The sequence below is a fragment of the Pseudomonas sp. CFBP 13719 genome (assembly GCF_014842095.1).
Classification (GTDB): Bacteria; Pseudomonadota; Gammaproteobacteria; order Pseudomonadales; family Pseudomonadaceae; genus Aquipseudomonas.
In genome coordinates, this window is record NZ_JACYVB010000002.1 from 222238 (window position 1) to 336052 (window position 113815).

The following is a 113815-nucleotide window of genomic DNA, read 5'->3' on the forward strand; positions in this document are numbered from 1 at the left end:
AATGTAATCATCGATAGCCTTCAAAGCCGGGAAGGCTTTTAGGGCATGGTGTTGTTTGAGGATATCGTTGCCAGGCGCTGGGCCTGTGAGAATCTCAAATTCAGCCTGGGGCTTCCCGGTCTCGTCAACCTTGAAAATCTCAGCCATCAGGGCTTTGGCGCTATCACTTACGGCAACTTTCATGGGGAATCCTTGTTTTTTCGTGCCCAGCCCTATGGCTCAAGCAAGGGTGTCTGGAATCTTTTTGCGAGCTTGAAGCAAGCTTTGCAGCGGACTTTTGGAGCGTATGATCCACAATGGCCATCGGCTAAAGCGCTGACAATTACGCCAGACCATTGGTTACCATTATTGCCTGAGGCGCAGGTGCAAAGAAAGTCTCCCCTGGCCCGATTGAGCTTGTAAGCAACTAGATCCTGATCCAACTGCACATGCCGCACGGTAGCGTGGTTGTGCCCGTGTGCCAGGAGGGACTGACTGGCCTTTTTCCTGAAACGTTAGTATCTCAGCCTTGAGCTCGATCTTGCCGGTCTCATCGACCACAGCCGCAAGCGTCTTCCCGAGAATGCCTCTCATCCAGAAAGGGTTAATGAAACTCGATAGTGCTTGGAACTTTCTGATCGTCGAAATAGCACCTCGAAAACCCTGAAATAGGGTATTTACAGGCTACCTAGGGATTTTCCATATCGACTATTAATGAGATAATTGATCCAGAACAAATACAACCGTGAGCATACCTGATGAGAACCCTAATTCAAGTGATTGTTGCCTCGTTCATGCTGGTCAGCGTCTGCGCGCATGCAGATCAAGAAGCCGCACTCATTGAGCTTGCCCCTATTCTCATTACAGCGCCTGAGCTGACTGCAGATGAGATCCAGGCTGCCACAAAGGAGGAAGAGGCGGAAGAAGCCCAGCTCAACCTCGTTGAAGCCCAGGTAGGAGTTGATCCCACCCATGAGTGAGTTGGACGATAGCCAGCGACAACCCCATGAGCCGAGCTATTTTGGGGTCACCCGCGAGAATGTGCATGCTATTCGTGCATTTAGCGGAGAAGGCATTATGTCGATCAAAAAAAAGCTGGAGGCTGCCAATGGCGATCCGCTGCTGGCCATCGGTCTGTTGAAGTACGAGGGGTGCCTGGTTAACTTCAAAACCGGGGATGGTTCGGCAAGATTTGCTGGCATGGCCAAGTTTTGGGCAGCTCGATTGCAAATGGTTGACGGGGTAATCAGCTACAAGCAGGAGCTTGAGATCTCAAGTCCATCACTTTGAACCTATCAGGCTTGGGTGGCGAGCATGGTACCGCTTGCCTGAATGATGATCTTCCTAGCCTGAGTGACTGGCTGCAGGTGATTATCGACGAAGGTAGCCCACTTGTAGGGGTTGTAGCGCACAGTTCGGCTAAGTCCGTCCATATCTGAATCTGGCGCTGTCAGCATCTCGGGCACGGCTCTGCCTTTGTAGGCAATGAGGCCCTCTACCCTTTCAAGCCAGCCTTCTACATGGGCGTGCACCGCTTTTCTGCGGCTTTGAACCACCCGCAGCCTCCCCTGCTCATTGACCTTGAACACCGCGTCCTGCAGTTGCAGCGCTTGGCAATGCGCAAGGATGAGTCCGCTGTCGATCGCCTGGATCGAGAGCAACCCATTATTGATATTTCGGTATACTCGTACTCGGTTCGGCATGACGGGCCTCAGTAAATGCAATATAATGCTAAACCGAATTCCTTCTATTGTCGACTGACGGAGACAATCAAAATGGCCAAATGGATCTTCACCCAAACCCCACGAAAAGCATTTCACCCCGATAGGCTTGTGCTCATCGATAAAATGCTTCGTGTGCTGGGTGAGGCTTCCTTTGGCAGAACGAATAACCTGGACGCCGATGATTTGGCTCATTGCATCTACGAGCTGGGGCTGGATGCGCCCGACATCATGGGTAACGACCTGAACAGGGCCCTCTTTGGCGAGAAGGCTCTGGATTTCGTCACCGCATGCCTTCTGGAAGCGCCCATGCTGCTTCGCAGACTTGTTGATGCTCCTGATGAGCCAGGGAGTGCTACTGGCTTTGGCAGGGTCAGTCCCAAGATGGATAACCATATCGTCATGAAAGGCGCTTTGGCTAAAGATGCCGAGGATCTGGGGCTTGCAAGCCTCGCGGTTCGGCTGCATTTCAATGCTGGCGTTGACATCTACCCCTACATGATGGCCCTGCTCGAATTTATCCATCCTGAGGTCAGCGCAATCCCCCGCGAGCAGGCGCCCATCCAATTTCAGTACCACCCCCTGAGACGTTCAACCGCCAAGCCCATCAATCTTGCGCTGTTGAGTGATTTTGCGGATTGGTCACTCGAAAAGCCGGCAGATCCAACCTCAGCAAGAGTCAATTTTGCATCCCAAGAGCAATGGGAATCGGCCTACCGTGAAGCGTTGAGCAATCTTGTGCAAATGCTTGAATACGACGAGGATCATGATCGCCCTCGCCTTATGATCGACAAACTACTGATCCGCTTGGTCTACGACAACGTAATGACCTGGATTTTCCATGGCGTTGCAGTTGAAGAACTCTGGAAAAAGTATCAGCCCATCATCGATCTGATTCTGGAGCAACAAGGTTACGAGGCAGTGGATCGGCCAGTTCTTGCAAGACACATTTGGATTAACGCGCTTTCCGTTAGCCCTGATGCCCTGAAAGCCGCAGACTGCACCCTGGATGACCTCCTTCCGCCCGTAGACGCTTTGCGAGGCATGTTTAGGAACAAGCCCTTGCCTGCTTTCATACAAGGCCCTGTAGGCGCTCACTGGAGCTATGAAAGCAGCTATGCCACTGAGCATTGGAAGGGTCTTGAGCGAATTGTGGGCGAGATTCCATTGGCATCTGCAATGAGCAGCCATCTCATGGGGGGCGAAGCGGTCACCCTGTTGCTCGATGAAGATGACTTTGGGGAGGTCATCACCGACATCAGCCAGGCGCACGAAGTTAACATTGCCTTGCAGTCCCCGCTGATGGATGATCTGGTGCTCAATCCCTATCAGTCCCCCGACGCAATCAACAGGATTGTGTTCTATGCCTCGATCTTGCCTAGCCCCTATAGCGAGAAGGCAATCGAAAAGATGTTCTCGACCCGCCTGGATACTGTTGTCAGCGAGCAACGAGCAGTGCCAACGCCAAGGCTTTACGGCGATCTTGCGCTATTCGTGCGATCGTTCGAGGGCAAAGCAGATCTTCTGCGGGTAGCAATGGCTTCGGATGCCCTGCAAGGCCCCTATGCCAAAGCGACAGCGGCGATGCTGGTGGATATCTTCAGGATCGATGGGCAGATGCTTCGAAAGTTTGGCATCCCCTGCCCCGGCGTTGTAAGGGACAGTTTGTTTTCAGCTGACCTGGGGCTCTAGAAGGCTTGCTGTCAGCACATTACGTGCATGCCATCCTGGTGGCAGGGGCAGCTGCATTTTTGTAGCCGCAGGGCACTTTCGGGAGCCCAGCCCTGCGATTCTTTCTTCGCAGCAATTTCGTTAAGACGCTCCTGGTCGATGTTGCCATCTTTGTCTTTGAACTTGGAGGATTCTGCGCCGCAGCAACCAATCATGATGTTTTCCTTAGGTGCGGCTGAATCAGCCAGCAATTCGAAATGAGTGAGTCTTGATCAGGCTGCCTTGCGCATCTTGTCTTTGGCAAGGTTCTCGACCTGGCGCGCCCGCTCGGTAGAGAAGCCAAGCTGCTCACCGACCAGCCTGAGCTGAACGGGTTCTTCTTGCAGACAGCGAAGGCGAATGACCTCTGATTCCTTGGGGTTGAGCACAGACATCAGCCTGCCGACGACTTTGGTGACATGAATCGCCTCATCCTCGACGATGATGGCATCCTCAAGGGTTTCCCCCGTGGTGATCTCATGACCCTGCCAGGGCTCGTCAGATGAGGAAACCATCGGCTCAAAGGAGCTGGAGTAAAGATCACGAGCGATCTTGAAATCTTCCAGGGAGACGCCCAGTTCCTTTGCAAGGGCAAGGCTGCGCGTTTCTGTAATAGGCCCTTCCTTGAGGTACAGGCCCATGCGTCGGTAGCACAAGCGGATGGTCTTGGTCTCAGGGACTCGGATGAGTTTGGTACCAAAGACGCAGTGGCTGTTGATGGCTCTTGAAACGTAAAGCTTTGTCCAAGAGAGAATGTTCAGTCCGTCTTTGAAATCGAACATGCGCAACGCATCCATGACCGCCAGGGCGCCCTGCTGGAACATGTCATCCACTTCAGCAATGCCCCGACGTCCGACCGCAAGGTTGTAGACCATAGGGAGCATTGCCGTTACACAGGCATCGTGCGCCTTGCGGCATCCGGTCGTCTTGAAGATCCGGACGTTCTCGTTCATCTCGTTGATCGCTGGAATCTGAATCTTGTTCAGAGCAGCGAAGAAGCTGGCAGGGGTGAATGACTGGATCATGGCTGTAAATCCTTGTTTTTCAATGAATCGAATATACCTACAATTGACAGACAGTCAAGACAGTTCACACAAAAGTAAACTCAGTGTACAATCGGCTCCTGACGAACGCCTCTTCCCGTGTTTATTGGTTATTGGCACAATGGGATGAGGATTTATTCTAGCTATTTTGCTAACCACGGCGCTCGGAGCCTACATGTCTACAGACCAAAAGAAAGCGGCGCTGGCCACAGCGCTGAGCCAGATCGAAAAGCAGTTTGGTAAAGGCGCCGTGATGCGCATGGGCGACCACGAACGCCAGGCAATTCCCGCAATCTCCACCGGCTCTCTGAACCTGGATATTGCCCTGGGCATCGGCGGTCTTCCCAAAGGCCGGATCGTTGAGATCTATGGCCCTGAATCATCGGGCAAGACCACGTTGACGCTCTCCGTCATCGCCCAAGCTCAAAAGGCCGGTGCCACGTGCGCTTTCATCGACGCAGAGCATGCCCTGGATCCAGAATACGCCGGCAAGCTTGGCGTGAATGTTGATGATCTTCTGGTCGCTCAACCCGATACGGGCGAGCAAGCTCTGGAGATCACCGACATGCTGGTGCGGTCGAACTCGATCGATGTTCTGGTAATCGACTCGGTGGCAGCTCTGGTGCCCAAGGCCGAGATCGAGGGTGAGATGGGCGATATGCACGTAGGTCTGCAGGCCCGCCTGATGTCCCAGGCTTTGCGCAAAATCACCGGTAACATCAAGAACGCAAACTGCCTGGTGATCTTCATCAACCAGATCCGGATGAAGATCGGCGTAATGTTCGGCAGCCCTGAAACCACCACAGGTGGCAATGCGCTGAAGTTCTACGCATCGGTTCGCCTGGATATCCGTCGTACGGGTGCGGTCAAAGACGGCGACAACATCATTGGCAGCGAGACCCGTGTCAAAGTTGTCAAAAACAAGGTAGCCCCTCCTTTCCGCCAAGCGGAATTCCAGATCCTGTATGGCAACGGAATTGGTAAGCACGGCGAGTTGGTTGACCTGGGCGTTGCTGACAACCTGATCGAGAAAAGCGGTGCCTGGTATTCCTATAATGGCGCGAAGATCGGTCAGGGTAAAGCCAACACCGCCAAGTACCTCTTGGATAACCCATCGGTTGCCGACGAAATCGAAACCAAGATCCGCAACAAGCATCTGCCAAATCGCATTGTTGAAGCCCCCAAGGTCGCCGATATCGCGGCAGTGCCCAAAAAGCCTGTTCCCACAGCTCCTGCACTCAAGCCTGCGGCCCAGACGCCTGCGCCAAAGCCTGTAGCCAAGCCCGCTGAGAAAGCTGAAGCTGTTGAAGCAACGCAGACCAAAGCGACGGTACAGAAATCGGCCATCATCGTAACGCCTCCAGTGCAAGCCGAAGCACGGGTAGTTTCAAGCTCAGGTGAGCCAGAAGACACCAACCCTGAAGGAAGCCTTGTGGGCCTGGCAGTCGATCTGGGTGTCATCGAAGTCGACAACGGCTTTTTCCGCTACGGCACTATCCTTCTGGGTCAAACGCTGGCCGAGGCAGAAGCAAAGATCGAGGCAGATGCCAACCTTCGCGCACTCCTTCGCCAAGACCTGGAGTAACAAGCTGTCCTCATAAAAAAGGCGCCCTAGAGGTGCCTTTTCTTTTCTCACAAATATTTTTCAATCAGTTATATCGATATTGACGTATTCGCTAATATTGGTATTATTGGTTCTCAGCCAATCATGGCTGTTTTTCTATTTTAGGAGCATTGGCTCATGGCCAAGGAAAAATTCGAACGTAATAAGCCTCATGTCAACGTCGGCACCATCGGTCACGTTGACCATGGCAAAACCACACTGACAGCAGCACTCACTCGCGTGTGCTCTGAGGTGTTCGGATCAGCCAAGGTCGACTTCGACAAGATCGATTCTTCGCCTGAAGAAAAGCAGCGTGGCATCACCATCAACGCCGCCCACGTCGAGTACGATTCGGCCATTCGCCACTATGCTCACGTTGACTGCCCAGGTCATGCTGACTTCATCAAGAACATGATCACTGGTGCCGCTCAGATGGATGGCGCCATCCTGGTCTGCTCTGCTGCCGACGGCCCGATGCCTCAAACCCGCGAGCACATTCTGCTGTCGCGCCAGGTCGGCGTGCCACAGATTGTTGTGTTCCTGAACAAGGCCGACATCGTCGACGACGCTGAGCTTCTGGAGCTGGTCGAAATGGAAGTGCGTGATCTGCTGAGCGCATACGACTTCCCTGGCGAAGATACGCCAATCATCATCGGTTCTGCGCTGATGGCGCTGGAAGGTCGTGATGAAGGTGGCATGGGCACCTCGGCTGTACGCAAGCTCGTGGAGACCCTGGATACCTACATCCATGACCCCGTGCGCGAAATCGACAAACCGTTCCTGATGCCGATCGAAGGCGTCTACACCATTTCCGGTCGTGGCACCGTAGTCACTGGTCGAATCGAGCGCGGCATCGTCAAGGTCGGCGAAGAAATCGAGATCATCGGCCTGCGCCCGACCACCAAGACTACCTGTACCGGCGTCGAAATGTTCCGCAAGTTGCTCGACGAAGGTCGTGCCGGCGAGAACGTGGGTGCGCTGCTGCGTGGCACCAAGCGTGATGATGTCGAGCGTGGTCAGGTGCTGGCCAAGCCGGGCAGCATCAAGCCACACACCCAGTTCGAAGCTGAAGTGTACGTGCTGTCCAAAGAAGAAGGTGGTCGTCATACCCCGTTCTTCAAGGGCTACCGTCCACAGTTCTTCTTCCGCACCACCGACGTAACGGGTAACTGCGAAATGCCTGAAGGCGTTGAGATGGTGATGCCTGGCGACAACGTCAAAATGAGCATCAGCCTGATCGCTCCGGTCGCTATGGAAGAAGGCCTGCGCTTCGCCATCCGTGAAGGTGGTCGCACCGTTGGTGCCGGCGTCGTGGCCAAGATCCTCACCTGATCAACCCAGCGCAATTAAGAAAGCCGGCATCGCCGGCTTTTTTTCATTCTGATTTCCAGCTCAAACGAAGAAGGTGGATGTATGCAAATTGCACTGATGCTTGGCGGTATCAAGCGTCATGAAGTCGATCGTGGCCAGATTCTCTCACAGCCAGGCGCGATAACAGCACACACAAGATTTGAGGCTCAGTTCTATCTGGTTTCTCACGCTGAAGGCGGTCGATTGTCTCCCGTGTTCAATGGATGGAAGGCCCAGGTTTATTTCCGCTCTGCTGACGTAAGCGGCGTTTTCGAATTGGAGCCAGGTGTCGACATGCTCTTGCCTGGCGATCACGCTACCATGATCATCACCCTCGTCGCCCCAATTGCTATGGAGCCTGGGCTTCGATTTGCTGTTCGGGAGGGTGGCCGCACGGTAGGATTTGGGGCTGTTGCGAAGATCCAGGCGTAAACGCACCGTGTTTTGCGGGCCACTCTCCTTGAGGCAAAGGGTGGCTTGAAGCGCCGAGATTGACACGTTAGCGCTGGATTAAGGTGCTTGCTTTCAATTAATGGCAAAGGCGTGTTTAAATTGCACCATATCGCTGAAATTCTTTGACTTGGAATGTTGGCACTTCGAATAATGTAGTTGAGCCAACAGGTATTTCTCATGACACTCCAATTTTACACGAACGCTTCAGATAGCTACGCGTTGGCCCTTGGTCTGAACGATCAGAACGTGCCGGTGTGCCTGGTGCTGAGCGTAGACTCTGTCTCCGTCGGTGGCGAATCCATTATCACCTCTGAGCACTATGTGCTTGAGGGCGATGACCTTCATATTAGCGGGCCTGACGGTGTCGTCGTTCTAAAGGAAATTGAGCAGGCTTGCCTTGACGCTGTCGGCGCCAAGCTGCCTCTGGTCGTGATTGACCCCAAAAACCAACGCGAGGTTATGGTCGTACACTTTGAAGACCCAGCCTCCCACAAAGGGCGGGAGCCACTTCAATGAGTGAAATCAAAAAACCCTGGATGTCCAAGCTGCTCCAGGGTCTGGGTGTACGGGAAGCTGCAGTGCCTACCAGGGGCCCAATTGGCAAAGCCTGCGGGGTTGCGCTTGCTGCCGCCCTTACAGTCGCCATGGGAGGCGTTAGCTTAGAGGCTCATGCTGGCGAGCGCATCAAAAAGGAAACAGCTAATGAAGCAGCTTCCACCACCGCCTACAGTGTCGTGGGCATAGAGGATGGTGACAGCAAACTGATGCGTACTGGCAAGGTTGCCGCCACGCTGGGTCAAATCGCACTATCCCCGCAGGCAAGCGTGATCAGTCTGGTAGGTCAGGCTGCAGTCGGCTCCGCTGCCGGCGCAGGCTCAAAATCTTCCTCACAAGGTAAGCATGCAGCCGAGATTGTAGGCACTGTAGTCGGCGTTGCGGTGGCGGCGCCTGTGTTTGGCGTATTGATGGTCGGTAATCAGGCGCGTAACACCTACATTTTTATCCAGGAAGAGCAGGAAAAAAACGTCAAGCTCAAAATGGAAGAAGTGGGTGACCGCATGGCCATGGTCAAGGAGGACTTCACGCAGCAGATGCGCCTTGAAGATCGTGCTGCCCGTCAGAACTGGCCTGAAGATCGTAAGGCTTACGACCAGAAAACCATGTATCAGGCAGCTGTGAAGGCTGAAATGACCAATGGTGATCTGACGCTGGATGAGCAGATTCGCTTTGACCTCGAAGCCAAGATCGCTAAAGAAGGTGGCGCAACAGAGCCTTGGTTTACCCAGTTCTCCGCCGAAAAGGAGCAGATTGCTCAAACCCGCGACGCTCAAACCAAGCAGATGCTTGCTGATGCCGACAGCCTTTCCGGTGACAAGGATTTCGAATCGGTAACCAGCAAATTTCAGCTTTCAGCTGCGCAAGGTGGTAGCGCCCTACCCTCCAGCAACAAGAATTTTGCCACGTTCTCCCAAGATGCCTCCAAGAAGAATGACAAGCAGTCTTCTGAGCTCTCGCGCTAAAGAATTCCTGGCGATTTTTCGCCAGGTATGAATACAAGTAAAATGCCGAAAAAATTAAACTACAAAAGCACTTAAGTGCTTGCCATTATGAGTAAATGCCTACAGATTTTTGTCCCATCCTCGAATCATGTCATGAAGAAATTTGCTTGTTGCATCCAAGGCTGGAGCCATTTTTTTGTAAAGGAGATCACGATTGGCTTGTTCAATTTTGACAAGATTTATTAACGACTTTTCAGCATGATCATTTTTATTAAAGGAAACAACGTGCTCAATAACTTGCTTATCCGAATCAAAGCTTTTTGTAGCGCCTCCAGCAATATTAGCTAGAGGAACATATATCCTATACCCAAAGTTATTGTTTTCATAATCACTAGTGTTGATTTGTACAAGAAGAAAAGGATATGAGAAAAGTCTGCAAGAAATGTCTTTATGGTGTAATTTTGACAGGGCGAGCAAAGGGTAAAATTTGGAATTCATACTATAATTTGTGTTTTTGTAAAAGGTAACTATCTCACCAGCGTAGAGCCCGAAATGCTTAAATTTCTCTAACTGACTGTAAATATCGAGAGAATCATCCTTAAAAGCTACCATGTATTCGGAAAAGCAAGTATTGGATTCGTAACTTTTAAGTCTCGAAGAATATGTTATTGAGGCAATCTTCCTTCCAAAACCATAAACCTCACCCACTTCAATCAAAGGCTTTATTTTGAATGAAAGATGAAACTTTGGCTTCTTTCTTCTCACAATAAAGTCGCCAATTGTGCCGCCGTAGAGCAGCGCATCAATTAAGTCAATTACGTAATAAATACGTGTCTTTTTAATGGCAGACTCGTGAGTAAAGCTTGAGTCCTGATCCTTTTCAGACAGAAAGATTCCGTAAATATTCTCTGGGTGAATCGAAGGGAATTTAAATTGATCAAGGTGAGCGAACTTGTTTTTTATTTCGTGTAAATAAGACAAAATCCATGTTTCATCCCCCCTTAAAAATTGGGCTTTGATGCAACAATGCACATAACTACATGGATTGCTTCCGTGAAACAACCTATGGATCTTCTTTTGGAGGCTGTAAGCGTAGGGCTGCCATCAATGTCAAGGCCTTCTACCATTTCAATGATGTCAGATTCTGATATTGACAAATCTGCACCCCCTAGAGATTTGAATTTCATCCTTAATCCCCCTATGGTCTGTTTAAAGTTATTTGCTAAAGCATAAGCTTTCAGATTATTACCTTAATCTTTATCGATTATGGTCTTTTTTTTATCGTTTTTCAAGAGCCACAGTGGTGATGCACAATTTATTATCCAAGCCTAGCATTATTTCATGATGATTTTATTTGCGCAGAAAGCTTGCCGCCGCCCCCATAAGGTTTATAAAAACTATCCTCCAGCCAATGCGTTCGAGTCAGTTTGGTATTTTAAGGCTTGCGTTTTGACAAGCCGACGCCTAGATTCTTGACAAAGTTTATGGCATTGCTTGACTTCAAATCATCAATTTCTTAAAGATGGAAGACACATTTCTGAAGCTGATTATTTTGCTGTGCTGGATGATTGATGGCGCGCCTGCTTTCCGAAGAAAGTATTCAAGTAGCGTTTGATCGCAGGCTCGGAAACTTCAATCCCTTGAGTCATCCAGGCGTCCAACCGAAAAGGTAGGTCTGCATCACTACAGTCTGGGTGTAAAGCCCTGACATAGGCGCGGCCAAGCTCTGTGATAGAAACCACTCCCTTTTCAGATTCGCTTAGAAGCCCGATAGTCACCAGATCCTGAAGAATACTCTGGCGCGAGGCCGCAGAGCCCATCCCGTAAAGATGCCCCATTTTGCCTTTAGCGTATTTCCCGGTACCGGCCCAGTCCTTTCCCATTTTATCATGCAGCTTCCACACCGGCATTGGTGGGCTCTTGTCTAGCCAGATCAATGCCTGAAGTGCATATTTGCTGACAAACACAGGCTCTTGAGTGACCGCTAGCTTGCGATACAGGTTACCCAGGATGGCCAGGCTGTTAACAGCATAGCTGTACTCGAATAGCCGCTTGGCTTTTCCGGCGCTTAGCAAACCCCGGTAGCTCTCATGATCGGTGGTGATCATTGACCGAAAGGCGCGATTGATACTTTGAGGATCAAGGCCACCCTTAAGCGCTAGGACGGGGTAGCTGGGGGCTCTTTCACCGCCCAGGGTTTGCTCAATGAAAAGGTCAAAACCCCACATCCCGGTGTGATCCCAATCACAGGCGCAGATAACCTCGTCAGCTTCGAGCATGACCTCTCTTGCGCCATCAAGATCAATGGTAGTGATGCGCACGCAGAGCCCCTTATCAAGTCTCGACAGGCGCCGGGCGAGGGTTCCCCATGGCTGATCACGTTTGTAGACCGGATGGCCAAAGAAAGGGTATTCGCTAAGCGAAAGGCCCTTGGGAAACCTGAAGTTGTTCAACCAAAAGGGTTGCGCCTCGATAAAGTAAATCTCTTCATCGGGGTAGACGTCTCCAACCACTCTGGCAAGCATATCGTTGACAGATGGTTTTTCAGTGATGATAACGCGCATGATCCATTCTCCGCAGAGTGGTGAGTGTTGGTGCATGGCTTAGCCATGGACTGGTAGTTACTGATGTATTGATTATTCCTGTGCGGCTTTGGCCAGGCCAAGAATCCCTTCAATGCCCTGACCCTTGTTGAGCACCAGGTCGCGGCGGATGCGCCGGCACAGAAAGACGACCTCGTTCATATTCTTGAGGGCTATTTTTGCGATCCGATCGGCAAGACCTGAAATGTCGGATCCTGGAGTTCTCACAGGATCGAGCTCCTTGCGAGCCAAGCGTTCAATCAGCGCCTCACCTGGTGCATTGATGGCCAACGCAAAGTCGAACCGGCGCATGACCGCTTTGTCGATCAGCGTTTCACTGTTGGTGGCTGCAACAAACACACAATGGGGCGGCAGCTTGTCCAGGGACAGCAGAAGCTGATTGGTAACCCTGCGCATTTCGGTGACATCCCCGGTTGCAGATCGGTCAATTGCAACACAGTCAAACTCGTCCAGAAAAAGCAGGCAGGGCGCTGAAGCAGCGTACTGCATCAAAGTGTCGATGTTGCGCCCAGTCATACCAAGATGACTGTCGACCAGTCCACTGTACTTGGCCTTCACAAACGGGATGTTCAGGGACGACGCCAGGGCTTCTGCGAGCATGGTTTTGCCATTGCCGGGTGCGCCATGCAAGAGCACCTTGTGCCGAGGGTAGAGATCGAACTCCGCCAGCTCGTCATGCCTGTCGTGCTCCTCGATGATCGCTTTGACATCAGCCAACAAGGCATCTTCAAGCACAACATCATCAAGTGTCAGCATTGGCGTGCAGAGCTCAACGAGGTTCTTGGGTAGCGTTTTCAGCTCAGTCGGCGTCATCACGTATCGAAGTTCTTTTTCGATCCGCTTGTGAATGGCAGGGTAGGCAAGCTCGGTCTTGCTGGACAGTTCGGTCAGCACCTCGCGCAATTGATCCTTGTCACTCCAGCGCATCCGCTCAATGAGCTTGGGCAGCAGACTGATGATGCTGGTGTCGCTGGCTTTGCGCTGCTTTTTCACATCAGGTAACGCAGGTGAGTCTGACATAGGGCCTCCTGGAGATCGGGTCAATATACGTCAAAACCGTCAGCCCGTAAACTGCTCCAGCTAGATCAGCCGTGGCATGGCAGATTCACCCACCAAGATGAGCAACGCCAGTGGGCTAATCGGTTTTGAGGGACTGTGAATCTCAAATACCTATTTTCAACTTGGATTTAGCGCGTGACCTCAGCCTCATCACAAGAAGCTCGGTTCGTAGCTTTTTATTGGCTTCTATGAATGCCAAGGCTTCCTGGCTGTAATCTTTTACGCGGGCACTGAGTATTGTGTATCTCTCATCCTCGCCGGTCAGCTTCAACAGTATCTTTGAATCAACCATGCCAATCAGTACGGATTTCAATATGCTGCGGATAACCTTAGTTTCCAAGTGCACATCGTCCAGTGATAGGGGCTTGGGAGAAAGCTGAAACACCCCAAGAATTATTTTGGGCGAAATTGTTTTGTTGCCGGAAGTTGGCCAACTTCTATTTAAAAATTGTTCGGCCTTAAGGTCGTGACGTGGTGGCTCCGTGTCAGTGGCGAGGAAATGACCAGGTCTGTTGGCCACCCTTGCTATTCGCTTGGCCTTCAAAAGCTCCTTGATTGCTGTGCTCACCATGGTTCTGCGAGAGACCTTTCCTGCGGCCATGATGTCATCTATCGTCAAAGAGGTACCTGCCACTTGCAGCAACCCAAGCACAATTTCCGGATCCACCCTGCCCCTTTCAATAAAGTTTTCAGGGGCAAGAAACACCTCCGCTTTCAAGGTGAAGTTTATTGAGTCAGGTTTCAAATAATAAAATTCGGGTGGCTCTGAATATGTTGTGGCAATAGCCCCCTTGCGCAAAAGATCATTGATTATGGTGGTTAGTTGCGGCCTGCTAATGCAGTTTGTTTTTTGCATAAGAAGTTTGTAGCCAATAGGCTTGTTGGACATTTGAATGATGCCCAGCACCGTCTCAGGATCTAGATCTGTCCATTTCCTGTTTGCCATGGCGCCAGCTTCCAATTTTTAGTTGCGCAATGATGACTAAATGTATTGTTTTTATCAACTTTTTTTGCTGGGCTGGGTGTCAACCATCCAAGGAGGCTCCTGACGCACCCCCTACGCCTCTTTTTGGCGCGCAATTGAGCGGTGGTTATGCAATATATTGACACAACTCGACTTTGTGATAAATTGGGGCGATCTTGCTATCTGGAGCATCTTCAGTGAAATGGTTCTATCGCCTCGGGATTGGCTTTTATCAAAAAATCATCTCCCCTCGTAAGGGTTACCGCTGCGCCCATTCTTTGGAGCATGGCGGGCCGGGCTGCTCCGGCGCTGTACTCCAGATCCTTGAGGAGCACGGCTTGATGCGCGGCTACAACCTGATCTCCCAGCGCTTTGCCGACTGCTCAGATTCCGCAGAGCAACGTCGCAAGCGTGAAGAGAAACGCCGCAAAAAGGAGAAATGTTGCGGTGGGAGTCGCGATGATGGCAAGTGCATGCCTGATGGGTGGGCTTTGCTTGAATGTGGAGATTGCATCCCACGGATGCCAAAAATGCCGCACGGTGACTGCGTACCCGATTGCAGCCCAAGTTGTGATCTTGGCTGTGATGGGGGTCTTCGTTATTTGTTCAAAGCTCGTCGCTGACGGGCTTCTTAGGGTTGAAAATGCCAGAATTGCCAGAAGTACAGTGTGTCATCAATACTCTTCAGCGCTTGGTAGGCAAGGTGTTCTCATCAGGCGCGATTCTGAATGAGCGCTTGCGAGAACCCGTCCAGCCAGACCTGATTCAGAATTTGGAAGGTCAGGCCATTGTGTCGATAAGGCGCATGGGGAAATACATCCTGATCGAGCTTGATCATGGTCACTTGGTTTGTCATCTCGGCATGACTGGCAAGCTGGTCATCAATGCCGTCGAAGCAAAGCATGATCGCATTCGGTTTGTTTTCAACGACGGCACCTCGCTGGTGTACAACGACGTTCGCAAATTTGGATTCGTCATTTTCGAGCGCAGCCTGGCCACCAACAAGTACCTTCGGCACCTTGGTACCGAACCGCTTGGGGACGCTTTCACCGTTGAAGGTCTTTTGGCCATGACATCGTCTAACAAGACCCCAATTAAGGTGTTCTTGCTTGATCAGCGCAAGATCGCCGGACTGGGCAACATCTACGTGAATGAGGTGCTTTACGAGTGTGGAATCAGCCCTCTCTTGTTGTCCAGGGATCTGACGAAAGCTCAGGCAAACCTGCTGGTGCCGGCTATCAAAGCCATGCTGCTGCGCTCGATTGATCTGGGCGGATCTTCGATCTCGGATTACCGAGATGCCGATGACAAGAAAGGCAGCTTCCAGGACAGCTTCAGGGTGTATGGTCGGGATTTTGATCATCTGGGCAATGCGGTGATACGAGCGACTCAGGGTGGGCGAAGCACCTTCTACGTAGAGGCGCTTCAGGGCCTTCCTGGGGCCTAAAGCCCCAGATCGCTACCCAGCGCCTTGTCACGAGCATGCGCACTCTTGAGCTTGCTCACCAGGGCGTTCTCGCCCCGGATGCTGTAAAGCTTGAGGAGTTGCTTGTCATCAAGCTTGAGCTCTAGAGCCTCACGGGGCTCCAGAGATTTCAGCCATTGTGTGGCGAAAACCAACCCAGGGTCTTTTGCACCCCCGAAACCATCAGAGTTTACGAGCCATTCGATCATGTGGTGAGCAACATAATCCCGATTTTCTGGGTGCCGCTCTGCGCAATCCTGAGCCTCGCTTGGGCTTTTGTTTGTGTACAAAGACCAGATTGTTTCGATGGGGTCGATGTCATGTTTGGTCAAGAAGCTCCTGAATTGGCCAAATACTTCGAGAATTTCAGGTTTCGTCAGGTAGCCTATGGCTTTTTCCTGCTCCTCGTATACTTCCCCGTGTACGCCATCAAGCAGGTGGCAAAGGTCTCGCTCAAAGTACCTTGCCAAGTACGCTGGATTGAGCTCCAGCCGCTCAATCTCTGCCGCAAATTCAGCAGGCGCTGGCGGCTTCGCCCCAAGCATGCGCTTGAGCATTGATCCCAGCATTTCTCTACTTTCTTCATTACCGCTCACCTGACCACTGAAGGCAAGGCGCCGCAACCCCAGATGTGCTGGGCGCTCCGGAGAGTATGGGAAATCGAGAATATTTCGGCGCAAGCTATTGATCGAAATCGTACGCTGGATTGACATGTGCTCATTGTCATAAAGACGCAGCATTTCCTTGAGCAATGGCACTCTTTGCTCGATCGTTTCCAGCTTGAGATTTGAGCCAGTTGGTAAGCTGCCAATGAGCATTACTCCCAGTGAGGCTTGGAAGTCCTGATCCATCGGAATGTCTGGATAGACGTTTACAGCGCTTGTCAGCTTCGCCTTGTTTACGGCATAGATCAGGTCTGGGAACTGGGTGGCTACATCGGCAACCGAACGAAAGTACTCGATGGCTTCCTCTTGGTCTCGGATGGCATGCCGAGTGAGCATATAAGCGGCGCAATCAAGGATGTCTGTGCGTTTCAAGCCCTCTTCAGACGCGGCATTCAGTACATTCAGGAGGCCTTGTGACTGCACTTCCTGGTAGATCTCGGCCAGGGCTGCTCTTGCGGCGGCAGTAAGATTGATAGAGGTGCTGGCCTGCTTTACATTTTGAATCTGGTCAATCCAATTGCTGCTCATGTTCACACTCTGCCCTTTTCTTCCCATCATACGGGGTGCGGGAGGCAGGGTTGTAGTCCCTTGGAGGCATGGACTTGCGAACGACCGTTTCAGCTTTGTAGGGAATGACGAAAGCCTCAACCTTTCGACCCTTCAGGGCGCCCCGGTAGGCGGAGGTCGGAAGCATCATGGCCATCATCATAGCCAGGTCGGGGTCTTCTTTCCTGACCTGGTTAAGCTTCTTCACCGCAGGGTTGACCATTTTGCGCAAGCCCGTATCACCTTCCTGGGTTTGAGTCAGTGCGGCCTGCCTGACGGAACGGGAGCCCAAGCCCAACACCTGACAAGGCCCTGTCACGGTTGCGGTGAGTTCGTCGTCATCGAGCACACCTGTGCTAGCCCCACACCGGCAGGTGCGGGACATTTCGTTGATGATTTTGAGGACATCCTGGCAGTCCAGGCAATACAGCAATTTCATCGTCGACCTCAGGCACGGGTGCCCAGAAGCTGCTCTCTGGCTTCTTGGGTCAAAGCACGTTGCTCACTGATCATGGGGCGAACCGAGCTGCGCTGCGCCGCTACCACCTTCTCTTTGGCAGATTCCAGTTTCATGCCCCGCGCCATGTGCTCCTGGATGATTGGCCCTGGAGCGACCTCATAGATCCTGCGCATCGCATTGCAGAAGTAATCACGCTGGGCGTAGTTGTCTGGGCGCTTGGTTGTGCCATCCGGGTTGAGGATCAGCCGCCCGTAGTTGTCCGCTTCGCAAGCCATGGCAATGTCTTCCAAAAAGAACTCGTCATGGCGCAAGGCCCGAGCAGCATCCAGACGCTCGTAAATGCGTACAAGCCCCGGCCCTTTGGCCGAAAAGATGGCGTGGACGTTCTGATGGACGAGAGCCACCCGGTATGCAAAGTCCCTCAGATAGCTGGGCATCTTCAAGCGCAAAGCAAGGCTGTCCAGCAAAGGTTCAAATTGCGCCGGATCTTCATGGCCGGGATGTTTACCCAGCACATTGCCCATCTCATCCCATAAGTGCTTGGGATCTGTGCGCGACTTCCCAAGGTCATGCAGCAATGCCGCCATGCGCACGCGCAGTTTGCGGGAGTCGTCCAGTTTCGCGCTGTTAAGCGCGGCTTCTTCAAAAACCATGAAGGTATGCACGAAGGCATCGCCCTCGCTGTGGTAGTCGGCGCGCTGGGGAATGCCACGCAGCGCCGTCAGCTCTGGAAAGACCCGCTCCAAGGCACCACAGGCATCCAGCACCTCAAAAAACACCCAGGGCTTGTCAGTCAGAAGGGCTTTCTCGGTCTCCTTCCACAGCCGCTCTGAAGGCAAAGTCTCAAGCATGTCGTCGAGCACCATGGCCCGCATCAAGGCCAAAGTCTCTGGCGCAACCTTGAAGCCTAACCGGGCGGCAAACCTCGCTACGCGCAAGATCCTCAGGGGGTCTTCAGCGAAGTGTGGGGATACGTGCCTCAGGGTCTGAGATTCGAGATCGTCAGCACCACCATAAGGATCTATCAATACGCCATCGGTTGTCTCGGCCATGGCATTAATGGTGCAATCACGACGGAAGAGATCCTCTTCCAGGGTAACGCCTTCCCAGGAGCATTCAAATTCAGAATGGCCCTTGCCGGTGCTTTTCTCCGAGCGAGCCAGGGCGTATTCCTCACCCGTAACAGGATGAAGAAACACAGGGAAATGGTTGCCCACCAGCGTGTAGCCACGACTGCGCATGGAATCCGGACTTTCATTGATAACCACATAATCCTGATCGGATGGATCAAGACCAAGCAGCTTGTCGCGGACATAGCCGCCAACCAAATAGCATCTCATTGTGTGCACCTCTCTTTGTCCCAGCATACCTCAAACGGGCCATTCCGTCCTCAAAAAAACATCGATATAAAGACTGGAAACCAGCAATAATGGTACAAACCGACGCAGGAAATTAATCCATGCACGCAACGCTTACTGAATCACTCTCCAGCGGGGACTTTGAGGATCTGTTCACGTTCCTAATGAAGCACCGGGGCCCACTGACAGAGCCCTTTGCGCCCGAGCAAATTGCATTATTATCTGGAATGGGCAATCTGGAGGACATCTTTGAGGTGCAAACCCCTCTGGCCTTGAAGCGCAGTGCGTCCGATGATTTTTCTGAGATTGAAAAGGGGCAGCTTTCTGCCATTCTGCTGTATCGACTGGAGCAGGATGAAGATGCGCTGAACTGGTGCCTTCATGGGGTGTTGTGTGAAATGCATGTGGCAGGAAATGATGCCTACCTGTTCGACCTTATACGAGAATTGTCGGTCGCTGAAAAACTGTCTTTCTGTGCAGCACAGGCAAGCTTCTGGGGCTGTGATGATATCAAGCGGTTTCACATGCCAGTTCTCAATAACGCCTTAACCTCGATTAGGGAGCTCTGCAAGGGTTATAGCGAAATTGAGTGGCTCCCTACCAACGAAAATCTTTTGCAAACCCCCGCTGACAACACAATTGCCTCTACAGGCAAAATGGGCGTCAGTGCTGTGCAACTAGAAGCCAGCCCCCTCAACACCCTCCCCCGCACGGTGCTCGCCCACCTCTCATGCCATCTTGACCCTGATGATCGCGCACACCATGCCCAGGCCATGAAGAACTTGCCTATTGCGTCGACGCTTTGGATCAAGACAGTCTGGGCAATGGGTCGCGGCGTGCAGGATCAGATTGAGAAGATGCAATCAGATGACGCTGAGTTTGATTTGGACGGGTTGGCCAGGGAGGCATCTGCAGGCGTTGCCGATTGGCGTGCGCTCGCTGACCACTCCTGGAACACCTTCTACCCCAGCACCTGGATAGATCAGGAAGACGTCAGGGTAAGCGCAAACCTTCTTGAGCTGGCAGCCCATGTTGATCCCGAAGTGTTCGATGAAATCAGATCTGCCGTGGCCATGGTTTATCACGTTTCAGATATAGATCGAGGGTATGCGTCAGGCTTTCCAGAAAGCGACAAGATCGTGAAAAGGATACAGGACTGCCCTGTCGAGGGTGTCGGCAAGATGATGTTCATGAGTGATGAGATCGATCCCCTTGAACTGATCGACAAGCACCTCGATGCCCATAAAGACTTGATTGCCTCATCCCTGATCAGCAGATCCTTTTCGCCTTGCTACTCACCCCCAATAGCCGGCATCGACCTTCTGGCCATCATCAATCATACCGATCCCGACAAGCAGACAGGCCTTTATTGCCATGCAATTGTCAGCATTCAGCTTCTGACCCTAAAATTTCTCCGGGACAACGAGCCTGAGCAAGATGTACTCAAGGTCATGGGCATGGTGAGAACTCTCTTGTGCGCCGCTCACGACACCATCGATGATCCCTGGCCTTCGGCGGCTTCCCTAGAGGACGCATACAGACGCATGCCAGATCATCTGCAGGGCCCTGAAGCACGTTTATCCCTAGGGCTTTCACTGACACGCGAACAATTACAGGCTGCTGGCCACACGCTTCGCGCCAGCTCCTTCAACATCGATCTGGGCCTCTAGGAGCTACCATTGAACATCCCTTTTCACCACTTGACCCCTGCTCACTCTGATAGCCAATGGATCGATTGCATCCAAGACCTTTCGCAGCCAGTCATCCGCCCCTTTTCCCTGTCTGACCTCACTCGTTTTCAGGGTGTCGGCAAATCCAATGAGGGTATGGATGAGCCCTTCATGTATCACTTTCGAAGGGTGCTCAAGAATCATGACGTCAGCGACACCTGGCAAGAGAACAAGTCCATCCTATTGGCCATGTTGGCTCGAATTCGCCATGACCGGGACGCAGCAAGCTGGGTTTTTTTAAACTCGCTGCACCAACATCGCATTGCCGGCAACGACAGGAATGCTTGGAGACTCGCCGAAGGCCTTGAAACCCTGGAGATGTTCGCGATCATTGCCAACTCCTATCAAGACCTGGGTGATCCTGGAATTAAAGAAGTGTCAGACGCTCATATTCGCTCAGCGCTGCTCAAGGTGTGCGAGCTTTGCAGGGCGCCAGTAATGAAAAGCTTTGATCTTTTGCCTACAAACAAATCGCTTTTCGGCGAGAGCCATGTTTGCCAATCCAGAGGGGTGCCTGGCGAATCGAGCTACCTGGTCGACGCTGTCCCGGCAGCTTCATATGCCAAAGCAATTGCAGCATCTTTGGGGGCTCAAGACCTTGAGGGTTCAATTATCGATGACCTGGTCGTTGCCACTCATGGCCTTCCCCTTTCGAGCATGCAATGGGAGTCGGTGCTTAAAAGCCTGGTTGATACCTCTGATGGTGAGAAAGGGGATTTCCAGGATCGGTTGGATCGGCACGCGCCTCTGATCACCTGGGAAGAGATGACGCAACACAAGTGGAATAAATACAGCCCAATCAGTAGTGATGACCTGGACTACGTCTATGACCTTGAGACAATAACGCTGCCCGATGTCATGAAGGTTGGCGAGGATGTGAGAGATGACCTCATGCGCTTGGCTTCCATGCAATACGGCAAACTTGCAATCAGCAGGTTCAACGCTGAGCGGGTGATGCAGTTGCACATGGACTGCAAAGGATTCTTCGAGAAATTGCCTGCACACGACTCCCCGCTGCTGGGCCTGGACATGTTCCATGGCGGAAAGGATCCACACGCAGTAATTGATCGCTGGACTGATGAAAATGCCGACATGATTGCCGGGACATTGCTCAGCCGATATTCAGGTTTCGAGAAACACATTCCAATTGGGCCGAACAGGCTCCTTGGGGTCATCATGCTTCACTCGCCAGTCGAAAACCCTGAGCATTGGTATCTCTATTCTGTCATCAAGATGAGCTTGATTGCCCTTTCGCGTGCTGAAGAATTTGGGATTTCTCTGGAGGGCCTTTCACTTCAGACCCTTAGGGTAAAGGGGGATCTGGGAAACTATGCAGTGGACTACACGCCTCCCGTCCTCGATGAGAGATCTGTGCGCCAGCTGTATCGATTGATGCCAGCAAACCTTAAGGGAGTATCAGCCAAGCTTTTCTTAGGCATGAGGATCAGTCGCCAGGAATTGCTGCAAACCAGTCCGGTGCTACGCGACAAGGCCTTCGGTGCCGACATGGGACTTTGAGCTACGCTAGCGGGTAGAAAGAGCTGGGCGCTTGGCGGTGTTGCTTGCCAGGCGTAAATCAAGAGAAGCCACGCTATCGCGTAGAACTGAGTGGCGAAACAACTAGAAATTTGGCAGGCCTCTTGACCGCCTTAAGCCACGCTACCGCGTAGAAGTGGGATTGCTCGAATCTGGTACCGCGTGGAACCAGAGGGCGCCGTTAAGCCACGCTAACGCGTAGAAATGGGCCAAGGGCCCCCTATGGGTAGGATTTCAGTACAAGAAACTGTGAAGGTAGCGGCTTTCATATAAATTGACGTTTTGGCAATCTATCGCTTGACATGGTTGGTGTACTGGGTATACTGGTCGTAACGGTCAAACAAGGTTTTCGCCATGAAACTTTCAAAATTACTGATGACGATAGCCCTCTCGACCTTTTCGATATGGGCCTCTGCGGAAAACATCTACCGCGAGGGCACAAAAGGGTATGAGCTGGCCACCTATGCAAAGACGGTGTTGCCGGCTTCTGTCACTCCCTACTTCATCATGGCGAAGGACAAGTCCTTTTTCTACGAGCAGATCGATCAATCCAAGCGCACCGACGTGTTGTCAGGTGAAAGCCAGAGCGCCTTGCAGGCTGCCAATGTGAACGTGAACAGCCGGGCTGTGGCATTCGCCAAGTATGAGCTATCCTTGCCAGAGGGCGCGGCTCGAAATGTTTGCAAGGTGGTCTTTGTTGATCCGAAACGCGCCACTATAGGCGCAACGCTGATGCACGAGTTGATGCATTGCCGAATAGGCTCTGCTGAGCTTGAAAATGGCTATCGTCAACAGCTAAACAAGGTGGTCAACCTGGACAAATCCATAACGCCTGGCGCATCGATAGCCATGTTTGAAGAAATTCTGGCACGTGCAATGTCCCTCAGCTACATAGTGAACTATGGGATAAAAGAAGACGGTGATTTCTTTCAGCGCCGTGTGGATCTGCCCTACCCAAGCAACCCTGGCCCCAACGTTATGCCAAGGGTTTTGCACCTTTGCTTGGATAAGGGAGCATGCTCCGTAGAAGCTGGATCGTTGGCTGAGTATTTGCTCAGCGACGAGGAGTTCAAAAACCTGTTGGTCAAGGATTTTAGAGCAAACGACGAATTCAACAAGAAGGCTGGGTTTGGCCACCCCTGAATGGATAAAAGCATGAGGCAGAGAAACAAAAAAGGCATGAGAAATCATGCCTTTTTCTTTGCCTGCTGAATTACATGCCCAGCGTAGAATCGCTGCCAACATCACGAGAAGAAACGCGCTTCACTGCTTCACCGAAGGAAACAGCACCGTCTTTAGGGCTAACTCCCAGAAGGTCTCCGAGTTTTGCCCGGTCACTTTTGAAATCCGTTGCTGCAGGCGCAGCATTCAGATCTGGCGGAGTAACTTGGCTCACTGAGGTTTCAATTGGGAAGCCAGCCTTGGTGCCAATCATGTCACCCATGGCCTTGAGATGATCGTTTTCGACTACTGCATCGACCTTCGCAGTGAAAAGCGCAGGATCAACCCGCAAATCGGCACCTGCCATGATCTTGTCAGGATTTGCCCCAATGAGGTCTTTGTTTGCCTCATAAAGTTTTTGGGTCGCTTCGTGGATCTGGTGGTTGGTGGGCTCGATGCCGTTGGCTTCGAATGCTTCCTTCGAGATTTTCCACAGAGAGTCCCCTTTGTGGATTTCGTAATTAGTAGCAACTGGGCCAGCAACTGAATGACTCAAATCACTTGCAGTAGGAGCCGCACCACCCAATGGGACGGACGCAGTTACATCAGCATCGGTAAGCAGATCTTTGGATGCGATGCCAGCATCCACTGATGGATCTACATGCGCCGCATCAGTACCAGCTACGAGATTTCCTGCTCCGTGGAAGCCGTCTGCGACGAATTGGCGAGTGCTGTCGACTGCATGGCCTGCGGCCTCTGCGGCGCCGCCCAGAGCAACTGTCGCTGACTCATAGCCGGATTTTGCCACGTCGGCAATGAAGGAAGGCGCCTGTGTCACCGCATCGATGGTGCCAGAGGCAGCGTCGACGAGGAGATCGTTGGCTCCACGTGCAACGTCCAGGCCCGTATCTGCAATCTGCTGCAGGGTGGCAACCGGATCCTGGTAAGCATCGATGGCGGTGTTCGCCACAAAGGTTCCGGCATCGCTGACTGCGTCAACAGTGTGGTCTACAGCGGTGCTGGCCAGATCCTTGGCGGCATGGAAACCTTCGGTCGCCAGGTCTGCGCCAGATTGAGCCAGGTCTGCACCTTTGCTCCAGCTGGTGGATGCGAGCTCAACGAGCTTGTCGTGGTTGAGGTTACCCACCATGATCGCGCCCAGGGCAATACCTGCCAGGGCCAGGCTTGGTTTGCCATAGCGCTGGAATGTAGGAGAAGCCATCACGCTCTTGGCGTTGTCCTTGAAGTCACGGAAGTGACCTGCAATGGTGCCGGTCGGAACGCCAGTGCGCTGCAGGAAGTTGGTGACCCGCTGCTGCATCTTGCCGGCAAAATTCTGAACCGATTCGTTTTCGATCAAGCGCGAGGCCAGTGCTGCGCCGCCTTTGATGGCCAGGCGAGTCACGATGCCACCGGTTGCCAGTGAAATACCCCAGCTTGCAGCGCTCAATGCCGCCTTGCCCTTGTCGGAACCCAGGGCGTCGAAGAGCATGTCTTTGCCGGCCTTCAAACGCTCAAGGAGGGGGAAGTTTTTAGAGCCTTCGTCAGGGAATTTTTCTTCGAACAGGGAAACCGTGTTGAAGTGCTGAATAACTTCTTCAGGCAGCGAATCGATCTCGTCCTGCGTGTAGCCAGCGTGCGGCAGAGAAGACTTGATGCTCGCTTCAGCAATTTCTTTGTAAATGTGTTCCCAGATCTCGGCGTAGGCAGCCTTCGACTCCACGATCGCCTCTTGGCTGAACGCAGTGTTGAGCATGTGATACGGGTTTGCACCTACCTTGGATTTGTCCAGGCGGCTTTTGAGCCCATGGAGCAGAGGATCCAGCTCGTTTTGGGCTTCGACTTCCTTGAGCACCATCAGCGCAACAAGGTAATCGGTGGAAGCCTGCAGGGAAGGCTCAGCCACTTTGGTTTCCAGGTTTTCCATTTGAATCACCAGTTTCATTGTAGTTATGATTATAGGCTATCACCGTCAATATATGCTTAACAAGCGATTATGACGTCGCCACGGAACAACTTGGATGCCTCAGCAGGCTTGTTTTTTCAGGTGGATGATCTGCGGTGAAATTTTTCTGGAAAAACGCCACGTGACGATGGGTATGCCAGCACATCGCTGGTCACAACACCTGCTGGATCAGCCGTCCAACCCAAGATCCATTTCAAGCTTCAAAGCCCCAGATCCGCCCCAATATAGGCGTCCCGAGCGACACTTGAAAGGCGCTCCAGATAGCTACGGTCTTTGGTCGCCATATAGGCCGAACGTATCTGTGCATCGGAAGTGGCAAGCCTCTTGACCAGATCACTGGGGGCTAACGACAACAAATGCAGCGCGATGGAGCGCCCGGTATCGCCCATGTCATAGAAATGCTCTGAGACGTTGAGTAAATCAAGCACCATCGTTTCTTCAAGATTCACCTGATCGGCCAGGTGCATGATTTCCCCAGTTCTTAGACGCCTGCAGTATTTGAAATGCACATCAGTCAGGGTCAAGCCAGCTTTTATAAGGTCTTGGATGAGCACTGTTGCCAGGGTATTTCGATGTGGATTGCCATTAGATAAAACGTACAGATCCTGGACGGCACGCCCTATGGTTTCAGGCTCCTGGGTCAGGTAGTTGTAGTACCTGGGCAGGTGACGCAGATGATGGTCTGTCGAATCGAATTTCAGTGTTTCAATGTCGAATTGGCCTTGCATGAAAGCAGAGGCCTTGGCGAATTCAGGATGAGTCTTACTCAGAAAATAGTCACTGTCCAGGGGGCTGCGGACAGAGTTGAATTGGCTATTTACCCGCTTTTCCACCTCCAGCATCGAGAGCCCATTGGGGGCATCAACCCACGACCTGACATTGGCCAGAGGGTCGTATTTCACTTTGGCAAGGGCAAGAGATAGATCCTTCACAAATCCCGTTGGAGTGAATTGGGCATATTTTTTCACCATATTGGCGTCATCAAAAAGCACGGCAAGGTTTATGAGAATTCCATCTCGAATAACCCCATAAGCCTCCTCCAAGACTGCCCACTGCTCTACGGAGCTTTGTTTGAAAACCAGGTAGGGATTGACCGGATGTGCTTCGACAAGGCGCCGAGTTGTCTTCTGGGCGCTTTTGAAGCACCCCTCTCCGCAGGAGTCGCAGACAGCCTTTGCGTATGCCAGGATATCGGCCATGTCTTCACAGGGGGCGCTGATGGCATAGGCTGCATTGAGTGCAACAATGGGCCAGGCTTCGTGTCTTTCCAGAGCCTGGGAATTGATGGTCGCGGCAACAAAAAGAGGGGTTTCTCCGGCCAGCAGATACTGCCTAAATGCTTGCTGACACTGGGCTTGAAGCTCACCATTCATCAGTCCAGGAATGTCCTCATAGGGCAATGCCCCTTCGGAGGTGTACCGATAGCTGACGGCCTGGGTAGTAAATTTGATGAGTTCAGATTCTGGCATGGGAAAACCTTGAGGTGTAATTCGCCGATGATCATGTCCAGATATGTCGCAGACGTTTGAATGGGCATCGGATGATATTTTATTTTAGACTGACCTCCCCCAATCCAACAACGACAATCGAACTGATCCGGCACTCAGCAGATAGATTGATACCGGCGTCGAGCTCGCCATACAATGGATCAATACTTTCTCATTGACCACCCCTCAAGACGAGGCTGGCGGCAAAGGATCACGCTATGTTCAAGGCTTTTCAACAATCGATCGTGGTCGATTCTGCCGGCAAGCTGGCCCCTATTCAAAACTCGCCAAGAAAACCTTTCAGCGACTTCCTCATCGCCAGGGTAAAGGGCGATGAGATCTTGGAGTACACGGGGTCTTCCAGCAACCCGGTTGAATTCGAAGCAAAGGGCGAAAAACTCGACGCAGGCACTCAGTCCTCGCTGAAAAGTAGACGCCTCCCACCCGAGGTGTTTTGGTCTCGATATCCGCTTGATGAGGTTACCCAAGGTGTTAATGATTCACTGCTTGGGCATTATCCTGGCTCCACAGCAGCAATGAATGGCTTGGGTGCCATGGCGATCCTCATTCGCCGCGAGAAAGGCTTGCTGGAGTTGGCGAGCATGGAAAAGCCTGCTGACATTTTCGCCCAGATAGCCAAAGCGGTCGAGTACGACCCAAGCCTGGTCGATATTACGGTCGCTCAAGCACCCCAGATCGCTCGCCTGCTGTACCGAAGCAACCTCGTCAATGGCTTGAACGAGCAGCTTCCGGAAGTCGATTATCCTGTGCATCGGGAGCCTTTTCGCAGTATTTATCTTGAAGGTTACAAGCGCTATCTTGAAAACGACGCAAAGAACAGCGTGGGCATGCAGTGGCTTGCCCAAGTTGGCACAAAGACTGAGCATTCGCAAAAACTTACCCTGATGTTCGAAGACTTCTATCGCTCTGAGGCAGGTAGGCAATGCGAGGTATATTCGATCCAGTTGGACTACCTGCGCATGCTGACAAACCAAGGCATATTCCTTCACGCTTCTGATCAATACGCACCAAGAGCCCTTGAAAACGAAAAAACAGCAGCCCTGTACATTCAAGCGGGTTATGACTGGCGGCTGTCCCCTGCCCTTACCAGCTATAGAGAGGCTGGCCCTTACGAGAGAGCCTCTCAATGGGTTCAAGACATGATCCGAATTTTCAAAGGGGAGGACTCAAATTCTACGGAGTTTTGGGGTCTTGCTGGCGCTGATCAGTGTGCTCATGGCCGCGACATCCTGAAAGCCATCAAGGCAACAGATCCGAAGGGATTCGCCAAGATTAGAGAGCGCCTTCCCCAATGGGCCACGCTGGGATGCCTCGCATTGGGCGTTCTGACGATTCAGGAAGTTGAGAATGTTCCCTCTGCGGGGAGGGATAATGCGATGGCCCAGGATCTGGGACTTTAAGCCCCAGTCCTTCGTGCCGCTTAGTGAGTCAGCGGTTTGGCAGCCGGGACTTCACCTGGTTTGCCATCGGCTCCAGGCTTGCCATGAGGGTGCTCAGCCTTGAACTTCGCGAAGAGATCCTTTGCCTTGGCCTGTTGCTCTGGCGACAGGGTATCCAGGAAATCCTTGAAGTGCTTGTCGTGGCTGGCTTTGAGCTCAGCAGCCATCGCGTCCTGCTCAGGCTTAGGAAGCTTTTTTAGGTAGCTTCCAACGATGGCGCGCTGTTCGGAGACGTCTTCACGCATGCTGTGACGCAGTGCTTTTGACTGATCCTTGTCCAGGTTCAGCTTTTCTTCCAGGCCACCGCGAGGCTTGCCTGGCTGGCCACGATCCCCATGTGGACGGTCACCGCGATCACCATGTGGCTTTGCGCCTTCAGGGTGCTCCCCTGGTTTGAAGTCATGCTGGTCTGCACCAGGCGTTGCTGGAGGTGGAGTAAGGTCAGCAGCGAATGAGCTTCCTGACACAGCCAGTCCCAAGGCCAGAGCGATAAGGGACGATTTCAAGTGCAGCTTCATGTGTTGCTCCTTTCTTGTTGTTTTAAGACATCATATTGATGAGAAAAGCCCTTGTCAGTCAATTTATGGTAAAAGTCATGTAAGCTTTTGGACGCAAAAAAGGCGCTGTCCGAAGAAAGCGCCTTGGTTTTGAATCAGCCAATTTTTGAATGACTGGCCCGAAGGTCTCGTTCTATACCTTCCACCTCAGCAATGGTGGTTGGAATCTTCTCGCGGATGATCTCGATGAGTGTATACAACTGCCTGGTTCTTTCGCGGATCAGATCATTCAGAAGATGAGATTCTTCTGCAGCGAAACTGTCCTGAGCTGCATCGAGCTCCAGGGTGGAAAAGTTGATGATGGAATCCCGCAGAATGTCCATAACATCGACCAGCGTCTGGGTTGCCACAAGGGTTTGCCCCGGCTGGATCTGCCCAAGAAGCACAGAAAGCTCCGGGCTTTGGGATAGTTTGACGTGCCCCTGCAGCTTCTCGATAGCCTTCTCGGCCCTGGCGTTTAGGCTTTCCGTGCGAGAGGGGTTGTGCCGCATTTCCATGATCAATGTCTGCCCAGGTAGTATTCCGCGATTATCGAGTTCACTTGACATTTTGTCAATATGATTTGTATCACGTCTTTGAACCTCGATTTGCACGCTTGAAGTCCTCAAGTATTCTTGAAGCAATAGAGGCCCAGTGATTATCCCAGAACTCAAATTCGTTCATTGAGGGGCGAAAGGTGCAGGCATTGTCTTCAAGATCCAAAAGTTCACTCGCTGCCAGGTAATCGTGCAACCGCTCTGGATCGGCACTTTCACGCAAATCGCTGACGACTTCCATGATCTCCATCAATCTTTCGGCAGATATCGGAGCTGCCCTCCCCATATTGATGGTGTTGCTCAAAACAGTGACAAAATAATGGCTGACGTCGAGCTCTGGCGGATAGCAGGTGCTTTGAGCTTTCTGACACAGATCAGCAGCCTTGATGCGCTTGACTGCTTGAAGCTCGGATGGCTTAAAGCCTGGCAAACTCAAACTACGAACTCCCTCCGAGCCTTGAATGCATACTCGCAGGGTTTGTCCACAGTAGCTGGCAAGCACAAACCACTCCAGTATCTTGCCGGCCCGCCTCATTGAATAGATGAAGCTGGTTGACCATGTGCGCTGGATCCGGCTGACTGAAAAATTCACGTGGAGCTCCGGAACTGGTTTCATTTTCTGATTGGCTGAACGACAATATACTACATAATCGAGTGGAGTAAACCATGTCCTTCAAAGTCGACGGCTACATCCCGGAATGGCTGCTATACCTGGATTCAGGTGATGCAGGGCTGCTTGAGCGCAGTGAGCTTGAACTCAGAATTGACGACAGCGTGACGGGCAGTGGCTTCATCCAGTTTGCAGAGGCTATCAGCTTGCTGGTCAATGTGATTTCGATGCCTTTGCTATGCGAGCGCCTGGCTTGTTTTCTTAGGGCTAGAGCAGGCCAGATGATCCTGTCTTTCATCCGAGGTGAACCCAGCTATTTTCGGGCCCCAGATGCTAATACAGCAGGCCTGCTTATCAGCCACAGCGATAACACGATCCTTGCCTGGACGATGGTGCTCCACGTGCAATCCGAGAATGCTTACGGGGCCATATCGACTTTCCGGCCTTTGCATCGACTGGCGCATGCGCTGACATTGGACTATCTCAATCAGAGCCCTGTGCACCTCAAAAGGAAAAAGATCTTCAGAGACCTGGGGGATGAGGCGCTGAGTCAGGACTCTTTCTACCGACAGGTGGCTGGCTCTGTCCATGACTGCGTCACGACGAAAGACGGCCCATTTCACGATGCGGTCATCAGTAGTCAGATGGGTTTTGCAGGCCTGATCGAGGCAGGGATCAACCTTAGCAAGTATTTCGAGAAAATCTCTCCCTGCATCACGACGAGTCGATTCAAGAAGCCGGCTCATCTGAAGCGCTCACTGCAGATCTATGCGGAACTGATGGTTAATCGCTCGGATATGTCGCCCTGGAAGCATTTCATCAAGCTACTTGAGCGATGTGACTACCCCAACACGCCACAGGTCGAAATGGCGCTCAAAGATTTCTTTGTCAGAAGCTTCGAGGCTCAGAATCAGTCATTTCAAACATGGGCTACCACTTTGACCGCCTTTGTCGGAAAGCCTCAGGTCATCGAGGCTCTTTTTCACAGGCCTCTATTTCTCAGTCGCCTCCAGGGGCTAGATCCATCAGTCATGATCAGCCTTTTTCACGGATCCAGGATGAAAAACCAGATGCTCCAACGTTATCCTGAACACATTGATGCCTCTTTTTCGCGAGATTTAGGCTTGTGACTTCTACTTTCCAATATGCAATTCAATGCGACAGACTCCAGCAACGCACCGCTGATGGCCCTCAGATTTGGGCCACACTGATGCACAATGCTCAGCGGGTGCCCCTTGAAGAGTTCGAAGATGCCTGTGATTTGTCAGGATTACTCGAAGAAGGCGAATCCCTGGATGACTTTACCTGCTCTGACCCTGGTACTGGCGCTTATCGGGTTGAGGTGGGCTCGGAATGCGCCTACTTCATTCAGACATCCGGGTTCGAGTTTTTCTTCACTCCCGACGGGGTAGTCCCCTCTTTCATCGAGCAATACCCGCCAGACTGGGACGAATACAGATCTTCGGCGCTGGCGCGGCTGCTCTTGCCTGCCAACCATCCGCTCCTACAGGGCAGTTGGGGTCTTGAGGGCGATGAGGGCCTGAATGATGAGGGCCTGCAGGTCATTCGAAGCGAAAGCGGGAGTGTACGTTACCAAATCCACCAGGGCGATCGCGCTGTCGCCGGCATCCGCGTGGACGCTGATGAAGTCTCCGAGATGTACACGTGCAGAGACAAGCGTCGAGAAGGTCTTGCCACTACCCTGATGGATGCAGTGCGACGCCTTCATGGCCCACTTCCGTTTTCATCTCTAAGTGATGAGGGCAAGGCATTTAAAGCGGGTTACCACCGTGCAAAACGCCTTCGCCAAGAGGTCGACACTGACTTCGATATGTGACCTATGCAATCGGCTTTTTTGTGTTAAATTGATAGCACAAAAAATAAAAACAAGATGGTAGTCACATGCCACATAAATTTGAGCTCGACGCCCAATTCTCGGCGTCGAAGATCAAGCATTTGCTTGATTCAGTTACCCCTTCCCGTGTGTCTGATCCTGAGTTTCTCGCAACGATCGAGCATCAGATCGAGGGTTATTTTGGCAAGCCGGGTTTCAACAGAGCCCTCATGAATGGTGACCCGTCTGTTTGGCTGTCGGCAGCATCAATCAAAAAAGGGCATGTTCTTATTTTCCACTGCTTCTGCTCATGGGGTATGCCACTTGAGCGAGTGGTCACCAAGCTGATGACACTGCGCCCGCCCATGGTTGTGCCCATGACTTGGAGTAAGCACTACATCGATCTCTTTTCAGACATCTGCGCCTATTCATGGAAACCGGCGCCGCTGGCTGCACAGCTGATGAGCCTGGATCATAAAGACAAGATCCCGGCTGTAAGCCTCAAGATTTTGCTGCGCTCAGCGTTCAGGAAAAAGCAGCTCGACGACATCCTTCTGGCAATGAGAGTGCACATGCCAGAGATGAATACCAGGGTGGAACAAGCTCTAGGCTGGTTGCTTGAAGACATGGCGGCTCAGAATACCCGCCTCAACAAGCTGGCCATCGAGCTGTTCACGCCTCATATTTACCAGGCGTCATTTCTCCAGGCCCAAGGTAATCCAGAGTTACGCCAGGTGCTTTGGGGTACGCCCTTGACCTATGACTCACGCATTGCACTGGGTCAGATGCCGGTCGCATGGGCTGCCTGCCCTTTGGCTGAAACTCTTGGCTGGCTTGAGCTTCACGATGTTTACAACACTTTGATTGGCCTTAGCTTGAAACTGGGGCATTCGGCATTGACCGCTCGATTGGCTGAGCACAGTGATATCAATGCCTTGATCAGAGCTGCCCTGATCCAAGAACGTGTGTCAGCAACAAACGCAATGGAACATCTCTCGACCGATACCGTCCAGATACTGGTTCAACTCAACTATCTGCAACCCGTACTGGAAACCCAGAAGTGGCGCCATTTGCCGGCCCTTCCGATGGAAAATACGAGCGAACTCAATATAGGGACAAATGTCGATTCCGTGGTATGATCAAGCCTATTTCTAAGCGGAGCAAGACCAGTGAGCTGGATTGAGCAATCAAGAGAAGAGCGTGCCATCGACGTCAAGCGGGTGTTCAACCGAATACTGAGCGAAAGTCCCGATCGAATATGGCTTTCAAAGGTTCAGGAAGGCCCCCAAACGCAGTTCGTCCATCTGCAATTGCCGGTCACCAATGAAGATGTGCTCTATGACTTCCATGTCATGACAGCACAACTCAAGGCTTCACAGATGGCAGCCTATGAGCTGGGTCAGCAGCCTGGTCAGCGGTTGGCAATCATCCCCGCCCTGCTCGACCGGTTGGGCATGGTGCCTGAAGAGAGCTTCGAGATTCGCAACGATCACGATACCGGTATTCGAGTGGACGTGATCTTGGACGTGGACGGCCTCACCCATGAAGTGATCGAAGGGATGCTTCTTACCTTCATTCACAATGAATACGTGCCGCCGCGTCTTCGCCCCATCAACCCTGTCACCCTGGTCAATCGCATGCTCTCAGTGCGAGACGAGGGTTTGGCACATAATTTCCCACTGTTCTGACGAGGTTTGAAATGTCTGGCCCTGTGCAACTCAATCTGATTCTGGCCTGCGGGCTACACGGCCAAATCGGCCATAACGGGGCCATGCCATGGAAAATCCCGGAGGAAACCAAGTTCTTCAAGGACACGACGACCGGGCGCCCCGTTATTATGGGACGCACTACGTTCGAGTCCCTCGGAAAGCCGCTGCCCAATCGGCGCAACATCATCGTTTCCTCCAAGCTCAAGTACATCCCAGGCGCTGAGTGTGTCGCCACGCTGCAAGAGGCTCTGGCCAAGGTTGATGGCGTTTCCGAAGCTTTCGTTATCGGTGGTGTTCGACTGTGGACGGAAGCTCTCCCTCTGGCTGACCTCGCCTTGATCTCGCAGGTTGAGTTCGATGAAGTCGTCGACACTAATTTGCCCGAAAGCTTTTTCATCGATCTGCGTGCGACTTATTACATGGCTGCGATGAACCAGAGGGAGAAGTACAGCGTCACCTACTGGAAACGCATAGGATCACCGCTCTACACTGATGATGAACTGGTGTAATGCTGTCATTCGGCTCATTGAGTGAGCCGATTAGTCCTTTTATTCGGCTCATTCAGGTTCAGCAGGAGATGTAGGTGAGCAATGCATTCGTAGAGACCGTCCTTGAGCACATCCTGGCTGAAAAGCCGGGCGAGGACGGCATTCGCAAAGTCACCTCATCCTCCTACGCTCAAGTCAAAGGCAAATCGGTCTTCATGCATGGCGCCGATGACCTATGCGCCCTGATCAGCGACACAAGGATTCCCTGGTTTGAAGTCAAGGTTTCAGACGATCGATTTGATTCGAGCACCCGCTCACTGCTGAGCGCAGCCCTGGAAAACTGGGAATTCAAAAGCCACCTGGATTTTGATGAGACTGTTCTTCATGCCCTGACGCAGCGATTCTCCGCAAAAGAGGTCTGCGAGCAGCTGGCCAGGTCAAGAGCATTGCCGATCAGCCCAGAATTCATTGGGGGAAGTCTTGATCAGCGGCACATTCTACTGGAGCGCCTGGGCTTGATTGTTGCCTCATCGCCTGAGATGACCGATGCCTGGGTAGACCTGCTGTTTCTTGAGCACAAATACCGCGACAAGATGTTTTCCAAGAGCCTGCTGGATACATTCGAATGCCTTGAGGGTGGGACTGATCTGTATGAGTGTCTTGACCCCAACCTGAAGAATCGCGATCGCCCTTCACTGCTGACCTTGAGCATCACGCTGATCATGGCCGCAGCGTTTGACCCAAAGAGGGTCAAGGCCTCAATGGAGCGCTACACCCGCTCCAGCCTCTACCAAATCACACGGTCGGAGTTGGTAGGTTATGTGAGCGATCACTTCAGTCCTGTGCGCAAAGCCTTTGCTCACGCCATGTACGTGGTGGGGAATTACGCCAATGAGGGTTTTGTTCAGCTGCATGTCACCCGAGAACCCATTCGTGCCCGAGACGAATTGGTAGTGCCGGCGCTGATCAGTGTTATGGCCAGCAGCGAAAAGCCGGCCTTCTCTTTGAGGTCGATGGTGGGTGCACCAAACGCGCTGAACAAAAATATCCTCAAGAGCTTCATCGCGCACTATCTGTTTCGATGGCGCTCAGATTTTGCTGACAAAGTCATGGAGCATCCAGGCAACGTCGTGCTCAAACGAGCGCTCAAGAATGAAGCATGCATAGAGCACATGTTCTCGCAAAGCACCTTCTCCAAAGCGTTCAGTGAAGAACAGCGCCTGGGGCAGGTCGAATTGTTCAAGCGCTTACCCTCCGATGTTCAGCAGCTGATTGTCGATCGTTTATGGCGAGATTTACCCTCTATGCTAAAAGGCCGCAGAGGTGATGGCCTGAAAGGAATGGTCGCCTTCATCATTGAAGTGCCTGGTCAAGCCGATGTCATGCGTACATTCATCCAGCCCAAGCTCAAGAAGCTTGTCGCTCGGATTGGTGGCAACGAGTCCGGTCACTACGATTTGGCGGCAGCAATACGGCATTTGGTTGAAGCGGATGTGCTGGATATCAAAGATATTGCAAAATCGATCTCGGACATGGCTCAACTTGAGACAGCGGTTAGTCGTCTTAAGATTCCACGCGAATCCCTGAGCCCACACATTACCAGCAGGTTGGCTGAGCAAATGATAGGTGTTGATCTGGGGCTATGACTTTGCGCTGGATCTCTGTGCATAATGTTCCAATAACTATAAAAACAGGTGCTTGGCCATGCTGGTGGTATTTCAGGAAAGCAGCAAAGACAGCCTGGCTCAAGGGCTGGGTATCGTCACGTGGTACAACGAATTTCGCAACGAGGACTACGGCTACTGCGTGGCCAGGGAAAAAGCGCAGGAAGTGCTGAAGTGCCGAGAGCATGGCATACCCTATGTGGTAATCAATAAGGATGTGTTGGGTGACAACCGCGTCATCGACACCAATTGTGACCTTAAAAGATTACCTGCAGACACCACCCTTGTGCTTCGTTGCCAACCTGACGCCAGGCTTCCCTCATCTATCGCCAGCTTTCCCAAGTGGCTGACCCCTGATGAGATGAAAGCCGTAAATCACTGGCCATCGAACGTGGCTCAAGCTGATCATTTCTTCAAACGCCATGTGATGACGATCGATCGAGACCTGCTTGCCCAGCTGCTTCAAGCACAGGCGTTGTCACTTCCACTGTTTTTCAAGACCGTTGAAAAGACTGACTTTCATCAGGTCATCTACAGCCATGATGAGCTCAACAAGAGCCTTATGACGGTTTCACAGGCTCGCCAACTGGTACCGCACAAGGGTGCGGAGCTTGAGGGTCTGTTTGCTGACACCGCCGTCCTGGTTCTCAAGAAGCCGGACTGGTTTTGCGAATATCGCGATCAGATGATTGCGGGACGTGTTTCTCTGGATACCCTGGAGGAAGGGCTGATCATCTCTGATCCGATGGAGATTCTGAGGGAGGAAAGCCACAAGGGAGAGTATCGAGCCTATTTCATCAACGGACAGATGAGCTCGATTTCTGCCTACCTGGACTACGATCACTGCGAGGTACCTGGCTCAATCCGTGATTTCGCCGAAGCGTTTGGGGTAGCCAACGCTCAGATGGCCAAGGGGTTTGTTGCAGATTTCTGCATGACGCCCAAAGGCCCCGCGCTCGTTGAGATGAATGATTTCTGCTACTCCGGCAGATACATTGATAATGACCCAGGCTTACTGTTCACTGACCTGAAGCGTCATTTTGGCGACCCCTCCTTTGATCTGATCGAGCCTTATGTAAAGGTTCCCAGCCGGCAAGAGACCGAACATCCCGATCCTGACCGTATTGCGGTCGATTTCGGTAAGCCGACCGAACTCGTATTTGGCAGCGACGACACACTCACCCTCAAGGCCTCAGACAAGTCCTCCTTGGTTCTGGAGCGTTTCATGCGTGCCCAGGCCAACAAGCACGACGCTACGGTAGACCTTGACCTGCAAACAGCAAACGGACTGGATTGATCGGACTGCCCATCATGCCTCTAGAATTGAACCCCCAGATAACCAAGATCCTTGTCCAGACAACCCCCAAAATGGAGGAAATGATTAATCGCTTTGAGCGAAAACTCTTTTCATCAAAAGGCGCATCACGACGAGAATTGACTGCAATCGTCAAGGAGGGGGTCGATTACTGCATGGATCACTTCAAGTCCGGTGTCGGAATCGACAACCAGGCTGATCTGGCGCAATGGGCAACGACCTGGAACGAATGCTCTGTGATGCTGGGCAATTACATGTGCTCATCCCCTACGCTACTGATTGAGTCTGGCCTTATAAAAGACTGCATGACGATGACCCGAGGGCGCGATTACCTATTTGAGCCTGCCCTGTCGTATATCGACAACCGCAATTTCAAGACACTGGGCAAGCTGCTCGATTCCGGTTACGAGCCAATGGTCGATCACCACAGGCTGGGTTTGCTTTGCTCGACGAAAGATGTCGCCAAATGCCCACGCGAAATCTTCGAGCCATTCCTGATGGCAGGCCTTAAGCGTATTGCAATGGATGAAAACAAATCCTATGCCGGCGACCAGGTCTCGGCACTGGCGGGACGCTATCTGGGGTGTGCTCAGACATCCTCTGACAACCTGGCAGCCTTCAAGGCGCGGATCTGGCCTGAAATAATGAAGGCCCTTCCTGGTTTGGTTGAGGAGCAGTGGCCTGAGGTGGTTCAGCGCTCCATTGCCGCCTACCCTTCGCCCAAGTGCTTGAGCATTGCCAGACTCATCATGGATCACTGTCAGCAGGAGCCACAGCTGCTGGGCGAGTTGATTAATGAGCAAGGGCGCTTCAGCCATTTTGGGCCCACCTATAACCCGTTTGAACCAGGTGATTTGAAATATTCGAATCTGTCGCCCAAATTCTTCAACCATGAGTCTTACTTCAACTCGATCCTTCAGGGCTCAATCCCAGCCGAGGTGTTGTATGGCACTTTCCCCGCCGTGATCAAATCAAAGTTCGATTACTCGGCGTTGAGAGGCTATGGTGCGCTCTATGAAATGGCCGAACAGCCTATGCTGGATATCCTAGCCAAGAAGCATTCCCTGACCCTCGATGCGGCCCTGATCATCAAGCTGACTCCTGTGGCTGAGATCATGGACGTTTTCTCGGGCCCAGGTGGCAAGGTTGAGCAGTTCCTGTTTCAGGAGTGCTGGAAAAACCTGGCTACCGCTTGCAGCTTGCCGGCGACTGACATGCAGGAAGTGGCCTGTTTCATCGCGCCACTGCCCGTGATTGACATCCTCAAGTACCGCAAGCTGTTCGTCGACATTGCCAGCCGCAATGATCTGTCGGATCGTCATATCGAAAACCTGGACACAGCCCTTCTGACCGAATTTACCGAAATGGCGAAGGCGAAAGAGTACCTTGAGGCACTCGACTTGAGCAGCGTCTCAAAGATGCGCACCTATTGCGCGATTGCTGCTGAAAACACAAATCTCGGGGTTCCTAATGCAGATAGGTTTGCAACGCGGATCAGCTGGAAGAACCAAGCGATGCGTGACACTGTATTTGGTGGTGATTTGGGCTTGTAATGGGTTGGTGCCTTGGACAGTGCACCTAAGAGTTCTGGGGCACTACAAGCAGGTGACAAGGCATGCGCGCAACCGTCAGAATAAATAAAAAAGGTGCCCATGATGAGTGACAAAAAAATACAGCTGAGTGAATCTGCTCATGCTTGGTTCAAGACCATCTCTGAAGCTCGTGAAGATTTTCCCCTGAGCTTTGATGACATCAAGAAAGCGACCGAGGTAGAAATTGCCAGCTGGCATCACCCCTTGGTTGCGATCAGTCATGCGCTGCTCGATCACTTCAAAATCGTAGATGATCCCTTCATGCTCAGTAGCTTCAACGAAGAAGGCAAGCCTGAAGAAACGGGCTGTCATTGTTTCTACGCGACCGTGTCATACAACGACCTGGGCATCTTCGTGTATGACAATTGGGGTGAGGGCAACATGTGCGCCGAAACCATGGAAAACCTGCGAGCCGTTCTTCCCTACCCCGAATGGCTGACGCCTCATATGCCCAACCTTCGTGCAATCGTGAAGGAGCGGCTTGATGCCAAGATGCCAATGACCGAATACCCAGAGCCTCGCATCGGGTACCAATGGGACGCTGTGCCTGAGCCAGTGGTCAAGCCCTTGGTGGAGCGTGTAGAAAGGGAAGTCGACACCTCCCCTTCGATTTGAGAATCTCAGGCTATGGCGGCGCGTGCGGCGTCCTGGATGGCTTTTGATTCTGCGGTGGCCAGCTTATCGGCCCAATCGTTGTACTTGTCGTTGGAGTGACCCTTCACCCACTTCCAGACGACCATGCGATTGAGGCACAAAGCGTCAAGCTGCTTCCATAGATCAATATTCTTCACCGGGCCACCATCAGCCTTGCGCCAGTTTTTGGCTTTCCAAACCTTGATGTGCTCCTCGATACCCAGCTTCAAGTACTCGGAGTCAGTGACGATTACCGTAGGCCTCTCCGGAGAGATGCTGACCAGCGCTGAAATAGCCGCCATCATCTCCATACGATTGTTAGTAGTGCCGCTGGCACCACCCGACAGCTCGTACTCAGATCCCTGATCAATGATAACGACGCCCCACCCACCTGATTTGGTCTTTAGGCAAGATCCGTCAGTGTAGGCCACCACTGCAGGCCCTGAGGCCGCAATCTTGCTTTGATCTTGGGCAAGATCCAAAAAGGCTTGAGCGACGTCACCACCCACCGGCTCCGAAGCTGCAGGCGCCTTTTCCTTTTGGCCCAGATAAGGCTTGCACCCCAGATTGGCCAAGGCATCAGCCCGCTCGTTCAGAGGATCGCCATTGTGCCCTCGAACCCAGACAAATCTAACGTCATGTCGATTTAGCTGTTCGTCTATGCGCTGCCACAAGTCCACGTTCTTGACGGGCTTCTTTTCCTTGGTTCTCCAGCCATTTTTCTTCCAGCCATGCATCCACTTGCTGGAGCCATCGATCAGGTACTGGGAGTCGGTGTAGAGTTTGACCGAGCAGGGGCGCTTCAAAGCCTCCAATGCCTCGATCGCCGCCAGCAATTCCATCTGGTTGTTGGTGGTTTCAAGCGTGCCACCGTAAAGCTCTCGCTCCTTGCCTGCTGCCAACAAGATAACGCCCCAGCCGCCAGGGCCGGGATTGCCCTTGCAGGCGCCGTCTGTATAGATCGTGACTTCGTTGGACATGACGCTTTCCCTAAAATATATGCGAGGGATCTTGCCACAAAGACAATATATGTGCAAACCGATTAGGTTCGGCAGCACTTTGACACAGATGCGAAATGGACTTGACCCAGGATCCCCCTCATAATCGAATATGAGAGATATTGATAAACAAAGGAGACCGATCATGTCCCGTGTAGAAGACCAAGGCCTTTTACGACCCGCAGCTGATGTCACCAGCCGTGTGCTGCGACAAACCTATCAGTTACTGGCTGCCACATTGGCTGTCAGTGGCATCACTGCTTTCGTCAGCCAAAGCATGGGGCTTGCCCACCCCGGCCTGCTTTTGACCCTGGTGGGTTTCTACGGGATCCTTTTCATGATCCACAAGAAGCAGAACAGCGGCTCGGCCATTGCCTGGACATTTGGCCTGGCAGCCTTCATGGGTTACACCCTTGGCCCACTGCTCAACAAATACCTTTCTCTGCCAAATGGGGGCACAATCATAGGCAATGCCTTCATGTTGACGGCCTTTACGTTTGCCGGCCTTTCCGCCTACGTGCTGAGAAGCCAGCGTGACATGAAATTTCTTGAAGGCTTTCTGGTGGCAGGGTTTTTCGTGCTGGTGGGTTCGGTGGTGTTGAGCCTATTCGTTGACATCCCTGGGCTGACGATGGCGATCTCGGCAGGCTTCGTGCTGTTCTCTTGCGCAGCGATCCTTTACGAGACCAGCGAGATCATCAAGGGCGGGCAAACAAACTACGTGTTAGCCACGGTCAGCTTGTTCATCTCGATCTACAACCTGTTTGTCAGCTTGCTTAGCCTGATGGGCCTGGCCTCCAAAGACTGATCAGCATCGATCGCCAAAGGGCCAGCCTAGTGCTGGCTTTTCTGTTTTTGACCGTGGGAGAATGGGGCAAGGAGATTTTGTATGAACTTGCTGATAACACCACGCACTGACCTGCCCCAATCCGTAATTGATCGCCTCACGCTGATCAAGACCGTCTTTATGGAGCTTCACCCTGAAATGGTCGAGGCTTCTTTGACGACCATGCTCAATCGTGCACTTGAGCCCAAGTTTCGAGGCACCTCTTCACGTGAACTGGCACACGAGATGTTTCATGGCCTACCGGTCGTCAAGGAGCAGCACAAGGCGACTTCATTCACCCCATCTGCGAACAAACTGACCCGAGCGCACCAGGCCAAGCCTGACGTTGCTCATGAGGCAGTGATGTCTCTTTGTGTCGCTGCTCTTTTGGAGGATGGCCTCCACCCTTTGGCCACGCTTTCAGGCTTTCATCTAAATAGCGCACAGGCTGATGAACTGAGAAATTACGATGAAGATCGGATACGTGATTTCGACCTGCTCGACTGGGGGGTTGATTTCGAAGCAACCTCGCCCCTGCTCCAACCCGCGATTGTCATCCTCGACTCGGCAGAACACAGTGTACTCTTCGATCAGAAGAGCATAGCCGAGCATCACCGCCGCTTCGCGCCGCTGCTGTCGAACAAGCGCGACCCTCTCCATGCCTGCTGGGAGATGACGTTTGCTCCAAAGGTAGACAAACTTGAGCGCAATGGCTCTAAGGTCACTCGCCTGACGAAGGCGATGGGCGCCATTACCGAGACTTACCCAGAGCTTGCCAGCGACAGGGTCAAGAACTCTGACTGGGCCCACATTGCCAGGCACCTATGGGCGGTTGCAGGCTACGTGGCAGAACTTGGCCAGATCCACAATCTCGGATTATTTCTGGACGAAACACTCAAGCATCCCGCACAGATAGAGGCCAGCACTATTATGTTTCTGGCCCGGAACGAAAAGCATCCACTCAAGGAGCTCATGATTGAACGCTATGCTCAGCATGCCCTGAGCCTAGGCAAAGTTCACGAGAATCAGAATCTACTCTTGGCTGCAGCTCACTGCCCAGATTTGGGCAAGCGAGTGGGCATTGGCTATGAGGAAATTATTCACCAAGCCTTCAGTAAGCACATTGCCAGTCTGGATCTTGAAACCCTGGATTACGCCCTGGCGCCAGTCTGCAAGGCTTGGGGTCGAGCCTTACCTTCACAAGATGTGCGCTTGATCGGAACGAAGATCTGTCGGCATGCGCAATGGCGTGAGGCGGTGAAGGAACGACTGCCGGCCACTATCGAGCAGTATCATCAGCAGTTTGAAACGTTCCCAGAGGCGCTCAGAGAAGGTCAGATCTGCCACACCTCTATCCCGGATCACCTCGTAAGGCCCTTTGCTCACCAGCAAATGCAGCGTGTTATCTCCAATGAAACCGCACAATATCTGATTTCGCTTAAGCTCCAAGGCAAGATTGATGCGCGATTCATTATCGAAGGGCTGACAACGAGGGGCCGTTTCAAAAACAACTCTCGCCTGGCCAAAGCCTATCACCAGGGTGTGGTGACGCTACAGGAGATATCAACAATCCATCCCAGCGGCCTGGACAGAGTCCTGCAGGCCGACCTGGGCATGTGATCAGCGTACAAGGACGTTGGCGGGAGTCAGCGTCTTGGACGAGCGGCTGGCGGGCTTGACCATATCAAGGCCCTGCTGAGTAATCTGGATTTCAGAGCCTTCACGCAGGACGAAGCCGTGATCCAGGAGACGCTGGATGTCATTACCCAGCATTGCCTCAGCCAGATTTCCGCCCGAGCGCTTAAGCTGGGCTAAAAGATAACGCTCCGGCATGGTCAGCTGATTAACCGTAAGCCCAGGCGCCTGCTCCGCAGCTTTCGGTGCGTTGATTTTGAGCTCGTTCAGACGAGCATTGACGCCGTGCTTGTGCATGATGTCCAGGTGGTGTTGCAGCTCCGGATTGGCCAGCAAAAGCTCGGCATTTTCTTCAGCCACGTCCTTAAGCATGGCGATGATCATGCTCATGGATTCGTTAAATTTGGTGGTCATATTGCCTCTCCTCTGATGAATCAATTGTACCATAAGGCGACTATATATAGAGGGTTTTTTGAAGGTTGTGCTGCTTGCAAGCAAGATCAATATACGATTAAATACATCAATGTCCCCTATCCTCTATCCAGGAGTCTACGTCATGCGCCGCCAATCAGAACCTCTTGATCATCAGCAGCCCGTCAAACAAGAAAAACCCATTGAGCAGCCTGTTGGTCTGGGCAGCAGTCGCTTTCGAAATCCGGACTTTGCAGATCAGCGCGAAGATTATCCCGACGATGATCGTTGATCGATCAAGTCCAGAATAGCCGGCCCAGTGCCGGCTTTTTTGTGCCCAAAACCTCCCTCTGGACTCCTCAGACAGTGGAGCTGATACACTGTTTGTATACAGGAGAATTCCCCAATGCCCATCACCCCAGACCTCTTCAAACAATACGTTAACCGTGAGCAATTCGACCTGGCCAGGTCAAGCCTTGATCAAATGCGCGAGGATGGACATTCATTCTTAGGGTTTTCTTCGACCAACACCATGATTCCTCTGATCAAGCTTGCATTGAACAGCAAAAATCTCACGATCCCTCCCCCCATGCTGAGCCATTGTTTCATGGCGCCGGGGTTCAACCAGCTGAAAACTTGCCTGTCGCTGGAAAGCAGGAAGTACCTTGAAGGTCGCGAGGTCGATCAGGAACTGATAGATCATGTTTGTGCCGTATGCTTGGACATCATCAAGGCGGCTTCAGAGGGGGCCCCTGAAAGCCTTAAAAACCAGACACTGACCGCTCATGTCGAAAAACTGCTGTTGCACGCCAATTTTCCAAGAGCCGTAGGCATGAAAGGGGAAGCGTTCAAGCCCTATCGAGATCTCTATTTTGGTGCTGATCTGGGACTGTAACGCTTGGCAAAGCAGCTCGATTTAGGTATAAATTGGGCTGCACTTCTCCCTTTTGCTATCCGTTAAGGAATACCATGATCAATCAGCTTGAAAAGCCGATTGGAATCGCACTGATTGTCGGTGTACTGCTGGCCGCGCTTTACGTGCTTTCCCCGTTCGCAATCACCCTGGCCTGGGGCGCGCTCATTGCGTTTGCCACCTGGCCCGCTGTCAAATGGCTTGAGCGTTTGACTGGGCGGCTTTGGATTGCAGCCTCCGTAATCTCACTGCTGCTGATTACAATCGTAGTCGGCCCTCTAGTGGCCCTAACGCTCAGCTTTGCCGGGGATGCCACAGTCTTTACTCACTGGGTGATGGAATTGGCTAAGTCTACCTTGCCCGACTCACCGGGCTGGGTGGCCAAACTCCCCTGGGTTGGGGGCTATGTCGATCAGCAGTGGGCTGTATGGCACGCCAAAGGCCCTACCTGGTTCATGGACGTCAAACCCTACCTGACCAAGATCCTGACAGTGATCGTGGGCAAGAGCGGGGTTCTAGGCTCTGTGCTTGCACAAATTGGGCTCTCGATCCTATTTGCTTTCTGGTTCCACCTGGAAGGTGAGAAAATCACCACGCTGGCTCATAAGGCGCTCAATGCACTCATCGGTCAGGCGTCTTCGCGTTACTGGGAAATTGCTCGCAACACCATCAGTGGTGTGATCAACGGGGTTATCGGTACCGCTCTGGCTCAGGCTGTTTTAGCCCTGATCGGCTTCTGGATTGCCGGCGTACCTGGCGCCCTCTTGCTAGGCGTAGGCACTTTCTTTCTGAGCCTAATCCCCATGGGGCCACCCATCCTTTGGTTGCCAGCTGCTGGATGGCTTTTTTACCAAGGTGAGGTTGGCTATGCGATTTTCCTGGCGATCTGGGGGATCTTCATCGTCAGTGGCGTGGACAATATCCTAAAGCCTATCCTCATCAGCCGAGGCGGCGTATTGCCGTTGCCCATCGTGTTGATCGGCGTATTTGGCGGCGTGCTGTCGTTCGGTTTTCTAGGATTATTTCTGGGGCCCGTATTTCTGGCATTGTCGTTCACTTTGGTGCGCGAATGGTTGAATCAGAGAGCTGCCACCTCTTCTACCCCGGCGCCGTGAGACCATGAATCAGGCCAAGTCCAAATCACAGGGTGTAACAGCCTACGAGCTCAAGCTTGGCCAGCTTTCACTAGACTTGTCCGGAGTTCGTGCTCAGCTTGAACATGAGCTCCTGGGCTTGCTATCCCCTGCCGACCTGGTCTCCCTATGGAAGCTACGCACAGTTCTTGAACAGGCAGCAGGTCTTATCGAGCGCAGCCTGGCCGAGGGTTTCACTCAAGTGGGTGAAGACATGCTCGACCTGGTTGTCCAAGTGGAACGCATTGTGGTGCATGCACAAGAGCAAGTAGATCGACTGCGTACTTGACCTACCGCCCAGGACAGACATTAGTCACAACCTGATGTATGCGCATACCAAAAAATCCGTATGCGCTTCCTTGAAAGTAAGGTATGCAGAATGAGATCCCTTTTGCATACGTAGCAGTATAAGCACTGTATACAGAGAGCATTCCCTTACGTATGCACCTAAAGAAAAGGTATGTAGCCATTAGGAGTGGTGGGGTGTATGGGATGTACTTTAAGCTGCCTTTTTACAGGGCAGCTTCGGACAATATCTCAAACCAGCAAGAGGCCTTTACCTGGCTTGCTCTCGTTGATGGCAGTCTGCAGGTCGGCCCAGCTTGCATCGACCCGCACGATGGACAAGGCACCTTCGCCTGGCCAGCGGTGACCCCGGCCCCGATAAGCGCCCGTATCTAAATTCACAATGTTTCCGAGCCGCTGAACCTTGCGCACGACGTTGTGGCCTACAAACACGCGCTCGACACCACCAACAGGTGTCGCATCCTGGCTGTTATGACGATCACGTGAACTGAAGAGTTTTTTCCGCAGTGGATCATCGAGATCCATAGACAGGATTCCTGGCAGATCTTGCCAGTTGTAGCCTACAGGCACATCCGCATGAATCAGCCCCACGTTGCCTATCGAGGTTTCGATCTCCATGGCTTCTGGGAGGTTTTGAAGACGAGCAATGAACTCACGGCGGAAAAACTTGGACGTCTTTTCCCACCATTCAAATCCGGATTTTTCGAACGCGTAGCACTTTCTCAGTACGTCTTCGCTCGGCTCTCCATCTTTGTAGAGTTTCTTGATGAAGATCTCATGGTTTCCAGGACAAACGTTGAAGTAAGGTAACCCCAGCCAGTCCAGAACCCACTCATTTTCAGCACCGCGATCAACCAGGTCACCTGGGGTAAATAGGCGGTCGCAATCTGGATTGAAACCGATCTTTTCCAGCCTTTTAGCCAGGTGCTTATAGCAGCCGTGAATATCTCCCAGTGCATAGTCAACACCCCTGGTGTTTCTTGCAAAGGTCTTGATTCTGGGGCCGGCACCTGTAGCTGTGGTCATGGGTCTACTCTCGATCAGTTGGGTTTCAAAATGACGACTCCCCGCCTCGGCGGTATCGTGAATGGGCCCGGATAATCAATCCGGGGCTCAATTTCCAGCAAATTGCTTAGTACATCCGCTGCTTTAAGCCGAGCCCATGACGCCAGCAAAATTAACCGGCTTCACTTGATTATGCTCGTAAATTGTCGGCTTGGGGCCAGCTGGACGAGAAATCTTTTTTGGCAATTGGGTCTCTGGGTCGATCACGGGCATGATCATCCCTGTGTTGACGTAACGCTTGGTTACGCTCACCTTGTTTGGATCGCTGCCCATCAGAGCTGCATGGATGTCCAGCAACTCACGAATGGTGAATTCAGTTGGCAAGAACTGAAGTGGAATCGACGAATAGCCGCACCTGATGACCAGACGTTGAAAAGCCAGGCGCACGATTTCCACATGGTCGAATGCCAAGGGATGATTGCCCTCGATCACATCGTTTACATCCACGAATTTCAGGTGATCGCTGGCCTTCTTGGCATTGGGATTGGACGCGTCAAGGATGCCCAGATAAATGATTGAAACGGCCCAGCCACGGCTGTCGCGGGTCGCGTCGCCGATTGAATCGACCTTCTCAAAGTAAGGCGCGGTGAAGCCCACCTTTGCTTTGAGGATGCGATCGCGTGCTGCGGCAAGGTTTGCATCTTCATTTGTGTGAACAAAGCCACCAGGCAGCGCCCAGACACCCTCGAACGGTTGCTTGTCACGCTTTTCCAGGAGCACGCACAGAGACTCGCCGTTCCAGTGAAAGATGACGGTATCAATGGTCAGGATTGGATTATGCAACATAGCGGGGCTCCCACGGATTGTGGCTTTTAAGTAAATTCTGAACGTTCGGAGTAAGCATGCTTGGCGGAACATATCCCAAGGCTAATTCCTTGCGGATACCGGTGCTGCGCACTTGCTTTCGCTCCTGTGTTACGAAGATTTGGCAGCGGTTGTGTATCTGCTCGATGTGGCTGAATCGGCTCCAGGCCTGCATGTTGTCAGGGCCAATGGCCAGAAGGTACTGATGTTCCGGAAACGCGTTGCACAAGTGCTCCACCACTTCGTAACTGTAAACAGGACGATCACTGCCTGTCAGCTGAGCAATCTCGTGCTCTACCGCCATCATCTCGACCGGATACGGTAGATCTTTGGCAAAGGCTTCGACCCATTCGCACCGCAGGCCGTAGTCCGTCATGTTTTTGCTGAACGCGTGCTTGTAGGAGGGAATCAGCCACACTGCATCAACGTAGGCTGACAACTGCTCGATGCAGTCAGCATGGCCCAACGATGGCGGATTGAAAGCAGATCCAAACAAGGCGATTTTCATGGCCGACCCCTAATAAGTACACTCTGTAAACTATTGTCATCCAGGTGGCATTTCTTGTCAATCTTTGTCCACAAAAAAGCCCGTCTTGCGACAGGCCTTTTTGAAAGCAGCCCCTGCGGGAAGAGCGACTCTTTTCTAGCGAACACGCTTCAGGAAGGTTTCCGAGATTTTTTGACCCTGGGCGTTGAGGTTGCTGCGCAATAGGCGACCGTCCTTAGCCACGGAGAAGGTAGTGACTGCGCCGGCACAAGTTTGCTGCCCGGCGCTGGCCTGCTCCTCAAAGGCTACAGAGGCGCGAAGGAAGTTTCGATAGAACAGACGGCTCTGACAGCCCGTGGCGTACTTGACCGAGCTGACCTGCCCGTTGCTGATCGAGACCTGGGCAGTGGTGCTTTGGCCGTTGGCCAGCGTTACCGGGCCGCTCCAGGTGCCGATCAGCGCCTGGCTCATGTTCACTTTGAAAGCGGTAGTGCCGGAACGGCGCATGGTACCTTCGGCGGTCATCTTGCCGTCAATGGTGTAGTAAGCGTACGAAAGGCTATTGATGTCTTGTTGGGTCAGGCGCACATAGTGGTTGGCAAAGCACGCCTTGCCAGTACGACCCTGCTCCAGCAGCAGCACGCCGCCATTGGGCTCGGTACGCTGGTACTTGAGCATGGATTGGCAATCACGCGAGTAGTAGGTGGCCACACTCAGCTCTTTCTTGCGCAGATCCATTGCGAACGTCCAACCAGTGGTCTCCCCGGTCGGGGTAGCCGCACCGACCCAAGCGTCGATCATCTGATCCGGAATGCCGTCATAAGCATATTGGCCCGCATCAGTCTGTGGAGGAGTGCCAGCACAGCCTGCCAGAAGCGCAATGGCGGAGGCAGCAGCCAGGATCTTGAGCATTTTCATCGCGGTACTTCCTGTGATGGTTAGGTATAGGGTTAGTATACTGGGTATACGTTGGATGTCAATGGCCCGTATATTGAGATTACGTCAATTTAGCTCCTTTTGCATGAAAGGCACCTTCTTGGGTATGCTGACTATCAGACTGGAGAAATACATGACTGCCAACAGCTACCCTCATTTCAGTACCACCGACCTGGTCAGCCTACTCGGGACGCGCAAGACGCCTCTTACCGAAGATACGGCTCTTTTGGTGCTGGATTGGCTTGAAGAGGGAAAAAGTGAACTTGCGATCACCGTCGAACTGCGTCAAGCGTATCCAGAGCTCTACCAGGTGCATACAGCAGGCATGATGGGAAATCCTTCAAATCATCTGACAAGCAAGATACAGGCGTGCACCGCCCTACTCCTGGGTACCTGCCATCATGAGCGTGTAATGGCAGTCGCAATCAAGGGTGAGGTCAGGATTGACCTGTTCGCGCTGGCCAACAAACAAGACTATGGCCAAAGCCTGGTGCGCAAGTGTGATGGGCAGCTCTATGCTAACTCGGAACTAAAGCGCCTGCTGCGCGAGCGCCTGTCGATCGATGCCCTCCTCTTGTCGGTGGCCAAGCACAACGATCTAGAGGCTTACCGGCAGCTCATCAAAATTAAGCCGGTTTCTGAGCGCGCCTGCATACAAAGCATCATGCAGTTCGCCCGCAATCACCGAGTTTCCGTCCCCAACAGCTTTCTTTCTTCTATCGGTGGGGCCAACAAGCCGATTGATGCATCCGCCGTCGACGTGAACGACTATGTGGGAGCCTTCAAAGGATCTGGCCCCGAAAGCCTGGCCAGCATGTTGGCAGATTACTACCAGCCAGCGCTGACACCTCTTGTGGGTCACGAGCTTTTTCACGCACTTTTTATCAAGAACAGCTACTGGGACAGCCCGGAGAACCGGGAGTATGTGGGTGCGCTAATGCGCGACGGTGCCGACTGGTACATTGGCCTGCAGCAAAGCCAGGTGGGGAGCCATGTCTACCTGGGGCTTCTAACAAGAACCAAGGATCCAGTGGCAGAGCTGGAAGCTTTGGTTAAGCATGGGCTGCGCACATCAAACCAGGCCTTGGTCGGGGAGATCCTCAAACACGTTCCTCTGAAGGTCATCATGGCCTACGCCGACACTGAGCCAAAGGCCAACCAGGTCTACCGTATCGTTCGCCTTGAATGCATCAAGGACAGGGTGAGCAAAAAGCTCCACGAGAAGAACTTCGGTGCCGATCTCGGGCTTTAAGGTTTGCCAGGCGCTTGGTGTGGAGACCGCTTGCCCCGAAGAGGCTGAGCCCAACTTTGTGATCGGCCTTTTCTGGCATCATTTAAGCCCTGAAGGTATTCATCGTAGCCAGGGGCCTTTTCCAGGTATCGCTTGTCAAAATCACGGATGTAACGCTCATAGTCCGTAGACGGCCATAGCGTAAACGTCGAAAAGCCTTCGCCAATGGAGGATAGACCCTCCCCTAGCATTCTCCATATTGATTTTGGCTTACGCTTCACCTGCAATCCCCTTGAGCAAAACCTTCATCTCTTCAGAAGGTTGTCCATGCGCCGGCACCCGGTAAGGAGTATTCTCCCAACGAACAGTCCCACCCAGCTTGGTTTCAAGCTCCTGCAACACATTGAGATGGTGACGTACCGCCTCATCAATTGTCGCGTGTCGCCGGAAATCTGGGAATTCACATCTCGCATCACCCACCAGTCCTGGAGTGAGATCAGCATCAATTTTGGTTTCAAAGCATGCGCCAGCCACAGGTTGACCGAGCACCTTGGAATGCCTCTCGTCGAAAGGGCTGACATGGCATGGTAGAAGCACCGTGCTGATGCTGTAGGCACCAACCCTGGATTGGGCTAACTGAAAGTCTTTGCTCTGAGCAAACTCGATGGATTCAGCCATGTTGCTGGCCCAGCAAGGCACGCCGTCTCTCAGGACTACCGAGTCCGGGACAGGAGGAAGACTTTGCAGATCCATGATCGATTCCGTTTTGAATTGCTGACAATAGCAGTATGCCGGGATGCATTGATGGCGTCCGCTTATTTTGTAAACGGGCGCCAATTCTGCTAGTGGCGAAGACGCATGACTTGGCCTGTCAAATGCTCAAGACCCAAAGACTTCAGGCGATTACTCATTTCCACCTCAAACTGACGCTCAACACGCTGGATTTCTTTACGACTTTCCTGACCTGTCATGGCGTCAATCTCGGCACGGGCGTCGATGAACCGTGATCTGGCCTCCTGCATAACCTCGATAATGGCTTCCCTTTCTGCCTTCTTCGATACGCCAGCCTCAAGGAGGGTCTTGAAGCGCTGCAAGCACTCAGAAAGTGGTTCGCAGATACGAGTGAGCTCAGCCTTGTAGTCGCGCTCTTTTGCCTGTGTGGAGTACAGGACAGGAGGGCGATCAGGGTAGCTTTCGACCATTTGCTGAACCCGGCATGGTACGGGCTGATTATTGGTACGAAGAAGCGTGAAAAATTGCTCGTTGCTCAGTGAGCAGGTGTACATCTCGTTTCCTGTGAACAGATGAGGCTCCCGAACATCACGCACGTTCACCTCGGCGAAACTGAAGCGCATGTCCAGGTAATAGCCAAATAGAGAGGCGCTGCCCACCAGGTCATTGCGGCTCCCTGAAGGCTTGGATACTGCAACCGAGCCATAGCTGCTGTGCACAAGGCCAAAGCCCTGATCATCGAAACGAGCTTCAGTGACCCCGCGCTTTGCGTCTTGGGGTGCCCAGTTGCACAGGTAATGATTGACTTCGGCATTTACGAAAGCCTTGCTATCCATTTTGCCGAGCGATCCATGCTTGGAGCCTGTGTACAGGTTGTCGTTGAATTTACGCGTACCGGCGAAGCTATGGGCCTTGCAGAACTCATCGTGCTGCTGTTGTGCCAGAGGCTTGAGGAAGTTGATTTCTTCTTCGGTGAGACCCAGTTGATAAACCGAGGCGATGTTTACGTAGCGCATTATTGGATCTCCTTTTTCTGAGAGAGGCGAATCGCAGCCTCGATCTCAAGTTGGGCGCTCATGCGCACGTTGTCGCTGTACTCACCCAGGCAATTCAAAGAGAACGCCGGATTGTTTGCCATGCCGATCGGAAGGTTCGTTGCTTCACGAATGAGGTCTTCGGTGGTCTTCTTGCTGAGCTTGCCACCCTTGGCAAGTTCGGTGTCGACGTCGGTCAAAAACTCTTCAAAGCGAGCAGCCGTTGTTTCAAGGGTATTGTCCAGATGCTCCCGCATCTTTGCAGCGGTGTTGGTCATGGTGTCGAGCACGTATGGCTCGATCACGTAGCCCTTTGCTGAATGGATGGTAATCGGGTTGCTGCCGCCCCCGATGTCGGTGACCATGCCAGAGAGGGCTGTTTCGGAAAGTCTGAACGTTGCCAGGGTTTCATAAGGCTCGTAGGTGAGCACACCGTCCGGAGAGATCACAGCGTCAGCCAATGAGATCTCTACATTGAAGGTGCTCAATGCTTTGACAGCAGAGCCAAACAGCTGCTGTGGCTCCATTTCCAGTTTCTGATTAAACGTAACGGTGCCAATCGAGGGATGTCGCACTCGCACGGTTCCATCCGCCAGAGTCGTTTCACTCACACGAGAGGCAAGATCAGCCTCCATCGCCTCGATCTTGCTCAGAATGCTGGCACGAATGCGCTCATCGCCGCCTTGGCTATTAAGGGCAAGCTGACGCAGGTGATCCAAGGCATGCACCTTGTCGTTATGGTAGAACAGATTTTCTGGGCGGATATAGGACATGAGCACTTCTCCATATAGTTCACTCAGTATACTTAATGCCAAGCAAAGGTCAAGCAGACACGATAGTGAAAAATATTTGATTTCCTTCAAAAAAGCTGTTGACAGTCAGCTAAGGCACCCATAAGATGAAATTACTTCACCGAGGAACATCAAATGAACACGCTCAGTCTATCCAGCTCCATGCCGACACCATCACTGATGGCAAGCTAACGCGTGTTCGTTTCTCGGACGCGCAGTCCGGGACTAGCAATCCAGAAAACCCGGACTTTTGAGCCGGGTTTTTTTATGCCTCAAGATTTTTGAATCACCTGGATAGTTGCCGGAATGGTCAACGGGCCTGCTTGGAAAGCAGGAGTTGCGCAAGCGACATGTGGGTTCGAGCCCCATGCTATCCGCCAGTTTCGGGCTTTTGCCCATCGCTCTTTAAAAATGTGGAAGCAAGAAGTTTTATTTGGTGAAGTGGCTGAGTTGGCTTAAGGCGCGGCCCTGCTAAGGTCGAGTGTTTTAAAAGGCACCAAGGGTTCGAATCCCTTCTTCACCGCCAATTTGCAGGCAAATTCCACTGTTGCAGGTGGTGTCTCTTCGCGTGACCGGGCTTCCGGTCGTGGTGCCCTCTTGGGTACCAACATGAGAGATATTCATGTTGGGTTGTGGGCCAGCATGGGAGTACAGGGCTCAAGGTTTGCCGCCCCACCCGCAATATCAAGCAATTTACGGTGATATTGTGACCTTTTAGACGCCCAGGTAAGCCTGGTAGTCATGCCGATGTAGCTCAACTGGCAGAGCAGCGCTTTCGTAAAGCGAAGGTTGCAGGTTCAATTCCTGTCCTCGGCACCACATTTCACAAGACCAGTTGCAAGGGCTCTTGGTTTAAAAAAGTTTACGGAGTATAGCGCAGCTAGGTTAGCGCGTCCGGCTGGGGGCCGGAAGGTCGCAGGTTCGAATCCTGCTACTCCGACCAAACAACATGCGCCGATGGTGGAATTGGTAGACACGCTGGCTTCAGGTGCCAGTGCCTCCGGGCGTGAGAGTTCGAGTCTCTCTCGGCGCACCATTTACCGTCTTCAAGGGTTTGAAGACAAAGGAAAAATACCCTTGACGAACGAACGGTTTAGCAATATATTGAAGTTACTGGAGGTGTGCCGGAGTGGCCTAACGGGCCGGTCTTGAAAACCGATGGTGAGGGAAACCTTGCCCAAGAGTTCGAATCTCTTCGCCTCCGCCATTATCACTTAATTATCAGTGGCTTAAGAGATTTTTCTGATAATTTAGATAGATACGGAAAATTGCCAGAGCCTGGCTAAATGGGCCCGCCTCGAAAGCGGTGCGACCTAACGGTCACGAAGGTTCGAATCCTTCATTTTCCGCCATGTGTTAAGTTGTGATCAGCGAAATCAGCTGATAATTGTTAAGCCGCTATAGCTCAGCTGGTAGAGCAATCGCCTTGTAAGCGATGGGCCACAGGTTCAAGCCCTGTTGGCGGCACCATAGTCTAGTCATAACTTCGGTTATGGCCTGGCAGAGGGTTGTAAGTACCCTCCCTCAAAGTTGCTCTCTGGTGTTCCCAGGGGGATAGGCGACAGTAGCACCTCACGCTATTTATCGTGACGCTTTTTGATCTCGTGAAGGGACTCTGGATTGGCACTAGCCGGTCGGTGGAGAGGCTACAGCCTCATTGAAGCTTTAGGGTCGGGCGGTTTGGCACCGTAACGTCATTACACCCTGCGAGGGCTGCCGGCCTCGGACAGGGTAGACTTTTAACAAGCCGGTTGACTGAGGTTGAATAGTAGCCTACTGGCCTTCGGGCTGGGCAGCATAGGAAGCACAAGATTGCAGGCGGTGTACTCGCGGCCAATTGCAGTTTGAAGGTTTTCTTGCTGTTTCTTCGGGGTGTAGCGCAGTTGGTAGCGCGCCTGCTTTGGGAGCAGGATGTCAGGAGTTCGAGTCCCCTCACCCCGACCACATTTTGTGATGATGCGTTACACGAGCGCATTGTTATGCTAGTTTGACATGCGATTTTGTCATTGAAGAGTCATCATGTCAGACACAGAGCTGGATTTTGAAAGGGTTATGGCCCGATTTGGTAATCTCATCGACGCTGTGAGTGATCGCGAGATCCTCAGCGCTCTCGATCTGAGGCAATCGGCCTACTCTCAGCGAAAAAGTAGAAATGCGATACCCTTTGAGGCGCTTATCCTGGCGTGTCAAAAGCGAGGGATCAGGCTTGATGACGTTTTTGGCTCAAATGAGCTAGCTAATGATTACGTGCTTGATGGTGATCAGGATCCATCACGGTCTCCTATAGAGCATCAATTACTTTGTGGAATGCTTCTTGATTGCTCCGATACAGACCTGAACAAGGTTGGAATGCGGATTCAGCGCATTGCAGGGGCTCTCAAAAGTGGTGTGTTGAGCAAACAAAGAATCCTTGACGCTGTTGCTCTCTCCTTGGCGTTTGAAAAGAGTTGATTGAGCACAAAAGACATAACAAACAATGGATTAGGCTATTTACTTAACCCTGATTATTGAGTAGTATTTGATTAAGCGCTCGTGGCGGAATTGGTAGACGCGCATCGTTGAGGTCGATGTGTCCACGTGACGTGCGAGTTCGAGTCTCGCCGAGCGCACCACCTTGGGGTTACAAGCCCTGCTCCTTCATAGGGGCTAAATTTTGCGGCAATAGCTCAGTTGGTAGAGCGCCATCCTTCCAAGTTGGAGGTCGCGGGTTCGAGACCCGCTTGCCGCTCCATGCTCTAGGTTAAGCTGTTCTTTGAAGTAGGCTTTGCCTGTAATGATCCGCATCTCTTATTGTTCTCCATTGGGTGACTGTCGGATCAACATAGCATTTACGATTAGCTGTTCTTGCATGTTTATCAAGGAGAAAATAGCTCGACAACGGCTTTTCTGGGACTTTAGCTCATGGTTGGTTAGAGCGGCGGGCTCATAACCTGTTCAGGCGCCTGGTTCGACCCCAGGAAGTCCCACCATTTTTTTATGCGGGTTCGGCGGTTTGGTGATGCCACAGGGTTCATTCCCTGTTTAGCTGGGTTCTTAATCCTCAGACCGCATCCAGTAAAAAGACTCTATAGTTCAACGGGATAGAACGGTTTCCTCCTAAGAATCAAATGATGGTTCGAGTCCATCTAGGGTCACCAACTTCAATTGCATCTCGGTTTTTTAGCGAAGTAGCTCAGTCGGTCAGAGCGCGGCACTCATAACGCCGAGGTCAAGGGTTCGATCCCCTTTTTCGCTACCATTTCCCCCTTGCTTCCACTCCTGCCATCCGGGCTATCAATATATTGATAAGTCGCATATCGCATGCGACAATCACATATTGTTCTGAACCATAGACCCGGAGCCTCCAGATGTCCAATACCCCGCTCGATCCCGACCTGATGGCAATTTCCCTTCCAGATTTCACGCCTGACCCCAACTACCGAGAGCGCGCCTTTGATGATGCCAAGGCCAGCAAGAATGCTTTCGCTTCCTGGTTCCATGCGGTCGAGAAATCGGGTGTCAACTACCCTGTCACGCTGAGTCTTCCCCTCTCGATCAACCTACAGGCCTCCCTGATGGGCGAGCCAATCGATGAAGATCCCAACCCTGAAGTAGATGCCCTGGTTGCCGCCATTCAAAAATTTGGTGAAGAACAGGGATTTCCGCTTTTCATCAAGACAAGCTTCACCTCAAATAAGCACTACTGGTCAGAGACTTGCCGCTTGGCATCGGCAGATCGCGAAACTGTGATGCAGCAGATCTACAACCTGCACGAGTACCAGGCAATGTGCTCGCCTTACATGTTTACCCCTGAGCTCATTGTCCGCAAAATGATTGATGTGGAGCCTGTATTCGAGGCGTTCATGGGCATGCCGGTCACGGAAGAGTTCAGGCTGTTTGTCCGTGATGGCAAACTTGAGGCTTACCAGCCTTATTGGCCTGTGGCAGCGATCAAAAATCCTTCGGTTGAAGACTGGGAAGCGCGCCTGGCAACGATCAAGACCCCAAAGAAAGAAGACCTCCAGTACATGACCAGATACGCTGAGAACATCAGCAAATCCCTGGGCGGCTACTGGAGCGTGGATTTCCTGCGTGGGAAAGATGGCAAACTCTGGCTGATCGACATGGCTGAAGGTGATCGCAGTTACGTTAACACTGTCGACCTGGTCAAGATTGAGCCTGAGACCAGTCCAGAACCTTGATGTTTTGCAAGCAAAAACGAAGCAGCTGCTCCGGGGTGCCCGGAGCTAAGGGCGACCTCCCCTAAAGTCCCAGATCGCCGCCTATGAGGTTGTCCATCTCATGGGCAGGCAAGCGCTCCAGTAGGCGTGGAAAGCGCGGCAGGGGCTCCAGGAAGGCCTTCCTGTACTCAGCCTGACCCAGAACTTCAAACACAGCGTCTATTTCCTGTGCATTTTTTTCCTGGCGGCAATAGCTACCCAAGTTGTAGGCCAGGGTGGTGGTCGCCTTTCTGGCCTTTTCCCACACCTTGCTCTGGTCAGTTCCGAGTGTCGATAACTGCTCCCTGCCCTGCTCCACAGAATCCAGGAACATTGATACTACTGTTGGGCCCAGTTTCAGCTCATTGACTACTTCAGGATCGAGCTTGGCAAGGCACCAAAACATCTCGCTGCCTTTTGCTGCAGACAATTCCACAAGCTCCCGCCAGGACTGTGGATCAGTAAAGATGACAGACGCTCGCAGAAAGCGGGCATCGGCCATCGATTCACTAAATTTCTTCATGCCGGCAATCCAAGTGGGATTGAGCGCCAACACCGCCCAAAGAAAGGGGGATCCATGAATGTTCTTGATCTCATCATTGGGCTGGCTCAGGTAATCTGGCAACCAAGCCCTGATTCTCTCGATCTCTCCTAATTCATGAGCCTGCCTTGCTCTATCCAGAAGCATTGATCCAAGCCTTGACGCATCCGCCAAGGGAGATTTGATGAAACTTGAAAGCGCCTGGTCGTAGACACTGCTCTGCTCACCCACATCATAGAGATCAGTGGCCATTTCAATGATCTTGTCCGGATGGGTGTCTTCCTTGGTCAAGAAAGCTGATTGAAGCGCCATCTGCAAACTGACCACAAGATCCTGCTGAGGTTGGCCAGGTGTTGGTTTTTGCGCCTGCATCAGCTCTTTGGCCAAAGCCCGATGGCCGTTTAGCCATAAAACCTCGGCAATGGAGTGTTTGTTCCGAGCAGAGGTGGCCAAAGAACCATCTTTGGACTGAACGATGTCCATCAACACCTGTTTGAATTCAGGCTGATTGAAAAGAGCCAGGTCATCAGCGTTCAGCGTTGACAGGGCATGGAAGGCGTTCAAGGTGCCGGCTGACATCAATCTTGCCATGGTACCTGCATAGGCCTTGGGATTTCGCTCTCTGGCCAGCGCCATCAGCCTTGACTGATCTTCCTGCGGAAAACCCATGAAAACCGAAAAGCCATTCGGGGAGCTCACGATGGAGGGATGGTATCCCAGCACCTTGGCAGCTCCATAGGGATGCTCCATGCTCGCAGTGGGTGCCCAAAACATGTCCAGCCCCGTTTTGGCGAACTCAATCAGGTCAGTGCGAGAATTGGCCAATTCGAAATAGGCTTTGGCAATGGATTTTATTGAACCGATCTTGGCGGGCGAGGTGTCCAGGACAAGAAGCACATCAACCGACTGGATCTCGTTCAGCGGGTTTGGGCCCAGCGTTGCCTCGATTCTGTCTCTCAGCAGCTGCTTAAAGGATTCGAATAATGTGGACACCGGGTTGCTCTCCTATGTATTGATGTATTTTACCCTGAGAGCAGCGCGTGCCAACAAGGTCAGCAGGCTAAAAGGACAATGGATTGTGCCTCTTCATGAGGAATAACCCGGACTTCTCTGCCGTTAGGCTTTCGGGTCTCAACCTCGGGTGTTGTTGATGTGATGAGAATTGTAGGGATGTCCCTAATGATGGCCTCATGCAGAGCCTGATGCATCACGCAGAGGCTCCGCTTGATCTGCCCATGATCATGGGCCTTCTCATGCATCACCATGAGGTTGGCTGACAACGAGAGGGCTTCTGGCGAGACCAGTAAAACCTCTCCAGCATTCGTTTCCACAGGAATCTTCGATCGGGTGTCCGCACACACCAAGGCAACGGCGCCATTTGCATATCGGCGGTACTCCCATTTGCCCTCGGGCAGTCGCTGAGATGAATGTACTTGGCTGCTGAAAATGATGTCCTGCTGGATGGCCTCTCCATCTTCCCCGAAAAGCTCATTGAAGGGTTTGTCGCGATTTTCAATTATTGCGTAAGCGGTCACAAATACGCTCCAAGCTTTAGTCGTTCTCCGCAATTATGACGTAAATAAGATATGCGCGAAACTATGGCCAATTGACGCCACTGCGATCAATTGCTTAGGACAGGGCTTCTTCATCAAGAATTTTTTGATAGGACTGCGAGAACTCAAAGCCGGCACACACCAGGCGATCCTTCACCAGCTCTTCACTCAGGTCAAAGGCAAACGTGTTCTCCATCACCTCGTCCATGACCAGGTCTGAAGGCCAGAATGCACCGATGAAGTGAGTCATGCCGCCATCGTACTCGGGTTGGGCCTTGATACTCATTTCAACCACAGTGCCCTCTTCGTCCATTCCTCGAAGAAACGCAAATTCGATTTCTGACGCTTCAGTGGGTTGCTTTGCCATAGTCGTGAATACTCGAAACCTTGGTGGTTGTGACCCTTGAAGTGGTCAAAGGCTCTGTTGAAAAAGGGCTGCAGACCGGCAGCTACCTGAGGCTCCGCCACACATCTCTGTGCGCAGGCTGCACAGTCTTTTTAGAAAAGCTCCAGAAGATCAATTTCAGACTGATCGAAGAACCCAGGCGCCATGTCCAGGAGATCACCATCGTTACCCACTGAAATCTCCCTGCTGAGCCCAGCATAGTGATAAACGAAGGTGAAATTCTTTGGGTCGAGACTTCCATTGCGAATGGCAAGGCGTGCGCCATTGAAAACGTCATTGGAATTGCTGAAGACGCTGATTGCTTCATTCCCTGTTGGGGCTTGAAGGGCTTTGCCAATGGCTGACATCTCGGCACCCGTAAGCGTCAGATGGCCCAGAATCTCAGCACCCTCAGGTGCCCCGGCGTGATCCCCACAATGAAAATAGAGCTTGCCCATGGCACGTATCCTGTCCAAACCATCAAAGGGGGCCAGTATCACCTGGCCCTGTTTTTAAATCACTGACTATCGCCAGCAATCAGTTTCAGTGTTTCCTGAATAGCCCTGTTATCCAAAGGCTTGTCCCAGCGATGCTGTGGGTTCAGCGCCAGCCCATCTTCCACGATCTGAGTCAGGTCGAGCCCTTCGATCGAGCCCTGCAGCTTTTGCATGGCTGCATTGACCAGGTCGTTGATGCCTGCCTCCTTCAGGATTTTTGCAGTCAAAGCCTGACGGATCGCTTCCTCGCTCTGATGATTAAAGGTTTGGCGAATTACCCGTTCATCTGGCACCAGCTTGCGCTGCAACCCTTCAAATTTGCTATCCAGCCACGAAATGAACTGGGGAGAGGTCATCGCGTTCAATTCTACCCGCTTTGTTTGAAGCCAATCAGCCCAGTAGCCATCATCTTTCGCAGCGACATAATCGGCGACGGGAAGAAGGCGCTTTCCTGCTGTGTCTTCTCGGTGAGTTTCCACCTGAAGGCCCATTTCAACAGCTTCCCATGGCTCGATGCCCAAATTCACGATGTGTACTCGCCGACCCTTCCGGGCCTTGGTTTCTTCGATCAATGACTGGTGAATAAGGCCACCGGCATTGTCACCATCGTGAAGGCTGTAAAAATAGATCGGTTCATCGGAATCGCCGAGTAAATCCAGAACGTCTCGGGCTGCTCTGGATGCGAACCCCTTACTGGAAACAAGTGCGCAATCATTGCGCTCAGGCCAACCAGATTCGCGTAAAATGCTAAAAAGACCTTCTTTTTCGCAAAAAAGCACTGAATTAATTGTATATTGAGGTCTTTTATAGCGCTCAACGTTCAATGTGCCGAGGGGGATCTCCTCTCCGGTATGTGGGTGGTAGATAGTGCCTCTACTGTCGCGATAAATTCCTGGCAGGTCGGCACCACGCTCCCCCTCGATGGCGGTGATTACACTTGAGAAATAGTTGTAATCCGGCTCCTTGCCAAGTGTTTCAAGCATGCTAGGACGTACTGCGTAAAAGAGCTGACGCAGTGAATAACGATAGGTGCCATTGCCGCTCGCTTTTTCGATGGCGTCTTCAAGGTAGTGCTCGATGACAGCCCTCTGGGAAGCCTTGCTTTCGTCCTTGGGTGCCAGCGCACGCCCTCGACTGCATGCCTTCTTGATCGCCTTGGACAAGGGATCATGGAATCGCAAAAGGTCGGGATCCTTTCCGTCGGATTTTATCGGGCAATATGGAACGCAAACGTTGATGATCAGCTCGACTTTCTTTTTACCAACATCAAAGAGATTGCGCAAGCCCGACCCGATAATGCCAAGCTCGTGCGCCTTCTGGCGCATCAAGCGCATTTCCCCAGTGATGATTGTCCGGTTGACCATCATAATGATGGAATCTTCCTCAAGCTCATCGCTGCATTTTGCATAAACATCAATGCTGTAGGGCACTTCGCCTGACAAGCCTCGACCTGTAACTTCAACAGTACCCGTGACGTTGCAGTAGCCGTAGTTTGGAAACACGTCGCCAATCTTACCCAGCGTCGTTGGCTTTGGCGCCGGGGCGAAATCACGAAGGGTCTTGAGCAAGCTGCGAGCCTCGGGGCGACTGATCGCTCCTGGCATAAGATCAGCGATTTCCTTGGCCTCTTTGGGCGACACCTTGTGAAAACATTTGAGCAAATCTTCCAGCGGTACACGGCTGCTGAATATCAGCTCAAAGAAGGCGTCTTCGTCATACCACCAAGGCGAGGTTTTGCCACCGTACGAAGTACCAAGGTCGGCGATCGAAATCGCGAACTCGCTCCAGCTCAGCATGTTTTTCTGCTTGGCAAGTGCCGGCCCGAATTGCACGGTAATCCGAGTCCCAATATTGACATCAGAGTCTGTTGTCTCGACCAGGGTTTCCCCGGTGTCCTGAGGATACAGATCAAAGCGTTTTCCGCAGGTTTCGACTGTCATGGATCCTTCGGAGGCCAAAACAGTGCCCACAACGACACGCAAACCATTGCCTAATGCGCCACGTGCCGGTAATCGGATCAATTTTGAGGAAAGAAGTGGGCGTTTGATAGAGAACAGCTTGGCGATTACCTCAGGGTCTGGCGAGATGCCTGCTCCCAGATCCTGCACGATGAATCCACTGGGGATTTCGGTCAGATCAACAGCGGCAGACTGGCCTTTTTTTGCTGAATCGAGGCTGTTGTCGACCAGCTCTTTCGCGGCCAAAATGGCCAATTTGTGCTGTGGAACACCCGCTTTCTGAGTGAGCGTACTCAGGTTGCGAAACAGCATCCAGTCTTCGCGCTCAAACATGACCAAACCCCAGAACCAATAAAAGATATACCGAGTATACTTATTCTATTATGGCCGTCAACAATTAAAGGCCTAAATCGACTCCAAGCAGTGCAGTTGCCTGGCGATCGTTCCCAATCCTGGCCATGATCTTTCTCAAGGTGTTCTGCAGAGCGTAGGAATCATGCTTTTCAGATGGTAGCCTGCGTTCCATGGCTTCGGCCTTCTTGCGAAGACCCTGCGCCGTGCTGAAATTGTCCCACCTGCTTTCTTCAGAGGCCTCGGCGTAGAGGTCTTTGATCCTTGCCTTGACCTCTTCAACCTCATTCCTGGCGTAAGGGAAACTCCACAGAGCATCGTAGTGATTCGCTGTCGATTCAGTAGACAACTTGGGAGCATCTGGTTCTTTGAGTTTGGCGCTCAGCAGGGTTGTTCCGTCTTGCCCGCAGATCTTCAGGACTCTATAGTCGGCAGACTCGCGCTCAACGAACCCATCCCTATCGAGCCTATAGGTCAGGGGGATCTGGTCGACAATTTTGGCAGCTACCTCAATGGCGCCCTCCAAGGTCGCAGCGCACCCTACCTGGACATGCTCAAGGCACACTCGGCTCGAACGGTCTTCCTCGTCGTAATCATTAAAGGCTTTGACCAGGTAGACCTTGTGCGCGTTGACAACTCGATCCACACGCTTCCACTTGGTGTCTTCAATCTGCACAAATTGCTGACCTAGAATATCCCTACTTCCTGGAATATCCTCAACCTTTTCAGGCTCAGCCCACAAATAGGCTGATGTGTCGAAAAGCGAGTTCATGTCGACTCCATAGTACTCGTCGAACAACATGGCCAGGTCATTACGATCGCTGGCGCCCAAGCTCTCGTAGAGGCTCTGCAGCGTGTTCCAGTCTACCGCCTTTGGAATGGCCGAAAATGCGATAGTGAGCATCATGGTGAGCTCTACAGGACGCCCAGCAATATTCCATGGATCTTCATCTTCATGATCGACCTGAAGGGGCATGTGATGCACCTTCTGCAATTCTTTGAGCTTTGCCCAGGTGTGGATAGGCTGGTCGTTAATGGACAGCGACAGCATGGGGAGTACACGATTAAGCACCGTGGGGCCAATGCGCTCGATCAGTGGATCAAGCCGTGTGCGGTGTTCGGGCTTGTTTTTTGAAAGCTCATCCCAAAGATCCATGCTGGTTTTTGCAGTCAAAAACGAGTTGATCAGGGGGTAGCGGTAGGGGCTGATCTTTTGCATGCTGAATCAATTCTTGGAGTATTTGTACTTCCACAATATCAGCGCCCTGGTCGGCAGGGCAAATGGCAGGGATAGATCGTTCTTGTGTTCCCAGGCTATATTGAGTCAAAGGAGAACTCATGAAAGACCTACAGCGCTTGCGACCCCTTGCCGGGCTCTTCACCTACAAGCTACCCTCTGATGCAGAATTCAAGAACCTGTCTCAGCAGGGTTTGTCGAACCACAAGCTCGTCCACTTCGACGGCGAGCCGATCACTGACTTCCCATTGTGGCCACAGATGCCTGAGGATCAGCGTACGCTGCTTCGAGAGGCGTTACGCGAGATGTCCTTCAACAAGGCACGCTTGATCAGCCGAACCCTGGCCAGCGTCATGATCGCCCTCGACCCCCTGGCTACATTGGATAAAGCCATAGCCGAAGGGTTCTGGATCGCAGGACAAGGCGGCAGCAAGGTAACTCCCACGTTCAGTGACTACCTCTCACTGGCTCAGGAATATGCGTGCTACGTAGGCCCTAAGAATGTTCTGGAGTTCGCAGCCATCTACGACACCCTACCCTTCAAACTTTCGGTTGTACTCCAAAACTCAAAAGGTGATTTTGTCGCCAAGTATCTAAAATCAACGCTGTCTAGCACCAGCGCTCCTTTGCGGCTGCGGATTAGCTCGGGTAAGGAGCGCGAAGACGTTTACCGAGCGATCGAGAGCATGAAGGGTACCGAAGCCATGATATCGAGAATTCATGCTTGCGACGCCCTGGATCCCCTGCAGTCAAAAAATGATGGCTGGTTCTTCGATCCACACCAGTGCCCCGACCTTACCGAGCTCAGCGAAGACTGCCCACATAGCGAAGACTTCAACTGGCGCTCAAGACTCAATCTCTGCCTGGTTGATCAGGATGAGCAGGCCGAATACCTCCTCAAAACAATGGCGTTGTTGCCGGGCATCAAGAACGGCAGGGCTTTGCTGCAAGTCGCGCTGGGGCAGGAGCCAGGGGCCTTTGCGGCGGCTTTACCGACCCTGAGTCACGATCAAGGCACAACCCTTCTGGAGTTCATCCCCAGCAGCATGCTGGGCCGATTGCCGGCGTCGGTAAGGGATCACAAGTTTGGCAGTGACCTGGGCCTTTAGCACGAAACATCAATAGCTTGCCAACCCGGATGCTCATTCTTATCCTTGATTAAAATAACAAAAAGGGTGAGTAACGTGATTGGTGCAATTATCGGGGATATCGTAGGTTCTTATCACGAATTTCGTGAAGAGAAAGACTTTGAGGGGCCTCTGTTCAGGCCCGAGAGCACGATTACTGACGACTCGATCCTCTCAATCGCCACTGCGGAAGCCATTCTCCGCACTCAACATTATTCTGACCTTTACCAGCGGTACTGCCGCGCCTACCCGACATATGGGTACGGCCCAAGTTTTATGGACTGGGCGCACGTTCACAACAACTACATCACGCCCAATTACAGCTGGGGAAACGGCTCTGCCATGCGCGTGGCGGCAATAGGATGGGCCTTCGACACACCTCAGCGCGTGATGTTGGAAGCTCAACAATCTGCATGCATCACTCACGCACATCCGAGCGGCATTTCCGGGGCGCAAGCAACTGCACTTGCAATCTACATGGCGCGCACTGGTGTTCCAAAAGAAGAAATCTACGCAACCATCCTGGAGTGGTTTGAGTACGAGGAACATACGGATCTGAAAACCCTGCACGAGGAGTACACCTTCGATGTGTCTTGTCAGGGTACTCTCCCCGTGGCTCTGGCCTGCGTGATGCAGGCCGATAGCTTCGAGCAGGTTATGCGAAATGGTTTATACGTGGGGGGCGATACAGACACCCTGCTGGCGATCGCCGGATCGATCGCTGAACCACTTTACGGCATACCAAAATCAATGCGCGACGAGGCTGTCAATATGCTCAATAAGCACAGCCCAGCTCTGTTGGGCATGCTGTGCGAATTTGAACGCAAATACGGCGCCGGCAAAACGCTCGCGGAACCAAGATCGCTTGGCGGTATTTTCAAAGGCTTGCTGCGTCGCCGCTAGCTCAGGATGTGGGGCGCATGTTAGCCTGAGTGAAAGCATTCGAGGATCTTTCACCCATGGGTAACATGGTGGCTTTCAGCATCAGTCATGATCGAGTCGGCTCAATGGGTGGTCTTGATTTCGAGACTATCGGCAGGCTTCATAATGACAACGACAGGGATCTTCGGGTCTCAGAGCATTCCGATCTCTTGCTCCCTGAACTTTGCACTGTTTCTGATGTGCCGGGCATCCTGTCCAGTTATTACCACCATGCTGATGGAGGCGCCGACCTGCTTTTCACAAACCAGTGGATGGCAAGGCTTCCCTACCGCCTCAATCTGCCGTCGGCGATGGAAGCAGAAGAAAAATCGCGCCGCGAGAGCAACCAGGATCTTTATGCCCCGCATGATTCGAAAACGATCGTCAAAGCCCTACGCGGCTGGGTGAAGAACGCGCCCAGAAAGCATCCTGTGCATTTGCAGAAAGCTGCCTCACCCAGCCCGGTGGCCAATTCTTGTCAGTCAAGCTATTCGGTGTTTGGTTACCTGACCGACTACTTCCAGGATATTTCCAAGGACAGCTCGGTTGTGCCGGCGATTCTAGACATCTGCCTGACCGGTCGGGTGAACTCGCGTCTGTTTGATCGCTACTCAAGGATCGTGTATTTGGGTACCTTTTCCGCAAATACCACCTGCCTACTCACCATGCGGCGGAACTCGTTTAACACCTTCGCTTTACCCTTCAGGGATCTGAGCATTCCAGCAGACGAGCAGGCAAAGATGGCAGAAGACCTTGCAGGCCATCGGTACAACCATGGCGACACCGCCATCGAGCTCGCCAGCATGAATGCCATCGCGCAAAGTCTTGGCTATGTAGTTGGTCGCGGCCTTACGCCTGAAAGGAGTCCGGAATGGGCGCTCAAGTAGTTTTCGCCGTAAACCATGCGTTGATCGACAAGCTGGACGATAGCTGTCTCGATTGGCTTGGCCTCCAGGCCAGTGTCCACTGTGACAGCCCAAGAACATGGATCGCCAGCGATTGGGACGAACATGATCGATCCATGCGTGCCAGGTCGATATCCACTTGCAGGCCTATCCTGTCTTTTAGCTACTCAGATTATCAAGCGACGAGCACCTTGCTAATCGCTCACGACATGATTTTGCCCATGTACGGGCTTCAAGATCTCGACTTCAAGGGCAGTTCGGAGTTTTCTGACCTGGCCAAGCAGATCAGCAAGAAGGCTCGTTATTCTCAGCACCCTTTCCATGATCGAGCTTGCAGGCATGCCTTCATCAAGCGGCCATCGGCTCCCATCGAGCCGGGGAATGGCAACATCACCCTATTCATCTACGAAACCGACAGCTGGAGTTGGAATAATCGCCAAGAGTCACGCGACAAGCTAGCTCAGATAGCCCAGTATTGCTCCACGGGGCATAATCACGAGGCTTTCCCCTATGATGCTCAGACCGGGGAGTTCTTCAACAGCTTCCGCCCCTTGTGCACCCTTGGCCCAGAGCAGCGGGCAATCGTGCGGTTACGCAATGCTCAGCCAACAGTGCTGATCCTGCCGCAGCGCCCGATGGTGTTTCCAGAGCTCACCAGAGACGTAGGCTGCAGTGACCTTGGCGTAATCAAGGTACTGATGGCCTCACAAGGCTTGGACTACGAGCGCCGACCTGTACAAAAGTCCAACGATTTCGGACTCTAGGGACGGGCCCAGCAGTTAGTTTACAAAGTATTCTATTTACTGCTTGACTGGTTAGTACACTAGGTATACCTTTGTACTCATAACAGGAGAGCAGCCATGAATAACAAACAGCCCATCACAGCCACCTTCGACGTCGACGCGCAGAAATCATTTACTCCTTTGATGCCTGATGAGCTGCCAGTGCCTGGGGGCGATCAGATCGTAGATGCACTCAACGCCATGGCGCTGCTGGGTTCTGTTCGCATCGGCTCCAAAGATGCTCATGCCGCAAATGCGCCTTGGATCACCACCGACCCTTCCCTGGTGGCAACGCCTACAGGCGTGGTTGAGGCCCCTCTCTTCTGGCCAGCTCACTGCGTCGTTGGCACGAAGGGTTTCGAGCTGCTGGACGGATTGCCAGCGCCAGAATCCTACAGCTACTTCGTGTGGAAGGGCATTGAAAACAATCTCCACCCCTTCGGCGCATGCTGGCACGATGTCAGCGAGACTCGCACCACGGGTGTGATCGAATTTCTTCGCTCCAAAGGCATTGCACGCGTGATCGTCGGCGGTCTTGCCTATGACTACTGCGTCAAGAACACCGCCCTGCAACTGGCGAAAGCCGGCTTCGAGGTCATCATCCCGCTTGAGGCTGTGCGCGCTATTTCCCAGGCCACATCTGATCAGGCATCCCAGGAACTGAAAGCGGCTGGTGTGATTCTCGTCAACACCGTTGCCGATATTTAAGGAGAACACCATGGAAAGCGTATACGCCAAAACACCCGAAAACTTCGGGGAACACAAAATCATTCGGTCGGCCCTTGATGACGACGCGTACAAACTGCACATGGGTCAGGCCATGTATCACTCTGGCGCCGGCAATGCCGATGCCGAGTTCAAATTCATCAACCGCACCAATGAAGACCTGACGCCCTATCTGCGCGAAATCCAGGATGAAATCGATCGCCTGGGTGATATCAGCTACAGCCAGGACAGCCTGCGCCACCTGAGCAAGGTGCCCTTCCTGAAGTCTTCCTACATCAACCACCTGGAAAACTTCCGCCTCAAGCCGCGCATGGTCAAGGTGGGCGTTGTCGACGGCAAGTTGGAAATCCGGGCCCGTGGGCCTTGGATGGAAATTTCGCCTTTCGAGATTCGCATCCTCTCGATCGTCAGCGAGATCCGTAACCGCCATGTGTACCCTGATCTTTCGATCGAGCAAGTCAACGAAAGCTTGATCCGCAAATTCGAATGGCTGAAGGCCAATGCCAGTGTCGAAGAGCTGGCCGAGTTCAAAGTTGCCGAGTTTGGCACGCGCCGCCGTATTTCTTTCGATGCTCAGAAAGCGGTAGTTCGCCTGCTCAAAAATGAGTTCCCCGGCGTCTTCGTCGGCACCAGCAACTACGAGCTGGCCCGAGAGTTCGACATCAAGGGTATCGGCACCAACGCCCACGAATTTTTCCAGGCGTATCAGCAGTTGGGCCCTCGCCTGGTAGACAGCCAAAAAGCAGCATTCGATGCTTGGATCAAGGAGTACCGAGGCGATGCGGGTGTCATCCTGACCGACTGCATTGGTCTGGACGCTTTCATCCGCGACTTCGACCCCTACTTCGCCAAGCTGTTTGACGGTTGCCGCCACGATTCTGGTAATCCCTATACATGGGGTGACCGTTTGATCGCGCACTACGAAAGCATGCGGATTGATCCGCGCACCAAAACCCTCATCTTCAGCGACGGCCTGAATTTTGAGAAAGCGCTGTCGATCTTTCGTCACTTCCGAGGCCGCATCAATGTGTCGTTCGGTATCGGCACCTACCTCACCAACGGTGTTGAGAACGTCAAGCCACTGAACATCGTGATGAAGATGGTCAGCTGCAACGGCAGTGCGGTAGCAAAGATTTCGGACGAGCCAAATAAAGCTGTGTGCGAAGACCCAGGCTTTCTGGCTTATCTCAAGCAAGTAAACGGCATCCCGGCCTAACGACAAGGAGCAAGACCATGAACAACTTACAAGCAGAAATCATCAAGGCTCTCGACATCGTCAATCCTTTTGATGTCGATAAAGAAATCCGCCGCCGCATCGATTTCATGAAGGACTACCTGAAAAGCAATGGCCTTCACACCCTGGTGCTCGGGATCAGCGGCGGAGTCGACTCTCTGACCGCAGGGGCACTGGCACAACGCGCAGTAACCGAGCTGCGCGCCGAAGACTATGACGCGACTTTCATCGCGATGCGCCTCCCTTATGGCGTGCAAGCCGATGAGTCCGACTGCCGCCAGTCGCTGGACTTCATCAGTCCTGATCGAATCGTTACCGTCAATATCAAGGGCGCCGTTGATGCGATGCTCGACGCTATTGATGACCCTTTCGCAAACGACGCCGAGCGTGATTTCGTCAAAGGCAACATCAAGGCGCGCCAGCGAATGATTGCCCAGTACGCCATTGCCGGCAAGTCCAAAGGCATTGTGATCGGCACCGATCACGGCAGCGAAGCGATCGGCTTCTTCACAAAGTTCGGTGACGGTGGCTGCGACATCACGCCTCTGACAGGCCTGGTCAAGCGCTATGTTCGAGCCATTGCTCAGCACCTGGGTGCCCCGGCCAACCTGGTAGGAAAAGTGCCGACTGCAGACCTGGAAGATCTGGATCCGCAAAAACCTGATGAGGTAGCGCTGGGCGTTACTTACGAAGAAATCGACGACTTCATGCTGGGCAAGGAAGTCAACGAACGAGCATCGACGATCATCACCAAGTTCTATCAAGCCACCGCCCACAAGCGCGCCCTGCCCTACACGCCTTTCAGCTGAACCATTGGGCCGCATCAAAGAGCACGCTTAGGCGTGCTTTTTTGTGTCCAAAGACTTTTCTCATCCTTTGCAGATCAGGGCGCGAGCAGGTCATAATCGAAATACAAAACAATTGAGAGTGTACGATGCAGCTTTTCCTGGGCTGGGCCCGACTGATGAAGTGTTTCGATCTGCCCGGTCACGATGCAACTCGCGATCAAACCGTGGCGGGGGTAGCACAGGTAATCAACGCCTACCTTTTCACTGGAATCCCAAGCAATGTGGGAAAGCTGAGCATCAATGATTTGGCTGGCCATCTTCGCAGGATGCTTCGCGACGATCCGACCTTGATACGTGACCTGCAGGTCGCAGGTGATCTGACTTTTCTGGAGCGAGCGCCAGCGTTGATCGTTGAACAGCACATCTGGAATGGGGTATTTCAAGCCGGCACTAACCAGATATTCGATTTGATGAAGTACTATGATGCTGATCTTGCGTGGGAGCTCATGCGAGACGATGGATTCGAGCTGGATTTGTCCAATGAAGCTATGCCGGCTCATGATGCGCCGATTCTGAAAGTTATGGATGTTCTCCATACCCAGAAGGATCGAGACTTGTTTTGTTCGATCGTAAGACGCGCCGCAAAACTGCCATCAGATCTTAGCTGGCCCATTTATTTGCACAAGAATGCTACGCCACTGCTTCAGGCCAACCTGCTTGAAAGACAGTCGCTGTACAACGCCCTCACATCAGTTCGTCATCATTCGGCTGAATATCGTTACGTGCACAGCCTGGTATACGAGGCCAGCCTGTCCCTGGGGTTGCAAGATCGTTTGCCGGCGACTCAAGACCTCTTTGCGCGGGTGAACAAGGCGATAAAAACTCCAAGTGACACCCGCTACCCTTGGTTGCTGATGGGGCAACAGGAGCTACTTCTTGAATGCTTGATGGAAATGGATCAGGCAAGCCTGAACAGCCATATGAGCTACTTATTGGAATACAAGTTTCCCATCCAGGGCTCTTTTTTCGCCGGTAAAACCCCAGCAAAAATGGCCATTTCCAAGGCTGGGCTAGCTGCCACAATCGATGCCCTTGACTCTTCTATATGGTGCAGGGCAATTGACGCCGAAATCAAGCGGCTCTCACTCCAGGAAAAGCTACATCTGTTGGATATTGCCGCCCGCAGGGCTCCTGAATATTTCCTTCAAGCATTCAAAGCTCAGTCATCCTCACTCCAGATCGACATTACGATAGCTCTGGTCGACATGTTGGCTGATTACCCATGCAAAAGCTCTGAGAGAGTCGCCTCTTACCGCCTTGGGGCGGGCTTGCTTCAGATTCACAGAGGTTCTTTCGAGAGCACCGACACATCCCTGACCTTTGAGTCGGGGCACCTGAGCATGGATCCGGTGATGATTGACTTGGTGGCAGCCATGTTGAAGGAAATGATTGGCAGAGAAGGCAGTGAATATGATGTATCCAGTTTCCCAGCTAACAACACGGCGTTCTTTCTCCAGCACGACCTACTAAGCCAGGAAGACGTTCGCATTGCCATGAAAATGCGGGGAATTGTCGAGGCAGTTTCAGAGGTAAAGCTTCCGAAGGCCGTGATGCAGAAAATGGCGCCTTCTCAAAGGGACATTATTATGGGTAGGGATTTAGGGCTTTAGGGGTGGCGACGGCACTGGATACATAATATACTTGGTATACTTAATCGGGATGCGCCACTTCCTTGGCCGTCTCCCTCATTGGAGCCTATGCCATGTACGAAATCCTGCACGCCAACCGAATTTTCAACGTCATCGACAAAGATGGCCACTTCGTTGTTGCTGAACCCTTTGAATGCAACGGTGCCATGGTCGCGCCGCGTGATGCCGAAGGCAACTACTGCCTGGTTGAGCAATTTCGAAAGGCGATTGGATTGGTATCCACAGAATTTCCTCGCGGCAAGCACGACCTGGGGGAATCAATCGAAAGGACAGCGCGCCGCGAAACCCTTGAGGAGATGGGTTTTGAGGTTGATGAGCTTGTTAAACTGGGTATTCTCCACACCAACAATTCCATCATTCAAAGTCATATGTTGCTCTTTGCAGGCATCGGCGCCCGGCAGGTGACCAAAAAAACTGATGGCGAGGTTCAGCGGGTGGTGAAATATTCACCTGATGAGCTGTTGACTGCTGTCGCATCAGGTAAAATTACTGATAGCCACACCTTGTCGGCGATCACCTACATGCTGGCCAACGGCATTTTCTACTAGGATCCTGCATCATGAATCCCCCAGATAGTGACTTTCGCATCCACCATCTCAAAGCATTGTATGAGTGGATATTGAGCAAGGGGGAATCGCCATTCCTGACGTTTTCAACTGACTATCCCGGAGTCAAGGCTCCAAAAGAACAAACCGCACGCGAGGGTAAGCTTACGCTCAACATTTCAAAAGAGATGGTCACAGGGTTGGCCTTCAATGTTGAAACCTCGATGATTAGCCTAATGGCTGCGTTCGGAGGGACATTCCAGACCATTCGCATCCCTGCGCAAGCGGTTTATTCCATTTGCGGGAAGGAAAGCAAAAGGGGCGAAAGCTTCACTGTGCAATTCGCCCCTCCACCTGTTGAGTTACACCGACGGCCATTTCTGACCGTCGTGAGCTGAGCCTTAAAGCACTTCGATCTGCTCGCAGCTGGAACCTTGCGAGCTATCGGCGTCCTCACACTCCTTGGACTTCTCATCGAACAACAGGCGCTTGTTGTCGGGAGACTCAAGCAATTCGTCGATGAGAGGATCAGTGTTTTCCCGGTCGATGATATCTTGATTCACGGATTCATCAGCCTCGGCACCGCCCTGACCTGGATGGGCGCCATTGCCATGACCAGGAGCCCCTGAAGAGTTACCCGCCTCACCCCCTGCACTGGTACCTGGCGTAGATGACCCGCCATTCCCTGGTGGAGTAACGCTTCCGTCATTGCCTGGGCTGGTCGAACCTGCGCCTTCTCCTGGCCCAGTCACAGGGCCAGATTCCCCTGAGCCAGGCGGTGTAGATTCACCACCATTGCCACCTACACCCGGTGTCGATCCTGGGGTACTGTCATCAGGAAGTGTGCCATTGTCTTGATCTGGAGCCGGGTTTGAACCAGATCCAGAATCACTTCCACCTGATCCAGACTCCCCAGAACCCTGTCCCGGAGGTGTGCCTGGAGTCGATTCTGAGCCACCAGCACCTGTGCCAGGCGAGGTAGTGTCACCCGGTGCAGGATCGGCGCCAGGAGTTGTCACCGGGTCGTTGCCCCCTGATCCACCTGAGCCGCTCGAAGGATCCGTTTCCGGCGTACCTTCGCCAGTGCCGGGCTCGGTCGTCGAACCTCCGCCTGGTGGAGTCACAGGGGTTGTGGAGCCGCCTTCTGAGCCACCACTGCCAGAACCTTCATCCGGATCACTTCCTGGAAGTGTTCCCGTATCACCCGCACCGGGTTCGGCGGGAGTCCCGCTATCAGGATCTGTTTCTGGAGGGTTTGTTGGTTCAGTCCCTTCCCCAGTGCCTTGATCAGGGTCAGCTCCAGGTGTCGTGCCTGTATCAGGTGCTCCTGGCTCGGTGGTTCCACCGCCAACAGGATCTGTACCAGGCGTAGTGCCGGTCTCACCCTCACCTGGCGTGGTTGTCTCGCCATCTCCAGGGGTAGGCACGGGAGTCGTTCCTCCATCGTCCGCGCCGCCTGTTCCGCCATTAGGGTCGGTGCCTGGATTAGTGCCTGTGTCGCCACCGCCAGGCGTTGTTGTTTCGCCATCACCTGGGGTAGTAACAGGATCTGTTCCATTCCCTGGGTCAGTGCCAGGTGTGGTGCCTGCACCGCCCTCGCCCGGCGTGGTTGTTTCGCCATTTCCAGGCGTAGGGGCAGGATCAGTCCCGTCGTCTGGATCGGTGCCTGGAGTAGCGCCTGTCTCGCCCTCGCCAGGGGTAGGAGCAGGATCCGCCCCGTCGTTTGGATCAGTGCCGGGTGTGGTGCCCGTGTCGCCTTCACCAGGGGTTGGTGAAGGGTCGGTGCCGTCTTCGTCAGAACCGCCTGTACCCGTTCCATCATCCGGATCAGTTCCTGGCGTTGTGCCGGTGTCGCCCTCACCAGGCGTTGTTGTTTCGCCATCACCAGGCGTAGGTGCCGGATCAGTTCCGCCATTATCAGAACCGCCAGTCCCATCATCTGGATCGGTGCCGGTATCAGTGCCTGGGTCAGTTTCACCGGGTTGAGAGCCATCATCACCTGATCCATCATCTGGGTCAGTACCGGGTGTTGTTCCAGTATCGCCATCGCCTGGCTCAGTAGTTCCGTCGCCTCCAGGATCGGTACCTGTCCCACCCTCACCTGTGCCTGGTGTTGTCACGCCACCACCCGTGCCAGGCGTGGTCTCATCGCCGCCAGGGGGTGTTGTGGTGTCATCGCCTGGCTGAGTGCCCGAGCCGTCATCCTCCCCTGTGCCTGGATCGGTGTCTGAGCCATCATCGCCGGGAAGGGCTGGATCAGTTCCATCGGATGGCACTTCTGGGATGTCGACGACGGGAGGATCTGCCTCCTGGCCATCACCGGTATTGGGAATATCTGCCGGTGGGGCCGGGTTTGCAGCAGCGCTCTCGAACTCAGAGCGGTTTTCCATTGCGCCACCGCCTGATGCGTTGATCTGGTTGAAGGCCAACTTGATGGTCTTGTCGCTTGAGAAGTTACTGTAGTCCTGTTCGACCTTGTAGTACTGCTTGCCGGCGTCGATCTTGCCTTCGGTCTTGGCGGTGTCGACAACGATAACGCCACGGGTGTAACCGCTTGGATCGAAGTCTGAGTCGAGCGCAAAGCCGTTGCTCATGGTGATCTTCGTGCCGGGAGTAACCATGACGTTGCCTTCAGGCACCAGCAGGTCGGTGTTGGTCAGATTGAGGGTGCCAACCTTCTGATCATCCTCAAAATAGATACTGCCTTCGGCTAGAATGGCCGAGTTAGTGATCGATATGACGCCACCACCAGTATCGGTAGAGACTAGGGCGCTGTTGCCAATTTCGCGCTCTTCAAGCGCTGCCGTCGGGAGGCTATCGCTGTCTTCGATGTCACCATCACTGTTGAGTGTGATGCTGGAATTTCGGATGTCCAGGACAGCACCATGGGACACCTCGGCTTCAAAGTTGCCGATGTAGGTGCTGTGCTTCAAACCGTCGATGACCAGCGTCCCTCCGGATTGAACCAGATCCACTGAGCCGTTGTTAACCGTAATGTTGTTGAGTTCTCCGTTTGCTGATGCAGAACGAAACGTCGACAGCACCGAGGGGTTGTTCACCGTGACATTGCTCAGATCCGTCTGGCCCGAAACCTCAGTGACGTCAAAATTATTTACAGTCAGGTTGCCCCCGCTGGTTTTCTGAAGCTGCAAGGTAGCTGCAGAGCCTTTATTGGCCGAGATCTCAGTCTGATTGGCTGCAAACTGGGTGTTGCTGATCAAGTTGTTGCCGCTATCAGGGTTGCTGATGTTGATGGTCGTGTTGTTGCCGCCAAAAATCATGTTGCTCGTGTTAACCACTGAGCCGTTTACCAAGTCAACCGTAAGATCCTGCTGGGTATCAACGGGGCCGCTGACGCTGCCATAGATCCGGTCGCCGGCATTCTTGATACGCAGGCGACCATCGTTACCCAAAGTCACGTTTTCGGCATCGTTGGCGATCAGGGCCGTGAAAGACCCAGAGGTGTCAGAGATACCATCAGGGTTGACCAGAAAAAGCTTGGCGCCATTGGCGTTTACCCCGCCGTTGACGATCGACATGTTCCCCGAAGTGTCGTAGTTCAGGATGGCGGTACCGCTAACTCCAGGTTTGAAATTGACAGTGGCGTCAGCGCCGACATCAAATCCTCGCCCACCCCAGTTGATGAGGGTGTTTTTTTCGGTTGTGTTCACATCTAGCGCTGGTGGCGGCGGTGTTGTGCCGGTGTAGGTCGATCCAGGGCCTTCAAACGTGACACCCTTTCCGGCAGCATGATCGAAGTCCGGAAGTTGATCCTTGAGAGCGTCAGGGTAAGCAGTGGTGACAGGAAGCGGAATTTCGTCGGCAGCATGTGCCGGCGCAATGGAGTTTGAAATGGCAAGCATGATGAGATACGCAAGCGGATTAAGCCTGAATTTCATGACGTCCCCTGGCTTCTAAGCCTGTTTATTATTTTTGGGAGTGGGTCTGTTTCGACCAGCTAAGGCAATTGTCGATGTTTTGCCTGCAATATACAACAAAAAGCCGGCTAAAGCCGGCCACTTGCTATTGGAAAAGCTAGAATTGATATCCCAGGCTCATGTTGACACGCTCATCTCGATCAAGATTTTCAACCTTGAGTGAACGTGCGTAGTTGACCGAGCCGGAAACTTTGTCCCACTTTCCAACAACCCCCACTTCTGCGGAATAGACGGAGATATCGTCACCCAGCGTACTGGTGGCTGAAGATCCGTTGACCGACAGATAGGGTTTGAGGCCAAAATCGGCGAGTGGCGTTTTGACCCCATACAGTCGAGCTTCCCCGTAGTAACCTTTGGTGCCAGAAACCACTCCGTTCTCGTGCGAAGACCCACGGCCTGGGCCACCCACTGACATACGCTCAGCCGAGGGCATGTCACGAGTACCTGCGAAAGCGTTTGCAGAGACAGATGCACCTACGACGCCACCCGGCAGCATTGATGAGTAGCCGTACCCCAGTTGACCTGAGGTGAAATGGGCATTGAAGGAGCCGAGCAATGGAACCAGATTGTAGTCATTCTTACCGCCAAGGCCCTGATTCACACCCACTGTGAAACGATGGTTGCCCATGCTGTAGAGCATGCGGCTGTTCCAGGCGAAGTAATCCTGGGTTTCGTTGAGGTTGAACAGGCCGAAGTCCAGATCGCGCTGTGTCCACACCAGGCTGTTCTGCAGGGTAGTGTTGCCACCTACCATGACCCTGTGACCCAGCGTGGCGCGTTGTGTGTCGCCTGCCAGCAGATAGTCGTAGTAGGAGGCCTCTTTGCCACCCATCTCGTTGTGTGTGTTGCTGTATGAGCCGTAGACCTCGCCATAAGGCGTGGCCTTGCGTGCGCCAATGGTCGCAGATCGGTACTCGCCACCCTTTGATTCAGAACGAAGATCTGCAGCGCTCTGACTGATGGAGGCATCGACACGGACGCCGCCGCCAACGTGGGTGGCGCCAGCAAGAGTGACCACGTCGCGACCACTGGTTTCTTGGCCGTAGGTACTGTAGTTGATCGAAGCCTCGTAAGGCTTGGTGGCCTTGCTGCGTTTGACATCCACATCCACAGTGCCATCTGGCTTCAGATTGCCGACGGTGACATCAAGCACCTCAAAACGGTTGGCCACATCCGCCATCATCATGGAATTCTGAATAGTGCCGACCTCGATGACTCCACCCTTCTCGTTCAGCCAGGCATTGTCGTAGTCCCCTTTGATGCTGGCCCCAGGTTCAATGATCCTGATTTTGTCGCCTTCAATCGAAGCCTTGGCCCCGACATAGCCATATTGATCGTAAATACCGACGATGATGCGCGCAGCCTCTTCAACATTCTTGGGCTTTGCAGTGCCCAAGTGGTGGCTGATGACATCGTTGGAAATGAGGGTGTTGCCCTCGATCAGAGGAGCCGCCTGCGCAGCGATGGCAAATGTAAGGGCGGCACTCGCCAGAAGGGCCTGGACACGCATTTGAAAACTCCGACTATTGGTATTTTTGGATGGTTATTTCTACCATGATCGTGAGACCATGACAATATATACGTAAACCGCTTAAAGAAGCGTTTGGGAGAACCCATGCAAAACACTCGATCTGAATCCATGAATCACCTGTCTCGCGTGATCAACACGGCTCTACTGCGCAAAGATGATGTGGCGATCTTTGGCACTGTGTTCACCTACCGTGATAAAGGTGACACCTGGGATTGTGGCGATGAAACCCTTGAAGCCCTCAACTCCGGGATCTACGTCAAGGCCACGGTGACCCGTGGTGGTGAAGAAATAGGTAGTCGATATCTGTGGCAGAGCCCCCTGGACGAGCTCCCTCGCCTGCTCAAGATGGCCTGCTCTGAAATGACCGTCGAACAGCTGGATGAGCTGCGCGTCGAGGTGGGCGCCACCAATGTACTCAAGACGCTGTATAAAAAGCGCGAACTCCCTAGTGAGAGCCTGGCTCCATGAATTTGGGTGAAGAGCTGGAGAAGGCTACTGGCCTGATGCTTGAGCGTAGGTTCGAGCAGGATCCGGTGGGCTATATCACCGCCATGGGTCTGGACGACACGCGGTTTGCCCGCACGATGGGGTTCATGATCGATCGTCAATCGACCATATTGGCGGAAGCCATTACGAGTTATTTTCAGGCCGACCCCTCCCTGTGCGCACTGCGCAAGATTGCCATGGCAGGTGCACTCACGGGCGTCTGGCGGCATGCTGACAACCAGAATTTCCATAAGGATCACCCTGGAGTTCTGGATGAGCGCTTCGGCGTGGACAGTGCGCGCTACCCAAACGATTCAGATGAAGCGCGAGGAGTCAGGCTGTTCTTTCGCGAATACCTGAAGCTGATGCCTGAGGCCAGAAGGCTGCTGAGCGATAATTTTGTACGGTACGATCCATTGCACCCTAGTGCACAGGCGCCGGCAATGACGCTGGACGACCATGGGCCCATGGTTCCTATCCTGGGTTATCTGGGCTACCCATTGGACAAAGTTGCCGAGCGAATCACTCAGGTTATCGATGCTCAGCTTGCCGAACGAAACAATGGTCGCCGAGCAACGTCTCATGTAGACGTCGATATCAACCTCTTGTCCTGGCTACATGGAACAGAACATTTTGATCTGTCGCTCTTTGAGCGCGCAACGAGGGATCTGTCGCACTCTAAGTTTCGTCAGTTGCCTCTACTCAAATTGCTGATTGGGGGGATGAAGCCAGAGAGTGACCCCTCAGTGGTTCAACAGGCGCTCAAGAATCTGAAATTCCTTGATTTTGAGGTGAAGGGCGCCGCATCCATTGGTCAGGTTATGGTCGATTTTGCCAGTGTCAATCTGACTGAAAATTACGGGCATCTAAGGGCGTTGGAGCAAGTTCTTCGTACCGGCCTGATCCCGCTGGATCTTATCAAGCCCTTGATCCTGCTCGAAGAGACCGTTAGCCATGTCGTCAACCATGCAGGGTTTGATGGAAAGCAGCTCGCCACCCTGGTGGCGGAAGATGAACGACTCCCCCTAGACCGCGCCCTTGCGGATCAATGGAAAAAGCGCGCCAAGCCGCAAGATCCTGAAGGTGCGATTTCAGAATCTGCTTTTGCAGAGGTTCGCACTTTGGTGCGCGAATCCTTCATGCCCTTGGATACTGCTGTCAGGGCCGCGCTGATGCTGGGCCATACTCAAAATGTAATCAATGCAGTCATGAGTGATGAATCGCTGACCTCATTGCTTTCCAAGCAGGCTTTGACTGAGCCTTTGGACACTGGTCGCTCTCCTTACCGCAGAATCCTCAAAACACTGTGCAAGCGCAATGACGCAGCATTCAGCGAGCAGGTGTTCGATCGGATGCTCGCCGCCTACCGGGAAAAGGACATTGCAGGCGCTATCACGCTCAATGAGATGACCCACAAGATCAGTGCATCAACGCTTGATCGTTACGTCAATGAGATGCCCTACACCAAGGAAAAATTCGGAAGCGGTGGTAAAACTGAGCCGAACGTTTTGGCAAACAACTTCATGCTTCATGTTTTCGACATTGTCTCCCGGATGCCAAGCGTCCAATACAGCACCTTTGACCGGCTGTACGATACTGCTGAGGTTTTCTGGCCTGAGTTGAGCGATCCTTCGCAGGAACACCATGGCAAAGTGAATCAGTTGATGATGGAGTTCAAAGCGCGAGGCGACCGTACTGCCCTCTGCCCTGTTGAAGATCGAGTTAAGCTCATGGAGGCTCTGACCTATTTGCAAAAGTTGATGCCGTTCGATTTTGGCGATTCGCCTTTCATCAACCGTGCTTGGGAGCGGCTGATCGAGACCTTCACGCTTGGGCCCATCGATATCGCCACCTGCCTAACCTATGAAGAGGGTATTCTGGCAGCCCGTAAGGTATTTGCTCAGCAAGGTCAGGATAAAGTCTTCATGCAAGCAGCCAAGCCCAGCGGTCGTGATGCGATGATGGCGGCTGATTTGGGTCTATGACTCCTAGAAAGGGCCCTGCGAACCGCGAATGGTGTGAATTTGACTAATCGCGGTTATTGCATATATTGACATGCCAGGGTAATCTTTCCTGTACAAATCAGGAGAGCATCATGACCAACCGCAGTTTTGAAGCAACCAAGCGCGCTGCCTTTGACAGTGCCGTCAAGCACCAGGGTCTGAAGCTCAGTTTCGAGGGTTTTGACGCCTACGTCCGTGAATGCGACCCTACCCCGAAGGGCAAGTATCAGCGTTGGCTGCTATCGAGCCTTTTGCAGCAAATTGAAACGAAGCCGTTCAATCTCGATTTCACGGATTCTGGCATCAGTGCCTACAAAGCGCTGGCCTGGTTTGAAGACAAAAAGCGCTATTTGCCGGTAGAGCTGCGCAACATCCTCTCCTATCAATCGATCAAGGAGATCAGCGTCGTACTGGCCGAATACTCCTATGACATCGATCGCCTGTCCAAGCGCGTTGCGGACACCCTCGAAACGATTGAGGTGATCGAGGATACCCGTGTTCTGGAAGGCGGTGGCTTGAGCATCCACCAGCCGCGCAGCATCGAAGATCTGGCCCTTTTGTGGGGTAACGATGACTGGCTGGATAAGCGCGGAAGCAACAACTGGGCGCGCTTGAAAGCTATCGGTACACCCTTCGTGTTTCTGAATGAATTCGGCCCTCTGCTGGGCGTGTTGCCCAACGTGCCTGGGCACCGGGGACTTGTCCTGGATACCTGCACCGATCCTGGCATGTTCGAAGACATGCTGCCGCATCATGATCTGTCCTACGAAACCGACAAGGACATCATTGATCTGTTGTGCAAGATCGACCCTACGCTGCCGTTCGACGAGGAAATGGAAGAGGTTGGCCCCTACCTGGCTGCCCTGAACCAGTTTCCGCTGATCCTGCACGAAGATCGGACACCCTCCGATGAGATCCTGCAATCCCTGCTGGCCAGCACAGACTTGTCTCAAGCGGCCCGTACCGAGCTTGAGGCTATCTGAAATGAAAAATAGTGCGTTTGTGACGTGGTTTGGCCAAGGGCTACCTAAAGGCTATTTCAAAAGCAAGGTTGTGCCAGGTCTTCAATCGATGTTGCTACCGTTTGATTACACTGATGAGGGTGAAGTCATCCCCAACGACAGCTTTGATTCGACCTCGCAGCCAGAAAAGGTGATTGGCCAATCGCTGTACGAGCGCAACCTTAACCGAAGAACTTTGGAAGGCTGGAAAGAAAGTGGTGTCTTGGATTCCATGGGCCTGCAAATGGCCTCGCTGGGTGTATCCACCCAGCACGAATTCCGCTATCTGTGGTTTCGAAACTCACGAACAGGCGAGCGGCGCTATAATTCCTACCCCATCATGGATCTGGTAGCAGGTGCCAACCTAAATAACGTCCTGGTGGAGCACTCGGTTTTTGACCTGTCAGGCCTGCTCAATAGGTTAAAAAAAGCTATCGAAACCGGTGCGTTTCATGCGATCTGGTCAAAGGGGCTGATGGATAACCCACTGTTCCCCCTTGCGGACGGACGTTTACATGAGGTTCGGGAAGTACATTGTTACGCATCAGCAGTGATTTTCTCTCATTACAGTGGGGCTCAACTTCCGCCAGACTTGAATGACAGGATCACTGCAAAAAATGTGCAGGCGCTCATCAGCTTTAATGAGGGCGACGCCTGGAAATCGGCATTTGCAGGCCTTCGCAATGAGGCCGAAAAATATGATTTCACACAAAGTCGCATCTTCGGGCAGATCATGGCACAGGCCGTCCCGCTGGCTAAGCATGCGGGCATCAGCCCTCGACTTGTGGCTCAGCGCTGCTCGGACATCATGGACGCTTACAGTGAAAAACTTGATGCCGGCGTAGTCACCCCTATCGAGCTGGCCTACAAGCGCCTCATGCTGATGAACATCTTGTGGGACTGCCCTGAGTTGTGGGCTGAATTCGAGCTTACCACTGGCGATCTTTTGGGGTGGGACTACCGAGTTATTGAGACACAAGAGCAACGAGATCACTGGTCAAACACTCTTTGGCGCGACTCACTGATCTCTAGGAACCGCACAGGATCAAACCTTGGCGACCGCATGCTGGTCTCTTTGGCTAAGCGATATCCCGACCTGTACGATCCTTTGCACATTGCGCGCAAATGGGGAACTTGCACGGCTAAATGGTTCAAGGGTGTAAAAGACTTTGAGCCGGCTCGCGCCATCATCAACGATATGATGACCAAGAACGAATGGCATTACGGGTTCGAGCGTAAGCGTCTCAATCACCTCTTTGGTGAGGATGCAAGCTTGGCCGCAGTGATGACCTTTCTGGACAAAGGTGGCAATGCAAATCTTGAGCGTGCAATGGCGTCGATCGGCCAATATCCAGCCATCGGTGAGAAGGCATTTGCAGCTGTAACCAAGGTGAGCCAGATCAAACGCTTGGCGAGCTTGATCGCCATTACTCCGGCGCAGATGCAGACCCTTTCTTCCAAAATGCGGGATGCAGTGGTTGCGGTTAACGTGGGCCTTTAGAGGCCCTTTGGGACAGGGTTTTGATCACCATGAAGACTGAAAAAAGCTACCAATTCATCAAGAAATATGGCTATGGCGCGTTTATATTCTGCACGCTTTGTTCAATAGCAGCGCTATACATCTGCCATCCGATAAAAGACTCCCAGCGCTTTAACTTCCATCGTGAAGATGTGAAAACTCCAAACCTGGTGACTTACGCCCCCATACAGCAAATGCTGAGCGTAAAAGACCAGTGGTCACGGAGCAGCTCACAGTCAATGTGCGTCTCCCATATGGGCTGGTGTCTATTGCGAGCATTGGATGATGACCTGCGCCACAAGTACAACCAATATCTTGAGGTTCCAGCCCATTATGTGGAGGCTGGAGTATCAGATGTCACCCTCGTCGGTTACTATGGCACCAGGGGCATGAATCGTGACATGTTGACTATTCTTGCCGTTAAGAAACTGAGAGGGGACGGCCAGTCCGCCTTCTTGAGAGAAGTGGGCATTGCTGCAAAGAGGGTCGGCTCTATGCCTATTTTCATTGCCGGCGCAAACCCTGTCTACCGAAAGTGGGTCATGGCTTCGGGTGGCCTGGGTGGTGAATACACCTTCAAAGACCCGACAGTGAGCTCTCTCGTTCGTTTCGATGGCCCTGGTCGCTCTACCTGGCTTGGTCTCTATCAAAGCAACGATGGCCCCTTCTTGGCCATTGTGAATAAGCCGTCCAATACATTTTGATTTCAAATGGTCAATCAGCAGGATACGCCCATGGACATTTGCATCACCGCCATCGAAGTCGTCAAATCCTTCGGATTGATCACAGAGGTGGTTCTGAAAACTGATATGGGTCACTTCAGCAGCCAGTATCCAGAATCACCCACCCTTCGTGCACAAGCCGAGGATGCGGCCTCTCTGGAATTTTTTGATTCTTTAGAGGCCCCCGCCAGCTATCCAATTCGTGGGATTAAAGTGTTCAAGAGGCCAGGGCATCCAGACGAGGCTATCCTCGACATAATCTTCAGTACGGCCTCGTTCGAGGGCAAGGGCTCTCCAACGATCTCCCTCAAAGCCCCAGAGGGCTGTGCAGAGCGATACCTGATCAGCAACCTTGGCATTGTGCCCAAAGTGTTCCAGATGTCATCCGGTAAATCCCCCAAACCTACCGGTCTTTGCTCCATCTGCTTTCACCGAAACGTCCTTGGTGCTGATGGAAATCTGAAAAAACACCGGGAAGATCTCGCTTCATGGAAATTCAAGAAATGGTGCCACGAAGGTCTGCTGCAGAGTGAAGACCGTCGTTACGAGCTGGCTTGTCTTGAGCAGAATTATCCAGCGCGGATGGAGTGCGGTGGCTCATACCTGCCTCCTCTTGAATCATCACCTGCCGGCCTTCTGTGGGCTATCAAGCGGCACAGACAGGCTATCGCGGGTAGTCAGAAAGATTTGGGTCGACACATGGACGGATCAGTCCTACAGCTGCTCCCGTCTGAATTAGGGCCGCACCATAATCCTAACTTATCTGGAAACGAGCGTTACCACGTCATCATCAAGCAGGACGATCCTCGCTTCACCAAGTGCATGGACGATAAAATTCAATCCATTAAGGCTCGGATTGAGCGTCACGCCAAGAACATTCAAAGCCTGAAGAAATTGCTCAGATGGGTGAATAGAGCTCACGTCAGTGGCGCATGGCTCGCACCTTTGGATTGCATAAAGGCCGAGCACTCCGTGAATTTCGACATAATGAGCCCAGCAGAAGCCAGAAAGCTTGTCGTTGACCTAATGGCTGAAACACCCACACCAGATCTTGCCTGAAAGTCCCTATCAACTCTACGCAACCTATTGAATTTGCTTTAAAAAAACACGATTTCAAAAAAATATCAAAAATCGCCTTTGCGATCTATTGACATAAAATCAACGCCTGGTAATATTGGAATCACTGGTCACATAGCTCCAATTGGTTAGAGCAGCCGGGGTGCTAACCCGGAAGGTTTGCGAGTTCGAGTCTCGCTGTGATCACCAAATTTTTTAGCATCGCCATGTATGGCGGTGGTACATTGAAGTGAAGAGGCTTGGTCTCCCCTCTAAGAGAGGCCACCAACTGAAGAGAAAGCCACCATGAAACGTTTGTAGCTCTTGCGTACGGAACCGACCGCATCCGGAAACGGACAAGTTTGCAAATATCGACCTTGAGTCGATCTCCCCCAAGGATCTTGCCTTGGCTCTGGCTGACGACATGCCAGTGGCTGATGAAGATCATCTCTACCAATACGCCGTCATTCCCATGTCTCTGGAGATGCCTTCTGGCAAGCTCTCAGCTCAGACGGGTCACGCGTATGGTGACAGCCTCAAAATTGCTGAACGTATGGATCCAGAGCGTGCTGAACGCTATAGGATTGCTGCGCACGGCGGCTCAAAAGTCACCCTCAAAGCCAAGAACCAGCAACAGCTGATTACCGCCTTTGCCAAAATTCGGCAACTGGGGATTCCTTGCGCCTTGGTGGTCGACAAGCACCACATCCTACTGCCTCACTTCGATGGCTCTCCGATCATTACGGCATTGGGGATTGGCCCCTGCACGAAAGCCGAATGCCGGGAAGTTACCAAAAAATTCCAATGCCTCTAACAACCAAAAATCTAAAATACCGGAGAATCACCATGACTACTTTCACCCCGTTCACCCAAACCCGCAAAGCTCTGATCGCTGACGTCAAGGCCATGCTCACCGACCCGGAAAACCTGCGCATCCCGCGCAACCAGTACGGCAACAAGCTGCCTCGACTATTCTTCAAGGACTACGTCGTCTACGCCGTTTTGCGTGGCGCCGACTGGAAAAAGACCAGCCACCTTGAAGACGGCGGCAATGCCCGTGAGGTACTTGAGGGCTTGCAGCCTTCGCTCAAGGCTGCTCTCAAGCAAGCAGAGGTCAAGGTGCCGTACGCTTGGGCTCGCTACGTCAAGGATGCCAGCGTCCTGGCTGAGCTTGACGAACTGCTGACCGTCGCACTGGCCAGCTGATCAACCGCCAGCTGCTCCAGGGGGCGGCTGGCACCCTTACCCTGCCCTTATGGTGACGATAATGTTGTAGCTCTTTCCCACGGCATACCAGGCCGGATCTCGACAGAGACAGTTTGCTTCAAATGATGAAAGATTGTGAACAGACCAAAGGATTGTCTGTGCTTGCCCATGGCGAGCTAGTGCACGCTTACTACCAAGATCTGCGCAATCATGTTGAACAAGGCGCGCCACTGCAGTACGAGTGGAAACTGCCGGATTGGTTTGCAAGCAAAGACCTGTGGCGCTTGCGCCTCAGCGAAAGCGTTATCGAAGAGTATCAGGTCAACCATGATTGCTCGAAACCTTTGGTGCGCACCCTGGGCGAGGATGGGAAAGTGCATTTTCCCGATCATGCCAAGGCATCTGAGGCCATCTGGCTTCATGTGGGTGGCAATGCGGATGCTGCAAGGCTGATGGGCATGGACATGGATATCCACCTGCTCAAAGCCGAAGGGCAGGAGGACTTTGCGAAAAGGCGTGAGGCGGCTACCTTGCTGCTCACAGGTCTTTGTGAAATTCATGCTAACGCTTCGATGTTTGGAGGAATTGACAGCACCTCCTTTAAGATCAAATGGAAGCACATCGACAAGCGCGGCAAGCAAATCGTCAAGCTGTTTGATTGCGGCGAATAACCCCGTCGGAATCACTCAAAATTCCAGATTAATGTGAGCGAGCATGGATGGCCTCACTCACAAAGCTGGCAGTCTCTGGTGAGGGGAATTAGGCGCGAAAGCGCCTTTTTCCATGGATATTGAATGCTGGCTGCCGCTATTATTGGCTAAGAACAATTGAAAAAGTTGAGCACCAATGACCCAAGCCAAGCCCCTGTCCATGAAGGATATGCAAGCCTATCTGAAAGGACTTCCCCAAGATGAGATTTTGATCATGGCCAGGTACTTCGGGAAGGATATCGATTTTCTCACCAAGATTGACATCAAGACTGCCAAATTGTTAGCCAGGCATCTGGTGGGAATGGGTCTGGCGGATCCAGAGCTTTCGCAAACCGACGACGAACGAATCGAAATGTGGGCCAAATACGGCCTTGAGGTATCGGTGCCTGCAGGGCGCTGTGACTTCAGCGATTCCATGATGCTGGCCGAGCATAACGGAATCCCCTACTGCGTGGATGAACATTCACATCTTCTCAAAGATGGCAGCGATCGCGACATTCATCGATTAATCAGCCACCGCCAAATGATGATTGACTGCTACCACGAGAAGATCAAATCGGTTTACAATCACTGTCTGTCGCTGGACAAAGGCCCTGTTTGGGTAATGGTCGGCGGCGGAGCACAAGTTCAGGCCTTCTTCGGCTACGACCAGGGCTACTTCGCCATCCTCTACCTTGACATGCAAGATGCGCCCAGAAACACCGAGGCCCAGCGTGACAAGCTCAACAAACGCAAGCATTCGCTTGTACCTCAATTCGAACATCACGAGCCCCTCTTCGAGAGGCTGAAGTTACCGGGCGTGAAGGTCTCCATCTTCGATCGATCTCCGTCCCCATAAGGCACCCATTGAGCAAAAATCATGAAGTACGAAGACATGCAAAAACTTGTGGTTGGCCCCGGCCAGACACATGACATCAAAGCCCTGGTCGAGATGATCCCTGCACTTGCGCTGCTGGAGGACACGCCTCAGGAACCCCAGTATCACGGTGAAGGCAACGTTTTCATCCACACCAACATGGTGCTGGAGGCAATGATCAACGGGCCTGACTACAACACTGCCAGTGAAGATGAGCGATTTGTTTTGTTCTATGCGGCATTGCTGCATGACATCGCGAAACCGTCCACGACGGTGATCGACGAAATCACCGGCAGAATTGGCCAGCCTGGACATTCCAAGCGCGGTGCGATCGATGCCAGAATCATGCTTTGGCGCGCTGGCGTCCCATTTGGCCTGCGCGAAGAGATCTGCAGGATCATTACGGTTCACCAGCTACCGTTCTTCGCCCTGGCGGGTGACAAGCGCAGCGGAAAGCCAGCCGAATTTTTGATCCACAAGCTGTCCTGCGAGCAGAATCTCTGGATGCTTTGCGCCATGGCTACCGCCGACATGGAAGGCCGGGTGTACCACGACAAACCTGGCGTGCTGGCAGACATCGAGCTATTTAGAATGCTGGCTGATGAAGAAGGCTGTCTGCGCTCTGCCAAGCAGTTCCCTGATTCCTATACCAAACTGCGCTACCTGCTGGGTGATTCGATTTCACCCGACTACCCCTTCTACCGTGAGCGAAAAGGCTCTGATGTCGTGGTCATGTGCGGGATGCCGGCGTCGGGGAAAAATCACTGGGTCAGTCAGAATTTCCCGAACCTCCCGGTGGTATCGGTTGATGATGCGCGTGCTGAGCTGGGCTTACGCCACGGCAAAAATAACGGTGCAGCGACGCACTTTGCCTTCGACAAAGCCAAGAAGCTGCTGCAGAACAAGGAGCCCTTTGTGTGGAACACCACACTACTCTCCTCTCAAATGAGGTCGCAGACACTGGACTTCCTTCACGATTATCACGCTGACGTGCGCCTGGTGTACTTGGAGCAGCCCGAAAAGGTCATCTACCAACGCAACACCAAGCGCAACACCTCCCTCAAGAATGAGGGTATTCGGGATATGTTGTTCCGTTGGGAAGTGCCACTGCCGACCGAGGCGGCATCGGTGGAATATCGGATTAACGAGACCTCACGCAAGCCAGTCCTGGGACTTGAGCCTTGAGAAAGGCTGGACGACTTAGCAATATATTGGCAAAATCGTCCAGAATCTTTTATGCCCCAGGGCACAATCCACTGACAGGTTTAAAAATATGAAACTTCAACAGTTCCTGGCCCTGCCAATAGGCACTGAGCTCAAGGGTTTCAAGAAGCGGTTTGTGGTCAAAAGCCGCAGCGAACTGGATGGTATTGAACAGCCCTCTCTGATTGATATCGACACTGGGGAGCCATTGTTCGGCGCCATCTACATTCCCCATCTGCTGAGCCTGGATGCCCAGGGGCTGATGGCGAGCGAGGAAAGTCTGGAGCCTCAACATGGCTCGGTTCTGGAGGTCGGCCAGGATGAAAGTCGGCACGTTGAATCACAAGCTGAAGAAATCCTGTCGACCATGACCGCACAGGCCCACCCCGAGGAGATCCGGGCTGATGAGCCTCTGTTTGATCCCATGGTTGACGTGGAGGACTACTCGCAAATTAGCCTCTCTTTTGCAAGCGAGGATGTCTGTTTGATGGACGTCACCGCCATGATGATCAAGCACCAGCCAGCAGCAGACGAGTATGCTGATTTGCTGAAGGCCCTCTAAGGGCCTTCACACCCTCTAAAGGCCGAACTCAGCCAGAGCCGCAACATCGCCTTCGATCAACGCGGGAACGAGCTTGCAGAGCGCCTCATCAGCAGTTGAACGGATAGCAGTCGTGGCGTTGATCAATTTTTCGTGATCAGGCGCCGTGTAGAACATGGGATGTTCTCGATCTGCTTCAGGGTCGATGTAGATCACCTTGGCTCCGGCTTCGACGGCAGCAGCCAAAATGGCAATCAGGTAAAGGAACGCCAGTGTGGTACCTGTCACGATGACCAGGTCGACTTTCATGGCGTAATCGATGGCGCGATTCATATCGTTCTCATCGACATTCTCGCCGAACATCACCACATCCGGGCGAATAAATGCGTTTTCAGGATCCCTGCAGCGGTAACAGCGCGGGGGTATGATCATGTCTGATGTGAGGCCCAGCTGATGATGGAAGCCACACTTCTGGCAGACGTAGCGCTGGGCAGAGCCATGGAGCTCGATGACGTTTCGAGGATCGATGCCGGTCTTCAGAGACAAGCCATCCACGTTCTGTGTAACCTCCATGTACTCATTGGCCGCTTCGCTAAGGCGCTTGAGCGCGAAGTGTCCGATTGAGGGGGTCGCCTGGGCGTATTGAGCATGCATATTGAGCCAATGCTTCCACAGCAGCTCAGGACGATTGTTCAGCGTATCGACCGAGACGATCTTCTCAACCGGCATGCCGTATTCAGCTTCAATCGCTGTATAGCGCCCCTGAGCGCCTCTGTAGGTAGGCAGGCCGCTACCAACGCTCAAGCCCGCGCCCGTGATTGCCAGGATGTTCACATCACTCCCCTCATTCGTGTCATTTTTTGAATTATGCCATAAATTGAGGGGTGAAAATCACAACCCCAGGTCGCCGGCAAAGACCTTGTCCTGAGACGGGCCTGGCAGCTTATTGAAATGCTCTCTCGCAGGCCTGCCATAAGGAACCATGAGGTCAACCAAGGCCTTCTTGGGCTTCTTTTCGCTCATGATCAAGTTGAAAAGCTGGCTGAAGGCCTCGGGAAGGTGCTGTGACAATGCTTTCGCAACGTTCTTTTTATCGCCCAAGTTGGCGCCGTCCACCATAGGCACTCGGTCTCCTCGAATATTGAAGAGGGAAAAAAGATGTTTTGCCAACAATTCTGTCCCGATTTTTTCACAAACAGGAACTAGCGTGGATTGAAGTGTCGCCCCTTTGGCTTTGCCCAGGTTGTTAGGCAACAGCAGCATGGGGGCGCCGCGATTCTTCTCGGTAGCGGTATGGAAAAGATCCTGCAGGGCCTTGTCGTCGATCGTCGAGAAATCTGCAGCACAAGCCGAATAGAAGCCTTGATGACGCAAGTAGCTCGGATTAAAAAAATCCGCACCCTCCTTGTTCAGGCCCTCCAGGATGTCCTGCAGTTTCAGGTAGTGGCTGCTGTAGTGGAATTTTCGGCCCAACCCATGGCGAAATTGAGTGTCGTTGAAAATGTCACTCAACTCAGCATCATCGTACGTTTTTCCCAGAAAGTCGCCGCTGGTGATACCCAGCTCAGGCCAGCACTGCGGAAAAGCCATGAAAGGACGTTTGATGGCGTATTCCACATAGCTGTCAAATTCCGGGTACTTCGAGAGTGTGTGGCTAGCGATGGCCTGAACCCTGTTGAGCAACCCCTGCATGATGTCTTCAAGCGGCGCTCCGCGCAGGTAGAGGATCTGGGCTGGCAAGACTGTCAATGAGGCAAGGTTTTTGTCCATGACGTCATAGCGATTGAGTAGAAGCGAAGCCTTATCCTTACCATTGGGATTTTTCACTTCCAGGAAGGTTTTAAGTGCGAGCTCGGTAAGCCCCTGCCCGCCTTTGACCCAAAGACTCAGATCAAGATCGCCCTGAGCGTTTAGCCCCATCATGTTTGCCAGCTCAGGGCTTTGGCGGGAAACCTCGGCATTGGGGACATCGCCCAGGGTGCATAGGTAGAGGTACGCAATGTTGTCCCGATTCTTATCCATCTGAGGAAAGGTCTGCCGAAATTCGGCAAACTCTGGGAGCTGAGCCAACAGCTTGTGGGACTCAAACTGGAGGCCAGCAAGCACGACTGATGAGTATTTTAGCTCTTCCACCGTAAGGCCAGCCTTATCGTTGATGGCAAGCCCAAAGAAAGGAAGGTGCTCCCTGAACTCCTTGCTGGAGTAGTCGCGAACAACGGGGTATTGGCGGTTGAACAGATATCCATCACGCGCCAGCAGTGTAATGAGCTTGTGACTGGTGTTGTCACGGAGCAGATTTTTGAATTCGAAGTTTTTGAACGCTGCGCTGGCGGACTGTGGCGGGCACTCACGGTTCTCGATGTGCTCGGCCAATGTCATATCCAGAGACAGGCCTGACTGGGTCAGATCTTCATGGAACTGATAGCGCAATTCATCGTAAAGAGCATCGCCAAGCAGGGTTCGGGCATCGGCTTCTGAGGTGTTATCAAACATGATCTGTCTTCACTTCTTTTTTCTTAGCGTAGCAATGACGATTGAGCCAGCGCTACCAGAGGGAGGTTAATCGGCCTCCCCCTTGGTCGATCAAGGCGTATCGCTGTCCCGGATCCAATCAGTGTCAAAGTGAAGGTCATGAGGCATTACCTGCTGGAAGTCCACAGCAACCACAGGCTTGGCGCGGGCATGGCGATGGGTGCGATTGCCCAGGCAGTAGCCGCATCCTCCGTGGTGCGAACAGCTGTTGGCCGCGTAGATCTCCTTGCGGGCACGGTCTCGCATCAGTCCTTTTCTGTAATGAAAGCGCGTTGTACGCGACATGGTATTTCTCCAGAGTTGGGTTTTAACGTCTCATGGGTCACCTCCAATGGGTCAGTGTTGTGGCCGCAGGCCGGGTCAAAAATGCTTGGTTGGATCTTTGCGAAAAGAGCGGGCATCGAAACCCTTGCTTAGCGCAATGTATTTGTCTTCAGTCACCGACGTTTCGCGTTCGAGCATGCCCAGCACGCCAGATATGAACATCATGATCTCTTGGAAAGCTTCGACGCCCCCCATCATGCGTTGAAAATTGAGATCTTTGAGGCAGGGCTCCAATACGATCTGCCTGTCGATAGCAACAAAACTGACCAGGCGGTGCTCAAGGAAGACGTCCATCGACTCAATACCCTGGTGCATCTTGGACAGCCACTCACGAAGCGTCTTGGTCACTGGGCGATTTCCATCCCAAAGATACAGTCCAGAGCGCCCCTTCTCGTCCAGCTCGCTTGCAGGATAATCCTTCTCGACCCAGAAGTGACGGCGCTCCCAGTGATCGCCATCATCGCGGAACAGCGACCCTTTCATCTCTCCGGTCAGAGTGTTTTCAAAGGTGTAGGCGCCCGTGTAGACCTTCCCGCAAAAACCTACATGGAAGGGTACGAATTTGCTACGGCGCAAAAAAGGATTGCGCTCTTCGGCTCTGCCCAGCGCTATCTTGATATCGCGGATGATCGAGGGGTCTTCAGCAACGCGTGTTTTACGCTGATAGACAACGGTTTTGTCAACACCATAACCGATGGCGCTGTCGTAGTAATCTGGCTTTTCGCGGATGATCAACATGGATCTTCATCTCTAATCTTCTGTTCGCCATTGAACATTACAGATTACGTATATCCCGAGTTCTTCGCAAGTCCTTTCGCTCCAAGAGCAGGTTTTGTAGCGTATGGGTGATCATGAAGGTTTCAAAAAACACGAGAATGAAGCTCATGACATACTCCCAAATCCACACCATGTCCTCTCCCCACTCCATGTCTCTGGCCTGGGCTTCCAGAATGATTTGCCGGGTGTCTGTACGTACCAGCTTGTAGATAAACGGATGGCTGTAGCCTTGTCGAGGTGCTACAAAGTAGTGCTGGTGATCAGACGAGCCCCAAAAGCTTTTGAGCTCCATCATGGTGCGACCGTAGTCTGTATTTCTGAGAACCCAGTCATTGCCTATAAATTGGCCATCCTGACTGGTCATGACAATGCGCTCGGTTTTCTCATAGCTGTTCCAGCCCCTCCAGGGAGATTTCTCGACATTTTTGTCGCCGATGATCCACAGCTGAGCCGAAATGATGATCAGAACCATGCCCAGTAGGCACTTGAGCGCCTCCCACCCCATAACTTGCCGGCGCATATAGCCTGCAAATGCCAGCCCAGAAACAGCGAGAAGAGAACCCACCTGAATCAGAGGGTAGCCTTCGAAAAGCCTGGCTTCAGTGGCTGACCAAGTGTCTGGCAAGAAATTGCTGATGTATGTGTCGCCCAGAAAAAAAGCCCCCTGTAGCAGGATAAGCATCCACCAAAAACCCTGTACCACAAGCTTGCGCGAGAGCGTGGCCAAAGCCAGAAAGATCAGGATGGCCAGCAGTTGGTTGTCCTTTGTGCAGCCATCATAGTCAACCAAAATATGGGCATCCTGCAGAATGGCCACCACGGCAAAAATGAGTGGAAAAATGATTTTTAGCACAATCTATCCTCAACCAATACACGTATCTGCTTACGACCCGCAAAGACTCATGAAGCCCTGCTTCGAAGGACTCTGTTGCGCTACACTTGACTCAAGGTTCTGGTTTGGCCGGGCCTTGGATCTTTCAAAAAGTCACCAGTAAATGACCGAAATCCAGGCCATAAAAAACCCAGCCGAAGCTGGGCTCTCTTGCCGACGCACGTCATTTTAAGGGGAGCATTGTGTCCCCACCAATCTGTCGCAATGAAGGGGCCACCTTCGTTTTCCCATATCCTGGGCTGGAGCGATTGGCCTTGATCTGCCCTGTGCGTTGGGCTGCAGGCTATTTCTTTAGCTTTGCGGCAAAAGCGTGTTGCTCAGTCAGAGGCGATTAATCGCCAATGACTTTTGCGTTATGAATGAACTCGCGAAACGACCAGCCATCATCAAGGCCATTGTCCTTGAACACCTGGACAAGCTCTTTCTCGGTGCGATCGGGGTCGACAGCGAAGCTCACGTGCAGGGTGCGCCCCTGAGTGAAGTGGCGGCTCAGCTCGCGCTCTGGATCTTTGGCGGCAGAAACCCTTGAAACCAGTTCACTCTCGTTGCTGATGACGACACCAGCGCCCTTGAGATCCCCTACGAAACGGCGAATATCGAAACTTGACATGGAACTTCCCGTTGGAAATGGATAACGGCAATAGGTGTGTAATTGCTGGGCTTTGCTCAGCAGACAGGGAAATAGTGCTACTGTTTTGACTCTGTGTCAATATATAGGTAAACCGAATTCAAGAAATTTTATGAGGCCTGCCTTCAATGACACCCCTTCCCGAATTTCACCGCCAAATTGACCTGGATGGTAAAACTCACATCAACGTTTACAGTCAGGGCGTAACCGCCTTAGGCAGAGCCTTGTCGCATTTTGCCCAGACTCCTTTTGAACACCCTGAACTGGGCTTTTTTACATCCGTTGAGGGGCTTTGGTATTTCCTACGCACTCGCGATGAATCACTGCGCGATCTCTCTGGCTTTGAGGCCAAAAAAATTGGTCGTGAACTGCCTCTGGCACACCCACAGCTACCTGATGCTGAATTTCGCAGGCTGATCAATCTGGGAAACGAGGCCAAGATCTGTCAGAACCCAGCCCTTCTGGATGCCCTGGGAGCAACCACACTGCCTTTGACGCACTATTACGTGACCAAGGGCTACGGGAGCAAGCCAAAAGAATCAGAATGGATCCTTGCGCACCTGGAGACCATACGGTCGACGCTCAACCCCCAGGCGGATGCCTCAAACACTGCGTACCTTGAAGCCAAGCACCGAGAGGTTGAACAGGAGTCGCAAATGCAGGGCTCCTTGTTCTGATATCAGCCATTTATCTTCCGCAGTGCTGCTCGGGTCTTTGTCACATCGATATTGCCCACCTGGCGCATTGAGGGGACTTCGCGCCCCTCTTTCCCTATGAATAACAGAGCTGGCGGGCCAAACAAGCCATTTCCCTTAAGCCAGGTGGATATATCAGGGGTGCTGTGGGTGATGTCCAGCTTGATCCATTTTACGTTGGGGTAAAGGGCTTTGACATGAGCCTCTCGCAGCTCGCGCTCCTCTACCTTGCAGTTCAGACACCAATCGGCTGAAATTAGCAGGGCTTTAGGGCCTGGGCTGCGCAGCACCTGGTTGAGTTCTGCGATATCGGAGTAACTGCGATCAATGAGCATCTCTTTTGTCGCCAGTGGGCGCCTCCAATCATCCTGGCCGTTGAAGCCGCCAGCAATGCAGACAAACCCATAGGCAAAAAGGGCAAACACCAACCCTGCACCCACACTGCTATTCCATCGCTGTGGCCATCGCAGCTTCAGATAGGCGCACAGGCCCAAAGACAATACCCCTACAAGAATCAGCGAATGGGAAGCCGAAAGCAGGCGTGACAGATTGACTGCCGCTGCGGTGGCCAACAGCAAAGCACTGCCCTCCTTCATTGCAACCAGCCAGGGCCCTGACTTGGGAATGAAGCGCTTACCGCCCAAGGCCAAAATCAGAAGGGGTAACCCCATGCCCAGACCCAATGTGAACAAGCACATGCCAGCGTAAACTGGACTTCCAGCCTGAGCGAGGAAAAGCATGATGCCCGCCAGAGGCGCAGACACGCAAGGCGAAAGCATGATGGTACTTACTGCGCCTAAAAGCGCCGCAGTGGTGAATTGGCCACCTTGGATCTTGCTGAAGACTCCTTGGCCAACGCCGCCGCTGATGAAGCCCAATCCGGGCACTCTCCATCCCAGGTTGACCACTGCAAGCACCAGTAAGGACAGGGTAATAACCAATATTGGAGCAGGGCCTTGCAAGGCCGTACGCAGGTCAAAAGATGTCCCGATAAATCCAATCGCAAGACCCAGGGCGGCATAGCATAACGAACTGGCCATAACATAGGTCAATCCTAGGGACGCTTGTCGTGCTCTAGGCACCTGCCCCCCGGAAATAGCATGCAGCAGCAAAGGAAGTGTAGGCAGCACGCACGGGGTCAGCGCCAATAATATGCCAGCCATGAGAAACCACCACAGCGATCCTGGGGCCTTGGGTGTCAGTTCGGAGGCCTTGGGCAACTCCCCCTCAATCTGAACAGTTCGGGTCTGTTGCTCAAAACAGAGGCCGGTATCCAGGCAGCCTTGCAAGCGGACGGTCAATGTCCGATCTGAAAGAAGAGGAAGCACTACCTGGGCACCATCATGGTAGACCTCAACCTTGCCAAATGAAGGATCTTCTTTGACGGTTCCTTTCGACATGCTGATAGGCTTCACGGGCTGGCCAGCCGATTCGAATGAAAGCGAGCTTCGATACAGCGAGAAGCCTGGCATAACGGAAAATGTCACGCTAATACCTTCGCCTTGGCGCTGGGCAAAGGCCACATTCAACCCCTTCTGGGGGTCGGTATTTTGTTCAGCCCAGGGTTGTTGATTCAGATTAAGCCCACTGGCGTGGGCAGCGCTCATGGTGAGCATGAACAATAGGTAAAGCAAAAACCGGGGCATGTGGACTTCCAGGGTGAGCGGTTGGTGTCGTCCGTCGACAGGCAAGTGACGCTTTAGCAATATATTGAATAATCGAGTATGATGCCAGTATCACAATTAGAATGATGACTTATCCATGGAACCCTCCTGCCCGGCGCCTGCCATTGCTGCGCCTCACAAGCGTCAGTTTGTGTCTCTTGAGTGGCTGCGTTTTTTTCTTGGCGTCTACCTGGTTCTGTTTCACACGCTTAATGGGTTCAACTACCCAGAGCTTCCTGTTTTTTTCAGAAAATTCTTTGAGATGGGCTTTTTCAGCACCAGCACCTTTTTTGTGCTGTCCGGTTTTCTGTTGGCTCACGTCTACCTGCGCGATCATGCCTCTGGCTCGGCCCTTATGTCAGGTACCCGCAAGAGCTTTTGGGTCAAGCGTTTTGCCAACCTATACCCGATTCACCTGGGTTCATTTCTCCTGGTGGTGGCCATCTTCGCGATTTTCCCCAAATTGGGGATTATTCCCAATGACAAGGGCATGAGCTTGATGAGCGTGTACCCAGACACCAATGATTGGAAGGCTGCGGTCATGCACCGCATGAGCTCGACGGAGCTTGGGGTCGCGCTGGGGATGCATGCTCTGCTCTTGCACGCCTGGAACCCCTTCTACCTGACATTCAACATGCCATCGTGGTCGATCTCCACGTTGATGTTTCTGTACCTGTTGTTCCCAATGGTGGCGCCGTACCTGCATCGATTCAAGCATCCTGGGCGAGTGCTGACAGCTATCTGCCTGCTTTATCTGGTGCCTGTACTGCTGTTTATCTGCATGGACTGGTACGGATCACCCGCCACCGGCATTTTGCACCGAAACCCGCTGATTAGAATGCCTGAGTTTCTTGCCGGAATTGCTTTGTGCGCGGTGTATCACCGGCAACAACAGATGGGAAAGGTGATAACCAAATGGGTGCTGGTAGGGCTCTGGGGATTCGTGATCGCAAGTGTATTGATTGCAGCCTACCTGCTCAACGTTGCTGGGGATTTCAGTCAAAAAGGCAACATCCCCTACTTTCTTCTGCATGATGGATTACTGCTTCCAGCACAGCTGGCGCTGATCTACGTGTTATTGCATGTCCCCAACCCGTCTGAGCGATGGGCAAAGCTTGCCAAGCCTTTGGGAAACTGCAGCTTGTCGATGTTCGCGCTGCACATCCCGCTGTTCATGATCTTTGTGCGTATCGAGCGCGTGATCGATGGTGAGCCATCTCTCTGCCTGACAGACCTCATGGGCTGCTTCGCTGCCGCTGGTGGCAAGACACCCTGGCACTATCCAATCTACTTCCTGTTGGTGGTACTGATCAGCCTGGCCTTCCAAAAGCATTTCGTTGAAAGGTGCCGGGCATTGATTGAGCGCTCACTGCTTACCACTCAGAAAAAAAACGCACCGACACACATTATGACGGAGGCTCGGGCATGAGCTACGAAGGCTATACCATTGCAAAACACTCATCCTGCTGGATTCTTCATCATCCAAGCCCTGAGCACCAGCCAGTAGGCGGGAAGACCAAAAAGGAGTGCATCAAGCATTTGGCCGGGATGCTGCTTGAGCAAGAGCAATCAATTCTTGCAGAGGCATACCAGGAGAAGATGCGCAGCAAGGGAGAGGATTACAGCTACTTCGATGCGCTTGACGCCCTGATCCACGAAGCCTTGCACAACAGCAAAGCCTTCATAGAGGTGCTTCGACCTGAGCTGAAAAAGATTTTTGCGGACAGTGGCGCCGTTTCGTTCGAAATCGAATACATCGGCTGAAAACAATCATTGTCTGATTGTACCCCCAGGCAATAACTGGCATAAAAGGAGAGGCGCCGGAAGCTTCCAGCGCCGGGCCATTTTTCTATCAGTGTGAAAGGAAACGCTCTACATCCAGGGCTGCCATGCACCCCGCACCAGCGGAGGTGATTGCCTGACGGTACACAGAATCAGCCACGTCACCCGCAGCAAATACGCCTGGCACAGAGGTGGCGGTAGCGCCCAGCGATGAGGATTTATTCAACGCGATGTACCCATCCTTGAGTTCCAGCTGATTTTGAAACAGCGAAGTGTTTGGGTTATGGCCGATCGCAACAAACAGGCCATCAACCTTGATCAGCTCTTTGGGGTGCTCCGGCGAGGTCGGCCTGATGAAGATGTGAGTGACCCCCATGTCATCCCCGATCACCTCATCCACCTCGTAATCCAGAGCCAGGGTGATCTTGCCGTCTGCGACCTTTTGCACCAGCTTGTCCTGCAGGATCTTTTCAGCCCGGAATGTCTGACGGCGATGGATCAAGGTGACATGCGAGGCGATATTGGAAAGATACAGAGCCTCTTCGATCGCGGTGTTGCCACCTCCAACAACTGCCACAGGCTTGTTGCGATAGAAAAAGCCATCGCATGTGGCACAGGCGGAAACGCCCTTGCCCATGAAGGCCTGCTCGCTTTCAAGACCCAAATAGCGGGCCGAGGCTCCGGTCGCGATGATCAGGGCGTCTGCGGTGTAAATCCCTGAGTCTCCTTCCAAGCGCAAAGGCTTTGATGTCAAATCTGCCGTGTGGATGTGATCGAAGATGATCTCGGCCTCAAAGCGTTCGGCGTGTTCCTGCATTCGAGCCATCAGTGCCGGCCCGGTCAGGCCATGGGGATCACCTGGCCAGTTGTCTACTTCTGTGGTGGTCGTGAGCTGGCCACCCATCTGCATGCCCGTGATCACAATGGGCTTGAGGTTGGCTCGGGCTGCATAAATCGCAGCTGTGTAGCCTGCAGGCCCGCTACCCAGGATGATAACTTTTGAATGTTTGTTCATGGTGGAATACTCGGAAGTGGCCCGTCAACTGACGGGCATCTTGGTTAAAGGGAAGTGCCGTGGTCGGCCAGGTAAGCTGAAACACCTTCAGTGGTGGGCTTCATGCCGGCGTCACCCTTGCGCCATCCTGCTGGGCATACCTCGCCATTTTCTTCAGTAAACTGGAGAGCTTCGATAACCCGGATCAGCTCATCAACATCACGGCCAATAGGGAGGTTGTTCACGACCTGGTGCTGAACGACGCCTTCACGATCGATCAAGAAGGTGGCGCGAAGCGCTACCCCTGACTCATGTTCGATGCCGTAAGCCTGGGTAATCGCATGCTTGACGTCGGCGACCATGGTAAAGCCAACCTCGCCAATACCGCCCTTTTCCACCGGCACCTGGCGCCAGGCAAAGTGGGTGAATTGTGAGTCGATCGAGACCCCGACAACGTCGACACCCAGTTCGTTGAATTTGGCGAGCCTGCGATCGTGGGCGATGATTTCTGAAGGACACACGAATGTGAAGTCCATTGGCCAGAAGAAAAGGGCAACATAGCGGCCCCTGAGTGACTCAAGGTTGAAAGAATCAATGATTTCACCTTGACCAGTAACGGCGGGGGCGGTGAAGGTAGGTGCAATTTTGTTGACGAGCATGGGTTATCTCCTATTGGTTTAAAGCTATATTGCAATATACCCAATAATAGCTAAAGACTTTCTGTTAAATAGGCCCAATAGTCCCGCCCTATCATCAGCCTTTCCAGGTTCTGATCCTGCCCGTGTCGACATGGATGAAACCTTTGTCCTGATAGATCCCAACGCCCCCGGCAGCGATCATCATGCTCATGGCTGCCAAAAGCTTCGTATCGACCGCAGGCATGTGAATGTCGCAGGCCTTGCCTTGCATGTGCAGTGACTGCTTGGCGGCACCTTCCAATCGAAAGTTGTGCTCAGGGGTGCGATAGCCAGAGAGCACCTGCATTTCCGAATTTCTCCCCTCAAGCCTCACCCACATCTGGATCTGAAAGAGCACATCAAAAAGTTGGGGGTCAATCATGTTCTGTTTTTTGTAGGTAGCGTCACGAAGCATCCAGATTCCATCCATGAAACCGGCCTTTTGATAGCCATAGCCCTTCTTCCAATAGCAGAACGTGCGCTTCTCCTTGGTCTGTGGCCTGGACAGCGTCAGGATCCTGTCCTGATCAAGCAATCGGGCACGCCAGTCGGTAGGCACGGGTTGCGCCAAGAGAGGCTCTGCAACGACAGTGGCCGCTGCAGCCATGGCGCCCATCAGGAATCCACGTCGAGACAAATTTGGAAAGGAAGATTTCATACGGTCAATATATCATTAAATAGTGGTTTTGTTTTGTACCATCCCTGATCATGACCCGCAAGGCACTCCGTCGGTTAGATTTCCTCTAGCTCTTTGTCTGACAAGTTGAATAAGTTGGCGATAAGATCAAGGCAGCCCCCTATCTCAGAAGAGATTGTAGAGTCACCACGATAGATGGCCGCTGCCAGTCTATGATTGCCATCAAGGATTGGCCAAGCTGGTGCTGTATGGGAAGGAACGCCCACATCGATATGGATAGGATCGCGGGCAGGATTGAGCACCAGATAAGCAATCCTTGCTGCGTGATCGTCGCCTCCAGGCTGTGGTATCAGCCGCCGCTGATCGAGTGCTTGGGCAACGGACTCCATTGTCACTGAGGGCCCCCAGGCGCTGGGTTCGCCAAAAGGGTTGGCGAATTTTTCCAGGTGCTCAATGCTTAGGTTTACAGGCATGCAGTGAACTCTTTGTGGAATTGCCCCGGACTATGGGGCATTTCACATCAGGCAGCAACCCGGTTTCTACCTTGCCGAGCCCAGATTTCGCGCAGGTAGTAATTGAGAGCAGTACGCCTCAACTCGGTGGCTTCCTTGGTCAGTGCAATTTCGACTGCTCTGATCTGGCCCACCATCAGTGCAGTCGCTTTGCCTCGTGTAAGGCCGGTGTAATACAGGTTGCGATTAAGCATATGGAAGTGATCGGTACTCACCACCATGATGATGCAGGGGTATTCAGAGCCTTGCGATTTGTGCACGGTGTAGGCATAGGCCAGGCGCAGCTCTTCGAGCATCAAGAACTCATAAACTACCCTCCGACCTTCATACTCCACAGTGACCTTTCGATCCTTGATATCGACCAGCACCACACGCCCTGTCTCGCCATTCATGACTTGAAGGGTGTTGTTGTTCTTGATGTGCATCACTTTGTCGCCAACGCAATATTCAATCTCTTCGCCGTCCTGATGGCATCGAAGACCTGTGCCAACGTTGGGATTGAGAAGTTTCTGCAGGCGGCGGTTCAGAGCATACACGCCCGCTTCACCCTTGCGCATCGGCGTGAGCACTTGAATATCTTCGAATGGGTCGTATCCATAGTGCTTGGACAGGCGGGCCATGAGGCCTTCAATTTTCGTTGCAATATCCGTGGAAGATGGCGATGGGATAAACCAGAAATCGCTCTCCTCCCCTTTTTCTGGCCGACGGATCATTTGCCCAGTACGGATAAGGTGTGCGTTTGACTTGATCAGGCTTTTTTCTGCCTGGCGAAAAATCTTGTCCAATCGCGTCGTTGGGATTTGTTCACTTTCGATCATGTCGCGCAGCACTTTGCCGGCACCGACCGAAGGAATCTGATCATAGTCTCCGACCACAACTACCCGAGCGCCCGTTCGCACCGACTGGAAAAAAGCTGCTGCCAGTTGGGTGTCGACCATCGATGCTTCGTCAATCACAATCAGGCTTTGAGGAAGTTTATTATCCTCATTAAATTGAAAGCCACCATCATCCGGAGAGAATACCAAGGCCTTGTGAAGGGTCATGGCAGTCATTTTGGCGCTTTGAGACAACCGTTTTGACGCCTTGCCGGTCGGAGCGCACAACAGTGTTGCGTCTGGCTTTTGGCGAAACAACACCTCAGACGCTAAAAGAAGCACCCGCATGATAGTGGTCTTGCCGGTGCCAGGGCCGCCCGTAATAATCGACAAGGGGTTGGACAGGGTAGTGGTCACCGCTTCGCGCTGCATGGGTGAAAGCGTGATACCCAGATTCTGCTCCGCATACTCGATGCCTTGACGAATACTGTCCACGGCTAGGAACTGGCCGATTCCCGTGTGAAGTCGATAAAGATCCTTCACGATCTGCTTTTCAGCGTAGAAAAGCTCTTTGGGGAAGATGTAGAGCTCCCCATCGATCATGTCTGTCTTGACCAGGTTGCTGCCCTTGAGCAGCTCGACTGCGGGGAGAATCGCATCTTCGCCCAGAGGGCGACTTGTTTTTGAAAGCAGCTTCCAGGCTTGCATGCACAAGCTTCGCTCGGTAAAGCAGGTATCGCCTGATCCGTTGACCCCCTGATCCATCCCGGTAAGCAACGCAATCATCACCCGATAAGGGTCATCAGCTTCAACGCCTACCTGCTCTGCGATGCTGTCCACCATCTTGAATCCGACGCCCTTGACCAGAAAATAGAGCTGGTAGGGATTGGCTTTGATCTGTTCGACGGCGCTGATGCCCAGGGCATCCACAATCAGCTTGATATGGCGTCGACCCAATCCGAAACTGTGCAGGAAAAGGTGAACAGCGCGCATCCCCAGATCGTTTTTCAGCCCTTCGACCAACGCCTCGATCTTTGCTGGGCCAAATCCAGGCACTTGCTTGAGTCGTTCAGGGTGGTTTTCGATGATGTTGAGGGTGTCGAGGCCAAAAGTTTTGACCAGTCGAGTTGCTAGCTTGATGCTCACACCTTTAACACGGCCTGCAGCGATGTACGCCAGGATCGCATCAATCGTGGTGGGGATGTCAGGCACGATGCTTTTGGCCCGAAACTGACGCTTGTCGAAGTTTGGGTCGAAGCGATTAGCATTAGGGCTCGGCTTGCGATCTTCCCACCGCCCTTCGCAGGTGACCAGATCGCCTTCATACAGGCCAACATCATCACCAAGTACGACGCCCCCGCCTGAGCTGTTGTCCAGGCGGAAGATGATGAAGCCATCGCCCTTATTGTGGATGACGTTTCGGATGACTCCAGTGAGGATTTCCATGGTTGAGCGCTTTTCTTATTGTTATTGGTAGCACTGACTGCCCGAAGCGGTTGCCAACGCGTGATCACTGCGATTGGGCCCTTCGAAGACACGCACCTTGATCAGCGGGTACAACGCCTGATCGAAGTGAAGCCGTGTCAACGCAGAGCAAAAAGGGGTTTTGACATCGTAGGATGTGCTCGCTGCGGTGCCCGATGGGGCCTCTGCGTAGAGAACAAGTTGGGGCGGATCGAATACGAGTCGCCTGGCGATAAGATCATCCATCTGAAAAGGCAGGGCTGCACGCATCTTCTTGCTGCCATCCATGATGCGCTGATATCCCTTGGGGACTTTTTCAACAATCATGTCTTCAAGGGTCTGATCGACTTTAGTGCTATCAATCTTCTTCGCAAGAGATTCCCAGTCAGCAGCTTTGGAAGCTGTCGTGAAGGCAGTGAAACATCCATCCAGTAGAGGAGTGTCCTCAGCGAGAGCACCAGGCTCAAAGTCGCGACCTTCGAGTTGCTCAGCAACAGCCTCGTATGTGAGAGCTCGGCGCTGAGTGACGAAGTATTCACGGATGACAGAAGCCTTTCTATCGCTGTAGAGCAGTCGATCCGAATAACGCTTCTGATTGATGATTGTTGCGGACGAAAAAACAGGCCCACATTCGGACGCAATTTTTCCGAGAGGCTTGGCGACATCTGCCCATGACACATTCACATGACAGATTGCCAAGGTGAAAAGTAGCGAGGTGAAGACCATTTGTCTGTTCATGCCTGCAATATATCAGTAATCTCCAGGAACAGCAACGCATTAGCCCCCTGCGGGGAAGATGCGATTTGCTCCTCCTCAACCCTTGATTACGGGGGTTGTAGGGGATCTAGCGGAGTTCAAAAGGACGATAGCGAATAACGATCTAAGCCTATTATTTATTCACCCCCAAAAGGGTATTGTGGTAATATTGAGATCTACCAATTGAGGGAGAAGTGCCATGAAGGCGCCTTACGAGATTAAGCGCTATGCGGCTGTTGCGCGTAGTCGTCGTGGAAAGTCAAACGGTGTTGTCAGTTGGCTTTTCGATCACCCGGATCTGGAGCGCAAGATGGCCAAGAACAAACGCCTGGTTAAGCGCCGTGGCGTTCGCGAAGCGCTGGCAAAGTTGTAAGAATCATGATCTTCAAGGCCTATGCCTGGGCATTCAGAAAGGTTTTGGATAGACGACTACGTCGTGACATTGCCTTGTTCCGTCTGCCCTGCCCTGCCGGCGATCCAGAATCTGTGGGCGAGGTCAACAAGCGCTATATTAGCCGCCGAGTCAGCACCGATCTGGACGCAGCTTTATCGGATGCGAGCCGCAACGTATGGCTGAGCAGGGTTATCGATGCTGGTTTCCTGGCAAACCTATTGGCGATCGCCTATCGACTTGTGCGCCCGGAATCGTTCGCCCCTCACTATTCTGAGATAGGCTTTCTTGCGCTAACCTTGTCTACGCTAATAGTCGTGTTTTGGGGCGTGAGTGTTGTTCACAATCGCTTATGCGGACTGATGGATGACGATGAGCGAGTCGATGAACAGCCGCGAGTACGATCAACAAACGTTCAGCGCGAAAGAAACACTATTCTGTATGTGAATGCCCTGACGACCGTCACCATTGCACTGCTCACGGTTTCTTTGATTCCAAACGTCATTTCTACTGTTTCTTTGATCCCAGTGACGCTGATGACCATTGTCCTTGGTGCTCAGAGGACAACGCATCGGGTAATCAGTGAAGACCTAAGCTCAACCGAGCTGAGGGACTACTTGCAGCAAACCCAGGCGTTTTACCCTGCCTCAGTGATGGATAACATCTTCTTTCGAGAGCTTGAAGGGACGCCCACGAGTATTCGCTATCTGATGCACCGGCAGGTTGATCCTACGGCTGAGCAAGCCGAGCAGCCTGATTAAAGTCAATTTACGGCTAACAAGCCAAAGGGAACCCCTCCCTCATCGAGGAAATTTCATCGTGGATTCAGAATCAATCAACGACATCTTTGCTGGGATACTCAGCGCCTCCAGTGATGAAGACACAAGAGCGTTCGAGGCAGCAAAAGACCGACCAGAGATGGCAATGGCTCTCAAGGCTCTGGAGGATAGAAACCCTGATCGCTTCTACATGAGCCTCCTATACCCCCTGAAGAAGGTAGTTAAAGGACTCATAGCAGCAGGAATCAGCCGCAGTCAGGATGTAGAGTTCATCCTCTTGCACAAGGAATTTGTCGCTGCGCACATTCGTCGCTTAATCGAAAAGCATGAAGGGGGAGCTTGTTCAGCGGATAAGGTCAGAACGATCATGTCTGCAGCGTTGCGCTACTACGCTGATCAAAAACCGATCGTGTTCAACTACTCAGGGGAGTATGTGTACCAGTTGCCCAAGGTGATCTTTAGGGATCAAAGCTCTATCCTGGGCTTCATTAATGGGTTGCAGCATCTGTACTTTGGCAATCCTGAGCCCTACCTGCAGCAGCTTCTCATGGTTTCAAGCACTGCTGCTCAGGTTACAAATAGTGAGCAGGGTTGAGGGCGCTAAGCGCCCTGCCATCTTCCCGGCCCTTAGACCTGGGCCTGGATTCGACCTTTCAAATCGCCAGACTCAAGCGAACGCAGATCGAATTCAAGCTTCACGGTATCCCCTAGCGAAACGAATTTTCGGCCATTGAGGATCAAGCTCAGCTGAGCGGGATCATTTTCAACGGTTGGGAAACCTTCCATCGCATCGAATCTCACCTGTGTTGATACCTTGGCGCCATTTACCAAAACATCCAGGTACTGATTACGAAGGCCGATAACAATCCCCTCCACAGGCTCCCCTGCAATAAACGAGTAGTGCCGGGCATAGAGCTTGCGAATGACTTCTCGCTCACCCTGGACACAGGCTTTGTTGCGCTCGTTTAGGGTCTCGATCATGTCAGTATCCAGCACTTGTGCAGGATGGCCAAGCAGAAAGGATTTCATCTGACGGTGATTGATCAGGTCAGCATATTTTCGGATCGGTGAAGTGAACGTTGCGTAGCGCTTGAGACCCAGGCTTGCGTGGTAACCACCCACGGCATACACACTGGCTTGGAATGCCATCCGAATCCGCAGTTGATGAGCGATGTTTCCACCATCCTGAATTCGCTTGAGCAAAGTGAAGGCTTTATCAAACCCAAGATCATCCGCCTCGAATGCTGGGAGACCATACTGCTCGGCAATGTGGTTAACAGCCTCCAAGGATTTTGGATGAAAACCCATCTGGACGCGGGAAAGCACTTCAATGCCGTGCTGATCGGAAAACTGAGCAAAGGCAATATTCGCGGCAACCATGGCCTCCTCAACGAGCTTGTGAGCATCGTTTCGCGAGTCCTTAACGATTCGAGTTACCTGAAAATCACTGACTTCCAGCCGATAGTCAGCATCTTCGCCCTGGTGAACCAGCGAGCAGGACAATCGCCACTTTTGACGAGCCTTGCTGAACCAGTACAGGCAACGCAGGCTTTCCTTGATCGCTCGGGCCTTGTTCATGTCCAGCTCGCCAGACAGATACTCATTCACTGCAGCATAGGAGAGCTTTGACTGGGAACGAATGTTGGCCAGCTCAAAATGCTGGCTGATGATATCGCCGTGCTCACCGACTGCCAATCTGGCTACCAACACCGGCCTGACCTGGTTGACATTCAGCGAGACCTTGTCCTCCGACAAATCGTGAGGCAGCATCGGTGTAACCATGCCTGGCAGATAGCTTGTAGAGGCCCGATGGCAGGCCTGCTGATCCAGATCACTACCTGCAATCAAATAGGCATCGGGGTCAGCAATAGCAACCCAAACGTCCCAGCCACCGCCCTCACGGGCTGTGCTGTAGAGGGCGTCATCGAGGTCGCGGGAAGATTCTCCGTCAATCGTGACGAAGGGAAGATGAGTAAGGTCGACGCGGGTGATGCTATCGGCTTTGCATTCAAACGCAGGGTATTCACGTCCAACCTGCATGCGAAACAGGGCCAGTTTCCAAATGGCCGCTTTGTCATCCGCATGCGCGATTAGCTGATCCACAACCGCAGCTGACTTACCGTTTTCAAACGGGTGGCGGGTCACCCTGGCCTGAACGATGTCGCCATCCTGCTCATCGGCGCGAGCCGAGTGGGGAATGAAGAAGTTCTGCTTGATCCTGCGATCTTCGGCTTGAATGAAGCGATGTTCGCCCCTGAAGCGAACGGTACCAATGTACACATCCGACTTAGCCTCAATCAGCCGAATGAGTTGAACCTCTTGGCCACTCGCTATCGTCTTCGCCTCTACCAGATCACCAGGAAAGCAGCGGCTGCTGTCAGCTTGCTGGACTGCATAGCGCTCACCCGTCTCGGTGAACATGAAAGCGCCGCTTGAGAAAAACTCTACACGGCCAGAGATGAGTTTATTGTCACAATATTGTGACACTGACTCGGCAGCCCCCTCATCAGGAGATACCTGCAATTGGGCCCTCAAGGCCAGCAGTGCGGCGTTATTCTTGAACATGTAATTCCTTGAAAAATAAGACTGAAGCTGCGCTCTATGGCTGGAGAATACTACGCCCTGGGCGGCACGACAAGGCTGCACGCGTCAATTTATATGTAAGTCGTCACTCATCCAAAACCACTCTTTTGGATCCCATCTCATCTCTTTTGTACCAGCCGTAATCCGGGGCCTTGGCCGCTTTTTTGCGCCGATGGAAATCGGCTCTGAAAAGGGCTACTATTGCGTCGCATTGACAGGAGAGGAAAAATTGAGAAAATCGGCAAGCATGCTGGCACATCGACAGCTAAATTCACGAGCTAAGGCTGGTGTGGACAAGCTCGTCAATTGCTCAAGCATCAAGCTGGTGGTTCAGTCATCCTTTCTGAATAGTACTGAGTGGTCAAAGGATACTGCTCTTCATGACAAGGAGATGGAATTACCTGGGTTTTTATACATCAAACTTCAGGCACCCCTTGTGCAACCGGCACGACAAAATCGGGCTGAAGTGAAGTAGAGGGAACCACTTATGAATCATTCTGCGTTGAACGTCTTCCAAGATAAGCGATTGGTAGGGGAATTGCGGGTTGAGGATGACTGCTGGCAATTCCAGTATGACGACATCTGGCTGCGAGCTGAAATCTTTGCGCCTGGTCTCTCACCTCAGTTCGGCAAGCGTAAACAGGCTTTCGTGGACACTCGTTCAGACAAGCCAGTGCAAAACTTCTTCGAAAATATGCTTCCGGACGGCTGCATGCGCACCCTGTTTGACCAGGTGCCAGGCAACGAGGACAGCCTGGGGCTGCTCACCCGCATGGGGCACGACTTGCCTGGTAGCTTGAGCCTTGAGTCTCAGGAACGCCGCCCAGCAAAGCAGCAGAGCGCCCACAGGCTGAGTGTGGGCGCTTTTCCCAACCTGCGCCATTTCAACAAGCTTGTGGAGACTTCTGGAGTTGTACCGGGTGCTCAGCTCAAGCTTTCTGCTGATCTACAGGGAACCGTCATCACGACACTGAACCCAGATCGCGCATCCCGCCTGATCATTAAAGCGGGCAGTGCCGGACAGCGAGGGGTTAATAACAAGTCGGTGCTCAACGAATGGTACTGCACCCGTCTGGCAAAGCAGATAGGTTTCGACACAAGCTTTTTCGAAGTCAGTCGTCTTTTTGGTGGATCGATGATCATTCGACGCTTCGACAGGATGCGAAAAGGAGGGCAGGTAGATCGTTTGCCCGTCATCAATGGTTGCCAGGCTCTGGGTATCAGTCACCTGCTCGCCTCCGAGCGTTTTACTGCAGCAGCCCTGTATGAGCTGGCCAGTCAATCCTCGCAGCCAAGCAAGACGCTGCGCAGGTTCTTTGCGTGGCTGTGCTTCAACACCCTTATCGGCAATAGCGATGTAGGGCTCAACGATTTGTCCTTCTCGATGAACGTGGACGAAATGCGCAACATCAAGCTTGACCTGCTGCCTCTGTATGACTTGTCATCAGAACTTGGCGAGTCTGCACTCCCGGCAAAAGCATCGATCTTCAGGGGCCAAGATCTCCACAAGATCACGTTTGACCAGGTCGTCGACATCGCCGATGACTTGAACTACAACACGGAGGCTGCTCACGTCGACTTCGAGGCCATCCTGCGCAGTACCAAGGAAGCTTTGGGCACAATGGAAGATGTGCTTTTCAAGGAAATCAATCAGATTCGCTACTACGAGAGCATTCGCTTGGGCGAAGCTGAGCATACTTACCTGAGAAGTGTAGGTCGGGCTATTGAAAAGCAGGTTGATCGCTTGATTGGGTAGAGCCTTGACTGGCAAAACACCCTGCCTCCATGCCTAGAATGGAGGCAAGGAGACCCTGTTATGACCACAACCCTCGACTACATCAAGTCCCATAATGCTCAGTACGTAGCCTTGCAAGGTGCGCAGCAGCGCCTTTTCCTGACCCTTATCAAAACCACCCCGCCTGAATTTCTGCGTAATGAACCTGGCATCGTGTTGCAATCGGCACCTACGATCGATATCAGTCATTTCTTCAGCTATGTGACGGATGCCTTGGACATCTGTCCGCTTGAGGACTCAGAGGCATTGTCGAATGTGTTGAGTCGCGCCCTCACCCTTCCCAAAAACCGCTTGCCCAGCATCAGTTTCTCTTTTGGGTCGCTGTTTGATGAATTGGCCGTCATGAGCAAAGAGGTCGCCGACAACGTGCTTTCCAGTGTGATTGGCCATCTCGATGACCGTCAGGTTCGAGTGTTGCTGTCAAACGGCGCCAATGTCGTTGACCCGAAATCAGCAAAGTCAAACCCAGCCCCCTTGTCGCAAGCCTATGCCCTTGCCCTCCATGACTACCTCAGCCAAAAACGGCCAAGCGTCATCGGTACTGCAACTGCTGGAACGTGCCTGGCCATCTACCGCAGGCTAGGGTGGTCGCAGGCACTTGAGCGATCGGGAAGCAAAGCCCGAGATGGCGTGTTTGGCCAGGATCTTGGGCTCTGATGTAACCTGCTTCAGGATTTGACGACGAAGAAGTCCAGATAGGGCTGAAGGGGTCTTTTCGCCACCTCGGCAACAGCAGCTCCGAGGGACAGTGCGTACTCTGAAAAGATCAGTGGTTGCTCGTAGTACTTCAGAAAGTCCTCGTCGAGCGGCACCAGTCGCTCATCCTGGAGTTCAACCCCGTCAGGCCCTTTCGTGTAGGGGGTTTGCATCGTTTTAGCTTTGCCATCGTCACGCACAGTCGCGCAAAGGATGCAGGGTGTCTCCTCCCTCTGGTCAGAGGTAAAGGATGCATCCAAGATCAGCGAGTAGGCTCTAGGCTTATGGCGACTGATATAACCTCTCACCACATGGATGAAACCCTTCTCCGTGCTCTCGATGACCCGGAACCCATCATCATGAAGCATGAGCGCTCGGGATTTGGCAGTACCCTTTTCCATCAACGCGGTGGCTACCTGGGTTGTATGCAGCGTAGCCGTGTAGGCAATTCTTTCTTGTAGGCTTTTCATAGCTCCTCCTGTGAGCTCAATATACCTCTAAAAGAAAGGGCATTCCATAGGTCTTCAAGTCTGATCATCTGCCATTGTGCGCGCCATGGCTGTGAGTAGATTGGATTTGACTGGGAGCTGATTACTGATCTAGGTGCCCGGCATAGAGATATCAAGACGATCAAGCTGATCGAACGCCGGCTCCACCTCGGTGTTGCATTCTACATCTGGATGCTCCAATACCCACTGGCACCACTGCTTGACCCTGGGCATGCAGGAGGCCAACGATTCTCGGTACTCTCTGTCTTCAAGCACCCAAAGGGTCGACAAATGAGCCGAATCAGCCAGGATCAACACATCATCCTGCAGATTATTCAAATCCAGGACTTCCCCTTCTTTGCGAACAAAAACGTGCTCAAGGTTGCCGTCCAGCTTTCCACCAAAAAGGTCTCGCGCCAGCAGAGCAGCGAATTTGCAGCTGCCTGAGCGTCCAGGAATCCTTGGGTATCCCCGCTCTTCCAGTCTCTGCGCCCACAAAAGATCGATAGCCTGGCTTGCGAGCACAAGGTTGGTCGGGGTGATGGGTAGTTTGGCCTGGCGGGTTCGCCTGACCTCTCGAATACTGAACATATTGGTCTCCACTATTGGGATAGCGTAACCTGTATCAAACAGCCGGTGAAATCTTCGATGAAAAAAATATTCAACAACGTAAGTTTCGATGTCATCGAGAAGTTCTCCCCTGAGCTGATGCTCGCCGTTGAATCCTGCATCGAAGAAGGCCGAGAAGATCTCGATGCCATGCTGGAGTCCAATTCAAGATTTTCACTGATGATGCCCTCTGCTTTGGCAATTGGGGCACTTGAAGGAAGATTTATGCCGCCTTGCCGTGAGGCGGGACTTACTCCGTATAGCTCCGTACCGGAAAAGTTCGGGAGCCTTGGGGCCTACGCGATAGCCCAGGCTGGCAACGCCAATGCGCTAGATATGCTGAAACTAATCACCTCCCTGCCTAACCTGACTCAATGGGCCGAGCCGCAACGTAATTACTACCTCGATAACACAGTGAATGTGTGTGAGCGTTTTGCCGCAGCGGCCTGCCGTTTTGCGCTTGATCCAGAGCAAGGTAGGAAGACCGCCAAAGGTTTTCATTCCAGCTATCTGGATCTGCTGGGGCTCGATGGTGAAGGCCGGCAGAGTTTTGCCATCAGTGACGATCAGAGCCAATATGCCATTGATTCGCTTGTACATGCCAACCTCAAAGGTCGAATCCTCACAGACTTGAAGAAGAGATCGCCACTCAATGCCCAGGACATCCTTCCTTACGCAGGCCCCCTTCTGGTGGCCATGACAATCACTCAGCCACAAATCTGGATTGAGCAAGGTCATGACCCCGATAGGGTCAAGGACATCATCGATCGCCGCGTGAGGGGCTTTTGGGGAATGGCCAGGCTTCCTTACGAGATAGTCGACGAGTTGGCTGAGACAGCCATCCAGGCTGCATTGCTACCCTACCCTGGTCTTCGAAGCGAACGCGATCCAAGCTTCTGGGGCATTTCGATCGAGACTTGCAAAAAAGTAGGCCCTGCCAAAACCCTGGATGTTGCCAAAATATTTCCGGTGGTCACGGCTGGGGGAATGGCTTTATTTCAGCCTCCAAAAAGTCGCAGCACGAGTCTGCCTGCAGATACATTCGGTTTTATCGGACAGCCAGAATACGCGAACCGCCTGCTTGGCATGCCCTGGCAAAATACGCTGTGCACACAGACCGCAGATCGAGTAGGGGTTTGGGTGTTGGGTAAGTACAAAGCGCAGTGGCCGCTTTTCAAAGATTCTGTGTTGCGCCAAAGCCTTGTTGATTGGCACATGAAATCAACCCGTCAATCACCCAAACACCCACTGATCCCCACTTACCTGCATTGGCACGAATTTCTCGAAGGCCAGGAATGGGAGCAGATGTGCCTTAGGAAGATCCTCTCGAAGCCTCGGGCTGATCATGTTTATGTTTTTCTGCGAGAGTTTGCCGCGACCGAGCCAAATCGATTTGACGAGATGGCCTACCCTCTCCTGTCAGACCTTCGTCGTACGAGCATCCGAGAAGCCCTGATGCCTCATGTGACGGGTTCAATGAGAAGCGTCTCGCAGATCAGTAGCGAGCAGCGAGACCGGGCTTTTTCGAGTGATTTGGGATTGTAGTGACTAGCCTTGAAAAAGAGGCGAGAGGTCGTGAAGCCCTCGCCTTGGACGTCACAGGCCTCGGAACTGAGCGCAGCGGGTCAACACCGGCAGATCAATGCAGGAGTTGTTTTTGCTGGCAAATTTAAGCGCCAGCTTCAAAAGCTCTTTGATGTCCCGACCGACTGCATCAGGCCACTTTGCAATGGCTTCGCTGATTGTTTTATCAGTCAGTTGGGCGCCATAGTTTTCAGACAGGGTTTCCCACAGCAGTTGTCGCTGCTCACCCTCAGGTGGTGCGTACCTGATATGAGCGATACAGCGGGACAGGATGGCGTCATCGATGTCATTGGAGCGGTTGGTGCACAGAAAAAGCAGGCCAGAGTAGTACTCCAGCGTACGCAGGAAGGCTGCAACGATGGCGTTTTGATCAATATCGTTGCCCCTGGCTCGAACCCAAGTATCGCACTCATCAATAAGTAGGCAGCACTGCCAGCGCTGGGCGCGTGTCAGCACAATCTTCAGCTGTTTTTCAACTTCTTCCGGGGTCGTGCCTAGTAAGCCAGAATGAACTCGGTACAGCGGCTTCTGGATGACTTCCGAATAGATCTCGGCAGTCAGGGTCTTGCCTGTGCCGGGAGCTCCACTGCACATAATCGACGTGCCGCCCTTTTTTCCTTCAACCACATCATCGAGCAATGACAGATCGCTGGTGAGGATGTCGATCAAATCCTTGTGATCTTCGGGCAGAATCAATTTGTCTCGAAGCTCAGGCTTGTAGACGTAAGGCTGCATGTTGGTCACGTGAGCCCAGGCATGATCGTGAAGATCGAGGAAGTAGCAGTAAACAAGAGGATGGAAAGGTACGGTACAAAAATTGGTGACATCCTTCTCCTCCCAGAACTGATTGTGGATCGCGTCGTAAAATTTGCGGGAGATCACCGGCTCATCGTTGATAACCTTGAAGAAGCCGCCACCCGCATTGATAGCCTTGCCCAGGTTGTCATACTGACTGGCTGAGAAAGCAAGATCCTTGACCAGAAATTGCTCATATTCTGCGGCGCAGTAACGCTTGAAGACTTCGTTGTTGGCCACATATTCTGCTTTTAGCTCAGGATTTTCATGGTGAAATCCTTCGCTCATCAGCAAGGTAGGGATCGTTTGCCCGACGATGTCGTCTTGGGTAAAGCTGATCGTCTGGCGCTTGATGTTCTTGGAATCCTTACTCGACGTCGCTACGTTGGCCACGATCTCGATAGTCACGCAGGCAGGGTAATCAACGTTGCGGTTTTTCTCTCCTTGCTTGTAGGAGATGTTGGTTACCAGGTAAGGCAGGAAGAAATGCTCCATGTCCTTGTATAGCCACCCGTCGATCGAATCCTTCTCAATGAAGCTGGTCAAGGCCAAGGGAAGCACCTTGAGGTTTCCGATTAATGCACCTTTGGGGTCTTTAAGCATGTTGATCAATGATGTGCACTGCATCATCAGGCCGCGCATGCTGTTCGTTTTGCAG

General features: G+C 52.7%; 112 protein-coding genes, 15 tRNA genes and 2 pseudogenes (2 of these 129 running past the window's edge). 78 read left to right on the forward strand and 51 right to left on the reverse strand.

Annotation, left to right across the window (positions count from 1 at the left end; genetic code table 11):
• Positions 1–183 carry the 5' portion of a hypothetical protein gene (locus IFT57_RS06325; RefSeq protein ID WP_192092704.1) on the reverse strand. 288 nt of this gene lie to the left of the window's left edge, so the window shows 183 of its 471 coding nt (coding positions 1–183); it begins with the start codon at positions 181–183; its stop codon lies beyond the left edge, outside the window.
• A gap of 554 nt (positions 184–737) precedes the next feature.
• On the opposite strand from IFT57_RS06325, the gene IFT57_RS06330 reads away from it, so the two are divergent.
• Both IFT57_RS06330 and IFT57_RS06335 read left to right on the forward strand, forming a co-directional pair.
• Positions 738–959 carry a hypothetical protein gene (locus IFT57_RS06330; protein ID WP_192092701.1) on the forward strand — a complete coding sequence of 74 codons (222 nt, stop codon included), beginning with the start codon at positions 738–740 and terminating at the stop codon, positions 957–959.
• Complete coding sequence (locus tag IFT57_RS06335) at positions 952–1269, forward strand: hypothetical protein (RefSeq protein WP_192150981.1); 318 nt, start codon at positions 952–954, stop codon at positions 1267–1269. Before IFT57_RS06330 ends, IFT57_RS06335 begins: the two co-directional genes overlap by 8 nt.
• 5 nt (positions 1270–1274) lie before the next feature.
• On the opposite strand, the gene IFT57_RS06340 is transcribed toward IFT57_RS06335, so the two are convergent.
• Positions 1275–1682 (reverse strand): hypothetical protein, encoded by a 408-nt coding sequence (locus IFT57_RS06340; RefSeq protein ID WP_192092697.1) that lies wholly within the window; start codon positions 1680–1682, stop codon positions 1275–1277.
• A gap of 72 nt (positions 1683–1754) precedes the next feature.
• Between IFT57_RS06340 and IFT57_RS06345 the strand changes: the two genes are divergently transcribed.
• Positions 1755–3392: a hypothetical protein gene (locus IFT57_RS06345; RefSeq protein WP_192092695.1), complete on the forward strand. Its 1638-nt coding sequence runs from the start codon at positions 1755–1757 to the stop codon at positions 3390–3392.
• Between the two features lie 11 nt (positions 3393–3403).
• On the opposite strand, the gene IFT57_RS06350 is transcribed toward IFT57_RS06345, so the two are convergent.
• Together IFT57_RS06350 and IFT57_RS06355 are read right to left on the reverse strand one after the other, a co-directional pair.
• On the reverse strand, positions 3404–3586 hold the full coding sequence (locus tag IFT57_RS06350; RefSeq protein WP_192092693.1) for a hypothetical protein: 183 nt from the start codon (positions 3584–3586) through the stop codon (positions 3404–3406).
• Between the two features lie 57 nt (positions 3587–3643).
• A complete protein-coding gene (locus IFT57_RS06355) occupies positions 3644–4435 on the reverse strand; it encodes a sigma factor-like helix-turn-helix DNA-binding protein (protein WP_192092691.1) in 792 nt (263 codons plus the stop codon).
• A 193-nt stretch (positions 4436–4628) separates the two neighbouring features.
• On the opposite strand from IFT57_RS06355, the pseudogene recA reads away from it, so the two are divergent.
• From recA to IFT57_RS06380, 5 genes and pseudogenes are all read left to right on the forward strand, one after another.
• Positions 4629–5571: pseudogene (gene recA, locus IFT57_RS06360) on the forward strand (recombinase RecA); the annotation flags it as partial.
• Positions 5572–6194: 623 nt separating this feature from the next.
• Complete coding sequence (tuf, locus tag IFT57_RS06365; RefSeq protein ID WP_192092689.1) at positions 6195–7388, forward strand: elongation factor Tu; 1194 nt, start codon at positions 6195–6197, stop codon at positions 7386–7388.
• A gap of 81 nt (positions 7389–7469) precedes the next feature.
• Complete coding sequence (locus tag IFT57_RS06370; RefSeq protein ID WP_192150985.1) at positions 7470–7838, forward strand: EF-Tu C-terminal domain-related protein; 369 nt, start codon at positions 7470–7472, stop codon at positions 7836–7838.
• Positions 7839–8036: 198 nt separating this feature from the next.
• Positions 8037–8375, forward strand: a complete 339-nt coding sequence (locus IFT57_RS06375; protein WP_192150986.1) for a hypothetical protein — start codon at positions 8037–8039, stop codon at positions 8373–8375.
• Positions 8372–9379, forward strand: a complete 1008-nt coding sequence (locus IFT57_RS06380) for a hypothetical protein (protein ID WP_244657265.1) — start codon at positions 8372–8374, stop codon at positions 9377–9379. Before IFT57_RS06375 ends, IFT57_RS06380 begins: the two co-directional genes overlap by 4 nt.
• A 99-nt stretch (positions 9380–9478) precedes the next feature.
• Here the strand turns inward: IFT57_RS06380 and IFT57_RS06385 are convergent, their stop codons facing one another.
• The 4 genes from IFT57_RS06385 to IFT57_RS06400 all read right to left on the reverse strand — a co-directional run bounded on the left by IFT57_RS06385 (position 9479) and on the right by IFT57_RS06400 (position 13966).
• On the reverse strand, positions 9479–10339 hold the full coding sequence (locus tag IFT57_RS06385) for a hypothetical protein (RefSeq protein WP_192150987.1): 861 nt from the start codon (positions 10337–10339) through the stop codon (positions 9479–9481).
• A gap of 566 nt (positions 10340–10905) precedes the next feature.
• Entirely contained in the window at positions 10906–11922 is a 1017-nt protein-coding gene (locus tag IFT57_RS06390; protein ID WP_192150988.1) for a hypothetical protein, read from the reverse strand.
• Positions 11923–11994: 72 nt separating this feature from the next.
• Positions 11995–12981, reverse strand: coding sequence for an AAA family ATPase (locus IFT57_RS06395; RefSeq protein WP_192092681.1), 987 nt, complete (start codon positions 12979–12981; stop codon positions 11995–11997).
• 142 nt (positions 12982–13123) lie between these two features.
• Positions 13124–13966, reverse strand: a complete 843-nt coding sequence (locus IFT57_RS06400; RefSeq protein WP_192092679.1) for a hypothetical protein — start codon at positions 13964–13966, stop codon at positions 13124–13126.
• 215 nt (positions 13967–14181) lie between these two features.
• Between IFT57_RS06400 and yidD the strand changes: the two genes are divergently transcribed.
• Positions 14182–14607 carry a membrane protein insertion efficiency factor YidD gene (yidD, locus tag IFT57_RS06405; protein WP_192092677.1) on the forward strand — a complete coding sequence of 142 codons (426 nt, stop codon included), beginning with the start codon at positions 14182–14184 and terminating at the stop codon, positions 14605–14607.
• Positions 14608–14627: 20 nt separating this feature from the next.
• Positions 14628–15431 (forward strand): bifunctional DNA-formamidopyrimidine glycosylase/DNA-(apurinic or apyrimidinic site) lyase, encoded by an 804-nt coding sequence (mutM, locus tag IFT57_RS06410; protein ID WP_192150989.1) that lies wholly within the window; start codon positions 14628–14630, stop codon positions 15429–15431.
• Here the strand turns inward: mutM and IFT57_RS06415 are convergent.
• From IFT57_RS06415 to IFT57_RS06425, 3 genes are read right to left on the reverse strand one after another with little or no spacing between them, the layout of a single operon-like run.
• The gene (locus IFT57_RS06415) at positions 15428–16642 is read right to left on the reverse strand and encodes a hypothetical protein (RefSeq protein ID WP_192092673.1); all 1215 of its coding nucleotides are present in this window, start codon (positions 16640–16642) and stop codon (positions 15428–15430) included. The genes mutM and IFT57_RS06415 overlap by 4 nt on opposite strands.
• Positions 16623–17099 (reverse strand): hypothetical protein, encoded by a 477-nt coding sequence (locus tag IFT57_RS06420; RefSeq protein ID WP_122531274.1) that lies wholly within the window; start codon positions 17097–17099, stop codon positions 16623–16625. Before IFT57_RS06420 ends, IFT57_RS06415 begins: the two co-directional genes overlap by 20 nt.
• An 8-nt stretch (positions 17100–17107) precedes the next feature.
• Entirely contained in the window at positions 17108–18460 is a 1353-nt protein-coding gene (locus IFT57_RS06425; RefSeq protein ID WP_192150991.1) for a polynucleotide adenylyltransferase, read from the reverse strand.
• A 119-nt stretch (positions 18461–18579) separates the two neighbouring features.
• Between IFT57_RS06425 and IFT57_RS06430 the strand changes: the two genes are divergently transcribed.
• From IFT57_RS06430 to IFT57_RS06440, 3 genes are all read left to right on the forward strand, one after another.
• Positions 18580–20148, forward strand: coding sequence for a hypothetical protein (locus IFT57_RS06430; protein ID WP_192150992.1), 1569 nt, complete (start codon positions 18580–18582; stop codon positions 20146–20148).
• Positions 20149–20157: 9 nt separating this feature from the next.
• The gene (locus IFT57_RS06435) at positions 20158–21726 is read left to right on the forward strand and encodes a hypothetical protein (RefSeq protein WP_192150993.1); all 1569 of its coding nucleotides are present in this window, start codon (positions 20158–20160) and stop codon (positions 21724–21726) included.
• A 372-nt stretch (positions 21727–22098) separates the two neighbouring features.
• Positions 22099–22887, forward strand: coding sequence for a hypothetical protein (locus IFT57_RS06440; RefSeq protein ID WP_192092665.1), 789 nt, complete (start codon positions 22099–22101; stop codon positions 22885–22887).
• Between the two features lie 70 nt (positions 22888–22957).
• Here the strand turns inward: IFT57_RS06440 and IFT57_RS06445 are convergent, their stop codons facing one another.
• A complete protein-coding gene (locus IFT57_RS06445) occupies positions 22958–24850 on the reverse strand; it encodes a LysM peptidoglycan-binding domain-containing protein (RefSeq protein ID WP_199868794.1) in 1893 nt (630 codons plus the stop codon).
• A 221-nt stretch (positions 24851–25071) separates the two neighbouring features.
• Positions 25072–26340 carry a hypothetical protein gene (locus IFT57_RS06450; protein ID WP_192092663.1) on the reverse strand — a complete coding sequence of 423 codons (1269 nt, stop codon included), beginning with the start codon at positions 26338–26340 and terminating at the stop codon, positions 25072–25074.
• Positions 26341–26576: 236 nt separating this feature from the next.
• Between IFT57_RS06450 and IFT57_RS06455 the strand changes: the two genes are divergently transcribed.
• On the forward strand, positions 26577–27779 hold the full coding sequence (locus IFT57_RS06455; RefSeq protein WP_192150994.1) for a hypothetical protein: 1203 nt from the start codon (positions 26577–26579) through the stop codon (positions 27777–27779).
• Positions 27780–27799: 20 nt separating this feature from the next.
• Here the strand turns inward: IFT57_RS06455 and IFT57_RS06460 are convergent, their stop codons facing one another.
• The 3 genes from IFT57_RS06460 to IFT57_RS06470 form a co-directional block, all read right to left on the reverse strand.
• Complete coding sequence (locus tag IFT57_RS06460; RefSeq protein WP_192150995.1) at positions 27800–28336, reverse strand: hypothetical protein; 537 nt, start codon at positions 28334–28336, stop codon at positions 27800–27802.
• Between the two features lie 134 nt (positions 28337–28470).
• Positions 28471–28968: a hypothetical protein gene (locus IFT57_RS06465; RefSeq protein WP_241032710.1), complete on the reverse strand. Its 498-nt coding sequence runs from the start codon at positions 28966–28968 to the stop codon at positions 28471–28473.
• On the reverse strand, positions 28943–29503 hold the full coding sequence (locus tag IFT57_RS06470; RefSeq protein WP_241032709.1) for a hypothetical protein: 561 nt from the start codon (positions 29501–29503) through the stop codon (positions 28943–28945). Before IFT57_RS06470 ends, IFT57_RS06465 begins: the two co-directional genes overlap by 26 nt.
• Positions 29504–29577: 74 nt before the next feature.
• Here IFT57_RS06470 and IFT57_RS06475 point away from each other — a divergent pair, with 74 nt between their 5' ends.
• The 9 genes from IFT57_RS06475 (at position 29578) to IFT57_RS06515 (ending at position 38738) form a co-directional block, all read left to right on the forward strand.
• On the forward strand, positions 29578–30651 hold the full coding sequence (locus IFT57_RS06475) for a hypothetical protein (protein WP_122531265.1): 1074 nt from the start codon (positions 29578–29580) through the stop codon (positions 30649–30651).
• Positions 30648–31358, forward strand: a complete 711-nt coding sequence (locus IFT57_RS06480; protein ID WP_241032708.1) for a hypothetical protein — start codon at positions 30648–30650, stop codon at positions 31356–31358. The genes IFT57_RS06475 and IFT57_RS06480 overlap by 4 nt, the downstream gene beginning before the upstream one ends.
• A gap of 65 nt (positions 31359–31423) precedes the next feature.
• Complete coding sequence (locus IFT57_RS06485; protein ID WP_192150997.1) at positions 31424–32494, forward strand: hypothetical protein; 1071 nt, start codon at positions 31424–31426, stop codon at positions 32492–32494.
• A 30-nt stretch (positions 32495–32524) separates the two neighbouring features.
• Entirely contained in the window at positions 32525–33043 is a 519-nt protein-coding gene (locus IFT57_RS06490; RefSeq protein ID WP_241032707.1) for a hypothetical protein, read from the forward strand.
• Between the two features lie 11 nt (positions 33044–33054).
• The gene (locus IFT57_RS06495; RefSeq protein ID WP_122531263.1) at positions 33055–33573 is read left to right on the forward strand and encodes a dihydrofolate reductase; all 519 of its coding nucleotides are present in this window, start codon (positions 33055–33057) and stop codon (positions 33571–33573) included.
• A 74-nt stretch (positions 33574–33647) separates the two neighbouring features.
• Positions 33648–35198, forward strand: coding sequence for a hypothetical protein (locus IFT57_RS06500; protein ID WP_122531262.1), 1551 nt, complete (start codon positions 33648–33650; stop codon positions 35196–35198).
• A 58-nt stretch (positions 35199–35256) separates the two neighbouring features.
• Positions 35257–36513, forward strand: a complete 1257-nt coding sequence (locus tag IFT57_RS06505; RefSeq protein ID WP_122531261.1) for an ATP-grasp domain-containing protein — start codon at positions 35257–35259, stop codon at positions 36511–36513.
• A 14-nt stretch (positions 36514–36527) separates the two neighbouring features.
• A complete protein-coding gene (locus IFT57_RS06510) occupies positions 36528–38084 on the forward strand; it encodes a hypothetical protein (RefSeq protein ID WP_192150999.1) in 1557 nt (518 codons plus the stop codon).
• 102 nt (positions 38085–38186) lie between these two features.
• Positions 38187–38738: a hypothetical protein gene (locus IFT57_RS06515; RefSeq protein WP_122531259.1), complete on the forward strand. Its 552-nt coding sequence runs from the start codon at positions 38187–38189 to the stop codon at positions 38736–38738.
• 5 nt (positions 38739–38743) lie between these two features.
• Here the strand turns inward: IFT57_RS06515 and IFT57_RS26935 are convergent, their stop codons facing one another.
• Together IFT57_RS26935 and rnhA are read right to left on the reverse strand one after the other, a co-directional pair.
• On the reverse strand, positions 38744–39265 hold the full coding sequence (locus IFT57_RS26935; protein ID WP_342030339.1) for a ribonuclease H family protein: 522 nt from the start codon (positions 39263–39265) through the stop codon (positions 38744–38746).
• Between the two features lie 27 nt (positions 39266–39292).
• Positions 39293–39736: pseudogene (gene rnhA / locus IFT57_RS26940) on the reverse strand (ribonuclease HI); the annotation flags it as partial.
• Between the two features lie 163 nt (positions 39737–39899).
• Here rnhA and IFT57_RS06525 point away from each other — a divergent pair.
• Both IFT57_RS06525 and IFT57_RS06530 read left to right on the forward strand, forming a co-directional pair.
• Positions 39900–40562, forward strand: a complete 663-nt coding sequence (locus IFT57_RS06525) for a Bax inhibitor-1/YccA family protein (protein WP_122531257.1) — start codon at positions 39900–39902, stop codon at positions 40560–40562.
• An 81-nt stretch (positions 40563–40643) separates the two neighbouring features.
• Positions 40644–42200, forward strand: a complete 1557-nt coding sequence (locus IFT57_RS06530) for a hypothetical protein (RefSeq protein ID WP_122531256.1) — start codon at positions 40644–40646, stop codon at positions 42198–42200.
• Here IFT57_RS06530 and IFT57_RS06535 read toward each other — a convergent pair whose 3' ends face one another.
• Positions 42201–42629: a hypothetical protein gene (locus tag IFT57_RS06535; protein ID WP_122531255.1), complete on the reverse strand. Its 429-nt coding sequence runs from the start codon at positions 42627–42629 to the stop codon at positions 42201–42203. It abuts the gene before it with no gap.
• Positions 42630–42771: 142 nt separating this feature from the next.
• Between IFT57_RS06535 and IFT57_RS06540 the strand changes: the two genes are divergently transcribed.
• From IFT57_RS06540 to IFT57_RS06555, 4 genes are all read left to right on the forward strand, one after another.
• Positions 42772–42918 (forward strand): hypothetical protein, encoded by a 147-nt coding sequence (locus tag IFT57_RS06540; RefSeq protein ID WP_192092631.1) that lies wholly within the window; start codon positions 42772–42774, stop codon positions 42916–42918.
• A gap of 114 nt (positions 42919–43032) precedes the next feature.
• Positions 43033–43521, forward strand: a complete 489-nt coding sequence (locus IFT57_RS06545; RefSeq protein WP_192151001.1) for a hypothetical protein — start codon at positions 43033–43035, stop codon at positions 43519–43521.
• 74 nt (positions 43522–43595) lie between these two features.
• Positions 43596–44654 carry an AI-2E family transporter gene (locus IFT57_RS06550; RefSeq protein ID WP_192151003.1) on the forward strand — a complete coding sequence of 353 codons (1059 nt, stop codon included), beginning with the start codon at positions 43596–43598 and terminating at the stop codon, positions 44652–44654.
• 4 nt (positions 44655–44658) lie between these two features.
• Complete coding sequence (locus IFT57_RS06555) at positions 44659–44961, forward strand: hypothetical protein (RefSeq protein ID WP_192151005.1); 303 nt, start codon at positions 44659–44661, stop codon at positions 44959–44961.
• A 248-nt stretch (positions 44962–45209) separates the two neighbouring features.
• Here the strand turns inward: IFT57_RS06555 and IFT57_RS06560 are convergent, their stop codons facing one another.
• The 4 genes from IFT57_RS06560 to IFT57_RS06575 all read right to left on the reverse strand — a co-directional run bounded on the left by IFT57_RS06560 (position 45210) and on the right by IFT57_RS06575 (position 48252).
• Positions 45210–46004, reverse strand: a complete 795-nt coding sequence (locus tag IFT57_RS06560) for a metallophosphoesterase (RefSeq protein WP_192151007.1) — start codon at positions 46002–46004, stop codon at positions 45210–45212.
• 123 nt (positions 46005–46127) lie between these two features.
• On the reverse strand, positions 46128–46829 hold the full coding sequence (locus IFT57_RS06565) for an NUDIX domain-containing protein (protein WP_192092620.1): 702 nt from the start codon (positions 46827–46829) through the stop codon (positions 46128–46130).
• On the reverse strand, positions 46819–47355 hold the full coding sequence (locus tag IFT57_RS06570; RefSeq protein WP_122531249.1) for a nicotinic acid mononucleotide adenylyltransferase: 537 nt from the start codon (positions 47353–47355) through the stop codon (positions 46819–46821). Before IFT57_RS06570 ends, IFT57_RS06565 begins: the two co-directional genes overlap by 11 nt.
• Positions 47356–47490: 135 nt before the next feature.
• Positions 47491–48252: a hypothetical protein gene (locus tag IFT57_RS06575; RefSeq protein WP_192092618.1), complete on the reverse strand. Its 762-nt coding sequence runs from the start codon at positions 48250–48252 to the stop codon at positions 47491–47493.
• Positions 48253–48403: 151 nt separating this feature from the next.
• Here IFT57_RS06575 and IFT57_RS06580 point away from each other — a divergent pair, with 151 nt between their 5' ends.
• Entirely contained in the window at positions 48404–49522 is a 1119-nt protein-coding gene (locus IFT57_RS06580) for a hypothetical protein (RefSeq protein WP_192092615.1), read from the forward strand.
• Between the two features lie 249 nt (positions 49523–49771).
• Here IFT57_RS06580 and IFT57_RS06585 read toward each other — a convergent pair whose 3' ends face one another.
• The 3 genes from IFT57_RS06585 to IFT57_RS06595 form a co-directional block, all read right to left on the reverse strand.
• A complete protein-coding gene (locus tag IFT57_RS06585) occupies positions 49772–50254 on the reverse strand; it encodes a hypothetical protein (protein WP_192092613.1) in 483 nt (160 codons plus the stop codon).
• Between the two features lie 89 nt (positions 50255–50343).
• Positions 50344–51249 carry a hypothetical protein gene (locus IFT57_RS06590; RefSeq protein WP_192092611.1) on the reverse strand — a complete coding sequence of 302 codons (906 nt, stop codon included), beginning with the start codon at positions 51247–51249 and terminating at the stop codon, positions 50344–50346.
• Entirely contained in the window at positions 51249–52040 is a 792-nt protein-coding gene (locus IFT57_RS06595) for a hypothetical protein (protein WP_192092609.1), read from the reverse strand. Before IFT57_RS06595 ends, IFT57_RS06590 begins: the two co-directional genes overlap by 1 nt.
• A gap of 310 nt (positions 52041–52350) precedes the next feature.
• On the opposite strand from IFT57_RS06595, the gene IFT57_RS06600 reads away from it, so the two are divergent.
• The 16 genes from IFT57_RS06600 (at position 52351) to IFT57_RS06675 (ending at position 56239) form a co-directional block, all read left to right on the forward strand.
• Positions 52351–52438: transfer RNA gene (locus IFT57_RS06600), tRNA-Ser, on the forward strand.
• Between the two features lie 55 nt (positions 52439–52493).
• Positions 52494–52584 (forward strand) — tRNA-Ser (locus IFT57_RS06605).
• A gap of 217 nt (positions 52585–52801) precedes the next feature.
• A tRNA-Thr gene (locus tag IFT57_RS06610) sits at positions 52802–52877 on the forward strand.
• A gap of 46 nt (positions 52878–52923) precedes the next feature.
• Positions 52924–53001, forward strand: a tRNA-Pro gene (locus IFT57_RS06615).
• Between the two features lie 8 nt (positions 53002–53009).
• Positions 53010–53094, forward strand: a tRNA-Leu gene (locus IFT57_RS06620).
• Between the two features lie 79 nt (positions 53095–53173).
• Positions 53174–53265, forward strand: a tRNA-Ser gene (locus tag IFT57_RS06625).
• A 55-nt stretch (positions 53266–53320) separates the two neighbouring features.
• Positions 53321–53410, forward strand: a tRNA-Ser gene (locus tag IFT57_RS06630).
• 42 nt (positions 53411–53452) lie between these two features.
• Positions 53453–53528 (forward strand) — tRNA-Thr (locus IFT57_RS06635).
• 398 nt (positions 53529–53926) lie between these two features.
• A tRNA-Pro gene (locus tag IFT57_RS06640) sits at positions 53927–54002 on the forward strand.
• A 75-nt stretch (positions 54003–54077) separates the two neighbouring features.
• Complete coding sequence (locus IFT57_RS06645) at positions 54078–54509, forward strand: hypothetical protein (RefSeq protein ID WP_192092607.1); 432 nt, start codon at positions 54078–54080, stop codon at positions 54507–54509.
• Between the two features lie 75 nt (positions 54510–54584).
• Positions 54585–54670 (forward strand) — tRNA-Leu (locus IFT57_RS06650).
• 43 nt (positions 54671–54713) lie between these two features.
• Positions 54714–54789 (forward strand) — tRNA-Gly (locus IFT57_RS06655).
• Positions 54790–54946: 157 nt separating this feature from the next.
• A tRNA-Ile gene (locus IFT57_RS06660) sits at positions 54947–55027 on the forward strand.
• 92 nt (positions 55028–55119) lie between these two features.
• Positions 55120–55195 (forward strand) — tRNA-Arg (locus IFT57_RS06665).
• 24 nt (positions 55196–55219) lie between these two features.
• A tRNA-Met gene (locus IFT57_RS06670) sits at positions 55220–55296 on the forward strand.
• A 109-nt stretch (positions 55297–55405) separates the two neighbouring features.
• On the forward strand, positions 55406–56239 hold the full coding sequence (locus tag IFT57_RS06675) for an ATP-grasp domain-containing protein (protein ID WP_192151009.1): 834 nt from the start codon (positions 55406–55408) through the stop codon (positions 56237–56239).
• A 61-nt stretch (positions 56240–56300) separates the two neighbouring features.
• On the opposite strand, the gene IFT57_RS06680 is transcribed toward IFT57_RS06675, so the two are convergent.
• The 6 genes from IFT57_RS06680 to IFT57_RS06705 form a co-directional block, all read right to left on the reverse strand.
• A complete protein-coding gene (locus tag IFT57_RS06680; RefSeq protein WP_192092603.1) occupies positions 56301–57791 on the reverse strand; it encodes a hypothetical protein in 1491 nt (496 codons plus the stop codon).
• 59 nt (positions 57792–57850) lie between these two features.
• Entirely contained in the window at positions 57851–58333 is a 483-nt protein-coding gene (locus IFT57_RS06685; protein WP_192092601.1) for a hypothetical protein, read from the reverse strand.
• Between the two features lie 94 nt (positions 58334–58427).
• On the reverse strand, positions 58428–58718 hold the full coding sequence (locus IFT57_RS06690) for a hypothetical protein (protein ID WP_192092599.1): 291 nt from the start codon (positions 58716–58718) through the stop codon (positions 58428–58430).
• A gap of 131 nt (positions 58719–58849) precedes the next feature.
• Positions 58850–59194: a hypothetical protein gene (locus IFT57_RS06695; RefSeq protein ID WP_192092597.1), complete on the reverse strand. Its 345-nt coding sequence runs from the start codon at positions 59192–59194 to the stop codon at positions 58850–58852.
• Positions 59195–59253: 59 nt separating this feature from the next.
• Positions 59254–61524, reverse strand: coding sequence for a hypothetical protein (locus IFT57_RS06700; RefSeq protein ID WP_244656713.1), 2271 nt, complete (start codon positions 61522–61524; stop codon positions 59254–59256).
• Positions 61525–61588: 64 nt separating this feature from the next.
• Entirely contained in the window at positions 61589–62761 is a 1173-nt protein-coding gene (locus IFT57_RS06705; RefSeq protein WP_192092593.1) for a hypothetical protein, read from the reverse strand.
• 119 nt (positions 62762–62880) lie between these two features.
• Here IFT57_RS06705 and IFT57_RS06710 point away from each other — a divergent pair, with 119 nt between their 5' ends.
• From IFT57_RS06710 to IFT57_RS06755, 10 genes are all read left to right on the forward strand, one after another.
• A complete protein-coding gene (locus IFT57_RS06710; protein ID WP_122531236.1) occupies positions 62881–63888 on the forward strand; it encodes a hypothetical protein in 1008 nt (335 codons plus the stop codon).
• Between the two features lie 75 nt (positions 63889–63963).
• Positions 63964–64809, forward strand: a complete 846-nt coding sequence (locus IFT57_RS06715; RefSeq protein ID WP_192092591.1) for an ADP-ribosylglycohydrolase family protein — start codon at positions 63964–63966, stop codon at positions 64807–64809.
• A 56-nt stretch (positions 64810–64865) separates the two neighbouring features.
• Complete coding sequence (locus tag IFT57_RS06720) at positions 64866–65714, forward strand: hypothetical protein (protein WP_192092589.1); 849 nt, start codon at positions 64866–64868, stop codon at positions 65712–65714.
• Positions 65699–66496, forward strand: a complete 798-nt coding sequence (locus IFT57_RS06725) for a hypothetical protein (protein WP_192092587.1) — start codon at positions 65699–65701, stop codon at positions 66494–66496. Before IFT57_RS06720 ends, IFT57_RS06725 begins: the two co-directional genes overlap by 16 nt.
• A 96-nt stretch (positions 66497–66592) precedes the next feature.
• The gene (locus IFT57_RS06730) at positions 66593–67222 is read left to right on the forward strand and encodes an isochorismatase family protein (protein WP_192092585.1); all 630 of its coding nucleotides are present in this window, start codon (positions 66593–66595) and stop codon (positions 67220–67222) included.
• A gap of 10 nt (positions 67223–67232) precedes the next feature.
• Entirely contained in the window at positions 67233–68456 is a 1224-nt protein-coding gene (pncB, locus tag IFT57_RS06735) for a nicotinate phosphoribosyltransferase (RefSeq protein WP_192092583.1), read from the forward strand.
• Between the two features lie 17 nt (positions 68457–68473).
• Positions 68474–69283 (forward strand): ammonia-dependent NAD(+) synthetase, encoded by an 810-nt coding sequence (gene nadE, locus IFT57_RS06740; protein WP_122531230.1) that lies wholly within the window; start codon positions 68474–68476, stop codon positions 69281–69283.
• A gap of 125 nt (positions 69284–69408) precedes the next feature.
• Complete coding sequence (locus IFT57_RS06745) at positions 69409–70932, forward strand: hypothetical protein (RefSeq protein ID WP_192092582.1); 1524 nt, start codon at positions 69409–69411, stop codon at positions 70930–70932.
• 92 nt (positions 70933–71024) lie between these two features.
• On the forward strand, positions 71025–71519 hold the full coding sequence (locus IFT57_RS06750; protein ID WP_192092581.1) for an NUDIX hydrolase: 495 nt from the start codon (positions 71025–71027) through the stop codon (positions 71517–71519).
• An 11-nt stretch (positions 71520–71530) separates the two neighbouring features.
• Positions 71531–71914 (forward strand): ClpXP protease specificity-enhancing factor SspB, encoded by a 384-nt coding sequence (locus IFT57_RS06755; protein WP_122531227.1) that lies wholly within the window; start codon positions 71531–71533, stop codon positions 71912–71914.
• 3 nt (positions 71915–71917) lie between these two features.
• On the opposite strand, the gene IFT57_RS06760 is transcribed toward IFT57_RS06755, so the two are convergent.
• Complete coding sequence (locus tag IFT57_RS06760; protein WP_192151011.1) at positions 71918–75415, reverse strand: filamentous hemagglutinin N-terminal domain-containing protein; 3498 nt, start codon at positions 75413–75415, stop codon at positions 71918–71920.
• 136 nt (positions 75416–75551) lie between these two features.
• Complete coding sequence (locus IFT57_RS06765; RefSeq protein ID WP_192092578.1) at positions 75552–76964, reverse strand: hemolysin activation/secretion-like protein; 1413 nt, start codon at positions 76962–76964, stop codon at positions 75552–75554.
• A 105-nt stretch (positions 76965–77069) separates the two neighbouring features.
• Between IFT57_RS06765 and IFT57_RS06770 the strand changes: the two genes are divergently transcribed.
• The 13 genes from IFT57_RS06770 to IFT57_RS06830 all read left to right on the forward strand — a co-directional run bounded on the left by IFT57_RS06770 (position 77070) and on the right by IFT57_RS06830 (position 88309).
• Positions 77070–77453 carry a hypothetical protein gene (locus IFT57_RS06770; RefSeq protein ID WP_241032704.1) on the forward strand — a complete coding sequence of 128 codons (384 nt, stop codon included), beginning with the start codon at positions 77070–77072 and terminating at the stop codon, positions 77451–77453.
• Complete coding sequence (locus IFT57_RS06775) at positions 77450–79456, forward strand: hypothetical protein (protein ID WP_192151013.1); 2007 nt, start codon at positions 77450–77452, stop codon at positions 79454–79456. The genes IFT57_RS06770 and IFT57_RS06775 overlap by 4 nt, the downstream gene beginning before the upstream one ends.
• Before the next feature lie 110 nt (positions 79457–79566).
• Positions 79567–80457 carry a hypothetical protein gene (locus IFT57_RS06780; protein WP_192151015.1) on the forward strand — a complete coding sequence of 297 codons (891 nt, stop codon included), beginning with the start codon at positions 79567–79569 and terminating at the stop codon, positions 80455–80457.
• A gap of 1 nt (position 80458) precedes the next feature.
• On the forward strand, positions 80459–81976 hold the full coding sequence (locus tag IFT57_RS06785) for a hypothetical protein (protein WP_122531221.1): 1518 nt from the start codon (positions 80459–80461) through the stop codon (positions 81974–81976).
• Between the two features lie 29 nt (positions 81977–82005).
• Positions 82006–82698 (forward strand): hypothetical protein, encoded by a 693-nt coding sequence (locus IFT57_RS06790; RefSeq protein WP_192092576.1) that lies wholly within the window; start codon positions 82006–82008, stop codon positions 82696–82698.
• A 30-nt stretch (positions 82699–82728) separates the two neighbouring features.
• A complete protein-coding gene (locus tag IFT57_RS06795; protein WP_122531219.1) occupies positions 82729–83775 on the forward strand; it encodes a hypothetical protein in 1047 nt (348 codons plus the stop codon).
• A 126-nt stretch (positions 83776–83901) separates the two neighbouring features.
• A tRNA-Ser gene (locus IFT57_RS06800) sits at positions 83902–83982 on the forward strand.
• A 196-nt stretch (positions 83983–84178) separates the two neighbouring features.
• The gene (locus IFT57_RS06805; RefSeq protein ID WP_122531218.1) at positions 84179–84586 is read left to right on the forward strand and encodes an aminoacyl-tRNA hydrolase; all 408 of its coding nucleotides are present in this window, start codon (positions 84179–84181) and stop codon (positions 84584–84586) included.
• A gap of 32 nt (positions 84587–84618) precedes the next feature.
• The gene (locus IFT57_RS06810; RefSeq protein ID WP_122531217.1) at positions 84619–84978 is read left to right on the forward strand and encodes a hypothetical protein; all 360 of its coding nucleotides are present in this window, start codon (positions 84619–84621) and stop codon (positions 84976–84978) included.
• A 122-nt stretch (positions 84979–85100) separates the two neighbouring features.
• The gene (locus IFT57_RS06815) at positions 85101–85649 is read left to right on the forward strand and encodes a hypothetical protein (protein WP_122531216.1); all 549 of its coding nucleotides are present in this window, start codon (positions 85101–85103) and stop codon (positions 85647–85649) included.
• Positions 85650–85824: 175 nt separating this feature from the next.
• Positions 85825–86526, forward strand: a complete 702-nt coding sequence (locus tag IFT57_RS06820) for a hypothetical protein (RefSeq protein ID WP_192092574.1) — start codon at positions 85825–85827, stop codon at positions 86524–86526.
• 21 nt (positions 86527–86547) lie between these two features.
• Entirely contained in the window at positions 86548–87729 is a 1182-nt protein-coding gene (locus IFT57_RS06825) for an AAA family ATPase (RefSeq protein WP_122531214.1), read from the forward strand.
• Between the two features lie 88 nt (positions 87730–87817).
• A complete protein-coding gene (locus tag IFT57_RS06830; RefSeq protein ID WP_122531213.1) occupies positions 87818–88309 on the forward strand; it encodes a hypothetical protein in 492 nt (163 codons plus the stop codon).
• A 15-nt stretch (positions 88310–88324) separates the two neighbouring features.
• Here IFT57_RS06830 and IFT57_RS06835 read toward each other — a convergent pair whose 3' ends face one another.
• From IFT57_RS06835 to IFT57_RS06860, 6 genes are all read right to left on the reverse strand, one after another.
• Positions 88325–89122: an SIR2 family NAD-dependent protein deacylase gene (locus IFT57_RS06835; RefSeq protein WP_342030333.1), complete on the reverse strand. Its 798-nt coding sequence runs from the start codon at positions 89120–89122 to the stop codon at positions 88325–88327.
• A gap of 57 nt (positions 89123–89179) precedes the next feature.
• Positions 89180–90781: a hypothetical protein gene (locus tag IFT57_RS06840; protein WP_122531212.1), complete on the reverse strand. Its 1602-nt coding sequence runs from the start codon at positions 90779–90781 to the stop codon at positions 89180–89182.
• Between the two features lie 90 nt (positions 90782–90871).
• Complete coding sequence (locus IFT57_RS06845; protein ID WP_122531211.1) at positions 90872–91105, reverse strand: hypothetical protein; 234 nt, start codon at positions 91103–91105, stop codon at positions 90872–90874.
• 75 nt (positions 91106–91180) lie between these two features.
• The gene (locus tag IFT57_RS06850) at positions 91181–91882 is read right to left on the reverse strand and encodes a hypothetical protein (RefSeq protein WP_122531210.1); all 702 of its coding nucleotides are present in this window, start codon (positions 91880–91882) and stop codon (positions 91181–91183) included.
• 37 nt (positions 91883–91919) lie between these two features.
• Entirely contained in the window at positions 91920–92774 is an 855-nt protein-coding gene (locus tag IFT57_RS06855; protein ID WP_122531209.1) for a hypothetical protein, read from the reverse strand.
• 370 nt (positions 92775–93144) lie between these two features.
• The gene (locus IFT57_RS06860) at positions 93145–93423 is read right to left on the reverse strand and encodes a hypothetical protein (protein ID WP_122531208.1); all 279 of its coding nucleotides are present in this window, start codon (positions 93421–93423) and stop codon (positions 93145–93147) included.
• 146 nt (positions 93424–93569) lie between these two features.
• Here IFT57_RS06860 and IFT57_RS06865 point away from each other — a divergent pair, with 146 nt between their 5' ends.
• Entirely contained in the window at positions 93570–94118 is a 549-nt protein-coding gene (locus tag IFT57_RS06865) for a hypothetical protein (protein WP_122531207.1), read from the forward strand.
• A 2-nt stretch (positions 94119–94120) separates the two neighbouring features.
• Here the strand turns inward: IFT57_RS06865 and IFT57_RS06870 are convergent, their stop codons facing one another.
• Complete coding sequence (locus IFT57_RS06870; protein ID WP_122531206.1) at positions 94121–95782, reverse strand: cytochrome c biogenesis protein CcdA; 1662 nt, start codon at positions 95780–95782, stop codon at positions 94121–94123.
• 115 nt (positions 95783–95897) lie between these two features.
• Here IFT57_RS06870 and IFT57_RS06875 point away from each other — a divergent pair, with 115 nt between their 5' ends.
• Both IFT57_RS06875 and IFT57_RS26945 read left to right on the forward strand, forming a co-directional pair.
• A complete protein-coding gene (locus IFT57_RS06875; RefSeq protein ID WP_122531205.1) occupies positions 95898–97229 on the forward strand; it encodes an acyltransferase family protein in 1332 nt (443 codons plus the stop codon).
• Positions 97226–97564, forward strand: coding sequence for a hypothetical protein (locus IFT57_RS26945; protein WP_241032702.1), 339 nt, complete (start codon positions 97226–97228; stop codon positions 97562–97564). The genes IFT57_RS06875 and IFT57_RS26945 overlap by 4 nt, the downstream gene beginning before the upstream one ends.
• Positions 97565–97652: 88 nt before the next feature.
• On the opposite strand, the gene trxB is transcribed toward IFT57_RS26945, so the two are convergent.
• From trxB to IFT57_RS06910, 6 genes are all read right to left on the reverse strand, one after another.
• Positions 97653–98597, reverse strand: coding sequence for a thioredoxin-disulfide reductase (trxB, locus tag IFT57_RS06885; protein WP_122531204.1), 945 nt, complete (start codon positions 98595–98597; stop codon positions 97653–97655).
• Between the two features lie 44 nt (positions 98598–98641).
• The gene (locus IFT57_RS06890; protein ID WP_122531203.1) at positions 98642–99235 is read right to left on the reverse strand and encodes a peroxiredoxin; all 594 of its coding nucleotides are present in this window, start codon (positions 99233–99235) and stop codon (positions 98642–98644) included.
• A gap of 94 nt (positions 99236–99329) precedes the next feature.
• On the reverse strand, positions 99330–99869 hold the full coding sequence (locus tag IFT57_RS06895; protein ID WP_122531202.1) for a YcbK family protein: 540 nt from the start codon (positions 99867–99869) through the stop codon (positions 99330–99332).
• A gap of 116 nt (positions 99870–99985) precedes the next feature.
• Positions 99986–100363: a hypothetical protein gene (locus IFT57_RS06900; RefSeq protein ID WP_192092571.1), complete on the reverse strand. Its 378-nt coding sequence runs from the start codon at positions 100361–100363 to the stop codon at positions 99986–99988.
• A 47-nt stretch (positions 100364–100410) separates the two neighbouring features.
• Entirely contained in the window at positions 100411–102663 is a 2253-nt protein-coding gene (gene recD2, locus IFT57_RS06905; RefSeq protein ID WP_122531201.1) for an SF1B family DNA helicase RecD2, read from the reverse strand.
• Positions 102664–102684: 21 nt separating this feature from the next.
• On the reverse strand, positions 102685–103407 hold the full coding sequence (locus tag IFT57_RS06910) for a hypothetical protein (RefSeq protein ID WP_244656712.1): 723 nt from the start codon (positions 103405–103407) through the stop codon (positions 102685–102687).
• 229 nt (positions 103408–103636) lie between these two features.
• Here IFT57_RS06910 and IFT57_RS06915 point away from each other — a divergent pair, with 229 nt between their 5' ends.
• From IFT57_RS06915 to IFT57_RS06925, 3 genes are read left to right on the forward strand one after another with little or no spacing between them, the layout of a single operon-like run.
• A complete protein-coding gene (locus tag IFT57_RS06915; RefSeq protein ID WP_163020490.1) occupies positions 103637–103810 on the forward strand; it encodes a hypothetical protein in 174 nt (57 codons plus the stop codon).
• A 5-nt stretch (positions 103811–103815) separates the two neighbouring features.
• Positions 103816–104589: a hypothetical protein gene (locus tag IFT57_RS06920; protein WP_192092567.1), complete on the forward strand. Its 774-nt coding sequence runs from the start codon at positions 103816–103818 to the stop codon at positions 104587–104589.
• Between the two features lie 58 nt (positions 104590–104647).
• Positions 104648–105202, forward strand: coding sequence for a hypothetical protein (locus IFT57_RS06925; RefSeq protein WP_122531198.1), 555 nt, complete (start codon positions 104648–104650; stop codon positions 105200–105202).
• Between the two features lie 32 nt (positions 105203–105234).
• Here the strand turns inward: IFT57_RS06925 and IFT57_RS06930 are convergent, their stop codons facing one another.
• Positions 105235–107172 (reverse strand): RNB domain-containing ribonuclease, encoded by a 1938-nt coding sequence (locus IFT57_RS06930; RefSeq protein WP_122531197.1) that lies wholly within the window; start codon positions 107170–107172, stop codon positions 105235–105237.
• Positions 107173–107677: 505 nt separating this feature from the next.
• On the opposite strand from IFT57_RS06930, the gene IFT57_RS06935 reads away from it, so the two are divergent.
• The gene (locus tag IFT57_RS06935) at positions 107678–108946 is read left to right on the forward strand and encodes a type II toxin-antitoxin system HipA family toxin (RefSeq protein ID WP_122531195.1); all 1269 of its coding nucleotides are present in this window, start codon (positions 107678–107680) and stop codon (positions 108944–108946) included.
• Between the two features lie 60 nt (positions 108947–109006).
• A complete protein-coding gene (locus tag IFT57_RS06940; RefSeq protein WP_122531194.1) occupies positions 109007–109642 on the forward strand; it encodes a hypothetical protein in 636 nt (211 codons plus the stop codon).
• A gap of 11 nt (positions 109643–109653) precedes the next feature.
• Here IFT57_RS06940 and IFT57_RS06945 read toward each other — a convergent pair whose 3' ends face one another.
• Together IFT57_RS06945 and IFT57_RS06950 are read right to left on the reverse strand one after the other, a co-directional pair.
• A complete protein-coding gene (locus IFT57_RS06945) occupies positions 109654–110151 on the reverse strand; it encodes a hypothetical protein (RefSeq protein WP_122531193.1) in 498 nt (165 codons plus the stop codon).
• Between the two features lie 129 nt (positions 110152–110280).
• Complete coding sequence (locus IFT57_RS06950; protein ID WP_122531192.1) at positions 110281–110760, reverse strand: hypothetical protein; 480 nt, start codon at positions 110758–110760, stop codon at positions 110281–110283.
• Between the two features lie 57 nt (positions 110761–110817).
• Between IFT57_RS06950 and IFT57_RS06955 the strand changes: the two genes are divergently transcribed.
• Positions 110818–112323: a hypothetical protein gene (locus tag IFT57_RS06955; protein ID WP_122531191.1), complete on the forward strand. Its 1506-nt coding sequence runs from the start codon at positions 110818–110820 to the stop codon at positions 112321–112323.
• Positions 112324–112374: 51 nt separating this feature from the next.
• On the opposite strand, the gene IFT57_RS06960 is transcribed toward IFT57_RS06955, so the two are convergent.
• Positions 112375–113815, reverse strand: the 3' portion of a protein-coding gene (locus IFT57_RS06960; RefSeq protein ID WP_122531190.1) for an AAA family ATPase. 179 nt of this gene lie beyond the right edge of the window; the window shows 1441 of its 1620 coding nt (coding positions 180–1620); the start codon falls outside the window, past its right edge — the gene reads right to left on this strand; it ends in the stop codon at positions 112375–112377.

Coding starts and splice junctions, on each gene's coding strand:
- IFT57_RS06595 (WP_192092609.1), bottom strand. CDS start 52,040: ATGTCCTATATCCGCCCAGAAAATCTGTTCTACCATAACGACAAGGTG.
- IFT57_RS06505 (WP_122531261.1), top strand. CDS start 35,257: ATGCTGGTGGTATTTCAGGAAAGCAGCAAAGACAGCCTGGCTCAAGGG.
- IFT57_RS06545 (WP_192151001.1), top strand. CDS start 43,033: ATGCCCATCACCCCAGACCTCTTCAAACAATACGTTAACCGTGAGCAA.
- IFT57_RS06895 (WP_122531202.1), bottom strand. CDS start 99,869: ATGGGCGCCATGGCTGCAGCGGCCACTGTCGTTGCAGAGCCTCTCTTG.
- IFT57_RS06565 (WP_192092620.1), bottom strand. CDS start 46,829: ATGTTGCATAATCCAATCCTGACCATTGATACCGTCATCTTTCACTGG.
- IFT57_RS06825 (WP_122531214.1), top strand. CDS start 86,548: ATGAAGTACGAAGACATGCAAAAACTTGTGGTTGGCCCCGGCCAGACA.
- IFT57_RS06380 (WP_244657265.1), top strand. CDS start 8,372: ATGAGTGAAATCAAAAAACCCTGGATGTCCAAGCTGCTCCAGGGTCTG.
- IFT57_RS06725 (WP_192092587.1), top strand. CDS start 65,699: ATGGGCGCTCAAGTAGTTTTCGCCGTAAACCATGCGTTGATCGACAAG.
- IFT57_RS06690 (WP_192092599.1), bottom strand. CDS start 58,718: ATGGCAAAGCAACCCACTGAAGCGTCAGAAATCGAATTTGCGTTTCTT.
- IFT57_RS06585 (WP_192092613.1), bottom strand. CDS start 50,254: ATGGATCTGCAAAGTCTTCCTCCTGTCCCGGACTCGGTAGTCCTGAGA.
- IFT57_RS06570 (WP_122531249.1), bottom strand. CDS start 47,355: ATGAAAATCGCCTTGTTTGGATCTGCTTTCAATCCGCCATCGTTGGGC.
- IFT57_RS06900 (WP_192092571.1), bottom strand. CDS start 100,363: ATGCCTGTAAACCTAAGCATTGAGCACCTGGAAAAATTCGCCAACCCT.
- IFT57_RS06830 (WP_122531213.1), top strand. CDS start 87,818: ATGAAACTTCAACAGTTCCTGGCCCTGCCAATAGGCACTGAGCTCAAG.
- IFT57_RS06590 (WP_192092611.1), bottom strand. CDS start 51,249: ATGCGCTACGTAAACATCGCCTCGGTTTATCAACTGGGTCTCACCGAA.
- IFT57_RS06760 (WP_192151011.1), bottom strand. CDS start 75,415: ATGAAATTCAGGCTTAATCCGCTTGCGTATCTCATCATGCTTGCCATT.
- IFT57_RS06530 (WP_122531256.1), top strand. CDS start 40,644: ATGAACTTGCTGATAACACCACGCACTGACCTGCCCCAATCCGTAATT.
- IFT57_RS06920 (WP_192092567.1), top strand. CDS start 103,816: ATGATCTTCAAGGCCTATGCCTGGGCATTCAGAAAGGTTTTGGATAGA.
- IFT57_RS06485 (WP_192150997.1), top strand. CDS start 31,424: ATGCCACATAAATTTGAGCTCGACGCCCAATTCTCGGCGTCGAAGATC.
- IFT57_RS06840 (WP_122531212.1), bottom strand. CDS start 90,781: ATGTTTGATAACACCTCAGAAGCCGATGCCCGAACCCTGCTTGGCGAT.
- IFT57_RS06745 (WP_192092582.1), top strand. CDS start 69,409: ATGCAGCTTTTCCTGGGCTGGGCCCGACTGATGAAGTGTTTCGATCTG.
- IFT57_RS06945 (WP_122531193.1), bottom strand. CDS start 110,151: ATGAAAAGCCTACAAGAAAGAATTGCCTACACGGCTACGCTGCATACA.
- IFT57_RS06335 (WP_192150981.1), top strand. CDS start 952: ATGAGTGAGTTGGACGATAGCCAGCGACAACCCCATGAGCCGAGCTAT.
- IFT57_RS06330 (WP_192092701.1), top strand. CDS start 738: ATGAGAACCCTAATTCAAGTGATTGTTGCCTCGTTCATGCTGGTCAGC.
- IFT57_RS06815 (WP_122531216.1), top strand. CDS start 85,101: ATGATGAAAGATTGTGAACAGACCAAAGGATTGTCTGTGCTTGCCCAT.
- IFT57_RS06475 (WP_122531265.1), top strand. CDS start 29,578: ATGTCCTTCAAAGTCGACGGCTACATCCCGGAATGGCTGCTATACCTG.
- IFT57_RS26945 (WP_241032702.1), top strand. CDS start 97,226: ATGAGCTACGAAGGCTATACCATTGCAAAACACTCATCCTGCTGGATT.
- IFT57_RS06810 (WP_122531217.1), top strand. CDS start 84,619: ATGACTACTTTCACCCCGTTCACCCAAACCCGCAAAGCTCTGATCGCT.
- IFT57_RS06455 (WP_192150994.1), top strand. CDS start 26,577: ATGTTCAAGGCTTTTCAACAATCGATCGTGGTCGATTCTGCCGGCAAG.
- IFT57_RS06355 (WP_192092691.1), bottom strand. CDS start 4,435: ATGATCCAGTCATTCACCCCTGCCAGCTTCTTCGCTGCTCTGAACAAG.
- IFT57_RS06720 (WP_192092589.1), top strand. CDS start 64,866: ATGGGTAACATGGTGGCTTTCAGCATCAGTCATGATCGAGTCGGCTCA.
- IFT57_RS06560 (WP_192151007.1), bottom strand. CDS start 46,004: ATGACCACAGCTACAGGTGCCGGCCCCAGAATCAAGACCTTTGCAAGA.
- IFT57_RS06645 (WP_192092607.1), top strand. CDS start 54,078: ATGTCAGACACAGAGCTGGATTTTGAAAGGGTTATGGCCCGATTTGGT.
- IFT57_RS06915 (WP_163020490.1), top strand. CDS start 103,637: ATGAAGGCGCCTTACGAGATTAAGCGCTATGCGGCTGTTGCGCGTAGT.
- tuf (WP_192092689.1), top strand. CDS start 6,195: ATGGCCAAGGAAAAATTCGAACGTAATAAGCCTCATGTCAACGTCGGC.
- IFT57_RS06510 (WP_192150999.1), top strand. CDS start 36,528: ATGCCTCTAGAATTGAACCCCCAGATAACCAAGATCCTTGTCCAGACA.
- IFT57_RS06430 (WP_192150992.1), top strand. CDS start 18,580: ATGCACGCAACGCTTACTGAATCACTCTCCAGCGGGGACTTTGAGGAT.
- IFT57_RS06730 (WP_192092585.1), top strand. CDS start 66,593: ATGAATAACAAACAGCCCATCACAGCCACCTTCGACGTCGACGCGCAG.
- nadE (WP_122531230.1), top strand. CDS start 68,474: ATGAACAACTTACAAGCAGAAATCATCAAGGCTCTCGACATCGTCAAT.
- IFT57_RS06850 (WP_122531210.1), bottom strand. CDS start 91,882: ATGTTGATCATCCGCGAAAAGCCAGATTACTACGACAGCGCCATCGGT.
- IFT57_RS06675 (WP_192151009.1), top strand. CDS start 55,406: ATGTCCAATACCCCGCTCGATCCCGACCTGATGGCAATTTCCCTTCCA.
- IFT57_RS06910 (WP_244656712.1), bottom strand. CDS start 103,407: ATGGTCTTCACCTCGCTACTTTTCACCTTGGCAATCTGTCATGTGAAT.
- IFT57_RS06770 (WP_241032704.1), top strand. CDS start 77,070: ATGCAAAACACTCGATCTGAATCCATGAATCACCTGTCTCGCGTGATC.
- pncB (WP_192092583.1), top strand. CDS start 67,233: ATGGAAAGCGTATACGCCAAAACACCCGAAAACTTCGGGGAACACAAA.
- IFT57_RS06440 (WP_192092665.1), top strand. CDS start 22,099: ATGAAACTTTCAAAATTACTGATGACGATAGCCCTCTCGACCTTTTCG.
- IFT57_RS06845 (WP_122531211.1), bottom strand. CDS start 91,105: ATGTCGCGTACAACGCGCTTTCATTACAGAAAAGGACTGATGCGAGAC.
- IFT57_RS06345 (WP_192092695.1), top strand. CDS start 1,755: ATGGCCAAATGGATCTTCACCCAAACCCCACGAAAAGCATTTCACCCC.
- IFT57_RS06395 (WP_192092681.1), bottom strand. CDS start 12,981: ATGTCAGACTCACCTGCGTTACCTGATGTGAAAAAGCAGCGCAAAGCC.
- IFT57_RS06755 (WP_122531227.1), top strand. CDS start 71,531: ATGAATCCCCCAGATAGTGACTTTCGCATCCACCATCTCAAAGCATTG.
- IFT57_RS06790 (WP_192092576.1), top strand. CDS start 82,006: ATGAAGACTGAAAAAAGCTACCAATTCATCAAGAAATATGGCTATGGC.
- IFT57_RS06450 (WP_192092663.1), bottom strand. CDS start 26,340: ATGCCAGAATCTGAACTCATCAAATTTACTACCCAGGCCGTCAGCTAT.
- IFT57_RS06350 (WP_192092693.1), bottom strand. CDS start 3,586: ATGATTGGTTGCTGCGGCGCAGAATCCTCCAAGTTCAAAGACAAAGAT.
- IFT57_RS06415 (WP_192092673.1), bottom strand. CDS start 16,642: ATGAGCAGCAATTGGATTGACCAGATTCAAAATGTAAAGCAGGCCAGC.
- IFT57_RS06495 (WP_122531263.1), top strand. CDS start 33,055: ATGTCTGGCCCTGTGCAACTCAATCTGATTCTGGCCTGCGGGCTACAC.
- IFT57_RS06695 (WP_192092597.1), bottom strand. CDS start 59,194: ATGGGCAAGCTCTATTTTCATTGTGGGGATCACGCCGGGGCACCTGAG.
- IFT57_RS06950 (WP_122531192.1), bottom strand. CDS start 110,760: ATGTTCAGTATTCGAGAGGTCAGGCGAACCCGCCAGGCCAAACTACCC.
- IFT57_RS06400 (WP_192092679.1), bottom strand. CDS start 13,966: ATGGCAAACAGGAAATGGACAGATCTAGATCCTGAGACGGTGCTGGGC.
- IFT57_RS06370 (WP_192150985.1), top strand. CDS start 7,470: ATGCAAATTGCACTGATGCTTGGCGGTATCAAGCGTCATGAAGTCGAT.
- IFT57_RS06550 (WP_192151003.1), top strand. CDS start 43,596: ATGATCAATCAGCTTGAAAAGCCGATTGGAATCGCACTGATTGTCGGT.
- IFT57_RS06540 (WP_192092631.1), top strand. CDS start 42,772: ATGCGCCGCCAATCAGAACCTCTTGATCATCAGCAGCCCGTCAAACAA.
- IFT57_RS06775 (WP_192151013.1), top strand. CDS start 77,450: ATGAATTTGGGTGAAGAGCTGGAGAAGGCTACTGGCCTGATGCTTGAG.
- IFT57_RS06935 (WP_122531195.1), top strand. CDS start 107,678: ATGAATCATTCTGCGTTGAACGTCTTCCAAGATAAGCGATTGGTAGGG.
- IFT57_RS06860 (WP_122531208.1), bottom strand. CDS start 93,423: ATGTCAAGTTTCGATATTCGCCGTTTCGTAGGGGATCTCAAGGGCGCT.
- IFT57_RS06460 (WP_192150995.1), bottom strand. CDS start 28,336: ATGAAGCTGCACTTGAAATCGTCCCTTATCGCTCTGGCCTTGGGACTG.
- IFT57_RS06930 (WP_122531197.1), bottom strand. CDS start 107,172: ATGTTCAAGAATAACGCCGCACTGCTGGCCTTGAGGGCCCAATTGCAG.
- IFT57_RS06575 (WP_192092618.1), bottom strand. CDS start 48,252: ATGAAAATGCTCAAGATCCTGGCTGCTGCCTCCGCCATTGCGCTTCTG.
- IFT57_RS06535 (WP_122531255.1), bottom strand. CDS start 42,629: ATGACCACCAAATTTAACGAATCCATGAGCATGATCATCGCCATGCTT.
- IFT57_RS06340 (WP_192092697.1), bottom strand. CDS start 1,682: ATGCCGAACCGAGTACGAGTATACCGAAATATCAATAATGGGTTGCTC.
- IFT57_RS06765 (WP_192092578.1), bottom strand. CDS start 76,964: ATGCGTGTCCAGGCCCTTCTGGCGAGTGCCGCCCTTACATTTGCCATC.
- IFT57_RS06875 (WP_122531205.1), top strand. CDS start 95,898: ATGGAACCCTCCTGCCCGGCGCCTGCCATTGCTGCGCCTCACAAGCGT.
- IFT57_RS06820 (WP_192092574.1), top strand. CDS start 85,825: ATGACCCAAGCCAAGCCCCTGTCCATGAAGGATATGCAAGCCTATCTG.
- IFT57_RS06445 (WP_199868794.1), bottom strand. CDS start 24,850: ATGAAACTGGTGATTCAAATGGAAAACCTGGAAACCAAAGTGGCTGAG.
- IFT57_RS06955 (WP_122531191.1), top strand. CDS start 110,818: ATGAAAAAAATATTCAACAACGTAAGTTTCGATGTCATCGAGAAGTTC.
- IFT57_RS06780 (WP_192151015.1), top strand. CDS start 79,567: ATGACCAACCGCAGTTTTGAAGCAACCAAGCGCGCTGCCTTTGACAGT.
- mutM (WP_192150989.1), top strand. CDS start 14,628: ATGCCAGAATTGCCAGAAGTACAGTGTGTCATCAATACTCTTCAGCGC.
- IFT57_RS06555 (WP_192151005.1), top strand. CDS start 44,659: ATGAATCAGGCCAAGTCCAAATCACAGGGTGTAACAGCCTACGAGCTC.
- IFT57_RS06890 (WP_122531203.1), bottom strand. CDS start 99,235: ATGCTCGTCAACAAAATTGCACCTACCTTCACCGCCCCCGCCGTTACT.
- IFT57_RS06795 (WP_122531219.1), top strand. CDS start 82,729: ATGGACATTTGCATCACCGCCATCGAAGTCGTCAAATCCTTCGGATTG.
- IFT57_RS06870 (WP_122531206.1), bottom strand. CDS start 95,782: ATGCCCCGGTTTTTGCTTTACCTATTGTTCATGCTCACCATGAGCGCT.
- IFT57_RS06940 (WP_122531194.1), top strand. CDS start 109,007: ATGACCACAACCCTCGACTACATCAAGTCCCATAATGCTCAGTACGTA.
- IFT57_RS06710 (WP_122531236.1), top strand. CDS start 62,881: ATGAAAGACCTACAGCGCTTGCGACCCCTTGCCGGGCTCTTCACCTAC.
- IFT57_RS06425 (WP_192150991.1), bottom strand. CDS start 18,460: ATGAGATGCTATTTGGTTGGCGGCTATGTCCGCGACAAGCTGCTTGGT.
- IFT57_RS06785 (WP_122531221.1), top strand. CDS start 80,459: ATGAAAAATAGTGCGTTTGTGACGTGGTTTGGCCAAGGGCTACCTAAA.
- IFT57_RS06515 (WP_122531259.1), top strand. CDS start 38,187: ATGAGTGACAAAAAAATACAGCTGAGTGAATCTGCTCATGCTTGGTTC.
- IFT57_RS06865 (WP_122531207.1), top strand. CDS start 93,570: ATGACACCCCTTCCCGAATTTCACCGCCAAATTGACCTGGATGGTAAA.
- trxB (WP_122531204.1), bottom strand. CDS start 98,597: ATGAACAAACATTCAAAAGTTATCATCCTGGGTAGCGGGCCTGCAGGC.
- IFT57_RS06390 (WP_192150988.1), bottom strand. CDS start 11,922: ATGCGCGTTATCATCACTGAAAAACCATCTGTCAACGATATGCTTGCC.
- IFT57_RS06525 (WP_122531257.1), top strand. CDS start 39,900: ATGTCCCGTGTAGAAGACCAAGGCCTTTTACGACCCGCAGCTGATGTC.
- recD2 (WP_122531201.1), bottom strand. CDS start 102,663: ATGGAAATCCTCACTGGAGTCATCCGAAACGTCATCCACAATAAGGGC.
- IFT57_RS06375 (WP_192150986.1), top strand. CDS start 8,037: ATGACACTCCAATTTTACACGAACGCTTCAGATAGCTACGCGTTGGCC.
- IFT57_RS06750 (WP_192092581.1), top strand. CDS start 71,025: ATGTACGAAATCCTGCACGCCAACCGAATTTTCAACGTCATCGACAAA.
- IFT57_RS06705 (WP_192092593.1), bottom strand. CDS start 62,761: ATGCAAAAGATCAGCCCCTACCGCTACCCCCTGATCAACTCGTTTTTG.
- IFT57_RS06700 (WP_244656713.1), bottom strand. CDS start 61,524: ATGTTTGAGCGCGAAGACTGGATGCTGTTTCGCAACCTGAGTACGCTC.
- IFT57_RS06420 (WP_122531274.1), bottom strand. CDS start 17,099: ATGAAATTGCTGTATTGCCTGGACTGCCAGGATGTCCTCAAAATCATC.
- IFT57_RS06580 (WP_192092615.1), top strand. CDS start 48,404: ATGACTGCCAACAGCTACCCTCATTTCAGTACCACCGACCTGGTCAGC.